Origin of the sequence: Limnohabitans sp. (assembly GCF_036804465.1) — a bacterium.
Classification (GTDB): Bacteria; Pseudomonadota; Gammaproteobacteria; order Burkholderiales; family Burkholderiaceae_C; genus Limnohabitans.
In genome coordinates, this window is the sequence record NZ_DAIRSK010000015.1 from 1 (window position 1) to 85986 (window position 85986).

Here is an 85986-nt window from a genome sequence, read left to right on the forward strand (position 1 = left end):
CTCGCGACCTCAACCTTGGCAAGGTTGCGCTCTACCAACTGAGCTATTCCCGCATAAGCCGCACATTCTAGCGCACTTTTCGCCTTGGGCTGGTGTGCGCTAGAAAAAACTCAATGCTTCAATGCGTCGGCCTTAGCCGCGGCGTCAACCGCAGGGACAGCTGCCAGGGTTGGAACTTCGTCAGACAAAGGCGTTGGCATTTTTTCCAACGCAATCTCCAAAACTTTATCAATCCAACGAACCGGCACAATTTCCAAACCGTTCTTCACGTTCTCTGGGATCTCTTGCAGGTCTTTGACGTTTTCTTCGGGGATCAGCACGGTCTTGATGCCGCCGCGCAAAGCTGCCAACAGTTTTTCTTTCAAGCCGCCAATCGCCGTGACTTCACCGCGAAGAGTGATCTCACCTGTCATGGCCACATCTGCACGCACGGGAATACCGGTCAGCGCTGACACCAAGGCCGTGGTCATGGCCGCTCCAGCGCTGGGTCCGTCTTTGGGTGTGGCGCCGTCGGGCACGTGAATATGAATGTCGCGCTTCTCTAGCAACTCTTCCGAGATACCCAAGCGGCGCGCGCGGCTACGGACCACTGTGCGGGCGGCTTCAACCGACTCTTTCATCACATCGCCCAGAGAGCCTGTGCGTGTGATGGTGCCCTTGCCAATCATGATGGCGGCTTCGATGGTGAGCAAATCACCGCCTACTTCGGTCCAAGCCAAGCCGACCACTTGGCCCACTTGGTTCTCGGCTTCTGCGCGGCCATAGGTGTACTTGCGCACCCCTAAGAAGTCGGGCAAGTTGTCTGCCGTCACTTGGACTTGTGGCGTCATTTGCTTGAGCAACAAGGCTTTGACGACCTTGCGGCAAATCTTGGACATTTCGCGTTCTAAGGAACGCACACCGGCTTCACGCGTGTAGTAGCGCACGATGTCGCGCACCGCGGTTTCGTCCACAGACAATTCCTCAGCCTTGACGCCATTGTTTTTCATTTGCTTGGGTAGCAAATACTTGATCGCAATGTGCGTTTTTTCGTCTTCCGTGTAGCCCGACAAACGAATCACTTCCATGCGGTCCAGCAAGGCGGGCGGGATGTTCATCGAATTCGAGGTAGCTACAAACATCACGTCGCTCAAGTCGTAATCGACCTCCACGTAGTGGTCAGCAAACTTGTTGTTTTGCTCGGGATCTAGCACTTCTAGCAAAGCGCTAGAAGGGTCACCACGTGAGTCCGTGCCCAATTTGTCGATTTCGTCGAGCAAGAACAAAGGGTTACGCGTGCCGACCTTGGTCAAGCTTTGCAGCACTTTGCCAGGCATCGCACCAATGTAGGTGCGACGATGGCCGCGAATTTCAGCCTCGTCGCGCATACCGCCCAAGGCCATGCGGACATATTTGCGTCCTGTGGCTTTGGCAATGGACTGACCGAGCGAGGTTTTACCCACGCCAGGGGGACCGACCAAACAAAGAATGGGCGCCTTCACCTTGTCGACACGCTGTTGCACAGCGAGGTATTCCAAGATGCGGTCTTTGACTTTATCGAGGCCGTAATGGTCTTCGTTCAACACGTCTTCGGCATTGCCTAGGTCGTGTTTGATTTTGGTTTTCTTGTTCCAAGGCAAGCCCACCAGCACATCAAGGAAGTTGCGCACCACGGTGGCTTCGGCTGACATGGGGGACATGAGCTTGAGCTTTTTCAACTCAGACTCGGCCTTCTTGCGTGCCTCTTGAGGCATGCGGGCGGCCTTGATTTTTTTTTCTATTTCTTCAATGTCAGCGCCCTCTTCGCCTTCGCCCAGTTCTTTTTGGATGGCTTTGACCTGCTCATTCAAGTAGAAGTCGCGTTGGTTTTTTTCCATTTGGCGTTTGACACGGCCACGGATTTTTTTATCCACGTTGAGGATTTCAACTTCTCGTTCGATTTGTTCAAACAGATTGGACAAGCGCTCGCGCACGGGTGACAAATCAAGCACCACTTGTTTGCTCTCGAGCTTCAAGGGCAAGTGGGCAGCAATGGTGTCGGCCAAGCGGCCGGCATCGTCAATGCTGGAAATCGAGGTCAGGATTTCAGGTGGAATCTTTTTATTCAGTTTGACGTATTGGTCAAACTGCTGCATCACAGCGCGGCGCAAGGCCTCGACTTCGCTGCCTGTTTCTAAAGGTTGGACTTCGATCGGCGTGACATGCGCAGTGAAGTGTGATTCACCGTCTTCAATGCCGTCTACCTTGGCGCGCTGCTGGCCTTCCACCAACACCTTCACAGTGCCATCGGGAAGCTTCAACATTTGCAAAATGGTGGACACGCAACCGACCTCAAACATGTCGGCCACAGAGGGCTCATCTTTGGCGGCTGCTTTTTGGGCCACCAGCATGATGCGCCGCTCTGCCGCCATGGCCGCTTCTAGCGCTTTGATGCTTTTGGGGCGTCCCACAAAGAGGGGAATGACCATGTGAGGAAACACCACCACGTCACGCAATGGCAACAAAGGAAGTTCAAGAGGGATAGCGGGTAGCGGGGGTTGTCCAGACATGGTCAGCCTTCCAGTAAAAAAGGGACGGGCGCTAGGCACCGTCCCCGAGATGAATGTTTAAGCTTTCTTGGCAGCTTCTCGGTAGACCAGCAAAGGTGGCTTGTTATCGTCAATGGTGGCTTCTTCCACCACCACCTTTTCGACATTCGAAGAATTGGGCAATTCATACATGGTGTCGATCAGAGATTGTTCAAGGATAGAGCGCAAACCACGCGCACCTGTTTTACGCGCCAAGGCCTTTTTGGCAATGGCACGCAGGGCGGCTGGTCGAATTTCAAGCTCAGCGCCTTCCATGGCAAGCAGCTTGCTGTATTGTTTGACCAACGCGTTCTTTGGTTCTGTCAAGATTTGCACCAAGGCGTCTTCGGTCAGCTCTGCCAAGGCAGCAATCACGGGCATACGGCCCACCAGCTCGGGTATCAAACCAAATTTGATAATGTCTTGAGGTTCCACTTCGCCAAACACTTCGGTCAGGCTGCGTGACTCTTTGCTCTTGACCGTGGCGCCAAATCCGATGCCAGACGCTTCGGTGCGGTTTTCAATGACTTTTTCAAGCCCTGCAAAGGCACCGCCGCAAATGAACAAGATGTTGGTGGTGTCGATTTGCAAGAAGTCTTGGTTGGGATGCTTGCGTCCGCCTTGAGGTGGGATGCTGGCCATCGTGCCCTCGATCAGCTTGAGCAGGGCTTGTTGTACACCCTCACCCGACACATCACGTGTGATGGAGGGGTTGTCAGATTTGCGAGAAATTTTGTCGATTTCGTCGATGTAGACAATGCCACGCTGGGCGCGCTCCACGTCGTAATCGCAGGTTTGCAACAACTTTTGAATGATGTTCTCGACGTCCTCACCCACATAACCGGCTTCGGTCAGGGTGGTGGCATCGGCCATGACAAAGGGCACGTCCAACATGCGCGCGAGGGTTTGCGCCAGCAAGGTTTTGCCTGAACCCGTGGGGCCAATCAGCAAGATGTTGCTTTTGGTCAGCTCAACATCGTCTTTTTTGGACGATTCTTTGTGCTTCAAACGCTTGTAGTGGTTGTACACCGCCACAGCCAAGGTACGTTTGGCCAGTTCTTGGCCAATCACGTAGTTGTCGAGGTTGGCTTTGATCTCGTAGGGCGTGGGCAAGTCGCTGCCCTTTTCCTTGGCGGCTTCTAGTCCGGGCAATTCGTCACGGATGATTTCATTGCACAAGTCAATGCACTCGTCGCAAATAAAGACTGAAGGGCCTGCAATGAGTTTTTTGACTTCGTGCTGGCTCTTACCGCAAAAGGTGCAGTAGAGCGTTTTTTCGCCAGATGCGCTTTTTTTATCGGCCATGTATGGGTGCGTCTGTAAGTGTGCTGCGGGTCAATTAAGCGCGTTTGCTAATGACTTGATCGATCAAACCATACTCTTTGGATTCGTCTGCACTGAGATAGTAATCGCGTTCGGTGTCACGCTGAATTTTCTCTAAGGGCTGACCCGTGCGCTCAGCCAAGATGCGGTTGAGTTGTTCGCGCGTCTTCAGTATTTCGCGGGCGTGAATTTCGATCTCGGTGGCTTGTCCGCGTGTACCGCCCAGAGGCTGGTGAATCATGACCTTGGAGTTGGGCAAGGAAAAGCGCTTGCCCTTTTCTCCGGCGGCCAACAAAAATGCACCCATGCTAGCGGCCATGCCGATGCAAAGTGTGGACACATGGGGCTTGATGAAGTTCATGGTGTCGTACACGGACATGCCTGCGCTGACCGAACCACCTGGAGAGTTGATGTACAGAGAGATGTCTTTGTCAGGGTTCTCGCTCTCAAGAAACAACAACTGAGCCACCACCAAATTGGCGGTCTGGTCATTGACCTCGCCCACCAAAAAGATCACGCGCTCTTTGAGCAATCGCGAATAGATGTCGTAAGACCGCTCCCCGCGGCCCGACTGCTCGATGACCATGGGAACCATGCCCAAAGCTTGTGTGTCCAGTGCGCTCATCTTGTTTCCTTGTGCGTGAATCAGCTTTGCTGACCCATTAATTCATCGAACGAAATTGCTTTGGCGTTCACCTTGGCTTTAGACAAGATGAAGTCAGTCACGTTATTTTCAATGACGATGGCTTCAACTTCGCCCAAGCGGCTCATGTCGCCATAGTACCAACGCACAACGTCGGCAGGCTTTTCGTAGCTGGAGGCCAACTCTTCGATGTGGGCTTTGATTTGTTCTGGGGTTGCTTGCAGGTTGTTGGCGCGAACCAAATCGGCTACCACCAAGCCCATGCGCACGCGCTTTTCGGCTTGTGGACGGAAGATGTCGTCGGGGATCGGCGCTTTGTCAGCGTCTTTGATGCCGCGTGACTTGAGGTCGGCGCGAGCACCTTCAATCATGCGGTCAAGTTCAGCCTGCACACTGGCTTTGGGGAGGTCGAGTTCGGCTTTGCTAGACACTGCGTCTAAAGCGGCTTGCTTGTTGCGACCCAACAAGCGGAACTTCACTTCGCGTTCCAAGTTTTTCTTGATGTCCGCGCGCAAACCCGCAACAGTCGCATCAGCCACGCCCAACGACTTGGCTAACTCGTCGGTGACTTCTGGCAGGTGAGCGGCTTCGACTTTTTTCAAGGTCACCAAGAAATCAGACTGTTTGCCAGCCACGTCTTTGCCGTGGTAGTCGGCTGGAAAGTTGAGGGGAAAGGTTTTGCTTTCACCAGACTTCATGCCGCGCACCGCATCTTCAAATTCTTTGAGCATTTGGCCTTCACCAAGCAAGAACTGAAAGTCTTCGGCTGTGCCGCCTTGGAAGGGCTCGCCGTCAATCTTGCCTTCAAAGTCGATGGTCACACGGTCGTTATCTTGTGCTGCAGAGTCTAGGCCGCGCTGGGCGAAGGTGCGGCGTTGCTTGCGCAAGATGTCAATGGTTTTGTCGATGGCTGCATCTGTCACTTCGGCAGAGACTGTTTCAATCTCCACGGCGGCCATGTCGGCAAATGTGACTTCGGGATAGACCTCAAAGACAGCGTCAAATTGCATTTGACCTTCAGGTGCACCTTCTTTTTCAGTGATGCTGGGTTGACCTGCAACACGCAACTGGGCTTCTTTGGTGGCCACAGCAAAAGCCTCGCCCACTTTGTCGTTCATCACCTCGAACTGCGTCGAGTAGCCGTAGCGTTGGGCCACGATGTTCATGGGCACTTTGCCTGGACGAAATCCGTCAATCTTGACTTGGCGTGCAACGCGCTTCAAGCGAACGTCCACTTCTTTGGTAATGACATCCACGGGCAAGCTCAACGTAATCTTGCGTTCGAGTTTTTCCAAAGTCTCAACAGTCACAGCCATGTATTTCTCCTAATTTGGCAGAGTCAAGCGGTCACAAGGCCGCTTGCTATCAATCAAGTGGTGCGCGGGGCGGGACTCGAACCCGCACATCCTTGCGGACGTCAGGACCTAAACCTGGTGCGTCTACCAATTTCGCCACCCGCGCGGGTATCAAAATAACAACGGGTGGTCTGTAGAGACCACCCGTTTGAAATCGGTCAGCTCGACATTTTAGACGGCTTTTCGACCTTAAACCACGCAGCATACATGGCGGGCAGGGCAAGAAGCGTCAAGACCGTGGCAACCATGAGACCCCCCATGATGGCAACCGCCATGGGGCCCCAAAACACGCTGCGCGTGAGCGGAATCATGGCCAGCACTGCTGCGGCTGCAGTCAGCACGATCGGGCGCAAGCGGCGCACGGCGGACTCCACAATAGCCTCCCAAGCAGGTACACCATTGGCACGGTCTTGCTCGATTTGGTCAATCAAGATGACGGAGTTGCGCTGAATCATGCCCATCAAGGCAATCACACCCAATAAGGCCACAAAGCCAAAGGGACGGTCGAGTACCAACAAAGCGCCCGCCACACCAGCCAAGCCAAGTGGACCCGTGAGAAACACCAACAAAGCTCGGCTGAAGCTGTGGAGCTGAAGCATGAGCAAGGTGAAGGTGATGAAAAGCATCACAGGGAGGCCAGCTGAGATCGAACTAGATCCTTTAGAGCTTTCTTCTACGGCTCCAGCCACTTCAATGCGGTAGCTGGCCATGCCGCTTTCTTGCCATTTGGCTTCGAGTTTCTTCAAGTCAGGCAACAACTGCTGCGTGACGGTGGCGCCTTGCAGGCCCTCGATGATGTCGCACTGCACCGTGATGGCGTATTCACGCCCCTCCCGCCACATCACGCCTGGCTCCCAAGAAAGCACAGGTTTGACGATTTGCGTGAGGGGGATCATGCGACCCGACATGGTGGGCACATAGGCGCTTGCCAAGTCGCTGATGGCGTCGCGCTCGTTGAGGGGTTGACGCAGCACGATGTCAATGAGCTTGTTGTCCTCACGGAATTGTTCCACCGTGGAGCCCACCAACAAAGTGCGCACCGCTTGCGCGATGGATTGGCTGCTCACGCCCAAGTGGCGTGCCTTGGCTTGGTCCACTTCGAGTCGCACCACTTTGATGGCCTCGTTCCAGTTGTCGTTCACACCACGCGTGTTGGGGCTGGCACGCATTTGCACCTTGACCTCGTCAGCGAGCGAGCGCAACACTTTGGGATCTGACCCGACCACACGGAACTGCACAGGATATGGCACGGGGGGTCCATTGGGCAAAAGCTTGACGCGCGCGCGCGCTTCTGGGAAGGCTTGCGCCAGCATCTCGGGCAAAGCTAAGCGCAAAGACTCGCGGCGCTCCAAACTTTCGGGAATGACAATGATCTGGGACACGTTGGTTTGCGGAAACACTTGGTCAAGAGGCAGGTAAAAACGTGGCACGCCAGAGCCAATCCAAGTGCTCACGCTTTGCACGCCCTGCTCTTTGAGCAAGCGCTGTTCGACCGCTTGCGTCACGGCCTCGTTGGCTTTGAAAGCAGTGCCCTCAGGGAACCACAAGTCCACCAAAATCTCAGGCCGGCTCGAGTCTGGAAAGAACTGCTGTTGTACGCGGCCCATGCCCACAATGCCGAGGACAAAAATGAGAAGTGTGATGCTGATCGCTTTCCAGCGGTATTCCACACACCAGGTCACTGTGGTGCGAAAACGGCGGTAAAAAGGTCCATCAAACAATTCATGCTCACCGCCGTGCCCACCTTGGGGCTTGACCTTTAACAGCAAGGTACCCAAATACGGCACAAAGTACACCGACACCCACCAACTCAAGACCAGTGCAATCACGGTCACCGCAAAGATGGCGTAGGTGTACTCACCCACAGTCGACTTGGCCATGCCAATAGGCAAAAAACCTGCTGCGGTGATGAGCGTGCCTGTGAGCATGGGCATCGCAGTCACTTCATACGCAAAGGTGGCGGCGCGGACGCGGTCATAACCTTCTTCCATTTTGCGCACCATCATCTCCACCGCAATGATGGCGTCGTCCACCAACAGGCCCAAGGCAATGATGAGCGAGCCCAACGAGATTTTGTGCAGCCCAATGCCCAAATAGTTCATGGCCAAAAACGTCATGGACAACACCAGCGGAATCGTGATGGCCACCACCCAACCCGGGCGCATGTCCACATACCAGCCAAAGCGCCCGCCTTTGTGCAAACCCAAAGCCACAAAGCTGACGGCGAGCACAATCAGCACGGCCTCTATCAGCACACTCACAAACTCACCGACCGACTTTTTTACCGCTTTGGGCTGGTCTTGCACTTTGAGCAAACTCACACCTGCAGGCAATGTTTTTTCAATGCGCGTGGTGGCAACTTCCAAGGCCTTGCCCAAGGCAATGATGTCGCCGCCTTTGGCCATCGACACCCCGAGCGCAATGACGGGTTGACCTTGGTGATGCACCTTCACGGTAGAAGGCTCCACATAGCCGCGCGTGATGGTGGCAATGTCGCCCAGCTTGGTTTGCTGGCCCGAGCTGCCACGAATGGGCATGGCACGCAGCTGCGCCTCAGTTTCAAATTGACCTGCGATGCGCACTTGCAACACATCAAGCGGGGCTTGCACTGCGCCTGCGTTTTCGACCGCATTTTCTTGGCTGAGTTGCGACAACACGCTGCCCACATCCAAGCCCAACTGAGCCAAACGCTTTTGCGCAATTTCAATGAAGATTTTTTCGTCTTGCACCCCAAACTGCTCGACCTTGGCTACATAGGGCACTCGCAGCAGTTGTTGCCGCACAGCATCAGCAAACTTTTTGACCTCTGCAGGCGTGAAGCCGGGCGCATCGAGGGCATAAATCACGCCAAACACATCGCCAAACTCATCGTTGAAGAACGGGCCCTGCACGCCAGGCGGCAAGGTGTAGCGCATGTCGCCAATCTTCTTGCGAACCGAGTACCACACGTTGGGCACATCGGTGGGCTTGGAGGAGTCTTTGATTTGAAAAATGATTTGTGATTCGCCCGGTTTGGAGTAGCTGCGAATCTTGTCTGCAAAGGGCACCTCTTGCAGGGTGCGCTCCAACTTATCGGTGACTTGCTCAGCCACTTGCTGTGCCGTGGCACCCGGCCAATACGTGCGCACCACCATGGCTCTGAAGGTAAAAGGTGGGTCTTCGTCTTGGCCCAGCTGAAAGTAGGCCGCCGTACCCAGCGCCATCAGAACCACCATCAAGTAGCGGGTCAGCGCTGGATGGTCAAGCGCCCATTTAGAAAGGTTGAATTTATCGCCCATGCTCCACTCACTTCGCCGCGCCAAATACCGAGACTTTTTGGCCTGCTGTCAACACATGCACGCCGGACAGCACCACTTGGTCGCCGTTTTTGAGACCGGATGTCACCACCGCCTCGTTGCCGCTGGCGGTGTTCACCTCAATAGCTTGGGGCTTGACCGTCAAGGTATTGGGGTCCAGCACCCACACCGAGGTAGCGCCCGCTTCCAAGCGCAAAGCGCTGGTGGGCAGTTTGATGGTGTTGGCTGCGTCTTTGGCAAGGCCCAAGCTCACGGTGACAGTGGATCCCAACACCGGCGTCGCATCTTTGGGCAGTGCGGCTTTGGCCACAAAGGTACGCGTGACAGGGTCTGCGCTCGCCGAGACATCACGCACCACGGCATCAAGCACTTTGCCGTCCACCCACTGGCGCACTTTGACCAAGTCACCGGCTTTCAACAAGCCCAGCTTGTCTTCAGGCACAGAAAACACCGCATCGCGTGGGCCATCTAAAGCCAATCGCACCACTGGCTGACCAGCGGCCACCACTTGGCCAGCACTGGCATCGACCGAGGTGACGATGCCCGCACCATCAGCCAACAAACGGGTGTAACCAGTTTGATTGCTCTGCACTGAGCTTTGAGCTTGGGCTTGCCTCCATTGGGCTTGGGCCGACATGTAGACCGACTCGCGGCGCTGCAACTCGGCCACGCTGATGAAACCTTGCGCATGTAAATCTTGGTAACGCTTGAAGTCTGCGCCCGCCACATCGCGGTTAGTTTGGGCGGCCACCAGTTGGGCCTCGGCTGCATCGGCAGACGCTCGGTAGTCTTGTGGGTCTAGGTGCGCCAAAAGCTGCCCAGCCTTGACGCGCTGACCCACTTCTGCTGGGCGGCTCAGCACTTTGCCAGCCACACGAAAGCCTAGGCTGGACTCAATGCGTGCGCGCACCTCGCCGGAAAACTCTAAGTCAGTGGTGGCACTGGATTCGCCCACCGTCATCACCTTGACCGCACGCATCGGCTCACGAGGTGGCTCCGCCTTGCCGCAAGCCGTCAAGAGAAGAACCAGGAAAACAAGGCTCGAAAAGCGATGTGAGAGCATATTTGAATACAACATAAAGTATTGACTTTATTAATGACTGAGTGGTTATTAATGTAGCTGATCTCCATTCACCTTCTTGAAAAAAAGGCGAACGACAATTGACCCCTTATGTCAAGTATCGACCATTACGAAAATTTCCCTGTCGCGTCTTGGCTTTGCCCGAAGCATCTGCGCCCCGCCGTATCGGCGCTGTACCACTTTGCCCGCACGGCTGATGATTTGGCTGACGAAGGCCAAGACCCCGCACACCATCGCCTTGAGGCTTTGGGTGAATATCGCGCAGACCTCCAGCAATGCCTCAGCCTCAGCAAGACAACCAGTCGGCGCTGGCCAAAAGTGTTCGGCCCATTGCAAGGTGCAACTGCGCAACACCAATTGCCAGCGCAGCCCCTGCTAGATTTGCTGGATGCATTTGAACAAGACGTGATTTACACCAGCGTAGGCCAAGGCTATCGCCATCGAACCGAGCTGCTGGACTATTGCCGTCGATCCGCCAACCCTGTTGGCCGATTGATGTTGCATTTGTATGGTGTCACTGACGCGCCATCCCTGGCGCAGAGCGACGCTATTTGCACGGCCTTACAGCTGATCAACTTTTGGCAAGACCGCGCCGAAGATCTGCACCGCGGCCGCGATTATTTGCCTCAAGGCCACTCCCTCAAGCAAGAGCTTAGCTTTGCACGCGCACTGATGCTGCAAGGCACACCGCTGGTGCGTCGCATCAAAGGCCGTGCGGGTTGGGAGCTACGAGCGGTGGTGCAAGGCGGCTTGCGCATCTTGGACAAACTCGATGCACGCGTTGAGACCGCAGACCACAAGCAACTGGCTCGTCCCACACTGAAAAAGTCAGACCTGCTTCTGATCGCTTGGCGCTGCCTTCGCATGTGAAGGGTTTAGGCTCAGCCAAGCTTGTGTGCCTGATAATCAGGCACACATGACTCCTCAAGACTACGTTCAACAAAAAGCCTCCGCCTCTGGCAGCAGCTTTTATTACGCCTTCCTTTTTTTACCACCCCAGCGTCGCGCGGCGATCACGGCTTTTTATGCTTTTTGCCGCGAGGTCGATGATGTGGTGGACGAAGTGTCCGATGTCGGCGTCGCCGCTACCAAACTGGCGTGGTGGCACAACGAAGTGCGCCAAGCTTTTGCGGGACAACCCAATCACCCTGTCACGCAAGCGCTGATGCCGCTGGTGGCTGAGTTCGGCATTGAAGAAGCTGCGTTGCAATCGGTGATTGAGGGTTGCGAAATGGACCTGTCGCAAACACGCTATCTGGACTACCCCAACCTCACGCGCTACTGCCATTTGGTGGCGGGCGTGGTGGGCGAAGTCTCAGCCAAAATTTTTGGCCAAACTGACGCAGCCACCACCGCCTATGCCCACACTTTGGGCCAAGCGTTTCAGCTCACCAACATCATCCGCGATGTGGGGGAAGATGCCCTGCGCGGACGTATTTACTTGCCCGTCAATGAGTTGCAAAAGTTCGAAGTCAAGGCGCACGAAATTTTGAATCGTTTGGACTCTGCGCGTTTTCAAGCGCTGATGCAATTCCAAGCAGCGCGTGCGCATGCGTTGTATGACGAAGCGCTGGCACTTTTACCTGCCAACGACTGGAAGCACCAAAAGCCAGGCCTCATGATGGCCAGCATTTACCGCACCTTGTTGCGCGAAATCGAGGTCAAGGGGTTTCCAGTGCTCACCCAACGTGTGGCACTCACACCCCTGCACAAACTCTGGCTCGCTTGGAAGATGCAAGCGCTGGGCCGCTTCTAGCTTGTCAATCAGCGCATGAAGCAACTGACCATCGTGGGCGCTGGCTGGGCTGGTTTAGCCGCTGCCGTGGCTGCCACGCAAGCGGGCTGGAATGTCGAGTTGTTTGAAGCCGCCAGCATGGCAGGTGGCCGCGCTCGAAGCTTGACACAAAGCTTTGCGGGCAAGCCCTTGGACAATGGTCAGCATGTGCTGATCGGTGGCTATCGCGACACATTGGCCTTGATGCGCACCGTCGGTTTGGATCCTGAGGCACTGCTCAAACGCATCCCACTTGACATGCGCTTTGCAGATGACCAAGGCCTGCACCTGTCCAATTGGCCAATGCCACTCAACTTGCTCGCTGGCCTGGCTCGCGCCTCAGGCTGGACCTTGAAGGACAAAGCCAGCCTGATGCAAGCCGCCTGGTCATGGCAGTTGGCAGGGTTTGAATGCGAGGCGACAATGACCGTGGCGCAACTGTGCGAAGCATCCAGCCTGACCCCTCGGGTAAAGACGCAGCTCATTGACCCACTGTGTTTGTCTGCGCTGAACACACCCACGAATGAATCCAGTGCCACCGTGTTTTTGCGTGTGTTGCATGATGCGCTTTTGGGCGGCGCGGGTAGTTCTGATCTGCTGCTGCCTCGGGTTGATTTGGGCGCTCTGCTGCCAGATGCCTGTCTACATTGGCTCAGATCAAAAGGCGCCAGCATCCATCTGGGAACGCGTGTTTCTGCAGCCCAAGTGGAGGCGTTGCAACACGCTGCCTCAACGCACAGCGCTGTGCTTCTTGCTTGCCCTTCTTGGGAGGCAGCCCGACTCACTGTCGACATGGCACCCCAGTGGGCCTATGCATGCGCCGAGCTTGCTCACACCGCCATCGCTACCGTGTATTTGCATTGCAAGGACGTTGGCTTCACTGGCCTCAGGCGTCCCATGATGGCCTTGCATAGCGACGCACAAGCGCCAGCACAATTTGTGTTTGACAAAGGCGCTTTGTCCCAACAGCACGGTTTGCTATCGGCTGTGGTCAGCGCTTACTCAGCAGAGCGCGATGAGGTGACAGAGCAAGTGCATGACCAAGTTTGCGAGCAACTGGCGCTGGTGAATGTTGAGGTCATACAAACAGTGGTCGAAAAACGCGCGACGCTCGCCTGCACACCGATGCTTGACCGGCCTGAGCCCTTTGTGGCCAAGGGTCTGTGGGCCTGCGGCGACTACATTTGCGGCCCCTACCCGTCCACACTGGAGGGGGCGGTGCGCTCAGCCCAGCACGTGGTCACACAAATCGGCCAAGTGGCTCACGGTCAAAGGCTGCGCTGAATCATGCGGCCAGTCATGGCCCTGGGTATTGATCCAAGCGGTTTGCATGCCGGCGTTGATGGCGCCCATCACATCGGTGTGGGCGTCATCGCCCAAGTGCAACACAGACGCTACAGGCACGTTCAGACGCGCAGCGGCTGCATGAAAAATGCGCGCATCGGGCTTGGCCACGCCAAATGCTTGGGCACTGAGTGAGGCTGTGAAGTACGGGCCCGCCGCAGTGCGAAACACATCGGCATTGCCGTTTGACAAACCCACCAAGGGATAGCGTTGTGCCAAACGCGCAAGCGCTTGCTCGACGCCGTCATACAAGGTGACGTTGAGACGTTCGGCAAAAAAAACTTCAAACGCTTCATCAGCCAAATGCGGTGCATCGCCAGCGCTGATCAAACTTTGCCGTATGAATTCGCGCCTTAAAAAACTCAAGTCATGTGCTTTGTCGGGGTGACGCTGGTTCACCTCAGCACGGATGCGTTTTTTCACTTCGGCATCCGTACACAGCTGCGCAGTTTGAGGCGCGTGTAATGCCAGCCAATCTTGCAAAACCACCTCCGCTCGGGCAATGGTGGGCCAAACAGGCCACAAAGTGTCATCAAGGTCTAAGGAAATGGCTTGGATTTTAAAAATATTCAGCATGCTGGGCGAGAATACAGCATCATGTTCAAACCTGTCTTTAACCCCGAACCTTCTTTCACACACGGACAAGCACCTTGTACAGCTGTTTTGTTGTGCAACTTAGGTACGCCCGACGCACCCACAGCCTCTGCGGTTCGCCGCTATCTTGCCGAATTCTTAGGTGACCACCGTGTGGTCGAGATTCCTCGGCTCTTGTGGATGGCTATTCTTCACGGCATCATCTTGCGGGTCAGACCCGCCAAATCAGCGGCCAAATACGCCACCATCTGGACCGATGAAGGCTCTCCGCTGAAGATCTGGACCGACAAACAAGCCCAAGCCTTGCAAGATGTGTTCAATGCCAACCAAGAGGCCGTCACGGTGCGTTACGCCATGCGTTATGGCAACCCTTCGATTGCCAGTCAACTGGATGCCCTCAAGACCGAGGGCCACACACGTATCTTGGTTTTGCCTGCTTATCCGCAATATTCAGGCACCACCACCGCGAGCGTTTTTGATGCGGTCTACCACTGGGGACTGCGCAGCCGCGTGTTGCCCGAGTTTCGTTTCATCAACCACTACCATGATCACCCCGCCTACATTGCAGCATTGGCCGAACGCGTGCGCACACACTGGGCGGCAAACGGACAGCCTGAGCGTTTGGTGATGAGTTTTCACGGCGTGCCTGAACGCACCCTGCATTTGGGCGACCCCTACCACTGCGAGTGCTACAAAACGGCGCGTTTGTTGGGTGAGGCTTTGGGCCTGAACAAACAGCAATACATGGTCACCTTCCAATCTCGCTTTGGCAAAGCCAAATGGCTGGAGCCCTATACCGAGCCCACGCTCATCGCTTTGGCGGAGCAAGGCGTCAAGCGCGTCGATCTCATTTGCCCGGGTTTTACCAGTGACTGCCTTGAAACCTTGGAAGAGATTTCGCAAGAGGCACAAGAGGCTTATCTACATGCAGGTGGCGAAACGTTTCATTACATTCCCTGTTTGAACGACAGCACCACATGGGTGCAAGGCATGCATGACTTGTGCAAATCGCACATGGCTGGGTGGCCCATGCAAAGACCTCCTGCTCAAGAGTTAACCAAAAGTCGTGACGAAGCCCTGACTCTGGGCGCACCAAACTAAAAAAGCCGCTCTTGAGCGGCTTTTTCTGAGCAAAAAAACTTCAAAGCGCTTTGCTTGCAGCGGCTGCGGGCGCAGATGAGGGTGTGACCGCCACAGAGGCCGTCTTTTGAGGCGCGGCTACCGCTGAAGCCGCTTCAACGGGCTCAGAAGCAGGCACATCAGCACCACTTGCAACACTGGCTGCATCTTCGGAGGGCAGCACCAGCAACGGCGGTGCTGGTTCAGATGCAGGTTCTTCGCGAGGCTGCATGTAGGCAGCCACTGCCAAAGCCGCTACAAACAGCCCAGCGACAACCCAAAGTGATGTTTTGGATTTTGGTTCTTCGTTGTTGACTGCTGATGCGGGAATTGATGGAGTCACTCGCTCTTGATCCCTGTTGACAAGTGCTTCAATTGGAGCGTTGACCTCTTGAGCAATCGCGTCAGGGGCTATAACCGCATTGACTTGATCAGTAGCAATGTCTGTCGGCTCGACAAGCTCAGGTTCAGGGGTATCAACTTTTGGCGCAGACTCAAGCACCTTGGCAAACACCTCTTCAGGCGATAAGCCCAAAATAGCACCCACTTTTTTTGCTGCGGTGGCTTTGACCGAGATGCTGTAAAAAGAGCTCAGACCGCCGTCTTCAAGCTGGCGCACCTGCTTGACAGACAAGCAAGCACGTATCGCCATATCGTTAATGACCCAACCACTGGCCTCACGGCGCAAGCGCAGCAAATCACCGTTGATATAAATATCTTCTTGGCTCATACGCAAACGCTGTCTGTCACTGGGTGAGCGAGATTACTTCACCAGCAAAAGTTCGCCTTTGATTGAAGCACCCTTTTGAACAGACAAGGTTTGATAAACGACATGACCATCCACTGATGCAGAAGATGTGACGATCAACTCATTACAGGTTGCAGTGCCTGAGAACTTACCTTTGATGTGCAAACTGCTGCAAGTCACCACGCCTTCCACTTGACCTCGCGCTCCAATGGTGAGCTCATCCACTTGAATTTGGCCATTCAATGCACCCTCAACGTGGATCGCGCCTTTGGCTGCAATTTCACCTCGGAAGGAGAAACCCTCGCTCAAAATTGAAGGCTTTGTGGCGGTTGTCGTGATCATGTCCATCATGCTGCTTCGCTGAGTTGGTTGAATGGTTTGAGGAATAGGGTTGTTGACAGGCTGAGTTTCAACCTCGTTCAACTCGCCTTCATTCTCAACGTCCATGTTCAACTCTTGCTCGTCAGGCGATGGAGCGCCTGATTGAGTTGAATTAACGTTGTTGGTTTTGGATTTGTTGAACATATTGTGCCGTCCGTATAACTTTTTGTGGGTTGACTGGATAACCACCAATCAAAATTTCCAAATGCAGGTGCTTACCCGTTGATGAGGAACCTGTGCTACCAATATTACCCAACACTGACTCGTTGGTCACCTTGTCACCCAATTTAACTTCGATGTTAGCCAAGTGGGCGTAGAGTGATTCAACACCATTGGTGTGGCGAACAACAACAGTGTTGCCGTATTGCGGATGAAACTGAGCCAAAACGACCACGCCGGGTTTGACAGGGTGAACTTTTTCATCCCCAGTTTGACTTAACAAATCTAGCCCAGTATGGAAATGCGTTTGCCCCGTAATTGGATGACGGCGAACACCAAAGTCAGATGTCACGCTGTAATTTGGCACAGGCATGACACTTGGCAATGCGTACAGCACTTCACGCAGACCACGGTTAGTGGCCAGCTCATCTGCCACTTTGCCACGCAGCAACGGGTTGCTCTTCACATCGTCTTCAAGGTTGAAGCCACCGTTTGCGGCGTTTTGCTGAATGATCTTGACGATCTTTTCGGTCAAACCAGAGGACTCTAGCTGGGACTTCATGGTCACGTTCTCTTGCGACACTGCCACCATGGATGTGTCTACAAAGCGGCGAATGCTCATGTCTCGATCACGAATGGTTTGCGCCAAGGCAACCATTTGCTCGTCATTCATCGTGAGTTGATCGGCGTTCTCAGAATCAGAAGCACTGCTAAGCAATGCTCGATATACCTCTTCATGTGAACGCTCGAGCTTGGCACGACTGATCATCAAATTCACACTGGTGACCAGAAGAACAAAAATAGAGATGAGCATCACGCCTGTGGCCAAAATGCCGCCACGCACCAAAATGCGCTGCATGTGAGCGCTGATGTTGAGGTAGTGAAGATCGCCGTTTTGCTCAAGAATGATCCGCGCATCCTCATACTGGCGAGTCCATCCACGAGCTACAAACCCAGGAAGTAATCGAGCAGTTGTGACAAGTCGGTGCATCATGACGAGAAATGGTCCGTTTTAGGCAGCGGTTGGCGCACCCACTTGCATCACAGGGCCGTTGGCATCTTGACTCAAGGTACCTTCAATCTCGCCGCCCTTTTCAATCTCGATTTCGGAGTATTGAACTTTGCCAGCAATTTTTCCAGTCGAGCGAACGATCAGGCTCTTCTCGGAAATGATGGTGTTGTGCAGTTGCCCACGCACATCAATCACCTTGGCAGAAACTCTGCCTGTGATCTTCCCAGTCGGGCCGATCAAGACCTCTTCAGCAGTTAAGTCACCCTCAATAACACCATTGATGATGGCTTTTGATGGAACTGTGAACGTACCTTTGACGACAACGCCGTCACCGATGACAACACTTTCGAGCGAATCAGATTGATTAGACATATGGACTCCTTAGGTTAATTTTAACAAAAAAACTGTCAAAAACCACATACTTCAAGTTTTTTTGTTGTTTATATGTGGAAAAAAAATCATTGAATGCAACCACTTAGCGGATTTAATGAATGTGCTTCCTAACATTTTTTTAAGTTTTTATCTAAAAAGCATCATTCCACGCATTGGCTACTATTGCAGTTGTACTTTACGCATCAAACATGAAATCAACTCATATCATGGCGGGCGTCATGGGCTGGCCCGTGTCTCACTCCCGGTCTCCCGTCATTCATAACCACTGGATAAGCGAGTATGGCTTATCTGGTGCTTATGGACTTTTCCCTGTCCATCCCAGTCAACTAGAAGCAGCCATCCGCGGTCTCCAAGCCTTGGGGCTTGCTGGATGCAACATCACCATTCCACACAAAGTTGATGCCATGCGATTCGTTGACTGGGTTGATCCATTGGCTGTGCGCATGGGCGCGATAAACACCATCGTGGTGCAACAAGATGGCGCATTGCATGGATTCAATCACGATGGCTATGGCTATGTGCAGTCCCTGCGGGAGGCGCAACCCAACTGGCAAGCTGACACTGGCCCTGCAGTGATTTTGGGTGCAGGCGGGGCTGCAAGAGCCATTGTGGTGAGTTTGCTAGATGGCGGTGCGACCGACATTCGGATACTCAACCGCACCTTGAGCAAAGCAGATGATTTGGCCCAAGAGTTTGGCATGGCCGTTCGCGCGCTGAACTGGTCTGAGCGCGCAGATGCTCTTGAAGGCGCTGCTCTTTTGGTCAACACCACCAGCCTTGGGATGAATGGCGAGAGCGCCCTCGACATTGACTTGTCAAAGCTTCCGATCTCAGCCCTTGTGTCAGACATCATTTACGTTCCACTTGAAACACCCCTCTTGCATGCAGCGCGACTGAAGGGCAACACCACAGTCAATGGGCTTGGCATGCTGCTGCATCAAGCGCGCCCTGCTTTTCATGCTTGGTTTGGCGTGATGCCGCAAGTGACTCCTCAACTGAAAAATGCGATCTTGGCAACTTTCTAAATTGTCAGAAGCTTTGAATATGCACCCTATTTAATATTTAGGTACTCAATTTGTTTTGTGATGTGTATAATTTTCTGTTATGCACGGCGTTTTCAATCAGCTCAACAAAGCACTTACTGGCCTCCTACTCAATGGCCTCCTACTCAATGGCCTTTTCCTCAATGGCCTTTTCCTCATTGGTGCACCTGCTTGGGCACAACCTGTTTGGCACTGCTCGCGTAGCGATGTGCAAATTGCCAACGCTTCAGACGACTTTACGCTTGCAGCTCTGACCATAGAAAGAGAAGTGATTCGCCTGTCACTTGGTGATTTATACGATGTTTACCAAGGTAATTTCGTCAAATTAAGCGGTGGGCTTACGCTCTCAGCATGCGTTGTTGGCGGCAGCTCCAATCTAACAGCAGCCGCCATGCGCGCGATTGGAAACAAGCGGGTATTGACGACCGCGCCAAACAGTGGCTTGACCAGTAACCTCCACATCGTTGAAGATGAGTCAGAAATGTTGCGGTGCATTGCCAAACATCACCCAGCAATTGGTTATTTATCGAAGCTCACGCATACAGAGGCCGTTGGGCCGTGTTTCTAAAACAAGCGGTATTGAGCTTGACTTTGCTCGGTGCGATTCATGCGAGCAACGCACAAAATTTGCCTTGGCATTTGGGCTCCTCCCAAAAAAATGGATCTCATGCGCCTTCGGCGGTCAACACCGCAAACATCCATGCAGGACCTCATCAAATCACTGTCGCAGTGATTGACAGCGGGGTCATTGCAGGCCACCCCAGCCTCCAAGGACAACTCTTACCAGGCTACGACATGCTCTCGGCGCCTCATAACTTAAGAGGGGGTCGCTCAGCCAATTTCGCCCCAGATGAACGGGAAGCACGGTGTGGTCAACGCTTGGTGTCTGGTTCCTTTAGAACCCATGGCACCGAAGTAGCCAGCTTAATTGCAGCCAATGGCGCAGAGGGTGTGTTCGGCGTCAACACGACTGCCAAAATTTTGCCAATTAGGCTTTTTGGCGCCTGTGGCGTGTCGCGGCATGATCTTCTCGACGCGATTGCATGGGCAGCGGGTTTGCCAGTGGAAGGCGTCCCTGATAACCCCTACCCAGCGCGTGTGATCAACATGAGCATGGCAGGCGGACTTGCCGTATGCGGAGCCGATTTACAACGCTTGATCCATCGTGTTGTTGAAAAAAAAGTGTTTGTCATTGCGGCCGCCGGCAACAACTTTCACAAACCGCTTCAAGAGCCAGCCAACTGTCAGGGCGTCATTTCTGTTGGCGCACTTGATGCAGAAAACAAAATTGAAATCTACTCTGCACTCGATACGCGCACCACGCTGTATGCGCCCGGCGGTGGGCGAAGGCTTGATTCAAATGCATATTGGTCCCATAACAAATTAATGGTTGCGACGTATGAGCTGGGTTTTCTAGGCAATGAACGCGCAGCTGCGCTCCATCGCGGCGTTGGAACAAGCTTCGCAGCCCCCATCGTGGCAGGTTTTGTCTCTCTCTGGCTATCGCATCATGCAGACAAGCAAACCAGCGACCTTGCCAAAGACTTACCCAATTTTCTTCGCCATGTGGAACAAGTTGCCAAGTGCTCAGAATGCGCGCCCAAAGGTTTGATGGCCAACGAAGGCCTGGCGCCTCCATAAGCAACTTAAAGCGGCAATAAGTGTTGCTGGCCCATCTGACGCTTTGGCAGTTCAAACTGCCCCTTGGCCAATAGCATTTGAAAAGATGCTTCAGACAGTGGCGGCTCAAAATAAGTACCCTGCCCCAACATGCAACCCATCCGTTGAAGCGCCACGAGCTGTTGCGGTGACTCAATCTGCTCAGACATCACCACCACATCACACGCCAGCGCCTGCGTGATGGTTAATTGAATCAACTCTGCCACCGATGCATCATTCGTCATTCGAGAGGTCAATTTGCCATCGAGCTTGATCTTATGAATGAGCTGACTTTTGAGCAATTCAAGTGAGCTTTGCATCAACCCAAAGCCTTCCACGTTGACCCGCAACCCCTTAGAAACAAACACTTGCAAAGCGCTTAAAGCATCAGCTAAGTGGCTCATGAAAATAGACTCACGCACCTCCAGTTCTAGCAATTGGTAAGGGAACTGAACTTGGTCGCAAATCTCTCGCACCGTTTGAGCAAATAAGGGATCTTTGAACTGAGCCTCAGAGATATCGATGGTCAAAACCAGTGGGCCGTGCTGACGCTGCCATGCAGCAGCTTTGGCACAAGCCGCACGAAGCAACCAAGCATCAAAGGGCAAACTGATGCCTGTCTGATCTGATAAGTGCGCAAAATCTGCAGGAGAAAAAAACAAAGTCTCACCAGACGGAGGCTGCCAACAGGCCAGTACTTCCATGCCGAACAAACCACCATCACTCATACGCCGAATGGGTTGGTATTGAAGACTGATCTGGGCATCCGCCATGGCTTGAGCGGTCGAGGCATGCAAATCAAAAGGCACCCCGCCATCGCTGGGATGAGCACCACCACTGCCCGTTAATTTTTCAAATCGAACCCTGATGCGCAGCTGTTTAACCAACACATAAATCACGCTAGGAACGATCAGAAGAACACCCAACCAAGTCAACCATCGAAGATAAATCGGCCACAAATTAACCGCGATGTGCAAATTTGCAAGGATCAAACTGTCAAAAGTGACTGGCGCCATCAGATGAAGCTGGTTGTCGTCATCCAAAGTTGAGGCCAGCGCAAACACAGTCGAGCGATCATCTGCTGACTCACCACTTCGCGCGAATGCTGCGAGCGCCGCTCCTTGCGCGCTGATGAGTTCGGCCGTTTCTAAACCCCGATGGCTCTGCAGCCCCTGCATCAGCGATTTCACTTGCTCGTTGTCGTTGACCAACAGCGCAGGCACGAAACTTTGGGCCACCGTATGCACCAAGGCCTTGTGCTCTTGGATCAAAAAATGCCGGACCGCATAAAAACCCAACACCGAAGCTATGACCAAGGCGGCCAGGGCAGCGGGCAGCACAATCCATGTTTTGACATATTTTTGAGGCATGAAAATTCTCCAATCGAATCGATTTCTAAAAGCGCCAGAAATCAATGTGTAACCACCATGTACGTCTTGCTATCCGAAAATAACAAAACTAACACTTATTATTACATTAAATTGAGAATTAACAAACTAATCAATAAAATTAAATTGAAATATGCTTTAACGCAGGATGCCCGTCATCAAGGCCAAGCCCTTGGGCGCACAGTCGGCACACTTATCTGTGGCGATCACAGGACGTGTAAATTTCGGTAGCTGAGCCAAGAAATCTGACGGGCTCATGTCTTGGCGATGCGACAACAAAAGTGAAATAAACCCCGAAACCAAGGGTGTTGCGTAGCTTGTCCCTACGCCCCGGGCAACACCAAGTGGGGTCTCATCCCCTTTCAGGTCCACATCAAAAGACGCAACCTTGAGCTTGTTGACATGCCAAGGTTCATTGCCAGCCAGCCCCTTACCTCCGCCTGGCGCATAAATCACCGTGCGAGCGTCGAGCGCTGAATAACTCTCGATGCGGTTTTCTGCATCCACCGCTCCGACAGAAATCACCCCCTCACAATTAGAAGGCTCCGACAACCGTTTTCCAAACGTGTTGCCAACCGCAGAAACTACAAAAATACGCTTTTTGGTAAGTTGATCAATCAGCTGTTGCAAATCTGAACCACAGACTGTCTTGCCACCCGCAAAACTCAGATTGATCACGCGCGCAGGATGGGGGTTCATGGGCACGCCCGCCACCGGCAAGCCAGCAGCCCAAGCCATGGCATCCAACAAATCAGCGCGTTTCATGGGACAAGAGCTGAACAATCGAATGGGCAAAATTTTGGCCGCTTGATTCACCCCAAGCACACCATCTTGCCCGTTACCTGCGATCAAACTGGCCACTTCGGTGCCATGCGTTCGAAACGAACCAGACACCACCCGCTCCCCGCACTTTGCTTCGCGCGCATCCGGCGAGTAATCAGCAGAGCGCGCCCCCCGCAAATTGAGCGGCGCTGACAACATGTCATACCCAGGCAGCAACCTTCCTTGCAAACTGGGATGGTTAGACAACACGCCGCTGTCTATGACCGCAACAACCACCCCATGCGGCCCAGGCTTGAATGAAACGGTGTTGATCGACGCTGGGGCAGCCGCCACTGAAGGATTCAAAGAGCCTAAATGCCAAGGCAAATCGTCCGCACTTGACGCCATCGAAGCAGCCAACGCAAACAGGCTCAAGGAGCCAAGACGAAGGTAACGCGCAAGTGAAAGCACCGAAACAAACCCAATCTAAAAAATTCACCAAACAAAATAGTTTTGGCAACTTCATCTTAAATTTGAAGGTTTGAAACAACAATTAGAGCAAAAATACTATCGCGCTGAACCCTTGTTTACATTTGAATCACCACTTGGACTGAAGTGGGTTGTAAATGATTCGAATCTTTCAAGATTTTAACAAGCACTCACTGAAAAAGTGACTACTTTTTAAGCGTAAAAAAACGCGCCTTTGGCGCGTTTTAGGGGGTAGCTGGCGGAAACGGAGGGATTCGAACCCTCGATGAGGCTCTACACCCCATACTCCCTTAGCAGGGGAGCACCTTCGGCCACTCGGTCACGTTTCCAGCTGGTGCATATTATGCACGAACCTTAGAGATTGGGCTGATCCAAATCAAAAGCTTTGTGCAATGCGCGCACCGCAAGCTCCATGTATTTTTCATCGATGACCACCGAGGTTTTGATCTCAGAAGTGGAGATCATTTGGATGTTGATGCCCTCTTCGCTCAATGAGCGAAACATCTTGCTTGCCACGCCCACATGGCTGCGCATGCCAATGCCCACGATCGACACTTTGCAAATCTTGGTGTCGCCAATGACCTCACTTGCACCCAAAGCTGGGAGCACTTTGTCTTTGAGCAAGTCCATGGTGCGCGCAAAGTCATTGCGGTGCACGGTGAAGCTGAAGTCGGTTTTGCCATCCTTGCTGATGTTTTGGATGATCATGTCGACTTCGACGTTGGCTTGCGCGACAGCTCCCAAAATTTGGTAGGCGATACCTGGCTTGTCGGGCACACCGACCACAGAAATTTTGGCTTCATCGCGGTTAAAGGCGATACCAGATACGATTGCTTGTTCCATTTTTTCGTCTTCCTCAAAGGTGATCAACGTGCCAGATTTGGCTTCTTCGTTGATGTCGATGTCCCACGCGGTGAAGCTGGACAACACGCGCAGCGGCACCTTGTACTTACCTGCAAATTCAACCGAGCGAATCTGCAAAACTTTGCTACCCAAAGATGCCATCTCCAGCATCTCTTCAAAACACAGCGTTTCTAAGCGTCGCGCTTCAGGCACCACTCGGGGGTCGGTGGTGTAGACGCCATCCACATCGGTGTAGATCAAACACTCTTGGGCATTGAGCGCTGCCGCCACCGCCACCGCCGATGTATCAGACCCGCCACGCCCCAAGGTAGTGATGTTGTCATTACTGTCGCTGCCTTGAAAACCAGTGATGATGACCACTTTGCCTGCGTCCAAGTCTGCGCGCACACGCTTGCCGTCAATCGACTCAATGCGGGCCTTTGTGAAGGCGTTGTTGGTACGAATCGGCACTTGCCAGCCTGCATAGCTGACCGAGGGCTGGCCTTCGGCTTGCAAAGCAATCGCCAACAAAGCAGATGATGCTTGCTCTCCTGTGGAGGCCAGCATGTCAAGTTCACGGTCATAGGCTGAGTCGACTTTGGAGGGGGCCAATTCTTTGGCAAGGCCGAGCAAACGGTTGGTCTCACCGCTCATCGCGGAAGGCACCACCACCATTTGGTGACCGGCGCGGGCCCATTTGGCTACGCGCTTGGCGACGTTGCGAATGCGCTCTGTCGAGCCCATCGACGTACCGCCATATTTATGAACAAACAACGCCATATTTCTTTAAAACGAGAGTGTGGAGGCAAAAAAACTCACTGATTGTAGCAACGCAACACTGCACCATCACGACGCACAAAGCCTCGGCCCACCTTGATGTCGATCTGATGGCCTTGCGTGGTGCAAGCCCTGACCTGCACCAACAAGGCCAGCAATTGTGCAGTGCTGGCTTGCGAGTGTTCGAGTGCCAGCCACTGACGCAACACGTTGGATAGCCTTGCCTCGCTGAGCTGCTGCAATGCTTGGATAACTGGCGGATGACCCACCCGCTGCAAGTCTTGCTCTGCCACCTCTTGCAACAACATGTGCGCTTGTGCTGCATGTGAGGCGCTGCGCGCAAAGGTGTGTCTAAAGGCTGGAAAGGCTTGCTCGAGCACCGGCATCAACTCGGCACGAATTCGATTGCGCGTGAAGCGCTGATCGGTGTTGGTGGGGTCTTCTATCCAGCTCTCTCCTGCAGCTTTCAATGCAAGACGCAAGTCAAGTCCTGGCACAGCCAGCCACGGGCGGTGGTAGGTCACGCCGTGGCGCTCAAACACGGCTGGCATGCAGGCCAAGCCGGGCAAGCCCGCACCGCGCGAGAGGGCGAGCAACAAGGTCTCCACTTGGTCGTCCGCATGCTGGGCCAAGGCCATGTGTTGGATATGCCCGCCCCAGTGGTGTTGCAGTGCTGTGGACAGTGCGCTGTAACGGGCTTGGCGGGCGGCGTCTTCTGGGCTTTCACCTGATGCATGCGCGGCGTTCACGCGTTGCACCACCAGCGGCACATTGAAGCGTTGACACAGCGCCACGCAGTGGTCCTCAAAGCCATCCGCAGCGCTTTGTAGCCCGTGGTGCACATGCACCGCATGCACCTGACCTGGCCAACGCGTTGCACTAGCAACAAGCAATGCCGTGGAGTCGGCCCCTGCGCTGAGTGCAACGGCAAAAGGGCCAACGTGCTGGAGCGCGTCCAGCGAGGGAAAATCAGCGGGCGTCAGCTTTGGTGTCGGTGAAACGGCCATAGCTTTGCAGACGCTCGTAACGCTTATCGAGCAACTCTTTGACCTTGAGGTCAATCACCTGACGCCAAGCGTCGTTCAAGCCGCGCTTGAGTTGCGCAGACATTTGTTTGGGGTCGCGGTGCGCCCCACCCACAGGCTCGTTCACAATTTTGTCGACCAAACCCAAAGCCTTGAGTCGATGGGCTGTGATACCCAGCTGTTCGGCGGCATCCTCAGCACGGTCAGAGGTTTTCCACAAAATCGAAGCACAGCCTTCAGGGCTGATGACCGAGTAGACCGAATACTGCAACATCAGCACTTGATCAGCCACGCTGATAGCCAACGCGCCGCCCGAGCCACCTTCACCAATGATGGTGGTGATGATCGGCACCTCGAGTTGGGCCATTTCAAAAATATTGCGACCAATCGCCTCGGACTGGCTGCGCTCTTCGGCATCGATGCCGGGGTACGCGCCAGGGGTGTCGACAAAGGTGAACACGGGCAATTTGAACTTTTCGGCTGTCTTCATCAAACGCAAGGCTTTGCGGTAGCCCTCGGGCTTACTCATGCCGAAGTTGCGCACTGCACGCTCCTTGGTGTCGCGGCCTTTTTGCTGTCCCAAAACCATACATGCATTGCCATTGAAACGAGCCAAGCCACCCACGATGCTCATGTCGTCTGCAAAGTGGCGGTCGCCATGCATCTCTACAAAGTCAGTGAAGATGTCTTTGATGTAGTCGAGCGTGTAGGGCCTCTCGGCGTGACGGGCAATTTTGGTGATTTGCCAAGGGGTGAGGTCGCTGTAAATGTCCTTGGTCAGCTGCATGCTTTTTTTGCTGAGCTGCTCAATCTCGTCCGATATATCGACCGCAGACTCGCTTTGCACATAGCGCAGCTCATCGATCTTGCCTTCAAGTTCTGCAATCGGTTGTTCAAAGTCGAGGAATGTTCGTTTAGCCAAATTTATTACTCCTAAGCTGCTCAATAAGACACAGGCAGCGGATCTAATGATCGCCAAATATACCAAGTCGCCACACTGCAATAGGGTGCCCACGGTGCCGCGACTTCTCTTGCCTCACTTCGGCTCACGGCTTCGCCAGAAAAGTAATTGCGGCTGATGCCGTTGATCAAGCCCACATCGTCCAAAGGCAGCACATTGGGCCGCAAGAGGTGAAACATCAAAAACATCTCTGCTGTCCAGCGACCAATGCCACGAATAGCCACCAGCTCGTCAATGATGGCGTCGTCCGTCATCTCCGACCATTTCTTGACATGCAAAGCACCGCTGTCAAAGTGCAGCGCCAAGTCGACGATGTACTCGACTTTGCGGGCTGACAAACCTGCCGCACGCATGTCGTCCACCTTGAGTTTGAGCACATTAGCAGGCGTGATTTTGCGGGGCAACACCGTGAAGCGATCCCACACGGTTTGCGCCGCTTTGACCGACACCTGCTGACCCACAATGCTGCGCGCCAGGGTAACGAAAGCGTCACCGCGTGATTGCAACGATGCCTCGCCAAATTGGGGAATCAGGCGCTTCATCACCCGATCTTTTTTCATCAGGTGTTTGCACGCTTCAGCCCAATACTCAGGCGTGGCGACGATGACCTTTTCGCTGATAGCCATACTAGCCACGCTCCCACTGAGTGCCCGTGGGCGAGTCTTTGAGCACAATACCTTCAGCGGCCAAGGCGTGACGAATACGATCGGCCTCGGCAAAATTTTTGGCAGCTTTGGCGGCGGCACGCGCGGCAATTTGGGTCTGGATAGCGTCCTCATTCAAGCCAGCGCCCGCTTGCACAAAAGCTTTGGGGTCATCTTGCAACAAGCCCAACACGCCGCCCAAGGCTTTGAGCAAGCCCGCCATTTGCGCCGAACCCGTGCGATTGACTTCGCCCGCCAATTCAAACAAGACAGCCACGGCTTCGGGTGTGCCAAAGTCCTCGTCCATGACCGCTTTGAAGCGTGCGGCATGCGGGTCGGCCCAGTCAATCGTCACCTCATCTGGCGTTACCGAACCCAATGCGGTGTACAAACGCTTCAAGGCGCCACGCGCGTCGTTGAGGTGCACATCGCTGTAGTTCAGTTGGCTGCGGTAATGGCTGCGCACCACAAAGAAACGAATGGTCTCCGCGTCAAACGCTTTCAAAACATCACGGATGGTGAAAAAATTACCTAAGCTCTTGGACATTTTTTCGTTGTCCACGTTGATGAAGCCGTTGTGCATCCACACGTTGGCCATCTTTTGGCCGTTCGCGCCTTCGCTTTGGGCAATTTCGTTTTCATGGTGGGGAAACTGCAGGTCAGCGCCGCCGCCGTGAATGTCAAAGCTCTCACCCAACATCTCACAACTCATGGCCGAGCACTCGATGTGCCATCCTGGGCGTCCTGCCCCAAAGGGACTGGCCCATTTCACCTCATCGGGCTCGCTCTCTTTGGCTGATTTCCACAGCACAAAGTCCAGTGGGTCTTGCTTGCCACCTTCCTCTGTGCTCACGGCCACGCGCTCACCCGCTTGCAACTCGTCCAGCGACTTGCCTGAGAGCTTGCCGTAGCCTGCAAACTTGCGCACGGCGTAGTTCACATCGCCATTGCTGGCTTGGTAGGCCAAGCCTTTGTTCTGCAGTGTCTCAATCATGGCCAGCATTTGCGGCACATAGTCCATGGCGCGAGGCTCATGCGTGGGGCGCTCGATACCCAAAGCGTCGGCGTCTTGGTGCAGTGCTTCGATCATGCGATCGGTCAAGCCACGCACGGTTTCTCCGTTTTCCAAAGAACGCTTGATGATTTTGTCGTCAATGTCAGTGATGTTGCGCACATAAGTCACGCGGTAGCCGCTCGCCTTGAGCCAGCGCTGCACCACATCAAACGCCACCATGGAACGGGCGTGCCCCAAATGGCACAAGTCGTACACCGTCATGCCGCACACGTACATGCGGACATGGTCAGGTTCGAGCGGCGAAAATCTCTCCAGCGCACGCGTGAGCGTGTTGTGAATGCGAAGCGTCATGAATGATGGATCAATGACCGCAATGAAGGGTCGGTAATGTGGTGAAAGCCAAGGAGTCGATCGGACTCGCTGTTTTACAATGAATGCAGTATACAAAGCACATGACAAACCCTTGCCCCCCTCACCAAGCCAAGTCTTTGGCCTCCACTGATGCCCCACATCTAGGCCAATGCAGCGCATGGACGGTTCGAGTGCGGCCGAGTCTTACGTTGGGCTTGACGATGCTGCTTGCGGCAAGCCTTGTCCAAGCGCAAAGCTTGGAACCCTTGGAATGGCAGCCTGGCCAATCCACCCCGCCCAGCGTGATCAGCACGCCACACAACGATGTGCGCAAGCTGTTGCGCCAAGCCAAATACCCACCAGCCTTGCTGCTGGTCAACAAACACCTTTCCACCAATCCGCGTGACCCACAAATGCGGTTTTGGCAAGCCTATATTTTTGAGCAACTCGACCAGCCCAACATGGCGCAACAGGTGTACCTCGAGCTCACGCGTGAGTATCCCGAGCTGCCCGAGCCTCACAACAACTTGGGCGCCATCTACGCTGCCAAAGGCGACTACCCCAATGCCAAAGCCTCGCTGGAGGCAGCCTTGCGCGCCAATCCCAACTATGCAGCAGCTCATGAAAACATGGGCGACTTGCTTGTCAACATCGCCCGTCAATCCTATGAGCGCTCGTTGATGGTGGACCCCAATCAGCGTGATATCGCTCAAAAAATTGAACGCCTCAAACCCGTCCTAGACATCACACAAGGCAAACCATGACACTTACCTCTTTGACACGCCGCGCACTTTGCCAAGCCAGCTTTTGCACACTCGCCTGGGTCGGCCTAGCCCAAACCGCCCTGGCCCAAGACGCGCCTCGCGTCAAATTTGTCACCAATGCGGGCGAGTTTGTGGTCGAGGTCTACCCCGACAAAGCGCCCAAAACGGTCGACAACTTTTTGCAATACGTGCGCGACAAACACTACGACGGCACGATTTTTCACCGCGTGATCAGCAACTTCATGGTGCAAGGCGGTGGCTATGACCAAAAATACATCGAACGCCGCACCCGCGCACCCGTTGAACACGAAGGCCGCGAAGCCTTGGCCAAAGGTGGGCCACGCAACACCATGGGCACGATCGCCATGGCGCGCACCAATGTGCCTAACTCTGCCACATCTCAGTTTTTCATCAATGTGGTGGACAACAGCTTTTTGGACCCCACACCCCAACAACCCGGCTACACCGTGTTTGGCAAAGTGGTATCGGGCATGGACACTGTGAACAAAATCAAAACGGTGCAAACCGGTTTCGGTGGCCCCTTCCCTTCTGACGTGCCACGCACACCCATCATCATCCAATCGGCTAGCGTGCTGTAAGCGCGCGTCGACATCTCATTTCATTAAAGGAAACACACCATGAGCAACCCACAAGTCGAACTGCACATCTTGGACCACGGCATCATCACCATCGAGCTGGACGCTGAAAAAGCACCCAAGTGCGCGGAGAACTTTCTGCACTACGTGAACAAAGGCCACTACGACAAAACCATTTTTCACCGCGTGATTCCAGGCTTCATGGTGCAAGGCGGTGGGTTCGAGCCAGGTATGACGCAAAAAGACTGTGACGCACCGATTGAAAACGAAGCCAACAACGGCCTCAAAAACAAGCACTACACGCTGGCCATGGCCCGCACGTCTGACCCACACTCAGCCACTGCGCAGTTTTTCATCAACGTCGCTGACAACGAGTTTTTAAACCACACCGCACCCAGCCAACAAGGTTGGGGCTATGCCGTGTTTGGCAAAGTGGTGAGCGGCAATGACGTGGTCGACAAAATCGCCGCCGTCAAAACGGGTCGCAAAGGCTTTCATGACGACGTGCCCAAAGAAGACGTGGTCATTGAAAAAGCTGTTGCGCTGTAAGCCCTCGGCTGATGTCAACGCCACCGCTGCTGCCCCAGCCTGTGCCTTGCGTACAAGCACCGCCAAATTGGCAGCGCGTTGACTTCATTTCAGACCTGCACCTAGACGCCAGCGAGCCGGCCACGTTTGACGCGTGGGCGCTGCACATGGCGCACACACCGGCAGACGCTTTGTTCATCTTGGGCGATTTGTTTGAAGTGTGGGTGGGCGACGATACCCAAGACCCATTCGCGCTGCAATGTCTGGCCGTCCTCAAAGCCACGGCGCAGCGCGTGCCCGTGTTTTTCATGTGCGGCAACCGCGACTTTTTGGTGGGCACTGCGTTGTTCCGTGCGACCGGCTTACAGGCTTTGAGCGACCCGACGGTGCTTGAGCTGGGTGGTGCGACTGGTGCAACGACCACGCGCATCTTGCTTAGCCACGGCGATGCTCTGTGCCTAGACGACCATGACTACTTGGCATTTCGTGCTCAAGTGCGACAGCCCGAGTGGCAAGCCGCCTTTTTGGCCAAACCTTTGGCCGAACGTCAAGCCTATGCGCGCAGCGTCCGAGCGGCAAGCGAAGCCCGCAAACAAAGCCTTACCCACCAGCCAAATTTCGCTGGCTATGCCGACGTGGACAGCCAAGCTGCCGTCGCATGGCTCCATGCCGCTGAGTCCCAAGTGCTGCTGCACGGCCACACCCACAAGCCTGCAGTGCACAACTTGGGTCAAGGCCTCAGCCGCTGGGTGCTGAGTGACTGGCATGCCGATGCCAAGCCACCTCGCCTAGAGGTGTTGAGCTGGCAACGCAAAAACGAACAAAGCCCCACAAGGGGGCTTTGTCGGTTGCCACTCAGCTTGGTTTAGCGCTTTAACAACACCTTCAAGGCAGCTTGCAAACGACGCGCTGCCGCTTCGTCATACGCACCACCCAAGACCTGTGCCGCATCAGCGGCCCACGTCATTTGAGGAGATGGGTCATGGCGGCGCGTGAGCATTTGCAACTGCAACGCACGGCGTGCATCCATGTGGGCAGCGGGTGTGGGCAAGTCAGCGGCCACTTCCAAACGCAACAATGGCGTGACTGCCTCGCCTTGCGGCTGAGCCGACAAAGCTTGCAACCATTGCGTGCGTTGCGCTGGGTTGAGCTTGCTGCCAATGGCTTGCGCGGTAGGCAATTGCGCGACATCGCGCTTTTCCCAAGCGTGCATGAGTTGGGTCAGCACTTCGCCGTGGGCTTGCGCGGCCAAGCGGCGCAGCGCGTCTTGGGCCGATTCCATCGCCATGCGTTGGGCTCGGAAAGCTGCATCGCCCAAACGAGGGCCACGCGGTGCAAAGCCTTCTCGACCGCCTTCGCGGCCACCATCTCGACCTGGTTTGCCATCACGGCCAAAGCCCGGCTTATCGCCAAACTTGCCGCCAGGCTTGCCATCGCGGCCACGGCCCGCTGGAGATGCGTCGGTGCGTTTTTGGCCAGGTCGGTCATCCCCGCGCACTGCCACCACGGGGCGTGGAGCGGCTTTGGGTTTGACTGAGGCCACATCAGCCAAGGGCTCTGAGGCTGGAGGTGCGCTGTCGCTTGCAATCTCTTCGTTTTCTTCAACGGCTATAGCATCTGGGGGCGCGGCGGCTTCAGGGGCTACTTCGGTGGGAACAGGCGCTGCAGGCGCAGGCGCCGCCACAGGCGTCACCGCTTCACCACGTGCGATTTGTTCCAACAGTTGCACAGCAGCACGAATGGCAGCGGCATCGCCTTTGGCGGTCGCTGACTCCACAGCTTTGGCGGCATCCAGCACGGCTTTGTCGTGCGGTGTCAGAGCGGCTTGAGACTGCTCACGCACAGACGATTTGCGCGCAAACGCCTCGTCAATAGGTTGACGGAAAGCGTCCCACAGCTTTTGTTCTTGCTTGCGCTCCAGCACCACAGCGTGAGCTTCTTCTTGCCAGCGTTGTTGCAAAGCTTTGACCGCGTCCACACGCAAGGTAGGCGCTGCACCCAAGGCTTGCGCTTCGGCAATCAGGGCTTGGCGGCGAGCCAAACTGGCCTTTTGCATCACTTCCAGCGGTTCGTGCGCGGCGCTGATGGCGGCCTTCCAAACAGGTTGCAACTCGGCAAACATTTTTTCACTCAGGTGGCCGCTTTCGCGCCAGCGTTGAGCAAACTGGTGCAACTGGCGTGCCACGCCCTTCCAGTCAGGGCCGTTGGCATGCGCGACCGTCCATGCTTTGACTTCTTCAATCAAGGCCAAGCGCTGGGCTTTGTGCGCGGCGGTTTGGGCACGGGCTTCTTTGAGCCAGACATCCACCACTTCGTGCGCACGGTTGCAAGCCGCATCAAAGCGCTTCCACAACGCGGGGTTGGGGGCGGCTTCTTTGTCAATTTTTTTCCACTGCTCGCGTAAGTTACGCAAGGTTTCTTGCATCTTGCGGCCACCCACGGCTGGCACGCGCACCACCTCGTCGGCTTTGGCGGCGGCGGGTGCTTGTGCGGGGGTCGTTTCTGCTGGGGTTTCGATGACCGTGACTTCGGCCACAGCGATGTCGGCGATTTTTGTGACTTCTGGGGCGCTGGCTTGAGCAGCTGCATCCTCAGCCTGAGTCGCTTTGTCTTTCACCGGCTTGGCCACAGGCGCAGGCTTGAACAAGGCCTCGGCCTGCATGGCCAGCTCCAATCGCTTTTGGTCAACCACCGCCTTGTCAGCGGTAGGCTTGAGCTTGCGGGTCGCTTCCATGCCAGCAACATCGGACGGCTTGGCCGCTTGGACGACCGCGGCGGGTTGGGGCATTGTTTCGCCGCGGGCCAAGCGAATTTGTTCGGACCAGGCCGGCACATCAGGCAAGGCGGCAGAGGCATCAGCGGCGGCGGCCTCCGTCAAGTTCAATGCCTCGCCAAAGGCGGTCCACACGGCTTGCACTTGTTGGGTGCTGGTTTGCAAGGCAGACGCAAACTTGGCGTCCACGCTGGCCCATTGGGGATCAGCGGCCAAGGCCTGGGCTTGGGCGACCCATCGATCGAGGTCGGCTTGCAGTGCTTCGCGCTGAGCCAAGGCATCTTGCCAAGACTTGGTCGACAACACTTCAATGCGCTGAGCCAACAACACGGCCGCTTCGCGCTGCACTTGGGTTTGGTGTTGCAAATCTTCAATCGCTTTCACGCGCTCGGCCAATGCGGTTTTCAAGCCAGCCAAGGGCTCGCGCGACAAGGGCGCACCCGCTTTGGCGGCATCGCGCTGCCAGCCCATGGCATCACTCAAATTGGTGTGCGGCGCATCACGCAGCGCCTCACCTTTGGCGGCCCACTCAACGAGCAAAGCATCTTGGTCTTTGCTGCGCCGCAGCTCATCCAACTTTTCACGCAAGACTTTGGCAGCCCCTTTGTCGCGGTGGCTCATTTCGTCAAATGCAGCTTGCACTTGCGCCAAGGAGGGCTGGCCAGCCAGCCAATCGCGCAGGCGTGCGCTGCGTTCTGCCGAGGTCGAAACGGTAAAAGCGCCACCGGTCAAAGTGTCAAGGGCGGCGAGGTCAAGGGTTTTGTTAGGAGAATCAGTCACAAGCAGGGCTCACAGTAAATGAGCGACGATTGTCGCCGAGGCTTTAAAATTTCAGCTGCTTCCTTTCGAATAAATTTATGTCTCTTTCTTTACTCGCCCGCTTACAACTAGGTCTACGCACCTTTGCAACTGACGTGGCGCAAGGCTTTTTTGCCATCTCGCACAACGGCTTGGCGGTGGTGGGCCTGTCCATCTTCTTCTTTGTCGTGGCCCTGTCCGTGCGCCCCGACCTGCGTGTGGTGACCGAAGCCAAAGTCATTAGCTGGCTGCAAGAGCGCCAGTACGACGAACTAGGCATCGCCACCGATGCCGATGCGGTAGACCGTGCCACCGCCACAGACCCCCGAGATCTACCCAAACAACAAGCCAACCTTGCCTATTGGTTGAGCAAAAAATACCGCGTCGCCCCTGAGCCTTTGAGCGCTTTGGTGGCGGAAGCCTACGACGTGGGCCCCAACAACCAAATTGAACCCACCTTGATCTTGGCCGTGATGGCTGTTGAGTCAGGTTTTAATCCATTCGCCCAAAGCGCCGTTGGGGCTCAAGGCTTGATGCAAGTCATGACCAAGGTGCATGAACAAAAATACCAAGGCTTTGGTGGTGCCCTCGCCGCGTTTGACCCTGTGGCTAACTTGCGCGTGGGCGTGAACGTGCTCAAAGAGTGCATCAACCGCGCGGGCAGCACCGAGGGCGGCCTCAAACTTTATGTAGGCGCGGGCAACATGAAAGACGACCAAGGCTACACGGCCAAGGTGCTGGCTGAAAACGCTCGCTTGCAGCAAGTGGCCAAAGGCGTGAAGGTACCCTTGGCCCCGCCCCCCGCCACTGCAGCCGAAGCAGCCACCGCACGTCTGGAAAGCTTGTGGGAAAAAGCCCAGCGCTTGACCCCCTTTGGCAAGGATGAGACCGAATAAATAAGGTCTTGGAAGCGCGGTAAACTCATGGTTGTGCGCAACTGGCGATAGGCGTGTGGGGCACCTCCCCCCTCGCGCTGACGTGGATATATGACCACTGGGAAGCGCGCAGCCTCTATTCATAGAGGTGTTTTGCCGTTCGCCTGGGCAGCCATCAAACCACCTTTTTCGAGGACTGCCAGCATGTACAACCGCAACATCTTGATCGAACAAACCGACCCCGAACTTTGGGCTGCGATTCAGGCCGAAAACACGCGTCAAGAGCACCACATTGAGCTGATCGCTAGCGAAAACTACGCATCTCCCGCCGTCATGCAAGCCCAAGGCTCGCAGCTGACCAACAAATACGCTGAAGGCTACCCAGGCAAGCGCTACTACGGTGGCTGTGAACATGTGGACGTGGCTGAGCAGTTGGCCATTGACCGGCTAAAACACCTCTACGGCGCTGAAGCCGCCAACGTGCAACCGCATTGCGGCGCATCGGCCAACGAAGCGGTTTTTCTTGCTTTCTTGAAGCCCGGCGACACCATCTTGGGTATGAGCTTGGCCGAGGGCGGTCACTTGACCCACGGCATGGCGCTGAACATGTCTGGCAAATGGTTCAATGCCATTTCATACGGCTTGGACAGCAACGAAGTCATCGACTATGCATCGATGGAAGCCAAGGCTCGGGAACACAAACCCAAACTCATCATTGCTGGCGCATCTGCTTACAGCTTGCACATTGACTGGGCACGCTTTGCCAAAATCGCCAAAGAAGTGGGTGCCATCTTTTTGGTGGACATGGCCCACTACTCCGGCCTGATCGCCGCTGGCCAGTACCCCAACCCTGTGCCTCATGCAGACGTGGTCACCTCCACCACCCACAAGAGCTTGCGCGGCCCCCGGGGCGGCATCATTTTGATGAAGGCCGAGCATGAAAAAGCAATCAACAGCGCCATCTTCCCCGGCCTCCAAGGCGGCCCTTTGATGCACGTCATCGCCGCGAAAGCCGTGGCTTTTAAGGAAGCCTTGCAACCCGAGTTCAAAGACTACCAAGCCCAAGTGGTGAAAAACGCTCAGATCGTGGCGCAGACTTTGACAGCCCGCGGCCTGCGCATCGTCAGTGGCGGCACCCAAAGCCACGTGATGTTGGTGGACTTGCGTTCCAAGAAGATCACCGGCAAAGAGGCCGAGGCGGCGCTGGGTGCAGCGCACATGACGATCAACAAAAACGCGATCCCAAACGACCCCGAAAAACCATTTGTGACCAGCGGTGTGCGCATCGGCACCCCCGCGATGACAACCCGTGGTTTCAAAGACGAAGAAGCCCGCATGACGGCGAACTTGATTGCAGACGTGTTGGACAACCCGCACGATGAAGTCAACATCGCGGCTGTACGTGCCAAGGTGCATGCGCTGACTTCTCAGTTTCCTGTTTACAAGTAACTTTTTGAAACTCCGTCCTGTGTGGCGGGGTTTTTGTTTGTCTTCGGTGTTTTGTTCGGTTGTTTCTTCGCTCGTGAATAGTTCTCGCCGGAGAGGGCACGGGTTGTTAGCACGGCGGGTTCTTCATGCTGTGTACAGAAATCATCACCCGCCGTACTAACAACCCGCACTGTTTTGGCTAGAAATGTTTCTTTCGAACGTTTCCTCTTTGTTGATGCACTAATGGTCCGAGTGAAATATGCGAGCGAAGCAAAGCGTGACGCAGACTGAGGGTGTTTGGTATTGGCCGCTGACGATTTCTGGTACCCCAGCATGAGAAAGCGGCCAATACCAAACACCCTCAGCGAGCCCAGCAAAAAAAAGAGCACAACACATGAAATGTCCCTTCTGCAGCCACCTAGAAACCCAAGTCGTCGAAACCCGCATGTCCGAAGACGGTGACTCGGTGCGTCGCCGTCGCCAATGCGGCGCCTGCGAAAAGCGCTACACCACCTACGAACGCCCCGATGTCAATTTTCCAAACATTGTCAAAAAAGACGGCCGCCGCACCGAATACAAACACACCAAGCTCCTCGACTCCATGAGCCTAGCGCTGCGCAAACGCCCTGTCAGCACTGAGCAGCTCGACAGCGCTGTGGAGCGCATTGAGGAAAAGCTCATGTCGCTAGGCCAACGCGAAGTGCCCTCTACCCGCATTGGTGAACTCGTCATGCGCGAACTCAAAAAGCTAGACAAAGTGGCCTACATTCGTTTTGCCAGTGTGTACCGCAGCTTTGAAGACATCGACGACTTTAAAAGTTTGGTGGACGAAGTTCGCAAGTAGTTTTCGAGTCTCAGCCATGCGCTGAAAGCCGTTCAATACCTAGCATTTGCTGCATGCAAAGGCTAGGTTTTTTTACGCATCATGTGCTGCGTTTGCAGCGCTCACGCACACAAGGATTCACCCTGGTGGAGCTGTTGGTGTGTTTGGGGGTGCTGGCGGTCATCGCTTCATGGGCCGTCCACAGCTGGCAAAGTCTTCAAGAGCGCAGCCGTGTGCAAGCCGCCCGCGACCAGTTGATGAACGACTTGCAAAACGCCCGTGTACGCGCACTGCAGCAGGGGGAAGCTTTGCAGCTTGTCCGCTTGCGCGATTGTTCTTGGGTCACTTCATCCGACAAAGATTGGAGCTGCGGCTGGCAACTGGTCGCCAAGGCCGACCAACGTGTGCTGTTCGCCTCGCAATTGCAAACGCAATTGCTTGTGACATTTACCAAAACACAGGCACTGGACATCAGCCAACGCGGCGACTTGGGCACCGTGGGTGAGCGCTGGGTCATCAAGTCACGTCAAGCTGGACTCCACATCGCCAACGTCTTGTGCCTCAACAGCGCCAGCCGATTGCGCTGGCAAGCGGGAGAAACATGCAGCAGCTGAACCGACCGCCCACGCATCGACGCACACGCCAGCCAAAGCAAGAGAGCAAGAACCAGCAAGGTATTGCAATGCTAGAGGCTCTCATCGCATGTTTCATCCTCACCTTTGGCGTGCTGGGCCTGTTGTGGCTGCACCAACAAGCCTTGATGCAGCAACGCCAACAACTCATGCGATCGGTGGCGATGGGGGTGGCCGACGACTTGGCCGAACGCATGCGAATGAACAACTCCCAGCGTGCCATGTACGCCAAGCCCTGGGGCAGCGCCACCCACGCAGCACCGAATTGCACAGCCACCGCTTGCACACGTGAGGCGCTTGTTGCGTGGGACTGGCAGCAGTTGCAAGAATCGATTCAAAGCCAATTACCAGAGGGAGATGCTGCTGTATTTGCCTTGACCGATGTCGCGCACTGGTGGGGCATCGTCATCGCTTGGCGCGATGCAAATGAAAACTACCGCACCGACACCACATCTGGCACGCCGCCCTGCTCCGCTCAAATGAGTTGCTGGCGTTTGTTCTTCAGACCAGACCGATGAGCGCACGCCAAGGCATCCCACCCTCTCAACGCGGCTACACCCTGCCCGAGTTGCTCATTGGCATGGCCCTGAGCCTGCTGGTCATCGCTGCAGCCACGTCGGCCTATGGCAACAGCCAACAAACCTGGAATGCCATGGCCGCGGCTGATGCCGTTCACGCCAACGCACGCGTCGCGTTGCGCAACATCCGTGAGCAAGCACTCATGGCAGGGGCTGCCTACCTCACATCCGCCAATCACATGGATGGCCTGTTCATGGTCGAACTCTCCCCCAGTGAATTAGCAGGACATGCAGCCTTGGCAGGGGTGAATGGTGCGAAAAATAACGAAAGCATCACCCTCGGCCATTGGCGTGCGCTAAGCAGCTACGACTGCCAAGGCAACTCGGGCAGCACCCACACCAGCGTGCGCAACGACTACAAAATCAACGCCAACAAAGAACTGAGCTGCAAAGACCTCAACCCCAGCAACAGCACCTACCAAGCCTTGGCTGAAGGCGTGGAAGACTTTCAATTGCTGTATGCCGAAGTCAATCCCCAGACACAAACCATCCAATGGAAAACCGCGAACCAAGTCAGCGATATGAGGCAGGTGTCGGCCATCGAGGTATGCCTGCGCATCGCAAGCCTATCGACCGTTCACAACACCCGTCCCAGCAGCCAACTCAAAGGCTGCCATGGCGAGGCCCTGCCATCTGATGGCCGTTTACGCCGCACCTTCAAACGGGTGACGGCTTTGCGTAACCGCGATGGCCTCAAGCCATGAAGCGCCCACCCCACTGCCAGCCAAAGACCCTGCGCCACGGCGGTACCCGAGGCTTTGCGTTGACCACCTTGCTGGCCATGCTCGCATTGGCCAGCATGGCAACGCTGCTCGCCATGCGCAACTTGTGGTTGAACGCGCAACTGCTCAATGCCGAGGCCGACCAACTTCGCACCCAACACAAAGCGGAGGCGGCGTTGCCCATCGCCTTGAACGACCTCTTGGGGATTGGGCAAAGCAGCAGCCCTGACACCTTCAGCCATCGCCACCACGCGGGCACCAGCGACCAAGCCCATGCATTTTTTCCTACCTCTATGGTTGACTACGACTTGCTGCGTCAACGCTTGAACACAAGCGCATGTAGCGCAGGCATTTGTGCGCCCAACACACTTCAAACAAAGCCCCACAAAGCCAGCGACTGGAAAATGCAAATCGCCACGGCCATGCCTGTCAGCGCCAACCAAACACCCTACGGCGACCAGACCGCTTGGTATTGGGTTGAAGTTTTTCCGCTGGACACCAGCAGTCCTGCCAACCACGCATCGACAGCGCCATTTGTGTACCGCATCACCACGCTGGCCAAGGGATTGATGCCAGGCAGCACCACGGTACTGCAAGCCATTTGGTTGCGCGACACACCCACAGCCCTCACGGGTCAATGGCACAGCTGGTACGTGCTGCAAGACTGAATCACCATGAAACACACACATTCTTCAAAAGGCTTCACGCTGATCGAGTTGCTCATCGCCATCTCCTGCGTGGCGCTGCTGGCCAGCATGGCCTGGCCCAACTATCAAAGCTTTGTGGCGCGAAGCCACCGCGCCCAAGCGCGTGCAGCCTTGCTGCACGCTGCGCACTGGATGGAGCGCGCCGCGAGCGCCAACGGCAGCTATCCACTGGCAGCAGATGTACCCGCCAGCGTGTTGCAAATGGACGGACAGCTCTACAAGATGACGCTGATCAGCACCGCGCAAAGCTACACCCTTCACGCCACACCACTGGGCTCACAAGCAGGGGATACATGCGGCATCTTGACCGTCAATCACCTTGGCGTGCGCAATGTACAAGGCGCCAATCAAACGGCTACACAGTGTTGGAGTCGATGAGCCATGGCAACGCCTAGCCTAGCCGTTCATAATTGCGTCATGATTTTTTCTGCGCACGACATCACCCATATGACAAGCGCCTTGGCTTTGGCGCACGAGGCTTTGTTCTTGACCTCACCCAACCCCCGCGTGGGCTGCGTCATCGTAGGCACCAGCGGTCTTGTGCTGGGCAGCGGCCACACGCAGCGTGCAGGCGAAGCGCATGCAGAAGTCATGGCCTTACAAGATGCACAAGCCAAGCACCACGATGTCAAAGGCGCCACGGCCTACGTCACGCTAGAGCCTTGCTGCCACCATGGTCGCACAGGACCTTGCAGCGATGCCCTCATACAGGCGGGCTTGGCGCGCGTGGTGGTGGCTATCCAAGACCCTAACCCACTGGTCGCAGGCCAAGGGATTGCACGTCTTCGTGCGGCTGGTATGCAGGTGGATGTGGGCTTGCTCGAGGTGCAAGCCCAAGAGCTCAACATCGGTTTTTTCAAACGCATGACGCATGGCATGCCCTGGTTGCGCATGAAAGTGGCCGCCTCTCTTGACGGCCAAACCGCGCTCGACAACGGCCTGAGCCAATGGATCACCTCAGCCCCCGCGCGTGATGACGGCCACGCATGGCGGGCTCGTGCTTGCGCGGTACTCACTGGGATTGGCACCGTGTTGGAAGACGATCCACGCTTGGATGTACGCGCCATGGCTACGCCACGCCAACCCGCGCTGGTCGTGATGGACAGCCAGCTCGAAACGCCGCTAACGGCCAAACTCTTTGGCCCACCACGCCCTGTGTGGATTTACTGCGCGCGCGACCATGCCGGGCGTCGCCAAGCTCTCGAGGACCAAGGTGCCCACGTGGTGTGCCTGCCCAACACATCTGGCAAGGTGGACCTTGCAGCCATGCTCCAAGATCTGGCCCACAAGCAAATCAATGAAGTGCATGTAGAAGCGGGCCACAAACTCAATGGCTCTTTGCTGCGCGAAGGCCTAGTGGATGAGCTGCTCACCTACTTGGCCCCCAAGCTCTTGGGCCAAGGCCGAGGCATGACAAATTTGGGTCCTTTCACAACTTTGAGCGATGTCACAGCCCTGTCGTTCCACGAAGTGACACAAATTGGTCCTGATTTAAGGATATTGGCCCGTCTCAGCCGGTAAGCGTCACTTAAACCTGCGAAAATAGTGCTTATGTTCACCGGAATCATCACCGGCGTGGGGCGCATCACCGCTGTCCACGACCTGGGTAGCTCTTTAAGCCACGGCAAGCGTCTCACCATTGAGGCCCCTGCCGCGTATCTCGACGACGTCACGCTGGGGGACAGCATCGCGCTCAACGGTGCGTGCATGACTGTCACCAGCTTCGACCTCGACACACACACTTTCACCATTGACATCTCTGTAGAGTCCCTCGCTTGCACCAGTGGTCTGAGCGAACTGGGCCGCGTCAACCTTGAAAAAGCGCTGCGCGCGCATGACCGCTTGGGTGGCCACATTGTGTCGGGCCATGTGGACGGCACAGGACATGTCAGCCACTTTGCGCAAATCGGCGAGAGTTGGGAGCTGCGCATCATGGCGCCCACCGATCTGGCCAAGTACTTGGCTTTCAAAGGCTCCATCACCATCAATGGTGTGAGCTTGACCGTGAACAGCGTGCAAGACTTCTTCGACGAAGACGGCCCCTTGGGCTTGCGCGGCTCGCAAGTCAGCATCAACCTTATTCCGCATACCGTCGACAACACCGCTTTGGGTTCGCTCAAAACGGGCAGCACGGTGAACCTCGAAATTGACACTGTGGCCCGCTACGTTGAACGCATGTTGCGTGTCGACGCCACACTGGGCGACGCTGCCCACTTGAAAGCCTATCCATGAGCGCCCCCCACGTCTTACAACCCGCCACGATTTCCCCTGTAGAAGACATCGTGGCTGACATGAAAGCCGGTCGCATCGTCATCTTGGTGGACGAAGAAGACCGCGAAAACGAAGGCGATTTGGTACTGGCGTCTGACCACGTCACACCTGAGGCCATCAACTTCATGGCCCGCTTCGGGCGAGGCCTGATTTGCCTCACGCTCACCCGCGAGCGCTGCGAATTTTTGAAACTTCCCCCCATGGCCACTCGCAATGGCACGGTCTACAGCACCGCGTTCACCGTGTCGATCGAAGCAGCAGTTGGTGTGACCACTGGCATCTCTGCGGCTGACCGCTCACGCACCATCCAAGTGGCTGTGGCCAAAGCCACCCAAGCCAGCGACTTGGTGCAACCCGGCCACGTGTTTCCCTTGCAAGCGGTAGACGGCGGAGTGCTGATGCGTGCCGGTCATACCGAAGCTGGTTGTGACTTGGCCGCGATGGCCGGCTGCTCACCCTCTTCTGTGATTTGCGAGATCATGAAAGACGATGGCACCATGGCCCGTTTGCCTGATTTACAAATCTTTGCTGCCGAACATGGCTTGAAGATTGGCACCATCGCCGACCTCATTGCCTACCGCAGCCGGACCGAATCATTGGTGCACCAAGTCAGCGCACGCCCCATGCACACCGCGCATGGCGAGTTCATGGCCAAGGCTTACAAAGACATGACCAGTGGCGCCGTGCACATGGCCCTGGTCAAAGGCACCTGGAACTTAGACGCCGAAGTGTTGGCCCGTGTTCACGAACCCCTGTCTGTGCTCGATGCCCTAGAGCCCAACCGCGTCATGCACTCGTGGGGCTTAGACGCAGCCTTGTCACGCATCAACGCTGAGGGCACGGGCGTGGTGGTGTTACTCAATTGCGGCGAAAGCGGCGAACAACTGCTCAACCAATTTGAGGGCACCGCTCGTTCCGCCCAAGCGCCTGAGCGAGGCCGCATGGACCTGCGCAGCTACGGCGTAGGCGCACAAATCTTGCGCGACTGCGGTGTACAAAAAATGCGCCTCATGGGCAACCCGCGCCGCATGCCCAGCATGATGGGCTATGGACTTGAAATCACGGGTTATCTCTCCAACGAATCAAACCAATAAAGAATAAAAACAATGTTTATCTCCCATCCCGCCTCCCCCACCACGCTTGACGGCAGTGCTTTGAAAATTGGCATCGTCCAAGCGCGCTTCAACGATGACATCACCAACGCACTCGCTGGCGCTTGCATCGCTGAGCTCCAAGCGATGGGGGTGACAGACGACCGCATCACGCACGTGCATGTGCCGGGCGCGCTCGAAGTACCTTTGGCATTGGCCGCGCTTGCGCAAATTGAAGACCCTGAACCCTTCAGCGCCCTCATTGCGCTGGGTTGCATCATCCGTGGTGAGACCTACCACTTTGAATTGGTGGCCAACGAATCTGGCGCTGGCGTTACCCGCGTCGGGCTCGACTACCACGTGCCGATTGCCAACGCCATCCTCACCACCGAAGACATGGCCCAAGCGATAGCCCGCCAAACCGACAAAGGCCGCGATGCCGCTCGCGTGGCTGTTGAAATGGCTTTGCTGTTGGAGCAGTTGGCATGAGCGACAACCCACAGATCTTTGCGCCATCGGCCAAGGCCACGGCCAGCCAACCTGGCGCGGCCAAAACCGCCAGCACAGGCACCACCAAAAGCTCAGCCAAATCAGGCCGTAGCCGCTCACGTGAATTTGCGCTGCAAGGCCTCTACCAATTCTTGGTTGGAAACAACGAAGCGGCAGACATCGATGTGTTTACCCGTGAACTCAGCGGTTTTCATAAGTCTGACTCGGTGCATTACGACGCGCTGTTATACGGTTGCATTGAGCAACGCGAAATTTTGGACTCACGCATTGAGCCGCTACTCGATCGCAAGCTCCATGAAATCTCCCCCATCGAACACGCGGTGATGTGGATGGGCGCGTATGAGTTTGAACACTGCATCGACGTGCCATGGCGTGTGGTGCTGAACGAATACATTGAGCTTGCCAAATCCTTTGGCGGCACGGACGGCCACAAGTATGTCAACGGCGTGCTCAACGGTTTGGCCCCCCAACTGCGCGCCCTCGAAGTGGCGTCGGACCGCGCCAAAGGCAAGCTGCGCGAGGGATGATGAAAATCGCCCAACGCGCCCAACGCATTGAGCCTTTCTATGTGATGGAGGTGGCCAAGGCTGCCACCGAGCGTGCAGCCTTGGTGGCTCAAACCGATGCGCCAATGATTTTCTTGAACATCGGCGAGCCCGATTTCACGGCACCACCTCGGGTCCAAGAGGCTGCTGTCCGTGCGGTGCGTGACGGTGTCACGCAGTACACGCCCGCACTTGGCATTCCACAATTGCGCGAACGCATCAGTGCTTGGTACGGCACGCGCTTTGGCGTCCACGTGCCAGCGCGCCGCATCGTGATCACGGCCGGCGCATCCGCGGCCTTGCAGCTGGCCTGTTTGGCTTTGATAGAAGCGGGTGATGAAGTGCTCATGCCCGACCCCAGCTACCCCTGCAACCGCCACTTTGTCAGCGCCGCAGAAGGGCGCGCTGTGCTGGTACCCACCACAGCGGCTGAGCGCTTTCAGCTCAGCGCTGAGCAGGTACGTGACAACTGGACTGCGCGCATCCGGGGGGTGCTGTTGGCCTCACCATCCAACCCCACGGGCACATCCATCCACCCCGATCAATTACGCGCCATTCACCAAGAGGTGTCTCAACGCGGCGGCACCACCCTGATGGACGAAATTTATTTGGGCCTGAGTTTCGACGCTCAGTTTGGACAGACTGCACTGGCGCTTGACGATCAAATCATCAGCATCAACAGCTTTAGCAAATACTTCAACATGACGGGCTGGCGTTTGGGCTGGTTGGTAGTCCCCGATGCACTCGTGCCCGTGATGGAACGTCTTTCGCAAAATCTGTTCATTTGCGCCAACACGGTGGCACAACACGCTGCGCTTGCCTGCTTTGAAGATGAAAGCATTGCCGAGTTTGAACGTCGTCGCGCTGAGTTCAAAGCCCGGCGCGACTTCTTTGTGCCCGCACTCAACGCACTGGGCCTGAACGTACCTGTCATGCCGGATGGCGCGTTCTACGCGTGGGCCGACTGCACCGCGGCGGCAGACAAACTGGGGGTCAAAGGCAGCTGGGACTTTGCGTTTGAAGTGATGCACCAAGCCAACCTTGCCATCACCCCTGGTCGCGACTTTGGCCATGCAGACACCGCGCGCTTTGTACGTTTTTCCACCGCCCGCTCACTGCCTGAGTTGCAAGCAGCGGTGGCCCGTCTCAAAACCTTGCTGGGCTGAACGATGCGCACGATGTTCGAACACCCCATTCGGGTCTATTGGGAAGACACCGATGCGGGTGGCATTGTGTTTTATGCCAACTACCTGAAGTTTTTTGAACGCGCCCGCACGGAGTGGCTGCGCAAGCTTGGCATCGGTCAACACGCGCTGCGCGAAGAAACAGGCGGCATGTTTGTGGTCAGCGAAACCACCGTCAAATACCACAGGCCCGCCCAACTGGATGACCAGCTCCGCGTGACCGCCACACTGGCCGAAAGTGGCCGCGCCAGCTTGGTCATCGCTCAACAAGCTTGGCTTGGTGACACACTGCTGTGCGAAGGCACGATTCGCATTGGCTGGGTCGATGCCAAGGCCATGAAGCCTGCGAGAATTCCCTCTTCTGTATTGGAACGCCTGACATGACACAAGATTTTTCCATCGTTCATTTATTGCTCAACGCGAGTTGGGTCGTGCAAGTGGTGGTGCTCATGCTGATGGGCGTCTCTATCGTGAGTTGGGCCGCAATTTTTCGCAAGATTGGTTCGATAAAACGCATCAAAGAACTCAACGACGAGTTTGAGCGCGACTTTTGGTCTGGCACCAGCTTGAACGAACTGTTCGCCGCTGCAGCGCAAAACGCCAAAACCTCTGGTCCGATGGAGCGCATCTTCGCCAGCGGCATGCGCGAGTACCAAAAACTACGCGAACGTCGCATCAACGACAGCAGCGCTTTGATGGACGGCGCACGCCGTGCCATGCGCGCCAGCTACCAGCGTGAAATGGATGCGATTGAATCCAACCTCTCCATGCTCGCCTCCGTCGGCTCTGTGTCGCCTTACGTGGGTTTATTTGGCACGGTGTGGGGCATCATGCATGCCTTCACGGGTTTGGCAGGCATGCAGCAAGTGACCTTGGCCAAAGTGGCGCCTGGCATTGCCGAAGCGTTGGTGGCCACGGCCATTGGTTTGTTTGCCGCGATTCCGGCGGTGTTGGCCTACAACCGCTTTTCGCGCGACATTGACCGCGTGTCCATCAAGTTGGAAACCTTCATCGAAGAATTCAGCAACATTTTGCAGCGCAACAGCGCGAGCACGATGACGCACTAAACCGAAAGTCACAACATGGCTTCAATCTCTCCACGCTCAGGACGCGGCCGCCGCGCCATGAACGACATCAACATGGTGCCTTTCATTGACGTGATGTTGGTCTTGCTCATCATCTTCATGGTGACCGCCCCGCTCATCTCACCCACCGTGATTGACTTGCCCAGCGTGGGCAAAGCCTCCAACCTGCCAGACCAAGTGATTCACGTCGAAATCACCAAAGAAGAACGCATCACCGTCAAAAGCACGGGCACGGTGAACAAGTCTGTCAACAGCACTCTGCTCGGCCTCGCCCGGGATGTGCGAGAGCTGCAAGGTGAAACGGCGCAAGGCCCTGTGGTCATCACCGCAGACCGCACCATCCCATACGAAACCGTGGTCAAAGCCATGGACACGCTGCAACGCGCAGGCGTGCAACGCGTGGGCCTGTCGGTTCAGTTGGTCGACTGATCTCACCCGCCATGAGCGCATTGCCCAAGCATCTGGAGTTTGCTCCACCACCCCCCAAAGGAACTGCTCGCTCTGTGGCCGCGGCCTTGGTGGTGCACGCTTTGTTGATCGTGGCGCTGACAGCTGGCATTCAGTGGAAACAAGACAGCAACTTGACGCTTGAGGCCGAGTTGTGGTCAGCTGTGCCGATGGCAGCGGCACCCGCATTGGTCGAAGTGGAAGCACCTCCACCTCCACCTCCCCCCCCTCCACCACCCCCTGCGCCCAAACCAGAACCCGCGCCCAAGCCTGCAGTGAAAGCGCCCGAACCTCCTGCACCCAACCGCGACGCAGACATTGCCTTGGCGAAAAAACGCAAGATTGAAGAAGAGAAAAAACTGCAAGACGCTTTGAAGGCCGAAGAGCGCCGCAAAGAAGAAGTCAAAAAAGAGGCTGAGAAAAAAGCCAAGGCCAAGATCGAGGAAGACAAGCGCAAGCTAGAAACCAAGAAAGAAGAAGAGCGCAAGGACAAAGAGCGTAAGGACAAGGAAAAAGAGAAAGAGCGCGCCGAGAAAGAACGCAAAGACAAAGAAGCCAAGAAGCAGCAAGAGCAAAAAGCCAGCAAAGCGGCCGCTGAAGAAGCCAAAAAACTCGACACCATTCGCCAAGAAAACATGAAGCGCATCTCGGGCATGGCGGGTGCCAGTGGCAACGAAAACGCCACGGGCACAGCCATGAAATCCTCAGGCCCCTCTGACAGCTATGGGGGCAGAATCCGTGCCCGCGTCAAACCCAATATCACCTTTGACCCCAGCTCCCTATCAGGCAACCCTGCAGCCGAAGTAGAAGTGCGCTGCGCGCCTGATGGCACCATCGTGAGCAAGAAACTCGTCAAGTCCAGTGGAAACTCTGCTTGGGACAACGCGGTGCTCAAAGCCATCGACAAGACCGAAATCTTGCCGCGTGACACCGATGGACGCGTGCACTCGCCGTTGTTGTTGGTGTTCAAGCCAAACGATTGATTCCCTTTTGAAATAGATTCTTTTGTTAGAACGCTCCCTCACTGTTGATGCACTCAAAGTCGTGGCTGCACAGTTCATTGTGTGGCACCACTTCTCTGCCTATGGGCCTATGGCCGAGGCGATGACCTTGGCTTGGCCTCAACTCATGGAGTGGCTCTACCACTACGCACGGATGGCCGTGCAAGTGTTCTTAGTGGTCGGTGGTTTTTTGGCCGCTCAGTCGGTGGCGCTCAAACCCACCACACACCCTGTGAACCAGATGGCCAAGCGGTATCTGCGCTTGGTCCCGATTTATGTGCTGGCCTTGGCGCTGATCAGCATGGCTGTGGCTGTGTCACGCGACGCTATTCATGCCAGTTGGCTGCCGAGCGAGCCCAGCTGGTTGCAATTCTTGGCGCATGGCTTGCTGCTGCATGACCTGTTGGGATTTGAAGCCCTCACCAGCGGTGCTTGGTATGTCGCCATCGACTTTCAGCTGTATGCCTTGCTGATGCTGTTGTGTCACGTCTGGGATAACGCGCATCACAAACGATTGTCCATGGTGGTGGCCTTGTTGTCTGCTGCCTCGATGTGGCAATTCAACCGCATGGATGAATTAGACATGTGGGCCATTTATTTTTTTGCAGCCTATGGCTTGGGCGTATTGGCTGCATGGGCCAAACGCTCGCCATTTGAAAACCGCGTTTTTTGGATCACCGCAGGGCTGGCCTTGGGCGCCTTGTGGGTGGAGTACCGCACACGTCTTTCGTTGGCACTCATCACCGCCGTCTGGCTGGTCATCAAGCCCAAAGGCGCGGTGCACTGGACGCCCATCAAACGCGCGGTGCACCGTTTGTCTAACAGTGCCTATGTGCTGTTCTTGACGCACTTTGGCATCATTGTGTTGGCCAGTGCCCTTTGGAATTGGTGCCAAGCCAGCGGGCCTGTGACGGCGTTGGCCATGACAGGTCTTGCTTGGTTGTGTTGTGTGGCGCTGGGTATGTTCTTGCACGAAAAAGTGGAAGTGCCCTTGCACCACTGGGTCTCACAAAAATCCAAACGATTCTTTTAGTGCTTGGCGTGTTGCCGCTTGCATTGCCAAGCACTCACGCAGGCCAGCAAGGCCGTGGCAATCGAGCAGGCATACACTGACGAGAGGCCATACAGATCGCTCAAAGCGCCGCCGCACAAAGCGCCCAACACACCCGTCACGCCATAGCCAATGGATGCAAACAGCGCCTGCCCTCTTCCGCGCAAGCGACCCGGAAAATGGTGCGACAACAAAGCGATGCAAGCCGTGTGATGCGTGGCAAAGGTCAACGCGTGCAGGATTTGCGCAAACAGCAAAGCCCACAACACGTCAGCTGCCCAAGTAGTCAGCACCATGCGCAGCACCATGGCCACTGAACAAATGAACATCCAAGTGGACAAACTGAAGGCTGGCAACCACCGACTTTGCGTGAAGAACCAAACAATCTCAGCTGCCACCGACACAGCCCACAACACGCCAATCATGGTTTTGCTGTAGCCCAACTCGTCCAGGTAGAGCGAGAAAAAAACATAAATGCCGATGTGCGAGAGCACATGAAAAAACACCGAAGCAAAAAACCATTGCACGCTGCGTTGCCGCAGCACAGCCATGACGGGGGGGCGCGCTTCATCTTGAAGGATGGCTTCTTTGCGGTTGGGCAAACACCACACGCTGAGGTTCAAGGCCAACAAGGAGCACACCGCCCAGACGGGAAAGCTCAGCATGCCCTGCACCTCAAACCAAGCACCCGCCACAAACACCGTGACCAAGAATCCGAGTGATCCCCACAATCGCACTCGGCCATAACGACGTGAGTCAAAGCCTTGGTCTGTGCTGACCAAATGTGCAAGGGCCGCTTCGCTCATGGGCATCATGGCGCTGGTGTGGATGAACATCAGCAACAACACGAACGCAATCCACAGCACGCCGCCCTCGACCAACAAGCCCGCTGAGCAAATCAACGCTGCGCCCGCACAAAAGCGCAGCAACTTGACACGCTCACCCGTGTGGTCGCTCAGCCAACCCCAGCCATAGGGCGCCAGCACGCGCGTGGCAGCTTGCACCGCCGTGAGCAACCCAATCAGGGTGATGGACAAGCCCAACTCTTTGAGCCACAACGGCAAGTAGGGGTTGAAAAATCCGATGTGCGCAAAGTAGCTGGCGGACAGCGCCGCAAAGGGGAAGAGCTGAAAACGAGAAAGCGCGTTACGCGAGCGCGCTTGTGAGCTGGGAGATGTCAAAGCAGACCGGCGATGTGACCGGGGATGGCTGGCATCGCCACCTGCACATCGCCGCATTGGGCACGGTGCAACAAAGCGTGGTCGATCACCACCAACGCCAACAAAGCTTCGGCAATCGGCGTGGCACGAATGCCCACGCACGGGTCATGACGGCCCTTGGTTACCACCTCGGTGGGTTGGCTGTTTTGGTCGATCGAGTCACGCGGACTCAAGATAGAGCTGGTGGGCTTGATGGCAATGCTCACCTCCAGGTCTTGACCGGTGCTGATGCCGCCCAGCACGCCGCCCGAGTTGTTGGTCACGAAACCCTGGGGGGTGAGTGAGTCACCATGCGTGGTGCCACGCTGCGCGACACTGGCAAATCCAGCACCTATCTCCACGCCTTTCACCGCATTGAGTCCCATCATGGCGTAGGCGATGTTGGCATCCAGGCGGTCATAAATCGGCTGGCCCAAGCCCACAGGCATGCCAGAGGCGACCACGCGGATGCGGGCGCCGCAAGAGTCGCCCGCTTTGCGCAGGCTGTCCATGTAGTCTTCAAAGGTCTGCACATCGGCGCAGGGAGCGTAAAAGGGGTTGTGGCCCACATGGTCCCAGCTCTCAAAAGGAATCGGCAGCTCGCCAATTTGCGTCATGCAGCCTCGAAACATGGTGCCGTATTTTTCTTTGAGCCACTTCTTGGCCACAGCGCCAGCAGCCACCGTAGGCGCAGTCAAGCGTGCCGAAGAACGGCCTCCACCCCGTGGGTCACGGACCCCAAACTTTTGGAAATAGGTGTAGTCCGCATGGCCGGGGCGAAAAGTTTGCAAGAGGTTGCCGTAATCTTTGCTGCGTTGATCTGTGTTTTGAATCAGCAAGGCAATGGGGGTGCCAGTGGTTTTACCCTCGTACACACCCGACAAAATTTGCACCTGGTCAGCTTCGTTGCGCTGTGTCACGTGGCGACTGGTGCCAGGGCGGCGACGGTCCAAGTCATGCTGAATGTCTGCCTCGCACAAGGCCATGCCCGGAGGGCAGCCGTCAATCACGCAGCCAATGGCTGGACCGTGGGATTCACCAAAGTTGGTGACGGTAAAAAGGGTTCCAAAGGTATTGCCGCTCATGGGGTGAGATTATCCCACCACCACGAGGCGTCTCAGATCACTTGCCGTCTGTTTCTGGCGAACCACTTGGCCAGTCTTTGATGTAGGCCTTGAGCATTTGGTTTTCGAAGTTTTGGCTGTCCACCACCGACTTGGCCACGTCGTAAAAGCTAATCACGCCTTGCAACTCCCCATCGCTCACCACAGGCATGTAGCGGCTATGCGTTCCCAACATCATGCGACGTACCTCATCAATCAAGGTGTCTGGCGTGCAGGTGAGCGGCTTGGGATCCATGGCGCTGCGCACCGTCAGGTCGCCCAAAGCACCTTGGTTGCGACTGAGCGCTTGAATCACCTCACGAAAGGTCAACAACCCCAGCAAACTGCCATGCTCCATCACCAACAGGGAGCCCATGTCTTTTTCAGCCATGATGTTGACCGCCAAAACCAAAGGCTCCATGGGATCAATGGTCAACAAGGTGCCACCGCTTTGGCCTTTGACGCGCAGGATATCGCTGACTTTCATAGTTTTTCTCCTCCAGTGATGGCTGCAATATAGCCCAAAAATCTTATAGCACGTCGCGCAAGCGCAAATCTTGCCACTTCATCCACAAGCCTTCAGACTCGGGGCTAGGCACCAACAACAAACGTGCCATCAGAGGAGCCAACGGCGTGCGATGCGGGTCAGCCAGCATGACGTAGCGTGCTTCTTGCACGTGGGTTTGTCTGGCGTCAACCGATTCGCTCAAGCGCGCAATCCAATCGAGGTCCACCAAAGTGGCCAATACCTCTTCGAGTTGCAAAGGATCAAGCGCCAAGTCATCGCACAAGGTGCTCAGACTAGCGCCATAAGAGTCTGTGCTGCGAGCCAGTTGCAAACGCTGCAACACTTCAAGCGCCAGTTGAAAACGCCAGCCCACACGGCGTCCATCACGCGCAATACCCGCCAACAAACTTGGCAAGTTGGCCACCAACACAGCCCCAATCAGCACAATTGACCATGCCAGGTAAATCCATACCAACAAAATTGGGACGGTTGCAAACGCGCCGTACACCACCGAATAAGTGGGCATGAGGCCGAAGTAATACACCAGTACTTTGCGCGCCACTTCCGTGGCAGCTGCCACCCAAACGCCACCTACCAATGCATGACCCCAACGCACTTGGGTGTAAGGCACAAAACGGTAAAGCGCACTCACCGCCCAAGCCAATAAAAAGAACTCCACCACGCTGAAAAAACCTCGCAAATCACCCACCACGCTAGGCACAGCCCCGCGCGACACGGCTATGAATTGCGACATCATCACCAAGCTCGCCCCCATCAACAAGGGCCCCAGAGTGATGGCCGTCCAATACAACAACATGCTGTGCGCCAGAGGACGCCGCTTGCGCACTCGCCAAATGGCATTGAGTGTGCGGTCAATCGTGAACACCAAAGCCAGTGCAGATGCCAACAAGACTGCCACACCTGCAGCACCCAAGCTGCTCGCCTTGCTGGCAAATAGCGTCAAGTAACCCAACACTTGCCGCGAAATATTGTCAGGCACCAAGCTTTCAACCAAGCGTTTTTGCAGCACGGTTTGAAAATCAGCGAACATCGGAAATGCAGTCAACACAGCCAATGCCACCGTCACCAAGGGCACCAAAGCGATGGTGGTGGTAAAGGTCAGGCTACCCGCTGCTTGGCCCAAGCGGTCATCACGAAAACGTTGACGTAAGGTGCGGGCGGTATTGCGCCAAGGGAATCGGGAGAGGCGGTCAAGGAATTCTTGGAGTTGCGGGACAATCATGGGCAGCATCATCCCACTTTCTATCACCAACGCCGCCATGACCTCTCAAGAAAACTCCCACCGTCACGTGACGTTCACCCGCATGATTGCTGTGAGCAGCCTGATGGGACTCATCGTGTTGGGCCTGGCATGGGAATTGTGGCTTGCGCCTTTGCGACCCGGTGGTACGTTGTTGGCGCTCAAGGTGTTGCCGCTGTGTTTTCCACTCACAGGCCTGCTGAAAAACCGCATGTACACCTACCGCTGGTTAAGTTTGTTGATTTGGTTGTACTTCACCGAGGGCGTGGTGCGTGCTTGGGGAGACGCACCACCGAGCAACTACCTTGCCATGGTGGAGATCTTGCTATGCCTCACCTTGTTTGCGGGTTGCGCCTTGCATGTGCGTTTGCGGTTAAAGCACGCCAATGAAGCGACCTAGGGCTTGTCAATCGTCAGCTGGTTTGTCATGGTTGCTGCTCATCAAACCATAGAGTTTGGCGCCATGCTCAATGGCCATGGTGGTGTATGAAATATTGCCTTTGACATCAGCACCCGAGTGCAACTCGACACGGCCTGTCGATTCAATATTCCCCGTCACCCCTCCGTCAACCACAGCTTGCAGGGCATTGATATCGCCCTGCACATGGGCCTGTGACAACACAGACAACTGGGCGTTGGGGCTGCCGTTGACATCGATATTGCCCACCACATGACCCTTGAGCTGAACCAAGTCCTGCGAGAAGATGTTGCCCACCACCATGGCAGATTGACCGATGACGGTTTTTTCATCACAGGGGGCTTGATCAGACTGCCCAAATTTCAATATCTTGAACATAGGGCTTATCGCGAGACAGGGACTTCAACCAAATTCACGCGTATCGCCGCTTCAGGAATAGCGACACGCCAGCCTTGGAAAAAGATTTGAAGTTTGGACAATTGCGGGCTAGAGACTTGCCAAGGAGAAGCGCCGTATATGCTGCGGCTTTCGCTTGGCTTGAGTTGCAAAAGGGTCGCTTGCTTGTTCCCATCTACCACGCAAATTTCAGCTTGGGTCGGACTCATCACATACACATAACGACCTTCTTTTTGAGCGCTCAAGGGTGTCACCTGTGGCATCTCATCAGTGACATGCGCACAGCCCTGCAATTTGCTTGCCGCCGCCAATGCCGCAGGTTGGGCTGCTGACGAAAGGGCTGCGGACATAGGGGCTGGTGAGGAGGAGGCTGCTGACGAAGGGCTTGATAAACCAGGCTCATTCATGGCTGAATCAGCAGACGCAGGTGCCAAAGCAGCAGTGGCAGCTACGCTTGAAGCGGATGGGGCCGCAGCCACTCCAAAAGAATGCTTGAGTGGGGCTTGAATGGTCTCAGACACAGAGGCTGGAGCCGCAAAGAAATCGAGATCGCCCTCAGGTCCTTGCACAACAAACAAACCCACTGCAACCACCAGCAACAGCAAAGCACCCGTGAATTGCTTGTGCGCGTTTAACTTAACAACCCCTGAGCGCACCCACCCTAAAGTTGACCGATTGAGTGGAGGTTGATGGCTCATGGCCACGATTTGATCAAGCGTATTGAGGTGTGCATCTGCGACTTTGCCTGCATCGCGCAATTCATCTGGCACTTGTACCGTGGGAGGCTCGGCACCCAAAATCATCAGCAAGCGCTTGTAGGCTTGACGCTTGATGGCCTGGGAATAAAACAAGTGGTCACTCATCTCAGTCTCAAGCGCACGCACCTGGGCCAAAGACAAACAAGCCATGCGAGCCAACACCGACAAATCCATGCCCGCAGCTTCACGCAATTCGCGCAAGAAGGCGGGATCACACGCGTCATAAACGCCGCGCTTGGATTCGATGTTTGGCTGTTCGTTGGATGACATGTTTGAAATTTTCATCAAAAATCACTAAGAATTTATGTCACGACTATCGTCTTGCGATCCATCGCCGTCCATGCGTCCAACGGCGTGCAGTCCTTAATTATTACTTAACATCAGCGAAACAACGCTTAAACTTGCGTGAGTTTATTTACCGAATTACCCTTATGCGCCCTGTTCGCCGCCAATACGAAGATTTGATGCAACACGTAGCCCAGCATGGCGTTGCTAAGACGGACCGCACTGGCACGGGCACCCAAAGCGTGTTTGGCTACCAAATGCGCTTTGATCTGAGCGAAGGTTTTCCTCTGGTCACCACCAAAAAAGTACACCTTCGCTCCATCATTCAAGAACTGTTGTGGTTCCTCACGGGGTCCAGCAACAACAACTGGCTGAAAGAACGCAAGGTCTCCATTTGGGACGAATGGGCCCGCGAAGACGGCGATCTTGGCCCCGTCTACGGCGTGCAGTGGCGCAGCTGGCCCACGCCAGATGGCGGCCACATTGACCAAATTCAGCAAGTCCTTGACACACTCAAAAGCAACCCAGACAGCCGCCGCATGATCGTCAGCGCTTGGAATGTGGCCGAGCTCGACAAGATGGCGCTCATGCCCTGCCATGCGTTCTTCCAGTTTTATGTGGCACCGGCACAAAACCCGGGCGAGAAGGCCCGCCTCAGCTGCCAGCTGTACCAACGCAGTGCAGACATCTTTTTGGGTGTGCCCTTCAACATCGCCAGCTACGCTTTGCTCACCCACATGGTGGCCCAGCAGTGCGATCTCGAGGTGGGCGACTTCATTTGGACCGGTGGCGACTGCCACATTTACAGCAATCACCACGCGCAAGTCGACTTGCAACTCAGCCGCAAACCGTTTGCTTATCCCACCCTACACATCAAGCGTAAACCTGATTCCATCTTTGACTACCAGTTTGAAGATTTCGAGGTGTTGGACTACCAATGCCACGATGCCATCAAAGCGCCAGTCGCCGTTTAAGCCATGGCGTTGAATTTAATTTTTGCGCGCGCGCGCAACGGCGTGATTGGCAAAGACAACACCCTGCCTTGGCACTTGCCAGAAGACTTGGCTCACTTCAAACAAACCACCCTCGGCCAACCCGTGGTGATGGGTCGCAAAACTTGGGAATCTCTCCCCCCTCAATTTCGTCCTTTGCCTGGGCGCACCAACATCGTCGTGACGCGCCAAACCCATTGGCAGGCCGTTGGTGCGGTGGTGGCCCACTCCCTCGAGGAGGCCATGCAGCTGTGCCCTGCCGATGCGCAGGTGTGGGTGATTGGCGGCGCGGAGGTGTATGCGCAAGCCATGCCATGGGCTGCTCGCGCCGTCGTCACTGAGATTGATGCCGACTTTGCAGGCGACGCCTTTGCACCCACCTTCGACGCGCACTGGCAAGAAACCGAGCGCAGCACCCAGGTGGCTGCCAATGGCCTGACCTTCAGCTTCGTCACCCTGACCCGTACACCTTAATTCACCACACCCCCATGCAACTCGCCACCTGGAACGTCAACTCTCTCACCGTGCGCTTACCGCAGGTACTCGACTGGTTGGCAGCCAACCCCGTCGACGCTTTGGTGTTGCAAGAAACCAAATGCACCGACGACAAGTTTCCACATGAAGCCATTGAAGCGGCGGGCTACAAGGTGGCTTTCTTTGGTCAAAAAACTTACAACGGCGTGGCCCTGATCTCACGCAGCCAAGCCACCGATGTGGTGAAAAACATTCCCAGTTTTGAAGATGACATGGCCCGCGTGATTGCAGGCACGGTCGATGGCGTGCGTGTGGTTGGCGCATACTTTCCAAACGGCCAAGCACCCGACAGCGACAAGTTTGTCTACAAAATGCGCTGGCTTGAGGCACTACAAAATTGGCTGCGCCAAGAGCTCACCCATCACCCCAAGCTGGTGCTGATGGGCGACTTCAACATCACCGTGGATGACCGCGATGTGTGGGACCCTGTGGGCTTGAAAGACACCATCCACTGCACGGTGGCTGAACGTGAGCACTTTCAAGGCTTGATTGCACTGGGCACCCACGATGCCTTTCGCTTGTTTGAGCAAGCCGAGAAAAGCTACAGCTGGTGGGATTACCGCGAGTTTGCATTCCGCCGCAACCGTGGTCTGCGCATTGACCATATCTTGGTCAGCGATGCACTGAAAGATTCCGTGCAAGCCTGCGTGATAGACAAAGCGCCGCGCAAAAATGAAAGACCCAGCGACCACGTGCCCGTGGTCGTGACGCTGGCATGAACTGTCAATCTGCGCTTGTATTCAAGCGCGGATGCTCACCCTTCATCCAAACCCAGCTCTTGAATTTTGCGGGTGATGGTGTTGCGACCAATTCCTAACTTTTGCGCGGCCTCAATTCGGCGGCCTCGCGTGTTGACCAAAGCGGTTTGAATCAAACGCGCTTCAAAGCGGTTGACCAACACATCCCACACATCGGTGCGGCCAGCCACCAGCAAACTCATGGCTTCAGCTTCAAGACCCTGCTCCCAATCTGCACCTGGCAGGTTGAGCACCGCGGGCGCCAAGCCCTCTGGCAACACTGTCGCAACCGCTGAACCCTGACCCACGTTCGGTGTCGCAGGCGCACTGGCGCCTGATGTATCTTGCCCACGATGGCTCAGTGCCGCAAAAACCTCGTCTGACAGCGTCACCTCAGGGGGCAAGTCTTTAGGCTCAATCACTTGAGAAGGCGCCATCACGGTCAACCAATGGCAAATATTTTCGAGCTGACGCACATTGCCCGGAAAGGCGAACTGGTTGAGCACCGCTTGCGCAGTATCGGAAATGCGCTTGGAGTCCACGCCCAATTGTTGTGCGCTCTGCTGCAAAAAGTGGCGCGTCAAGGTGGGAATGTCTTCGCGGCGTTCACGCAAGGCGGGCAAGCGCAGACGAATCACATTCAAGCGGTGAAACAAGTCCTCGCGGAAGACGCCGTCTTTGACGCGCTTTTCCAAGTCTTGATGGGTGGCCGCAATCACGCGTACATTGGCTTTGATGGCGCTATGGCCGCCCACACGGTAGTAAGTGCCGTCACTCAACACACGTAACAAACGTGTTTGCAAGTCAAATGGCATGTCACCGATTTCATCAAGAAACAGCGTGCCGCCTTCGGCCTGCTCAAAACGTCCGCGACGTGTGGTTTGCGCGCCTGTGAATGCCCCACGCTCGTGGCCGAACAGTTCACTCTCCAACAAATCTTTTGGAATGGCCGCTGTGTTGATGGCCACAAAAGGGCCTTTGTTTCCCGCGTCGCCGCGTGGCGAATGTTTGTGCAAGGCACGCGCTACCAGCTCTTTACCAGAGCCGCTCTCACCAGTAATCATGACTGTCACATTGCTTTGGCTCAAACGGCCAATGGCACGAAACACGTCTTGCATGGCGGGGGCCTGGCCCAGCATTTCTGGCGTGTCGTCTTGTATTTGACTTTGAATTTGTTCGCGTTGGCTCTCTTCCAAGGCGCGTCGAATCAATTCCACTGCCTTGGGCAAATCAAACGGTTTGGGCAGGTATTCAAACGCGCCACCTTGAAAGGCCGAAACCGCGCTGTCCAAATCGGAAAAAGCCGTCATGATGATGACGGGGAGCTTGGGCAAACGCTCTTTCACCTGGGTGAGCAAATCCAACCCCGAGCCGCCAGGCATGCGGATGTCACTGACCAGAATTTGCGGACCATCGTCCTCGCTCACTGAGCCGAGCGCTTGCAGCACTTCGCGTGGACTGGTGAAGCTGCGCGTGGGCAAGTTCTCACGCAAAAGCGCTTTTTCCAACACGAAGCGAATTGACTGGTCGTCATCCACAATCCAAATCGATTTCATCTGGGCACTTTCTGTTCAAGGTTAGGAGCAACGCGAGACATCAAGGCAATGGGATGAGGATTTTGAAATCCGTGCGTCCCGCCACACTGTCACACTCAATCAAGCCATGGTGCTGCTGCACAAAGGTTTGTGCCAAATTCAGCCCAAGGCCAGAACCGCCATCTCGACCAGAAACCAAAGGGAAAAACAACCTGTCTTTGATTTCTTGCGGAATGCCGGGCCCGTTGTCTATCACATGCAATTCCAATGCCAGCCGATAGCGTTGTTTGCCAAAAGTCACTTGGCGGCTGATGCGGCTGCGCAAAACAATCTCTGCATCTCCCTCAAGCACACGCTGCGCCAACGCTTGGGCCGCGTTGTGCACGATGTTGAGCACCGTTTGGATGAGTTGCTCGCGGTCGCCACGAAACTCTGGGATAGACGTGTCGTAATCGCGCACCACCCTCAAACCCTTGGGAAACTCGGCCAAGATCAAACTTCGCACGCGCTCACACACCTCGTGGATGTTCACATCCCCCACCACATGCGGGCGGCGGTGCGGCGCCAACAAGCGGTCCACCAACAGCTGCAAGCGGTCGGCTTCGTGGATGATGACTTGGGTGTACTCAATCAGGTCTTTGCTCTCCACCTCCATTTGCAGCAACTGCGCTGCACCACGGATACCGCCCAAGGGGTTTTTGATTTCGTGGGCCAAGTTGCGAATCAGCTCTTTGTTGGCTTGGGCTTGGTCCACCAAGCGTTCTTCGCGGTCTTGGCGAGTTTGTTGCTCAAGGGGCAGCAGCTCCACCAACACCTCCCCCATCACATCGGTGGGCGCCACAATGACGTGCACAGGCATGGCCTCTTGCAAGGGTCGGCGTAAATGCGCGTCATAGCGCATGGTGGCAAACGCGTTGGCCTGAGCACCTCGAAGCGCGCTGTCGAGTGCTTTGGCTTGCGTGAAATAGCTGGCCAGTAAAGAGCCTTCAATGGTGCGGCGTGACACGCCCATCACATCTTCAAGCGCTGCATTGGCAAACACCACCACGCCATCGGTGCGCACCACAGCCACCAAGGTGGCTAGCAAATCAAAGGCTTGCGCGTAGCCAGGTTGATTTGGGTTTGGGCTAGGCCTTGTCATGGCTTGGCTCCGCTGAAGGCTACCGGGCTCAATCGCGACAACTCACGCTGCAGCCCCGCCACATCAGCCTCTGTGCGTTGCAATGCACGGCGCAGCTGGGCCACACGGTCTTGGTATTTTTGGGGTTGGCGATGCTCATCGGCACGCCGCTCGGGTTCGCCGTTGTTCCACTCACGCAGCAGCTCAACATGCTGACGCTGTGCTTTTTGCAATTCAGCTTGCAACACAGCCTGCGCCTGGGCATCGCGCTGACGTTGTTCGGTGCTGTCCACTTTGGCCGAAACACCGCTGGCATGGGTCAGTGGCGTCACCGCCTGTGACCCTTGCACACGCGTGCCCTCAATCACCGTCACGCTGCCGCCCGCCAAGGGCTTGCAGCTGAGGCTGGGGTCGGGTTGGTTGGTGTAGGCATTGCCACACCTATAAATGCGCTGCGGCTCAGACGCGGCAAGGATGGGCCATGTCGCTAAGGACAGACCCAAAGCTAGGACCCAAGACGCGCGCACAGACTGCGCATCACACAAAACACGATCCAACAAACAACGGTGGTGCAACAAAGAGATCATCTCTCAAGAATAGTTGAAACAAAAAAGGACGGCTTGCGCCGTCCTTCCATTGCAATTGACCTGACAAGGAATTACAGCGAGTAGTACATGTCGTATTCGACAGGAGACACTTCCACGCGACTGCGTGTCACTTCTTGCATCTTCAATTCGATGTAAGCGTCGATCCATGCATCGGTGAACACGCCGCCTTTGGTCAAGAAAGCACGGTCGGCGTTGAGCGCGTCCAAGGCTTGGTCCAAGCTAGAACACACGGTTGGCACCAACTTGTCTTCCTCTGGTGGGAGGTGGTACAGGTCTTTGGTGGCAGCTTCGCCAGGATGGATTTTGTTTTCGATGCCGTCTAAACCAGCCATCAACAAGGCTGCAAAGCCGAGATAGGGGTTGCACAATGGATCGGGGAAGCGCGCTTCCACACGACGCGCCTTATCTGAGGCCACGTTAGGGATACGGATAGAAGCAGAGCGGTTCTTGGCAGAGTATGCCAATTTCACAGGGGCTTCAAAGTGAGGTACCAAACGCTTGTAGCTGTTGGTGCCTGGGTTGGTGATGGCGTTCAAGGCACGGGCGTGCTTGATGATGCCGCCGATGTAGTACAGCGCCAAGTCAGACAAACCAGCATAGCCAGTGCCTGCGAACAAGTTTTTGCCGTCTTTCCAGATCGACTGGTGCACGTGCATGCCAGAACCGTTATCGCCAGCGTAGGGCTTGGGCATGAAGGTGGCCGTTTTGCCGTAAGCGTTGGCCACGTTGTGGACCACATACTTTTGCAACAAAGTCCAGTCAGCGCGTTCCACCAAAGTAGAGAACTTGGTGCCAATTTCGCACTGACCTGCACCCGCCACTTCGTGGTGATGTACTTCAACAGGGATGCCCACGGACTCGAGCAACAAGCACATTTCGCTGCGCATGTCGTGTGTGCTGTCGACGGGAGGCACTGGGAAATAGCCGCCTTTGACGCGGGGACGGTGGCCGCGGTTGCCGCCTTCAATTTTCTCGCCACTGTTCCATGGGCCTTCGTATTCGTTGATGGCGTAGAACGTGTTGTTGGGCTCAGTGCTCCAACGCACTTCGTCAAACAAGAAGAACTCTGGCTCGGGGCCAAAGTAAGCGGTGTCGCCAATGCCAGACTGCTTGAGGAATGACTCAGCGCGCTTGGCGATGGAACGTGGGTCACGCTCGTAGGCTTTGCCGTCGGTGGGTTCGATCACGTCGCAGATCAACACCAAGGTGATTTCTTCAAAGAACGGGTCAATGATGGCACTGTTGGGATCAGGCATCAACAACATGTCGGAGGCTTCAATGCCCTTCCAGCCAGCAATGGAGGAGCCGTCAAACGCTTGACCTTCTTCGAACTTGCTCTCGTCAAACTGCGACACAGGCGCAGTGATGTGCTGCCACTTACCACGGGTATCGGTGAAACGGAAATCGACGAATTTGACTTCGTTCTCTTTCACCATTTTGATTACGTCTGCGACGGTCTTGGCCATCAAGTTCTCCTGCTAGGGTTGTGAGATAAAAAAGAGTTTCGTTGGAGAGAATGCAGTTTTTGTGCCAACTAAAGCACATCACAGACAAAGCTTGCATCACCAACAAGTGTTCTATTTTGCACCGAGTTTGACGCTAATTAGCCACCAAAGCCTATCCAGCTGCGAAATACAAAAAACATACGAAACACCAACTTGGTGCAAAAAATGCACCAAGTTAGGTTTATCTTACTTTCGCACCAATTCGGGGCCTAGCTTGACGCCGAAGGGTTGAAGACCTGCAATCATCGCAGCATAAGCTTGCGCCACCACATCTGGCGCACCTTTGACGCCTAACTCGATGTGCCGACCATGCACAGGATGATCCATGCTCGGCAGGCTGAACACCTTCACGCCGTCGAAGTCGCGCTCCAAGTCTTGCATGAGCGGGGTGAGCGTGGCCTCCATCGAGCCATACACGATGACGGAATGTTCAACCCAGGCCTCATGCTGAAACAGATGCGGGTACTGCGTATCAAGCACCCATTGCATCATGGGCCAAGCCATGACCGGAAAGCCAGGCACAAAATGCACGGCGCCCCCGCCTGAGCCCAGCGACGTGAAGCCGGGAATCTTGTTGTAGGGGTTGGGGATGATGCGCGCGCCCACTGGAAAAACGCCCATGTTGAGGCGGTGGATGTTGTCGTGACGGTCGGGCTCGTACGGTACGCCTTGCTCTTTGGCGGTGTCTTGTATGCGCTCGCGAATCAAGGCTTCGGCATCTGGGTGCAACACGATGTCTACTCCCAAGGCCTTGCCAGCGCATTGGCGGGTGTGGTCATCGGGCGTCGCACCAATGCCGCCGCAAGAAAACACAATGCTGTTGGTCTCAAACGCACGCGCCAAGGTGCGCGTGATGCGCTCGGGTGAATCGCCCACGTAATCGGCCCAGTCGAGGGACAAACCACGGGCGCTTAAGAGTTCAATGAGTTTGGGCATGTGCTTGTCAGCACGCTTGCCCGAGAGAATTTCATCACCGACGATGATGAGGCCAAACTCGGGTCTGGTTTTAGCCAAAGGGGGGACGGGGGGGGTTAATTGGGTCATCTGCAGATGCTACCTCGGGCAAAGGCACCAAGGCACCCATCACCACAGTGCCCGACTCAGCCCGCAGGGCTTCGAGCGCAGCCAAGCTGTAATGCGCAAACCACAGCGAGGTGAATGCAAACACCAAGGCATAAATCCAAATGGCCAAGGGAATCAGCACCAAAAACGCTGCCGCAAACACCGCACCCGAGGCCCACACCAGACTAGGCAATGCGCCCAAATAGCCCGTGAGCACGCCAATCGTCAGCAACCCAGCCCGATGCTGACGGCCGATGGCCAAGCGCTCGTCGCGACTGGCATGGTTGACCAACGCATCAAACACCATCACGCGGTAACTCAGCCATCCCCAAATGAGAGGCGGCAGGATGAACATCAATGGCGGCACGGCCCACAACGGCAAGGTGATGACCATCGCCCCCATGGCGATGACGGTAGAGCCCACCGTCCACACCAAACTGGTCAGGGTGGTGCCTCCGTGCTTGAGCGCCAAATGCGCAAAGCGGCGCTGCACCACAAGGTCGACCAAGGCGGGCGTCATCATCAACGACACGGCTAACAAAGAGATCACAACCAACACGGGGGTGATGGCAAAAATCACAACCAATGGCACCATGACGGCTTGCAACTCGGCGGCTCCTTTGTCTTGCAGCCAATCCATCATGCCTTGCAAAACTTGCCAAGAGGCCAAGATCTCGCGCACCCACTCTTGGGTGGGCGACCAATAGAAGTAGCCCCAGCTCACCGACAGCACCAGCAACATGGCGAGCGGCAACAGGGACAGGAGCATGACGCGAGGCATCAAGCAATAGACCAATGCGCGCCAAAAAGAATCCAAAAACAAGGGCATGCCAAAAGCATACCCCAGCTCGTTAACGCGCAGATGAAAAACCCAAGGCACACATGAGGCGTTTGATACCCAGACGCTGCTGCGACCACAAACTTTCGCCGTAATCGACCCCCTGCTCCACTTGGTCACGAATACCTGTAGATTCGAAACGCGAATCGAAGTTAGCGGTTCCAAACATCACGTCCCACCAGGGCAGGAGCACGCCAAAGTTGTGTCCCCCAAGAACGGTCCTTGCACCTCTGGATGTTTCGTGCCCCAAGCCAATGGCGTGGTGCAGCCGGTGAAACCGCGGGCTAACCCACAAGCGCTCACCCCAAAGGCCAAAGCTCACGCGTAAGTTGGCATGTTGGAAATTTTCAAACAACTGCGTGACGGCCACCACCGCCACAAACTGGGTAGGAGCAATGCCAATGAGTTGCGCCACCATCACCCAAACCACTGCGCCCAGCATGTCGTCCAGCAAGTGGTTGCGGTTGTCGCTCCATTGCGTCATCTGACGCTGTGAGTGATGCAGCGCATGCAAAGCCCACCACCAGTTCCACTGGTGCTGGGCGCGGTGCAGCCAGTAGTTGACGAAATCAAACACCACCAGGTAAATCAGCAAACTCACCCACGGCCCGTCCGTCACGCCAGGCCACATGTTGTCTAAATGAAAAGTGCCTACACCTTGCACCCGCAACTCGCCCATGAGCGTGTCGAGCACGGGGTCGACCAGCAAGAACAGCGCCACGCGAAAAAACCCCAAACGGTGGATGATTGTGTAGATCACATCCACAAGAACAGCGCGCCTATCGGTGACAGCTTCAACGGGTCGCCAGCGTTGCAGCGGGCCAATGACCACCAGCATGACCCCTATTTGAAGCAACCCCACCAGCAACCAACCTGTGCCGTCAAACACATCTTCCAAACGATTACCCAGCCCCAAGGCAAAAGCGATGGGCTGCATCACGCCCTCGTACAAAGCCGCTTGCGTGTTGGCGAATAAATCGATCAGCGTGTCCATGCTTTGAATTGTGGATGGTCTTTGAGCGTGGCAAAGCAAAACCCTTTGGCTTTGAGGCCTTCAATCAAGGGCTCCAACACCGCAGGTGCCCATGGGTCTTGGCGCGACCAAATGCCCAGGTGCGCCATCAAGATATCGCCAGAGCGAATGTTGTTCAATGCACGCTGCTGCAGCAAGGCGTTGGGAAATTTATCGCTGGGCAACTCGTCACCCAAAAAGCCCGCATCGGCCCAGCCCACATGGGCGAAGCCGCATTGCTTGGCTGCGGTTAACAAAGAAGGTGAGGTTTTACCGCCAGGCGCACGAAACAAGGGCAATGGCTTGACGCCTGTGATTTGTTCAAGACGTGTGTTGGACAGTTGCAATTGGTCGCAATAACGCTGGCTGGTCCAGACCTCGGTTTGTCCTTTGTTGGGCCCTGCGCTGGGGCGCATCTGCCAGCTACCGCGGGGCAGATCTGAGCGCCAGTAGACATGGTCAAAGGTGTGAGATGCAAAGGCATGGCCTTCCGCGCCACGGGCCTTCCACCAAGGGGCCCAATGCTCACCCAAAGAGCCATCGCCGACTTGGGTGAGCTCGTTGGCCGCAAAGAAGGTGACCTTCACATTTTGCCGATTCAACACGTCGGCGATGAAGGGGGCCACACCCATGTGGCCCGTGTCAAAGGTGAGGTAGAGCGGTTTGCTGCAAGACGCCGCTTGGGCACCCGCACCGCAAAGTAACAAACCAGCCACCACCCACGCCCGCCCTGCAACGCACTGGCGCTTGAGCAAAGACAACAGGCGTTGCAGCGATTGGCTCATGGTCAATACCGTTTGGCATGGTCCAAGGTCCAAATGCCGTGAGGCGATTTGCCCACTTTGACTTGGCGCACCAACTGACCGGTGGTGGTGTCAATGACGCTCATTTTTTTAATCCAACGTGAAGACACCAACAGCAGTTTGCCGTCTGCCGTGACTTCCATGCAATCAGGCCCGCCAGGCGCAGCGAATTGCTGAACGGACTCTAAGTTCGCATAGTCGATTTTGTTGACCGTGTTGGCCACGCGGTTGCCCACAAACACATGGCGGCCATCACCTGCGGCCCGAAACGCGTGGGCACCTGCACCCGTAGGAATCGTTTTGAACAACTTGGGGCTTGTGCCCGAGACATCAAACACTTGCACATGGTTGTCGCCTGTCAGGCCAACCAACAGGTATTTGTCGTTGGGTGTGCCAAACACGTCGGCTGGCATTTCACCGGTTTTGATGCGCCATTTGATGGTCTGGCTGGCCAAGTCCACCGCGACCAACTCGTTGCTGTCTTGCATCGTGGCAAAGGCTGTGGTGCTTTTGGTGTCAATCCAAATATGACTGGGCGTTTTGCTGGAAGGAATACGCTTGGCCAGCACCAAGTCTTTGCCATCCCAGCGGTAAATGTCGATGTGGTTCAAGCGGTTGGCCACGGTCACAAACCACTTCATGTCGGGCGAAAAGCGCAACTGGTAAGGATCGAGCGTGCCCCGCACCACACGCTGCACCTCAGCCGTGCGGGGATCGATGAAGGTCAGCGAATCGCTGCCAGCATTAGCCACGATGACCGATTTTTCGTCGGGCGTGAGGTAGAGGTGGTGCGGCTCTTTGCCTGTAGGGATGCGCCGCGTTTCTTGCCAAGTGACAGGGTCAATGACGCTGACATTGGCATCGAGTGAATTGAGCACAAAAATAGGGTTGCCCGCATACACAGATGGCACGGCCAAAAGCAAGCAACCAGCCAAAGCCAGCGATACACGTTGAATCAAAAACACAGATATTTCCCTCAAAAAAAATCTGTCTCCAGTGTAACGATCGGTGCCTAGCCACAGGAAAAACAAGGCTTCAATTTGATCCAATGTCATTGACACAGCGCAAACAAGGCATCAGCAACCCGCTGAGTCAATTGTTTGAAGCCAACAGCTTTAACTCCTCGGCGCTGATCCAGCGCCACTGGCCAGGAGCCAAATCGGCGGGCAATTGCATGACGCCAATTTGCGAGCGGTGCAAGCCCACCACCTTGTTGCCCACAGCAGCCAACATGCGTTTGACTTGGTGGTATTTGCCTTGCGTCAAGGTCAGTTGCAAATGGTGCTCAGCCACCACGGAACAAGCCGCCGCTTTGACAGGCTTGGGCGAGTCATCGAGCACCACACCCGCTAGCAGGCGCTGCACTTGCGTGTCGTCGAGCGGATCGGCCGTGGTCACCTCGTACACCTTGGGCACATGGTGGCGAGGCGAACTCATGCGGTGAATCAGCGGACCATCGTCTGTCAACACCAACATGCCCGTGGTGTCTTGGTCCAAGCGCCCCACTGCTTGCACGCCTTGCACCGCACTTTTTTGCGGGCGGTTGCGCAAAGGCGGCGGCAGCAAGGTGTACATGCTGGGCCACGCCGAAGGCTTGTGCGAGCATTCGAAGCCTGCGGGCTTATGCAGCAGCACATAAGCTTTGGCATGGAAAGACCACAGCACGCCTTGCACTGCGTATGGAAGACCTTCGAACACGTCAAGGTCTTGCAGGGCATCGTCACAGGTGACCAAGCCCTCGCCCAGATCGACCTGCACGAGCCCAAGTTGAATCAGGCCTGCGCAAATTCGTCGCGTGCCAAAACCTTGGGAATACAAAATGTCTTGTAATTGCATAGGTCAATCGTAAACTGAAGCCACCATGAAACCCAGCTCACACTATTTGCAATGCCACGGCTTCAACATCCACTTCACCGCTTGGGGCGATGCCTCGCTGCCAGCGGTGATCGCGTGGCACGGCTTAGCACGCACAGGCCGTGACTTTGATGCACTGGCCGAACAGCTCGCACCCCACTACCGCATCATTTGCCCCGACACCATTGGTCGAGGCCTGAGCCAGTGGAGCAACAACCCCAAAGACGACTACAGCTTTGCCACCTATGCCCGCATCACGCTGGACTTGATGGATGCGCTGCACATCCAACAAGCGCATTGGATTGGCACATCCATGGGCGGCGCCTTGGGCTTGGTGTGTGCTGCTGGGTTGGAGCTCCCAGCCTTCAAAGGCCGCATTCGCAGCTTGGTGTTGAACGACATCGCACCTGAAATTTCTGTCGCCGCCGTGGAACGCATCAAAGCCTATGCAGGTCAGCCGCCAGCGTTTGATACGGTGCCCGAGCTGCAAGCCTTTTTCCGTGCCGCCTACGCGCCGTTTGGCCAACAAACCGATGCCCAGTGGACGCACCTGACGGAAACCTCCACGCGCCGCCTGCCCGATGGCCGCGTGACGCCGCACTACGACCCGAACATCACCCAGCAGTTTTTCCGTGAAGTGCCCGAGTACCCGATGTGGGCTGCGTACGACAGGCTGAACATGCCGGTGATGGTGATGCGTGGCGAGAATTCAGATTTGATTGCCACCGCGACCATTCAAGCCATGCAAACCCGCGGCCCTGGGGCCAAGGGCTTGTTGCGCACTGAAGAGATTGCAGGCTGCGGCCATGCGCCTGCATTGAACGTGCCCTCGCAATGGCAGTTGGTGATGGCGTTTTTGCAGTCAGCTAGCTAAGTTAAGTCGATACCCACACTGGGTGCTTGTGCATCACAGCTGCAAAGTCCTCTGAGGCTTCAAATGCGTTGAGCCACTGCGCTAAATGTGACCAAGGCTGTGCATCAAACCACGCACGGTCGGTGCGGGCAAACTGGCGCACAAAGGGCGCCACGCAAGCATCCAACAAGCCCCATCGATCGCCTGACAAAAATTGATTCGATTGCAAGTGTTGTTGCCACTGCATCAGCAGCTCAGCCCCTTGTGCGCGGTGCTGCACACCATCGCTCAAGCCAAAACGCTGCGGGTATTTGTAGCGGTCAAGATGGGCTTTGAACGCACCGTCGTTCAAAGCTATGCCCTGATCAGCCCAAGCCCATGCCTCGGGTGTGCTGGGCAGCCAATGCAGTGGGTCGTTTTGTTGCAAGGCCCAAAGCATGATGGCTGAGCTTTCCTCCAACACCTCTCCATTCAACAAACACAACACAGGCACCGTGCCCTTGGGTGAAACCGCCAACAGGTGAGCGGGCTTGGCTTTGAGGGAAACTTCACGGTGCTCATAAACCACGCCACTGACACGCAAAGCCATGCGCGCGCGCATGGCGTAAGGGCATCTGCGGAAAGAATAAAAGAGATGCATAAAAAATCGAATAACAAAGGTAAGTGCCAAGATCGTCTAATCGCGGTCTTTCATCTCCCAAGTCGCCAGCCGCCACTCCAACGACAGCAGCGAGACCGCGGCGGCAGCGATGACGACCACCGCATTGGGTTCAAAGCCTAAGTTTCGCACCTTCCAAATGGCACAGCCCAACTTGCTGCGAAAATAGCGCCATGACATACAGCGTGAAAGAAATGTTCTACACCTTGCAAGGTGAAGGCGCCAATGCAGGGCAACCCGCCGTGTTTTGCCGTTTCGCCGGCTGCAATCTGTGGAGCGGCCGCGAGGAGGACCGCAGCTCGGCCATTTGCCAGTTCTGCGACACCGACTTTGTGGGCACCGATGGCACGCATGGCGGCAAGTTTGACAGTGCCCAAGCCTTGGCAGCGGCCGTTGCCAGCTTTTGGCCCACCAGCGACACCCAGCACCGCTTGGTGGTGCTGACCGGTGGCGAGCCTTTGCTGCAAGTCGATGAGACCTTGGTCGATGCCCTGCACGCACAGGGCTTCACCATCGCGGTGGAAACCAATGGCACGGTCGCTCCCCCCAAAGGCATTGACTGGCTGTGCATGAGCCCCAAGGCTGGCAGCCAACGGGTGGTGGACACGGGCCAAGAGCTCAAGCTGGTGTTTCCGCAGGCGGGTGCCGAACCCACTTTGTATGAATCTTTGGACTTTGAGCATTTTTATTTGCAACCCATGGATGGGCCCAATGCAGCAGCCAACACTGCTGCAGCGGTGGCCTATTGCCAAGCACACCCGCGCTGGCGCTTGAGCGTGCAAACCCACAAGTTGATTGGCATCCGATGACCTACGAACTCAGCCAGCGCTTCTACTTTGAAGCCGCCCACACCCTGCGCCGCAAGATTGATGCTGAGGGCAGCCTGCGCATCCACGGCCACACTTATCACGCGGAGGTGACACTTGCAGGCAAGCCCGACCCCGAGTCGGGCATGATGATGGACCTTGGCTTTTTGCGCCAAGAGGTCGACAAAGTGCGTGCAAAGTTGGACCATCATTTTCTCGACGATGTGGCGGGCCTCGGGCCAGCCACGCTAGAGAACCTGTGCGCCTTTATCTACAACGACCTCAAAAGCAGCTTGCCCAACATCCACCGCATCAAGATTGAGCGCCCCGCCAGCGGCGACACCTGCTGCTTGTTGCCCAACGAAAAATAAATATGACCATTCAAACCGTTGTGTTCGATGCCTATGGCACCTTGTTTGATGTGTATAGCGTCGGTGCATTGGCCGAGCAACTCTACCCAGGCCAAGGCGCGGCCATCTCGGTGTTGTGGCGCGACAAGCAAATTGACTACACACGACTCATCACCCTGTCTGACCCACACGGAACCAAGGGCAGCCGCTATTACCAATCCTTTTGGGACATCACGCGCAATGCCTTGCTCTACACCCTGGAGCGTTTCCAACTCGATACCCAACCCGAACACATCTCCGCCCTGATGGGCCAATATGCCAAGCTCACACCTTTTGCTGAAAACGTGGGGGTGCTGCAAAGCTTGAAAGAGCGCGGCATCACCACGGCCATTTTGTCGAACGGCAGCCCAGTCATGCTCGAAACAGCGGTATCGAGTGCCGGCATGACAGACTTGATTGACCACGTCATTTCGGTAGACCCGATTCGCCTCTTCAAAACCTCTCCCGAGTCCTACGCCTTGGTGCAAACAACCATCCCCTGTGAGAAGCAAGACATTTTGTTTGTGTCTAGCAACGCGTGGGACGCTTTGGGCGCCACGTGGTTTGGTTTCTCCACCGTGTGGGTGAACCGCCAGCATTTACCCTTTGAGACCATCGGCCCCAAACCCAGCTACACAGGCCACGATCTGACACGCGTGTTAGACGTGTTCAACCACTGATGGACAGCCTGCGCATTGACAAGTGGCTGTGGGCCGCACGCTTTTATAAAACACGCAGCCTCGCGTGTGATGAAGTCACCAAGCACCGCGTGCAAATCAATGGCCAAGATGTCAAGCCTGCGCGTGAGGTGAAGCTGGGCGACACCCTGACTGTGCGCCAAGGCAACGTGATCAAAACTGTGATCGTCAAAGGCATCAGCGCCACACGGGGACCGGCACCGGTGGCGCAACAGCTGTACGAAGAAACACCTGAGAGCATGGCCTTGCGTGCAAAACTTGCCGAACACAACCGCATGTCTGCAGAGCCTGCACACAGCATCGAGCACGGCCGCCCCACCAAGCGCGACCGCCGCCAAATCACACACGCATGGGACCAGCGCTGGAGCGCAAGTGCCGACAACTAACCACACAAAAAAGGGAATACACCCATGGGCGCTCAATGGAAAGCCAAAGGCAAAGACTTAGCCGCCAACGCCAAAGGCCGCGTCTTTAGCAAACTGGCCAAGGACATCATGGTCGCCGCGCGTAACGGCGCAGACCCTGCGGCCAACGCTCGCCTGCGCATGGTGATGGAACAAGCCCGCAAGGTGTCGATGCCCAAAGACACGCTGGACCGCGCCATCAAAAAAGGAGCGGGTCTGACTGGAGAAGCGGTGCAGTTTGAACGTGTGATTTACGAGGGCTTTGCCCCGCACCAAGTGGCGGTGATGGTCGAGTGCTTGACCGACAACGTCAACCGCACCGCGCCAGAAATGCGCGTGCTGTTTCGCAAAGGCCAGCTCGGCACATCGGGCTCGGTGTCGTGGGACTTTGACCACATTGGCTTGATTGAAGCCGAACCCACCGCCCCCGATGCAGACGCTGAAATGGCCGCCATCGAAGCGGGTGCGCAAGACTTTGAAGCGGGCGACGAAGGCAGCTCGGTGTTCGTCACCGACCCAGCCGACCTCGACCTGGTGAGCCGTGCCCTGCCTGCGCATGGTTTTAATGTGCTGTCTGCCAAGCTGGGCTACAAGCCCAAAAACCCTGTGGATCCCGCCAACCTGAGTGCTGAAGCATTGGATGAAGTCGAAGCCTTCCTGTCCGCCATTGACGACAACGACGATGTGCAAAACGTCTACGTGGGGCTGGTGAGTTAAGTTCTTTCATGACCGTATCCAAAAAAAGCGCCCAAGCCACCTCTGGCATGTTGGGCATTGACTTCGGCACCTCCAACTCCGCCATCGCTTGGGCTACGCCGCAAGGTGTTGCCCAACTCATCCCATTAGAAGGCGATGCTCTGGCCATGCCCACGGCTGTGTTTTACAACGCCGAAGAGGGCAGCACACACTTTGGACGCGAGGCCATCACACACTATCTAGAAGGCACCGAGGGACGCTTGATGCGCTCGCTCAAAAGCCTGCTGGGCAGCCCGCTGCTGATGGATACCACGCTCATCAACAACCAGCTGGTGAACTTCTCAGACATCATCACCACCTACTTGGCAGCCCTGCGCGAACGTGCTGCGCGACACTTGGGCCATGCCCCCACACGCGTGGTGATGGGCCGCCCCGTGCACTTTGTCGACGACGATGCAACGCGTGATGCACAAGCAGAAAGCTCGCTGCGTCAAGCGGCTCAAAGCGTGGGCTTCACAGACATTTCGTTTCAGTTCGAGCCCATCGCTGCTGCGCTGGACTACGAACGGCGCCTCACGCGCGAAACCACCGTGCTGGTGGCCGACATAGGCGGCGGCACTTCCGACTTCACCGTGGTGCGCTTGGGCCCAGCGCTGATGCACCAGCCCAACCGTGCCGACGATGTACTGGCCACGACAGGTGTACACATTGGCGGAACCGACTTTGACCAAAAGCTCAGCCTGGGCCAAGTGATGCCGCTGCTGGGCTATGGCCACATCGGACCACAACAGCGCGAAGTGCCCAACCGCGTGTTTTTTGACTTGTCCACTTGGCACTTGATCAATTGGCAATACCAACCCAAAGCCATGGCGCAAGCCAAAGCCCTGCAAGTGAATTACAACGATGTGCAATTGCATGACCGCTTGATGCGCGTGCTCAACGAGCGCTATGGCCACCACATGGCGCACGATGTGGAGCAAGCCAAAATTCATTGCTCGCAAAGCGATGGTGACACACGCATCGACTTGTCCTACATAGAGGCTGACTTGGCGACCACATTGGGCAGCGCTGACTTAAACGCCCACTTGGCTTCGCTACTGGCTGACACCGTCGCCTGCGCCCGCGAGTGCGTGCAACGCGCAGGTCTTCGCCACGCCAAGCCAGACGCCGTGTACCTCACAGGTGGCTCATCGGCGCTGCGCACATTTCAACAAGCGCTGCAAGCTGAATTTGCAGGCGTGCCTTTGGTCGAGGGAGACTTGTTTGGTGGCGTGGCGTCGGGCTTGGTGTACAGCCGCCGGTGAGCACAAATCCACTCGGACGCACGCAAACAATAACAAAAAAAGGGTTCCCATGTGGGAACCCTTTGCATGGATTGAAACGCGTTACTTGGCGACTGAATACTTGGCAATCAAAGCTTTGGCACCGTCGAGCATTTGCTTGCCGTTTTTGCCTTTGCTGTTCATGTCAGCCACCCACTCATCCGTCAAAGGTTGACCAATTTTTTTCCAGTTTTCCAACTCGGCTTTTGAAATCACATTGGTGGTGTTTTTGGTGGTCATCTTCTTGCCTTCTACGTCAGCTTGCAAGAACGCCTTACCCGCCATGCCAGACAAGGTTTGACCGCTGTTGTTGTCGATGACTTTCTTCAGATCAGGGGACAACGCGTCGTACTTGGCTTGATTCATCGCAAACACGAAGGTGGCGGTGTAGAAAGCGGGTTCGGCTGGATCGGTTTCGGAGTGGAACTTCACCAACTCTTGAATCTTCACCGCTGGCACCACTTCGTAAGGCACCACAGCGCCGTCAATCACACCTTTAGACAAAGCGTCACCCACTTGAGGCACAGGCATGCTCACCGGAGTGGCACCCAACAAAGCAATGAACTTGTTGGTGGTGCGTGTGGGGGCGCGCAATTTCAGGCCTTTCAAGTCAGCCGAAGTGCGGATGGGCTTGTTGGTCATGTGAAACACACCGTCGCCGTGCACGTGGAAAGCCAAAGGCTTGACGTCTTTGAACTCAGCCTTGGCGTATTGGTCTACATAGTCCCAAAGTGCTTTGCTGGTGGCTTCTGGGCTTTGCATCATGAAGGGCAACTCAAACACTTCGATGGAAGGGAAGCGGCCGGCGGTGTAACCAGGCAAGGTCCAAATCACATCGGCCACGCCGTCACGGGCTTGTTCAAACAACTGAGGGGGCGAACCGCCCAATTGCATGGAGGGGTAAATTTGGCACTTCATTTTGTTGTTCGACTCTTTGGCGATCTTGTCGCACCAAGGTTGAATCAACAAGGTTTGCGCAAACGATGAGGCCGGCAAGAAGTGGTGCACCTTGAGTGTCACGTCTTGGGCCATCGCTGCTGGGCTCAGCGCAGCCACGGTCAAGGCAGCAGCAGCTGCGATTTTGAGAAAGCGAGTCTTCATTTTGTCTCCAGTGATAAAAAACTTAGGTCAGCGCGTGCACCAGCCACAAGGAAATGGCGGGGAACGCAATCAGCAACGCCAAACGAATGCCGTCAGTGATGAGGAAAGGGACGACGCCTTTGTAGGTTTCGACCATGGGCACATCTTTGGCTAAGCCATTCATGATGTACACGTTCAAGCCCACGGGCGGGAAGATCATGCCGATCTCACACACAGTGAGGATCAGAATACCAAACCATAGCGCTTTGTCCGAAGGGTTTAACCCGAAGAAGTCCATGCCCAAAATGACAGGGAACAAGGTGGGAACTGTCAACAAAATCATGGACATCTCGTCCATCACACAGCCCAAGATGATGTAGAAAATCATGATGCCCGCCATCACCACCACAGGGGAAATTTGCAAGTGACTCACCATGTCGGCCAGCTGCGCGGGCAGCTGTGACAAGGCCAAGGACGCATTGATCATGTCAGCGCCTATGAAGATCAAAAAGATCATGCCGCTGGTCTGTGCGGTGGTGCGAATGGACGCCACCAGTTTGTCAAACGTCATTTCTCGGCGCAACAAGGTGATGGCAAAGGTCAGCACATTGCCAATGGCTGCACCTTCTGTAGCGGTAAAGAGTCCCCCATAAATGCCACCAAACACCACCAAAAAGATCACTGCAATCGGCCACACATTCAACGCGCTTGACAGCAGCTCACTGCCTGTTGCAGCCTTGGCTTGAGGCGCTTGCTCGGGGTGAATGCGCACGATCACCGCAATGGCGACAAGATAGCCCACCGCGGCGATGAGCGCGGGAATGTAGGCGGCCAAGAACATTTTGGTGATGTTTTGTTCGGTCAAGATGGCATAGACCATCAAGGTCACAGAGGGCGGCAACAACACACCCATCGTCCCACCCGTGGCCAAGGCCGCCGTGGCCAGTCGGCCCGAATAGTTGATGCGGCGCATCTCGGGGTAAGCCACTTGGGCAATCGTGGCGGTGGTGGCCACCGTGGACCCCGAAATCGAACCAAACGCGGCGCAAGCCAACACACCTGCCATGGCCATCCCACCTTTGAAGCGACCCAGCAAAGCGTTGGCAAAGTCAAACAAAGCCTTGGACAAGCCACCGTGCACAGCAAACGCGCCCATCAACATGAACAGCGGAATGACGGACAAGTCGTAAATAGAGACACGGCTGTAAACCGCACCCTTGAGGTGTGACAACAAAGGCAACCAACCGGACAAGGCCAAATAACCCAAGGCACCTGGCACAAACATTGAAATTGCAATCGGCACGCGAACGGCCATCAACGCCAACATGGCGCCAAACATGGCCAAGCCAATACTCATCGTGCTCATACTTCTTCCTTTGCCATCCAACCCAGGTGCTGCAGCGTTTGAGCCAAACCAATCAACGCGCACAGCACCAAGCCTGGCACCATCAACATATAGGGAATCCACAAGGGCAAAGCCATCAGCATGGAAGTTTCTTGGTTGGCTTTGATGTCAATGCCGCCCACTGCCACCCGCCAAGCGACCAAGCCCAACACCAGCGTGTAGAGCAATGTGCCAAAGGCATCCAGCCTGCTTTGCGTTTTTTTTGAAGTGCCTGTGGTGAAAAAATCAACAATGATGTTGGCTCTGCGAAACTGGGTGTAGGGCAAAAATGACGCCACCACCACTGCACAGCCCAACTGCACCAACTCCACATCACCCAAAATGGGATGCGAAAAGAAGGCACGGCCCACCACACTCACCACAGTGACACAGGCAATAGCCACCAGCACAATGCCCCCTATGGTGGCGCTGGCATCGCATAGCCTTTGCAGCAAACGGTCCACACTGGACGATGGGCTGATGGTTTGACTCATACATATTCCTCTGATCGATCTTTTTAGTTTTGTAAATTCTCTCGACGAATTAGATTTTTAGTCGAAGAAACAGAATCTAGCAGATATGCAATTGCGGCATATCTACCGACCTGAGATCTCGTGCACAAGCGAATGATCGGGGCCTATGCAGGCAAATTGGCTCTCATCTGCGCGCGCTTACTCGCCAAAATTCAAGGGTAAACCCACGTAGTTCTCCGCCATGGTGCGTGAGCCAGCTTCGCTGTGAATCAGGTAGTCCAACTCTGCCTCTTGAAGTTTTTGTCCCATCTCACCTTGATCAGGAAAACTGTGCATCAAGCTGGTGAACCACCATGAAAAACGCTCTGCACGCCAAATGCGCGCCAAGCAACGTGTGGAGTAATGGTCGATGCCTGCATGCGACTTTTCAACACAGGCTTCGATCAGCGCATCAGACAAATACTTCACATCGGTGGCGGCCAAATTCAGCCCCTTGGCGCCAGTGGGTGGCACGATGTGGGCGGCGTCGCCTGCCAAAAACAAGGTGCCAAAACGCATGGGCTCGGTCACAAAGCTGCGCAGCGGGGCAATGCTTTTTTCAATGCTTGGTCCCGTCACCAATTGGTCGCGCGCTTGTGTATCGAGGCGATTGCGCAGCTCGGCCCAGAAAGCGTCGTCGCTCCACTGCTCGACCTTGTCGGTGAGCGGCACTTGCAGGTAATAGCGGCTGCGGGTGTGGCTGCGTTGCGAACACAGCGCAAAGCCGCGCGGGCTGTTAGCATAAATCAGCTCTTCGTGCACGGGCGGTGTGTCAGACAACACACCCAGCCAGCCGAAGGGGTACACCTTTTCAAACTCTTGAATTGATTTTTTGGGCACGCTGGCACGGCACACCCCATGAAAGCCGTCACAGCCTGCAATGAAGTCGCACGTGATGGTGTGGCTCTTGCCGTCTTTGCTAAAGCTCACGCTGGGCTGGTCGGTGTCGAAGCCGTGTATTTGCACGTCATCGGCTTCGTAAATCGTGGTCAGGCCAGCGGATTGGCGGGCATCCATTAAGTCGCGGGTGACTTCGGTTTGGCCGTAAACCATCACTTTTTGACCGCCCGTCAGGGCCGCCAAGTCAATGCGGTGCCGCTCACCTTTGAACAACAAATCAAAGCCCGTGTGGACCAAGCCTTCTTTCTTCATGCGCTGGTCCACACCTGCTTGCGCCAACACCTCGAGCGTGACTTGCTCTAGCACGCCTGCGCGAATACGGCTCAACACATAGTCAGGGCTTTGGCGCTCCACGATCACGGCATCCACGCCAGCCTTGTGCAACAGTTGCCCCAACAACAAACCCGAAGGCCCGCCACCCACAATCACCACTTGAGTTCGCATGTCTCATTTCCCTATTGGTAGAAGTAGTGCAAGATTAAGGGCGCATTTGATCCAGCGCAAAGCGCCAACAGCAATGCTGCACGGTGAATAGAATAGACGCACGATGATCGTGCAACCTACACCCAAACCCTCCGCATGAACAAAGCCGACTGGATTGAAGGCATGGCCCGTGGCATGGCCGTGCTGGAGAGTTTTGACACCGAGCGCCAACGGCTCAACGCCACCCTGACCGCGCAACGCACAGGCCTGACGCGTGCGGCTGCGCGGCGCCACCTGCTGACGCTGGCAGAACTGAACTACTTGGAAACCGATGGGCAATATTTCTGGCTCTCCGCCAAGGTGCTGGGCTTTGCAGGCAGCTATTTGTCGAGCGCGCGCTTGCCTCGGGCCGTGCAACCCACGCTTCACCAATTGAGCTTGGCGACGCAACTGTCATGCTCAGTAGCCGTCCTGCAAAACGATGCGGTCATCATCGTGGCGCGAGGCATATGGCAAGGCTGCGACTTACCCGCCAAAACCAGCCACAGTGTGTTGGCCTATGGGCTGCATGTGGGCACGCGCTTACCCGCCCACGCCACATCGACGGGGCAAGTGCTGCTGGCCAACTTGCAAGCCGCACCGTTGAAGGCATGGCTTGAAGCCAATCCCCTCAGCCGACTCACAGCGCGAACCGCCACCCAAGCCAAGGACTTGAAACAAAAACTCAAACAAGTGGCCAAACAAGACTATTGCTTGGCATTAGAAGAGCACGAGCTAGGCGTGGACGCTTTGGCTGTGCCACTGCGCAATGAACGCGGGGACATGGTTGCAGCGCTTAACTTGGTGCGCTCAGGTGCTGGGCCAAACGCGCCAGATTTGGTAACGCGTTGGTTGGCGCTGTTGCAGCAAACTGCGCAAGCATTGAGGCCGTTGATATGAAAAAAGCCGCTAGGTGGTGAAACCTAGCGGCCTTTAAACTTGCATATGGTGGAGCTGGCGGGATTTGAACCCGCGTCCACAAGCCTTTTTCGTACAGTTCTACATGTGTAGTCGTCTGATTTGAGTCTTATCTGATGAACCGCGCAGCGACACGCTGAACATCAAACCAGCATCCTTAGATCTCGCACAACATCAAGGTGCCCGATGTCATGCCAGCCAATATGAGTTACCTTGCAGCTAGGACTTTTGAGGTTTTAACACCTCAATCACCCTAACCCAGCCTATCGGCCAACTGTTGCAAGGCTCACCGGATTAAGCGGCGAGTGCGAAACGTTCGTCGTTTGCAGTTAGTTTTTTTTCTGTTGTTTTACGAGGATCAGAACCTCGACATGCCCTGCCACGCGTCCGAACCCATGTCGAAACCAGTGCAGCCCCAAGTCTCGTATTTTAAGCCTGCGCCAGCAATTGCAAGAGCTTATTTGGGGAATCGACTGATAAATCTGCACCCCACGCGCTGACATTGGACTTTTCGCCCAAATAGCCGTAAGTGGCAGCCACGGTCATCATGCCTGCGGCCAGGCCCGCCACAATGTCACGCTCGTCGTCGCCCACGTACAGGCACTGCTCAGGCGGCAGAGCCAAGCGCCGTGCGGCCTCAAACAGGGGCTCAGGATGGGGCTTGGAATGCGGCGTCGTGTCGCCACTCACAATGGCACTGGCACTGGCAAACAAAGGCATAGCAGCGGTGAGCGGATCGGTGAAGCGCGCCATTTTGTTGGTCACCACACCCCAGGGCATTTGACGCAGTTGCAGATGCTCAATCAAGTCCTCCACCCCATCAAACACATACGTGCGCTCGGTCATGGATGCTTCGTAATTGACAAAGAACTCCTCGCGCATGGCCAAGAAGTCTGCGTGTTCAGGCGTCAAGTCGAACGCCACCTTCAGCATGCCACGCGCGCCAGCACCAGCGAGTGGGCGGTACAGCTCATAAGGTAGAGAAGGTAAGCCTCGATCGGTGCGCATTTTGTCGGCAGCAGCGCCGAGATCGGGGGCGCTGTCAATGAGTGTGCCGTCCAAGTCGAACAGCACCGCGCGTATATGTTTCAGCATCACAGGGGTTTGTGCGTGGCAACCATGTAGTTCACGCTGGTGTTATGACTAAGCCAATAGCGCCGTGTCAGCGGGTTGTACTCCATGCCACGGGTGTGCTGCCACTGCAGGCCCGCTTCGCGACAATCACGGGCCAGTTCGCTGGGACGAATGAACTTGGCGTACTCGTGGGTGCCACGGGGCAACAAGTTCAGTACGTACTCGGCCCCCACGATGGCAAACAAAAACGACTTGGCATTGCGGTTGAGGGTTGAGAAAAACACATGACCACCCGGTTTGACCAACTGCGCACACGCACGCACGATGGACGATGGGTCGGGCACATGTTCAAGCATTTCCATGCAGGTCACCACATCAAAGCTGGCCGGTTGCTCGCCAGCCAAGACCTCCACGGCCACTTCTCGGTACTGCACATTGGGTGTTTGCGCTTCTAAAGCATGCAATTGCGCCACTTTGAGAGACTTGGTGGCCAAATCTATGCCCAACGCATGTGCACCAGATCGTGCCATGGCATCGGTCAAAATGCCGCCGCCACAACCCACATCCAGCACTTTTTTGTCTTTCAAAGGCGCAATGCCGTTGATCCAATCCAAGCGCAGCGGGTTAATTTGATGCAGCGGGCGAAACTCACTCTCAGGATCCCACCAACGGTGAGCAAGGTCTGAGAACTTGGCCAATTCGGCCTGATCAAAATTGGTGTGCGCGGCAGTGTTTTGCATGGTTGGTATTGTCGTTCAAGCAAAAAGAAACCCCGCCAAGGCGGGGTTTCTTTTTTAGATCAAGTCAGATCAGTTCTTGCGGGTGCCCACAACTTCGATCTCAACGCGGCGGTTCTTCGCACGGCCTTCGGCGGTGACGTTGCTAGCGACGGGTTGCTTCTCGCCTTTGCCTTCTGTGTAGATGCGGTTTTTCTCGATGCCTTTTGACACCAAGTAAGCCTTCACAGCTTCAGCGCGACGCACTGACAATTTTTGGTTGTAAGCGTCAGAGCCGACAGAGTCGGTGTGACCCACAGCAATGATGACTTCCAGGTTGATGCCTTTGACTTTAGACACCAAGTCGTCCAACTTGGTCTTGCCAGCTGGCTTGACCACAGCTTTGTCGAAATCAAAGAATGCGTCAGCAGCGTAAGTGACTTTGGTGGCAGCAGCCACTGGCGCAGGGGCTGGAGCAGCGGCTCTAGGAGCAGGAGCAGGAGCGGGTGCAGCCACAGGAGCAGGAGCCGGTGCAGCAACGATAGCGCCGTCACAGCCTGGCGCAGCAGTTGCGGGTGTCCAAGTGGCATCGCGCCAGCACTGACCTGTGGAGTTTTTCCAGACGTCGCCAGAGGCGCTACGCCAGTTGTCAACGTGTTGAGCCACAGCAGCGGTAGCCAAAGCAGCGGTAGCAACAAAAGCTGCCAAGTTCTTCAAGTTTTTCATGATTCACCTCTGAGGGATTTATAAGCCGCAGACCACTCTGCGAATTCAGGCAATCTAGGTGTGAACACCTGTGACGCTTGAAATATTGTGCCACAACAGAAACGAGTAAATTATTCTAATAAATAGACTTCACAAATTAAGCAGAGGGCTGTTGCTTAGCTGCCACAAAGGGAGAGGCCACTTATCAGCCTAAAATGTTAGGCTTCCTGTACATCGGCCTCTTTCATGACCCAGTTCGCCAAAGAAACCTTGCCCATTAGCCTAGAAGAGGAGATGCGCCGCAGCTATCTAGATTACGCCATGAGCGTGATTGTGGGACGCGCCCTTCCCGATGCGCGTGACGGTTTAAAGCCAGTGCACAGACGTGTCTTGTTTGCGATGCATGAGCTCAACAACGACTGGAACCGTCCCTATAAAAAGTCAGCCCGTATCGTGGGTGACGTGATTGGTAAATACCACCCGCACGGCGACAGCGCGGTATACGACACCATTGTGCGCATGGCGCAAGACTTTTCGCTGCGCCACATGCTGGTGGACGGCCAAGGCAACTTTGGCTCGGTCGACGGTGACAACGCTGCGGCCATGCGTTACACGGAAATCCGTTTGTCTAAGATCGCTCATGAAATGTTGAGCGACATCGACAAAGAAACTGTCGACTTCGGCCCTAACTATGACGGCTCTGAAAAAGAGCCCTTGGTCCTGCCAAGCCGCATCCCCAATCTCTTGGTCAACGGCTCTTCTGGCATTGCGGTGGGCATGGCCACCAACATCCCGCCGCACAACTTGAACGAAGTGGTAGATGCGTGTTTGCACATGCTGCGCCACCCCGAGGCCACCATTGACGAGCTGATGGAAATCATCCCCGCGCCCGACTTTCCAACGGCCGGCATTATTTATGGCATCAGCGGCGTCAAAGACGGCTACCGCACGGGCCGCGGCCGCGTGGTGATGCGAGCCAAGTGCCACTTTGAAGACATCGACAAAGGTCAGCGCCAATCCATCATCGTGGATGAATTGCCTTACCAAGTGAACAAAAAAACCCTGCAAGAACGCATGGCCGAGTTGGTGCACGAGAAAAAGATCGAAGACATCAGCCACATCCAAGACGAGTCAGATAAATCCGGCATGCGCCTGGTGATTGAACTCAAGCGCGGTGCTGTGCCTGAAGTGGTGCTCAACAACCTCTACAAACAAACCCAGCTGCAAGACACCTTTGGCATCAACATGGTGGCCTTGATCGACGGCCAACCCAAGCTGTGCAATTTGCGCGACTTGATTGCCGTGTTCTTGGGCCACCGCCGCGAGGTGGTCACACGCCGCACCATCTATACCCTGCGCAAAGCCCGCGAACGCGGCCATGTGCTGGAGGGTTTGGCCGTCGCCTTGGCCAACATCGACGAGTTCATCCGCATCATCCGCAATGCGCCTACGCCTCCCGTGGCCAAGGCTGAACTGATGACCTTATCGTGGGACAGCCAACTGGTGCGCGAAATGCTGACCCGCAGCCGCACTGATGGCGGCGTGATCAATGCTGACGACTATCGGCCCGACGGTTTGGAAAAAGAATTTGGCATGGGAAGCGATGGCCTCTACCGCTTAAGCGACACCCAAGCCCAAGAAATTTTGCAAATGCGTCTGCAGCGCTTGACAGGTCTTGAGCAAGACAAGATCGTCAACGAATACAAAGACGTGATGGCCGAAATCGACGACTTGCTCGACATCTTGGCCAACCCCGAACGCGTGTCCACCATCATTGGTGACGAGCTGGCTTTGGTGAAAAACGAATTTGGCCAAACCAAGCTTGGCGCTCGTCGCAGCGTGATTGAGCACAACGCCCAAGACTTGGGCACTGAAGACCTGATCACGCCAACAGACATGGTGGTCACACTCAGCCACAGCGGCTACATCAAAAGTCAGCCCTTGTCTGAATACCGCGCCCAAAAACGTGGCGGCCGCGGCAAGCAAGCCACGGCCAACAAAGAAGACGATTGGGTGGACCAGCTGTTCATCGCCAACACGCACGACTATTTGCTGTGCTTCTCTAACCGAGGCCGCTTGTACTGGCTCAAGGTGTGGGAGGTGCCTGCCGGCTCACGCGGCTCACGCGGCCGCCCCATCGTCAACATGTTCCCGCTGCAAGAAGGCGAAAAAATCAACGTTGTTTTGGCGCTCACTGGCGCTGCTCGTACCTTTCCTGAAGACCAATTTGTGTTTATGGCCACGTCGATGGGCACCGTCAAGAAAACCTCACTCGACGAGTTCAACAACCCACGCAAGGGCGGCATCATCGCTGTCAACTTGGACGAGGGTGATTTCTTGATTGGCGCCGCCCTGACGGATGGCAAGCATGATGTGATGTTGTTCAGTGATGGTGGCAAAGCTGTGCGCTTTGACGAAAACGATGTGCGCCCCTTGGGTCGCAGTGCCCGCGGAGTGCGTGGCATGATGATCGAAGATGGCCAAAGCGTGATCGCCATGTTGGTGTCGGAGCAAGAAGACCCCGCTGCCCTGAACGACGACACAGTGGCTCGCGCCAGCGTGTTGACCGCCACCGAAAACGGTTATGGCAAACGCACCAACATCAGCGAATACACCCGCCACGGCCGTGGCACCAAAGGCATGATTGCCATCCAGCAATCTGAGCGCAACGGCAAAGTTGTGGCTGCCACCTTGGTGCAAGCGGATGACGAAATCATGCTCATCACCGACACCGGCGTGCTGGTGCGCACACGCGTGGCTGAAATCCGCGAAATGGGTCGCGCCACCCAAGGTGTGACTTTGATTGGTTTAGACGAAGGTGCCAAGCTCAGCGGCTTGCAACGCATTGTTGAAAACGATGCCAACGCACACTTCAGCGAAGGTGCTGAAGACGACAACACTGACGGCAGCACCGACGCCCCTCAAGAAGGTTAATGCAGGCATGACGCGCCCGTTTAACTTTTCTGCAGGTCCAGCAGCCATGCCGCTAGAGGTGCTGCAGCAAGCCGCCGCCGAGATGACCAACTGGAACGGCAGCGGCGTGGGTGTGATGGAAATGAGTCATCGCGGCAAAGAGTTCATCAGCATTTACGAACAAGCCGAAGCTGATGTGCGCGAGCTGTTGGCCGTACCCGCCAACTTCAAAATCTTGTTCATGCAAGGTGGCGGCTTGGCAGAAAACGCCATCGTCCCTTTGAACCTGTCGCGCGGACAATCCATCGATGTCGTCATCACTGGCAGTTGGAGCGAGAAGTCTTACCTAGAGGCTGGCAAATACTGCACCGCCCATGTAGCAGCCTCAAGCGCTGACAGCCACTTCACCTCCCTGCCAGCAGCCGAACAATGGCAGCTCAGCCATGATGCGCAATACGTGCACATCTGCACCAACGAAACCATCCACGGCGTTGAGTTTCATACCCTCCCCGACCTCCAAGCCTTGGGCTCTGAGGCTCCGCTGGTGATCGACTTCTCCTCCCATGTGCTCTCGCGCACGGTGGACTGGTCCAAGGTGGGCTTGGCCTTTGGCGGCGCACAAAAAAACATCGGCCCTGCAGGCGTGACGCTGGTCATCGTGCGCGAAGATCTGATGGGCCACGCGCTCAGGTCCTGCCCGAGCGCGTTTGACTACCAAGTGGTGGCAGCGCATGGCTCGATGTACAACACGCCGCCCACCTACAGCATCTACATGGCGGGCCTGACCTTTCAATGGCTCAAGCGCCAAAAACAAGGCGAACTCTCTGGCGTCGCAGCCATGGAACATCAAAACATCGCCAAAGCCAAGCTCTTGTATGACTTTTTGGACAACGCCAGCTTCTACAGCAACAAAGTGGCGCATGACTGCCGCTCTCGCATGAATGTGCCCTTCTTTTTAGCGGATGAGTCGCGCAACGACGCCTTTTTGGCTGGGGCCAAAGCCTTAGGCCTGTTGCAGCTCAAGGGCCACAAATCGGTGGGCGGCATGCGCGCCAGCCTCTACAACGCCATGCCCATTGCTGGCGTGCAAGCCTTGGTGGATTACATGCAAGCGTTTGAAAAAACACAGGCCTAATAAACACATGAGCCAACAACCCCTCCAGTCCGACGCCCTTGCCAACTTGCGCTTGCAAATTGACGCACTTGACAAACAACTGCTGCAACTGGTCAACGACCGGGCCAAATTGGCCGAGCTTGTCGGTGACATCAAACGTGCCGAAGGCTCACCCTTCTTTCGTCCCGACCGCGTGGCCCAAGTGATTGACAAAATCACCCAAGCCAACCCAGGCCCGCTGAAGAACGAACACATCGCTGCCATCTGGCGCGAAATCATGTCAGCTTGTTTGGCGCTTGAATCGCCTCAGCGTGTGGCCGTACTCGGCCCTCAGGGCACGTTCTGCGAACAGGCAGCGATTGAGTTTTTTGGCAGCGCCGCCAACCTGATTCATTGCGCCAACTTCGACGAAGTCTTCCACGCCACTGCCGCAGGCACCGCCCAATACGGCGTGGTGGGCATGGAGAACTCGACCGAAGGCGTGGTGGCCCGCTCGCTCGATTTATTCTTGCGCTCGCCCGTGCATGTGGTGGGTGAGGTGAGCTTGCTGGTACGTCACAACCTGATGCGCCAAAGCAACTCAGATGCTGGCATTGAAGTGGTCCTGGCTCATCCGCAAGCCTTGGCGCAATGCCAAGGTTGGTTGAGTCAACACCTGCCCCTCGTCGAACGCCGTGCCGTGGCCAGCAATGCCGAGGGGCAGGTGTTGACTCAACCAAC

89 protein-coding genes, 2 tRNA genes, 1 other RNA gene and 1 riboswitch are annotated in these 85986 nt (G+C 55.8%); of the genes, 45 read left to right on the forward strand and 47 right to left on the reverse strand.

From position 1 onward, the window contains the following. Positions 1–110: 110 nt before the first annotated feature. The 7 genes from lon to V7Q41_RS09320 all read right to left on the reverse strand — a co-directional run bounded on the left by lon (position 111) and on the right by V7Q41_RS09320 (position 10241). A complete protein-coding gene (gene lon, locus V7Q41_RS09290; protein WP_333845540.1) occupies positions 111–2528 on the reverse strand; it encodes an endopeptidase La in 2418 nt (805 codons plus the stop codon). A gap of 57 nt (positions 2529–2585) precedes the next feature. After that, positions 2586–3851 (reverse strand): ATP-dependent Clp protease ATP-binding subunit ClpX, encoded by a 1266-nt coding sequence (clpX, locus tag V7Q41_RS09295; protein ID WP_333845541.1) that lies wholly within the window; start codon positions 3849–3851, stop codon positions 2586–2588. Between the two features lie 34 nt (positions 3852–3885). Continuing rightward, on the reverse strand, positions 3886–4494 hold the full coding sequence (gene clpP / locus V7Q41_RS09300) for an ATP-dependent Clp endopeptidase proteolytic subunit ClpP (RefSeq protein WP_333845542.1): 609 nt from the start codon (positions 4492–4494) through the stop codon (positions 3886–3888). A gap of 20 nt (positions 4495–4514) precedes the next feature. Further along, positions 4515–5828: a trigger factor gene (gene tig, locus V7Q41_RS09305; protein ID WP_333845543.1), complete on the reverse strand. Its 1314-nt coding sequence runs from the start codon at positions 5826–5828 to the stop codon at positions 4515–4517. Between the two features lie 58 nt (positions 5829–5886). Continuing rightward, a tRNA-Leu gene (locus V7Q41_RS09310) sits at positions 5887–5973 on the reverse strand. Positions 5974–6025: 52 nt separating this feature from the next. After that, entirely contained in the window at positions 6026–9145 is a 3120-nt protein-coding gene (locus V7Q41_RS09315; RefSeq protein ID WP_333845544.1) for an efflux RND transporter permease subunit, read from the reverse strand. Positions 9146–9152: 7 nt separating this feature from the next. Then, positions 9153–10241 carry an efflux RND transporter periplasmic adaptor subunit gene (locus tag V7Q41_RS09320; protein ID WP_333845545.1) on the reverse strand — a complete coding sequence of 363 codons (1089 nt, stop codon included), beginning with the start codon at positions 10239–10241 and terminating at the stop codon, positions 9153–9155. Positions 10242–10334: 93 nt separating this feature from the next. Between V7Q41_RS09320 and V7Q41_RS09325 the strand changes: the two genes are divergently transcribed. Genes V7Q41_RS09325 through hpnE form a run of 3 tightly spaced genes read left to right on the forward strand, consistent with a single transcriptional unit; the run spans position 10335 to position 13302 of the window. Beyond that, on the forward strand, positions 10335–11114 hold the full coding sequence (locus V7Q41_RS09325) for a squalene/phytoene synthase family protein (protein ID WP_333845546.1): 780 nt from the start codon (positions 10335–10337) through the stop codon (positions 11112–11114). A 46-nt stretch (positions 11115–11160) separates the two neighbouring features. Next, entirely contained in the window at positions 11161–12000 is an 840-nt protein-coding gene (gene hpnD / locus V7Q41_RS09330; RefSeq protein ID WP_333845547.1) for a presqualene diphosphate synthase HpnD, read from the forward strand. 15 nt (positions 12001–12015) lie between these two features. Beyond that, complete coding sequence (hpnE, locus tag V7Q41_RS09335; protein ID WP_333845548.1) at positions 12016–13302, forward strand: hydroxysqualene dehydroxylase HpnE; 1287 nt, start codon at positions 12016–12018, stop codon at positions 13300–13302. Here hpnE and V7Q41_RS09340 read toward each other — a convergent pair. Next, the gene (locus V7Q41_RS09340) at positions 13243–13938 is read right to left on the reverse strand and encodes an HAD family hydrolase (protein WP_333845549.1); all 696 of its coding nucleotides are present in this window, start codon (positions 13936–13938) and stop codon (positions 13243–13245) included. The two genes, hpnE and V7Q41_RS09340, sit on opposite strands and share 60 nt — an antisense overlap. Positions 13939–13959: 21 nt before the next feature. Here V7Q41_RS09340 and hemH point away from each other — a divergent pair, with 21 nt between their 5' ends. Next, positions 13960–15057: a ferrochelatase gene (gene hemH, locus V7Q41_RS09345; RefSeq protein WP_333845550.1), complete on the forward strand. Its 1098-nt coding sequence runs from the start codon at positions 13960–13962 to the stop codon at positions 15055–15057. Positions 15058–15097: 40 nt separating this feature from the next. Here the strand turns inward: hemH and V7Q41_RS09350 are convergent, their stop codons facing one another. The 4 genes from V7Q41_RS09350 to V7Q41_RS09365 are packed head-to-tail and all read right to left on the reverse strand — an operon-like array spanning position 15098 to position 17747. Further along, positions 15098–15805: a helix-turn-helix domain-containing protein gene (locus tag V7Q41_RS09350; RefSeq protein WP_333845551.1), complete on the reverse strand. Its 708-nt coding sequence runs from the start codon at positions 15803–15805 to the stop codon at positions 15098–15100. A 33-nt stretch (positions 15806–15838) separates the two neighbouring features. Further along, the gene (locus tag V7Q41_RS09355) at positions 15839–16270 is read right to left on the reverse strand and encodes a bactofilin family protein (protein ID WP_333845552.1); all 432 of its coding nucleotides are present in this window, start codon (positions 16268–16270) and stop codon (positions 15839–15841) included. Between the two features lie 46 nt (positions 16271–16316). Next, positions 16317–17357: a M23 family metallopeptidase gene (locus V7Q41_RS09360; RefSeq protein WP_333845553.1), complete on the reverse strand. Its 1041-nt coding sequence runs from the start codon at positions 17355–17357 to the stop codon at positions 16317–16319. A gap of 18 nt (positions 17358–17375) precedes the next feature. After that, positions 17376–17747 (reverse strand): bactofilin family protein, encoded by a 372-nt coding sequence (locus V7Q41_RS09365; RefSeq protein ID WP_333845554.1) that lies wholly within the window; start codon positions 17745–17747, stop codon positions 17376–17378. Positions 17748–17956: 209 nt separating this feature from the next. On the opposite strand from V7Q41_RS09365, the gene V7Q41_RS09370 reads away from it, so the two are divergent. The 3 genes from V7Q41_RS09370 (at position 17957) to V7Q41_RS09380 (ending at position 20452) form a co-directional block, all read left to right on the forward strand. Next, positions 17957–18793, forward strand: a complete 837-nt coding sequence (locus V7Q41_RS09370) for a shikimate dehydrogenase (RefSeq protein WP_333845555.1) — start codon at positions 17957–17959, stop codon at positions 18791–18793. 79 nt (positions 18794–18872) lie between these two features. Beyond that, positions 18873–19379: a hypothetical protein gene (locus tag V7Q41_RS09375; protein WP_333845556.1), complete on the forward strand. Its 507-nt coding sequence runs from the start codon at positions 18873–18875 to the stop codon at positions 19377–19379. Then, the gene (locus V7Q41_RS09380) at positions 19370–20452 is read left to right on the forward strand and encodes a S8 family serine peptidase (RefSeq protein WP_333845557.1); all 1083 of its coding nucleotides are present in this window, start codon (positions 19370–19372) and stop codon (positions 20450–20452) included. The genes V7Q41_RS09375 and V7Q41_RS09380 overlap by 10 nt, the downstream gene beginning before the upstream one ends. Positions 20453–20457: 5 nt before the next feature. Here the strand turns inward: V7Q41_RS09380 and V7Q41_RS09385 are convergent, their stop codons facing one another. From V7Q41_RS09385 to cysS, 8 genes are all read right to left on the reverse strand, one after another. Continuing rightward, positions 20458–21840: an EAL domain-containing protein gene (locus tag V7Q41_RS09385; protein WP_333845558.1), complete on the reverse strand. Its 1383-nt coding sequence runs from the start codon at positions 21838–21840 to the stop codon at positions 20458–20460. Between the two features lie 156 nt (positions 21841–21996). Next, positions 21997–23055: a S8 family serine peptidase gene (locus tag V7Q41_RS09390; RefSeq protein WP_333845559.1), complete on the reverse strand. Its 1059-nt coding sequence runs from the start codon at positions 23053–23055 to the stop codon at positions 21997–21999. 290 nt (positions 23056–23345) lie between these two features. After that, positions 23346–23438, reverse strand: a tRNA-Ser gene (locus tag V7Q41_RS09395). Between the two features lie 25 nt (positions 23439–23463). Continuing rightward, entirely contained in the window at positions 23464–24732 is a 1269-nt protein-coding gene (locus tag V7Q41_RS09400; RefSeq protein WP_333845560.1) for an aspartate kinase, read from the reverse strand. Between the two features lie 35 nt (positions 24733–24767). After that, positions 24768–25736, reverse strand: coding sequence for a tRNA lysidine(34) synthetase TilS (tilS, locus tag V7Q41_RS09405; protein WP_333845561.1), 969 nt, complete (start codon positions 25734–25736; stop codon positions 24768–24770). Continuing rightward, positions 25699–26676 (reverse strand): acetyl-CoA carboxylase carboxyltransferase subunit alpha, encoded by a 978-nt coding sequence (locus tag V7Q41_RS09410; RefSeq protein WP_333845562.1) that lies wholly within the window; start codon positions 26674–26676, stop codon positions 25699–25701. The genes tilS and V7Q41_RS09410 overlap by 38 nt, the downstream gene beginning before the upstream one ends. Positions 26677–26696: 20 nt before the next feature. Next, the gene (locus tag V7Q41_RS09415; protein WP_333845563.1) at positions 26697–27341 is read right to left on the reverse strand and encodes a DNA-3-methyladenine glycosylase family protein; all 645 of its coding nucleotides are present in this window, start codon (positions 27339–27341) and stop codon (positions 26697–26699) included. 1 nt (position 27342) lies between these two features. Continuing rightward, positions 27343–28725: a cysteine--tRNA ligase gene (gene cysS / locus V7Q41_RS09420; RefSeq protein WP_333845564.1), complete on the reverse strand. Its 1383-nt coding sequence runs from the start codon at positions 28723–28725 to the stop codon at positions 27343–27345. 101 nt (positions 28726–28826) lie between these two features. Here cysS and V7Q41_RS09425 point away from each other — a divergent pair, with 101 nt between their 5' ends. From V7Q41_RS09425 to V7Q41_RS09440, 4 genes are read left to right on the forward strand one after another with little or no spacing between them, the layout of a single operon-like run. Further along, the gene (locus tag V7Q41_RS09425) at positions 28827–29489 is read left to right on the forward strand and encodes a tetratricopeptide repeat protein (RefSeq protein WP_333845565.1); all 663 of its coding nucleotides are present in this window, start codon (positions 28827–28829) and stop codon (positions 29487–29489) included. Next, positions 29486–30088, forward strand: a complete 603-nt coding sequence (locus tag V7Q41_RS09430) for a peptidylprolyl isomerase (protein WP_333845566.1) — start codon at positions 29486–29488, stop codon at positions 30086–30088. The genes V7Q41_RS09425 and V7Q41_RS09430 overlap by 4 nt, the downstream gene beginning before the upstream one ends. Positions 30089–30127: 39 nt before the next feature. Continuing rightward, entirely contained in the window at positions 30128–30634 is a 507-nt protein-coding gene (locus V7Q41_RS09435) for a peptidylprolyl isomerase (protein WP_333845567.1), read from the forward strand. Positions 30635–30645: 11 nt separating this feature from the next. Beyond that, on the forward strand, positions 30646–31482 hold the full coding sequence (locus V7Q41_RS09440; protein WP_333845568.1) for a UDP-2,3-diacylglucosamine diphosphatase: 837 nt from the start codon (positions 30646–30648) through the stop codon (positions 31480–31482). Here V7Q41_RS09440 and V7Q41_RS09445 read toward each other — a convergent pair. Further along, positions 31479–34166 (reverse strand): DUF349 domain-containing protein, encoded by a 2688-nt coding sequence (locus V7Q41_RS09445; protein ID WP_333845569.1) that lies wholly within the window; start codon positions 34164–34166, stop codon positions 31479–31481. The genes V7Q41_RS09440 and V7Q41_RS09445 overlap by 4 nt on opposite strands. A gap of 77 nt (positions 34167–34243) precedes the next feature. Between V7Q41_RS09445 and V7Q41_RS09450 the strand changes: the two genes are divergently transcribed. From V7Q41_RS09450 to V7Q41_RS09540, 19 genes are all read left to right on the forward strand, one after another. Further along, a complete protein-coding gene (locus V7Q41_RS09450) occupies positions 34244–35080 on the forward strand; it encodes a lytic transglycosylase domain-containing protein (RefSeq protein ID WP_333845570.1) in 837 nt (278 codons plus the stop codon). A 27-nt stretch (positions 35081–35107) separates the two neighbouring features. Then, positions 35108–35236: riboswitch (ZMP/ZTP riboswitch) on the forward strand. Between the two features lie 27 nt (positions 35237–35263). Next, entirely contained in the window at positions 35264–36508 is a 1245-nt protein-coding gene (gene glyA / locus V7Q41_RS09455; protein ID WP_333845571.1) for a serine hydroxymethyltransferase, read from the forward strand. Between the two features lie 373 nt (positions 36509–36881). Continuing rightward, positions 36882–37331 carry a transcriptional regulator NrdR gene (gene nrdR, locus V7Q41_RS09460; RefSeq protein WP_333845572.1) on the forward strand — a complete coding sequence of 150 codons (450 nt, stop codon included), beginning with the start codon at positions 36882–36884 and terminating at the stop codon, positions 37329–37331. Positions 37332–37384: 53 nt separating this feature from the next. Then, complete coding sequence (locus tag V7Q41_RS09465; RefSeq protein ID WP_333845573.1) at positions 37385–37924, forward strand: pilus assembly FimT family protein; 540 nt, start codon at positions 37385–37387, stop codon at positions 37922–37924. After that, a complete protein-coding gene (gene pilV / locus V7Q41_RS09470; RefSeq protein ID WP_333845574.1) occupies positions 37912–38460 on the forward strand; it encodes a type IV pilus modification protein PilV in 549 nt (182 codons plus the stop codon). Before V7Q41_RS09465 ends, pilV begins: the two co-directional genes overlap by 13 nt. Further along, positions 38457–39224: a PilW family protein gene (locus tag V7Q41_RS09475; RefSeq protein WP_333845575.1), complete on the forward strand. Its 768-nt coding sequence runs from the start codon at positions 38457–38459 to the stop codon at positions 39222–39224. The genes pilV and V7Q41_RS09475 overlap by 4 nt, the downstream gene beginning before the upstream one ends. Beyond that, entirely contained in the window at positions 39221–39910 is a 690-nt protein-coding gene (locus V7Q41_RS09480; protein ID WP_333845576.1) for a hypothetical protein, read from the forward strand. Before V7Q41_RS09475 ends, V7Q41_RS09480 begins: the two co-directional genes overlap by 4 nt. A 6-nt stretch (positions 39911–39916) precedes the next feature. Continuing rightward, positions 39917–40327, forward strand: a complete 411-nt coding sequence (locus tag V7Q41_RS09485) for a type IV pilin protein (protein ID WP_333845577.1) — start codon at positions 39917–39919, stop codon at positions 40325–40327. Between the two features lie 39 nt (positions 40328–40366). Beyond that, positions 40367–41470: a bifunctional diaminohydroxyphosphoribosylaminopyrimidine deaminase/5-amino-6-(5-phosphoribosylamino)uracil reductase RibD gene (gene ribD, locus V7Q41_RS09490; RefSeq protein ID WP_333845578.1), complete on the forward strand. Its 1104-nt coding sequence runs from the start codon at positions 40367–40369 to the stop codon at positions 41468–41470. Between the two features lie 30 nt (positions 41471–41500). Continuing rightward, complete coding sequence (locus V7Q41_RS09495; RefSeq protein ID WP_333845579.1) at positions 41501–42181, forward strand: riboflavin synthase; 681 nt, start codon at positions 41501–41503, stop codon at positions 42179–42181. After that, positions 42178–43314, forward strand: a complete 1137-nt coding sequence (gene ribBA / locus V7Q41_RS09500) for a bifunctional 3,4-dihydroxy-2-butanone-4-phosphate synthase/GTP cyclohydrolase II (RefSeq protein ID WP_333845580.1) — start codon at positions 42178–42180, stop codon at positions 43312–43314. The genes V7Q41_RS09495 and ribBA overlap by 4 nt, the downstream gene beginning before the upstream one ends. A 12-nt stretch (positions 43315–43326) precedes the next feature. Next, entirely contained in the window at positions 43327–43800 is a 474-nt protein-coding gene (ribH, locus tag V7Q41_RS09505; protein ID WP_333845581.1) for a 6,7-dimethyl-8-ribityllumazine synthase, read from the forward strand. After that, positions 43797–44348, forward strand: a complete 552-nt coding sequence (nusB, locus tag V7Q41_RS09510; RefSeq protein ID WP_333845582.1) for a transcription antitermination factor NusB — start codon at positions 43797–43799, stop codon at positions 44346–44348. The genes ribH and nusB overlap by 4 nt, the downstream gene beginning before the upstream one ends. Continuing rightward, positions 44348–45532: a pyridoxal phosphate-dependent aminotransferase gene (locus tag V7Q41_RS09515; RefSeq protein ID WP_333845631.1), complete on the forward strand. Its 1185-nt coding sequence runs from the start codon at positions 44348–44350 to the stop codon at positions 45530–45532. Before nusB ends, V7Q41_RS09515 begins: the two co-directional genes overlap by 1 nt. Before the next feature lie 12 nt (positions 45533–45544). Continuing rightward, a complete protein-coding gene (ybgC, locus tag V7Q41_RS09520) occupies positions 45545–45934 on the forward strand; it encodes a tol-pal system-associated acyl-CoA thioesterase (RefSeq protein WP_333845583.1) in 390 nt (129 codons plus the stop codon). Then, on the forward strand, positions 45931–46617 hold the full coding sequence (gene tolQ / locus V7Q41_RS09525; protein WP_108359977.1) for a protein TolQ: 687 nt from the start codon (positions 45931–45933) through the stop codon (positions 46615–46617). Before ybgC ends, tolQ begins: the two co-directional genes overlap by 4 nt. 15 nt (positions 46618–46632) lie before the next feature. After that, a complete protein-coding gene (locus V7Q41_RS09530; RefSeq protein ID WP_333845584.1) occupies positions 46633–47064 on the forward strand; it encodes a biopolymer transporter ExbD in 432 nt (143 codons plus the stop codon). Positions 47065–47075: 11 nt separating this feature from the next. Continuing rightward, positions 47076–48065, forward strand: coding sequence for a cell envelope integrity protein TolA (gene tolA / locus V7Q41_RS09535; protein ID WP_333845585.1), 990 nt, complete (start codon positions 47076–47078; stop codon positions 48063–48065). 22 nt (positions 48066–48087) lie between these two features. Continuing rightward, entirely contained in the window at positions 48088–49116 is a 1029-nt protein-coding gene (locus V7Q41_RS09540; RefSeq protein WP_333845586.1) for an acyltransferase, read from the forward strand. On the opposite strand, the gene V7Q41_RS09545 is transcribed toward V7Q41_RS09540, so the two are convergent. The 4 genes from V7Q41_RS09545 to V7Q41_RS09560 are packed head-to-tail and all read right to left on the reverse strand — an operon-like array spanning position 49113 to position 53187. Beyond that, positions 49113–50315: an MFS transporter gene (locus V7Q41_RS09545; RefSeq protein WP_333845587.1), complete on the reverse strand. Its 1203-nt coding sequence runs from the start codon at positions 50313–50315 to the stop codon at positions 49113–49115. The two genes, V7Q41_RS09540 and V7Q41_RS09545, sit on opposite strands and share 4 nt — an antisense overlap. After that, entirely contained in the window at positions 50312–51418 is a 1107-nt protein-coding gene (aroC, locus tag V7Q41_RS09550; protein ID WP_333845588.1) for a chorismate synthase, read from the reverse strand. The genes V7Q41_RS09545 and aroC overlap by 4 nt, the downstream gene beginning before the upstream one ends. A gap of 37 nt (positions 51419–51455) precedes the next feature. Continuing rightward, positions 51456–51923 (reverse strand): CBS domain-containing protein, encoded by a 468-nt coding sequence (locus V7Q41_RS09555; protein ID WP_333845589.1) that lies wholly within the window; start codon positions 51921–51923, stop codon positions 51456–51458. A 43-nt stretch (positions 51924–51966) separates the two neighbouring features. Beyond that, the gene (locus V7Q41_RS09560; protein WP_333845590.1) at positions 51967–53187 is read right to left on the reverse strand and encodes a YihY family inner membrane protein; all 1221 of its coding nucleotides are present in this window, start codon (positions 53185–53187) and stop codon (positions 51967–51969) included. Between the two features lie 37 nt (positions 53188–53224). Here V7Q41_RS09560 and V7Q41_RS09565 point away from each other — a divergent pair, with 37 nt between their 5' ends. Continuing rightward, positions 53225–53605, forward strand: a complete 381-nt coding sequence (locus V7Q41_RS09565; protein WP_333845632.1) for a DUF2069 domain-containing protein — start codon at positions 53225–53227, stop codon at positions 53603–53605. A 6-nt stretch (positions 53606–53611) separates the two neighbouring features. On the opposite strand, the gene V7Q41_RS09570 is transcribed toward V7Q41_RS09565, so the two are convergent. Continuing rightward, the gene (locus V7Q41_RS09570) at positions 53612–54001 is read right to left on the reverse strand and encodes a bactofilin family protein (protein ID WP_333845591.1); all 390 of its coding nucleotides are present in this window, start codon (positions 53999–54001) and stop codon (positions 53612–53614) included. A 5-nt stretch (positions 54002–54006) separates the two neighbouring features. Next, positions 54007–55047 (reverse strand): helix-turn-helix domain-containing protein, encoded by a 1041-nt coding sequence (locus tag V7Q41_RS09575; RefSeq protein ID WP_333845592.1) that lies wholly within the window; start codon positions 55045–55047, stop codon positions 54007–54009. 161 nt (positions 55048–55208) lie between these two features. Here V7Q41_RS09575 and V7Q41_RS09580 point away from each other — a divergent pair, with 161 nt between their 5' ends. From V7Q41_RS09580 to xth, 3 genes are read left to right on the forward strand one after another with little or no spacing between them, the layout of a single operon-like run. Beyond that, positions 55209–56036 carry a thymidylate synthase gene (locus tag V7Q41_RS09580; protein ID WP_333845593.1) on the forward strand — a complete coding sequence of 276 codons (828 nt, stop codon included), beginning with the start codon at positions 55209–55211 and terminating at the stop codon, positions 56034–56036. 3 nt (positions 56037–56039) lie between these two features. Beyond that, positions 56040–56528 carry a dihydrofolate reductase gene (locus V7Q41_RS09585; RefSeq protein WP_333845595.1) on the forward strand — a complete coding sequence of 163 codons (489 nt, stop codon included), beginning with the start codon at positions 56040–56042 and terminating at the stop codon, positions 56526–56528. 14 nt (positions 56529–56542) lie between these two features. After that, positions 56543–57307: an exodeoxyribonuclease III gene (xth, locus tag V7Q41_RS09590; RefSeq protein ID WP_333845596.1), complete on the forward strand. Its 765-nt coding sequence runs from the start codon at positions 56543–56545 to the stop codon at positions 57305–57307. A gap of 35 nt (positions 57308–57342) precedes the next feature. Here xth and ntrC read toward each other — a convergent pair whose 3' ends face one another. The 10 genes from ntrC to V7Q41_RS09640 all read right to left on the reverse strand — a co-directional run bounded on the left by ntrC (position 57343) and on the right by V7Q41_RS09640 (position 67644). Continuing rightward, entirely contained in the window at positions 57343–58881 is a 1539-nt protein-coding gene (gene ntrC / locus V7Q41_RS09595) for a nitrogen regulation protein NR(I) (RefSeq protein ID WP_333845597.1), read from the reverse strand. Positions 58882–58921: 40 nt separating this feature from the next. After that, on the reverse strand, positions 58922–60001 hold the full coding sequence (gene glnL, locus V7Q41_RS09600) for a nitrogen regulation protein NR(II) (RefSeq protein ID WP_333845599.1): 1080 nt from the start codon (positions 59999–60001) through the stop codon (positions 58922–58924). Further along, positions 59998–60567, reverse strand: a complete 570-nt coding sequence (locus tag V7Q41_RS09605; protein WP_333845600.1) for a hypothetical protein — start codon at positions 60565–60567, stop codon at positions 59998–60000. The genes glnL and V7Q41_RS09605 overlap by 4 nt, the downstream gene beginning before the upstream one ends. Before the next feature lie 71 nt (positions 60568–60638). After that, complete coding sequence (gene glnA, locus V7Q41_RS09610) at positions 60639–62054, reverse strand: type I glutamate--ammonia ligase (RefSeq protein WP_333845602.1); 1416 nt, start codon at positions 62052–62054, stop codon at positions 60639–60641. A gap of 225 nt (positions 62055–62279) precedes the next feature. Next, positions 62280–63137, reverse strand: coding sequence for a competence/damage-inducible protein A (locus tag V7Q41_RS09615; RefSeq protein ID WP_442918838.1), 858 nt, complete (start codon positions 63135–63137; stop codon positions 62280–62282). Then, positions 63100–63984: an EI24 domain-containing protein gene (locus V7Q41_RS09620; protein WP_333845605.1), complete on the reverse strand. Its 885-nt coding sequence runs from the start codon at positions 63982–63984 to the stop codon at positions 63100–63102. Before V7Q41_RS09620 ends, V7Q41_RS09615 begins: the two co-directional genes overlap by 38 nt. Before the next feature lie 22 nt (positions 63985–64006). Further along, a complete protein-coding gene (locus V7Q41_RS09625) occupies positions 64007–64987 on the reverse strand; it encodes a sterol desaturase family protein (protein ID WP_333845606.1) in 981 nt (326 codons plus the stop codon). Further along, entirely contained in the window at positions 64975–65790 is an 816-nt protein-coding gene (locus V7Q41_RS09630) for a polysaccharide deacetylase family protein (protein WP_333845607.1), read from the reverse strand. Before V7Q41_RS09630 ends, V7Q41_RS09625 begins: the two co-directional genes overlap by 13 nt. Positions 65791–65792: 2 nt before the next feature. Next, positions 65793–66779, reverse strand: coding sequence for a YncE family protein (locus V7Q41_RS09635; protein WP_442918842.1), 987 nt, complete (start codon positions 66777–66779; stop codon positions 65793–65795). Between the two features lie 121 nt (positions 66780–66900). Continuing rightward, the gene (locus V7Q41_RS09640) at positions 66901–67644 is read right to left on the reverse strand and encodes a 16S rRNA pseudouridine(516) synthase (RefSeq protein WP_333845608.1); all 744 of its coding nucleotides are present in this window, start codon (positions 67642–67644) and stop codon (positions 66901–66903) included. A gap of 25 nt (positions 67645–67669) precedes the next feature. Here V7Q41_RS09640 and V7Q41_RS09645 point away from each other — a divergent pair, with 25 nt between their 5' ends. Further along, entirely contained in the window at positions 67670–68536 is an 867-nt protein-coding gene (locus V7Q41_RS09645) for an alpha/beta fold hydrolase (protein WP_333845610.1), read from the forward strand. Position 68537: 1 nt separating this feature from the next. Here the strand turns inward: V7Q41_RS09645 and V7Q41_RS09650 are convergent, their stop codons facing one another. Next, positions 68538–69116 (reverse strand): glutathione S-transferase, encoded by a 579-nt coding sequence (locus tag V7Q41_RS09650; RefSeq protein WP_442918839.1) that lies wholly within the window; start codon positions 69114–69116, stop codon positions 68538–68540. Positions 69117–69191: 75 nt separating this feature from the next. Beyond that, positions 69192–69353: a hypothetical protein gene (locus tag V7Q41_RS09655; RefSeq protein WP_333845612.1), complete on the reverse strand. Its 162-nt coding sequence runs from the start codon at positions 69351–69353 to the stop codon at positions 69192–69194. Between V7Q41_RS09655 and queE the strand changes: the two genes are divergently transcribed. Genes queE through V7Q41_RS09685 form a run of 6 tightly spaced genes read left to right on the forward strand, consistent with a single transcriptional unit; the run spans position 69347 to position 73470 of the window. Then, a complete protein-coding gene (gene queE, locus V7Q41_RS09660) occupies positions 69347–69982 on the forward strand; it encodes a 7-carboxy-7-deazaguanine synthase (protein WP_333845613.1) in 636 nt (211 codons plus the stop codon). The genes V7Q41_RS09655 and queE overlap by 7 nt on opposite strands. After that, the gene (locus V7Q41_RS09665; protein ID WP_333845614.1) at positions 69979–70350 is read left to right on the forward strand and encodes a 6-carboxytetrahydropterin synthase; all 372 of its coding nucleotides are present in this window, start codon (positions 69979–69981) and stop codon (positions 70348–70350) included. The genes queE and V7Q41_RS09665 overlap by 4 nt, the downstream gene beginning before the upstream one ends. Before the next feature lie 2 nt (positions 70351–70352). Continuing rightward, positions 70353–71048 carry a haloacid dehalogenase type II gene (locus tag V7Q41_RS09670; RefSeq protein WP_333845615.1) on the forward strand — a complete coding sequence of 232 codons (696 nt, stop codon included), beginning with the start codon at positions 70353–70355 and terminating at the stop codon, positions 71046–71048. Next, complete coding sequence (locus V7Q41_RS09675; RefSeq protein WP_333845616.1) at positions 71048–71452, forward strand: RNA-binding S4 domain-containing protein; 405 nt, start codon at positions 71048–71050, stop codon at positions 71450–71452. Before V7Q41_RS09670 ends, V7Q41_RS09675 begins: the two co-directional genes overlap by 1 nt. 24 nt (positions 71453–71476) lie before the next feature. Beyond that, positions 71477–72187 (forward strand): YebC/PmpR family DNA-binding transcriptional regulator, encoded by a 711-nt coding sequence (locus V7Q41_RS09680; protein ID WP_333845617.1) that lies wholly within the window; start codon positions 71477–71479, stop codon positions 72185–72187. Between the two features lie 8 nt (positions 72188–72195). Further along, positions 72196–73470, forward strand: coding sequence for an Hsp70 family protein (locus V7Q41_RS09685; protein WP_333845618.1), 1275 nt, complete (start codon positions 72196–72198; stop codon positions 73468–73470). A gap of 81 nt (positions 73471–73551) precedes the next feature. Here V7Q41_RS09685 and V7Q41_RS09690 read toward each other — a convergent pair whose 3' ends face one another. From V7Q41_RS09690 to pobA, 4 genes are all read right to left on the reverse strand, one after another. Then, positions 73552–74589 carry a TRAP transporter substrate-binding protein gene (locus tag V7Q41_RS09690; protein ID WP_333845619.1) on the reverse strand — a complete coding sequence of 346 codons (1038 nt, stop codon included), beginning with the start codon at positions 74587–74589 and terminating at the stop codon, positions 73552–73554. 22 nt (positions 74590–74611) lie between these two features. Beyond that, entirely contained in the window at positions 74612–75934 is a 1323-nt protein-coding gene (locus tag V7Q41_RS09695) for a TRAP transporter large permease (RefSeq protein WP_333845620.1), read from the reverse strand. Beyond that, on the reverse strand, positions 75931–76446 hold the full coding sequence (locus V7Q41_RS09700) for a TRAP transporter small permease (RefSeq protein ID WP_333845621.1): 516 nt from the start codon (positions 76444–76446) through the stop codon (positions 75931–75933). The genes V7Q41_RS09695 and V7Q41_RS09700 overlap by 4 nt, the downstream gene beginning before the upstream one ends. A 177-nt stretch (positions 76447–76623) precedes the next feature. Then, entirely contained in the window at positions 76624–77808 is a 1185-nt protein-coding gene (gene pobA, locus V7Q41_RS09705) for a 4-hydroxybenzoate 3-monooxygenase (protein WP_333845622.1), read from the reverse strand. A 135-nt stretch (positions 77809–77943) separates the two neighbouring features. Between pobA and V7Q41_RS09710 the strand changes: the two genes are divergently transcribed. After that, the gene (locus V7Q41_RS09710; protein ID WP_333845623.1) at positions 77944–78726 is read left to right on the forward strand and encodes an IclR family transcriptional regulator domain-containing protein; all 783 of its coding nucleotides are present in this window, start codon (positions 77944–77946) and stop codon (positions 78724–78726) included. Positions 78727–78772: 46 nt separating this feature from the next. Here V7Q41_RS09710 and ssrA read toward each other — a convergent pair. The 4 genes from ssrA to ompA form a co-directional block, all read right to left on the reverse strand. After that, positions 78773–79161: a transfer-messenger RNA gene (ssrA, locus tag V7Q41_RS09715) on the reverse strand. A 12-nt stretch (positions 79162–79173) separates the two neighbouring features. Beyond that, complete coding sequence (locus V7Q41_RS09720; RefSeq protein WP_333845624.1) at positions 79174–79839, reverse strand: HAD-IA family hydrolase; 666 nt, start codon at positions 79837–79839, stop codon at positions 79174–79176. Further along, the gene (ubiG, locus tag V7Q41_RS09725; protein ID WP_333845625.1) at positions 79839–80558 is read right to left on the reverse strand and encodes a bifunctional 2-polyprenyl-6-hydroxyphenol methylase/3-demethylubiquinol 3-O-methyltransferase UbiG; all 720 of its coding nucleotides are present in this window, start codon (positions 80556–80558) and stop codon (positions 79839–79841) included. The genes V7Q41_RS09720 and ubiG overlap by 1 nt, the downstream gene beginning before the upstream one ends. 69 nt (positions 80559–80627) lie before the next feature. Continuing rightward, positions 80628–81260 (reverse strand): outer membrane protein OmpA, encoded by a 633-nt coding sequence (gene ompA, locus V7Q41_RS09730; RefSeq protein WP_333845627.1) that lies wholly within the window; start codon positions 81258–81260, stop codon positions 80628–80630. A 225-nt stretch (positions 81261–81485) separates the two neighbouring features. Between ompA and gyrA the strand changes: the two genes are divergently transcribed. From gyrA to pheA, 3 genes are all read left to right on the forward strand, one after another. Then, on the forward strand, positions 81486–84173 hold the full coding sequence (gene gyrA, locus V7Q41_RS09735) for a DNA gyrase subunit A (RefSeq protein ID WP_333845628.1): 2688 nt from the start codon (positions 81486–81488) through the stop codon (positions 84171–84173). A 7-nt stretch (positions 84174–84180) separates the two neighbouring features. Next, positions 84181–85287, forward strand: coding sequence for a 3-phosphoserine/phosphohydroxythreonine transaminase (serC, locus tag V7Q41_RS09740; protein ID WP_333845629.1), 1107 nt, complete (start codon positions 84181–84183; stop codon positions 85285–85287). 7 nt (positions 85288–85294) lie between these two features. After that, positions 85295–85986, forward strand: a 692-nt coding sequence (pheA, locus tag V7Q41_RS09745) for a chorismate mutase (RefSeq protein WP_333845630.1), incomplete at its 3' end; no start/stop codon positions are given.

Coding starts and splice junctions, on each gene's coding strand:
- V7Q41_RS09640 (WP_333845608.1), bottom strand. CDS start 67,644: ATGCAATTACAAGACATTTTGTATTCCCAAGGTTTTGGCACGCGACGA.
- V7Q41_RS09320 (WP_333845545.1), bottom strand. CDS start 10,241: ATGTTGTATTCAAATATGCTCTCACATCGCTTTTCGAGCCTTGTTTTC.
- V7Q41_RS09465 (WP_333845573.1), top strand. CDS start 37,385: ATGCAAAGGCTAGGTTTTTTTACGCATCATGTGCTGCGTTTGCAGCGC.
- pobA (WP_333845622.1), bottom strand. CDS start 77,808: ATGCGAACTCAAGTGGTGATTGTGGGTGGCGGGCCTTCGGGTTTGTTG.
- V7Q41_RS09710 (WP_333845623.1), top strand. CDS start 77,944: ATGAACAAAGCCGACTGGATTGAAGGCATGGCCCGTGGCATGGCCGTG.
- V7Q41_RS09620 (WP_333845605.1), bottom strand. CDS start 63,984: ATGCCCTTGTTTTTGGATTCTTTTTGGCGCGCATTGGTCTATTGCTTG.
- V7Q41_RS09440 (WP_333845568.1), top strand. CDS start 30,646: ATGTCAACGCCACCGCTGCTGCCCCAGCCTGTGCCTTGCGTACAAGCA.
- xth (WP_333845596.1), top strand. CDS start 56,543: ATGCAACTCGCCACCTGGAACGTCAACTCTCTCACCGTGCGCTTACCG.
- V7Q41_RS09665 (WP_333845614.1), top strand. CDS start 69,979: ATGACCTACGAACTCAGCCAGCGCTTCTACTTTGAAGCCGCCCACACC.
- ribD (WP_333845578.1), top strand. CDS start 40,367: ATGATTTTTTCTGCGCACGACATCACCCATATGACAAGCGCCTTGGCT.
- V7Q41_RS09325 (WP_333845546.1), top strand. CDS start 10,335: ATGTCAAGTATCGACCATTACGAAAATTTCCCTGTCGCGTCTTGGCTT.
- glnL (WP_333845599.1), bottom strand. CDS start 60,001: ATGACAAGGCCTAGCCCAAACCCAAATCAACCTGGCTACGCGCAAGCC.
- V7Q41_RS09585 (WP_333845595.1), top strand. CDS start 56,040: ATGGCGTTGAATTTAATTTTTGCGCGCGCGCGCAACGGCGTGATTGGC.
- V7Q41_RS09415 (WP_333845563.1), bottom strand. CDS start 27,341: ATGGCTATCAGCGAAAAGGTCATCGTCGCCACGCCTGAGTATTGGGCT.
- V7Q41_RS09645 (WP_333845610.1), top strand. CDS start 67,670: ATGAAACCCAGCTCACACTATTTGCAATGCCACGGCTTCAACATCCAC.
- V7Q41_RS09450 (WP_333845570.1), top strand. CDS start 34,244: ATGTCTCTTTCTTTACTCGCCCGCTTACAACTAGGTCTACGCACCTTT.
- V7Q41_RS09580 (WP_333845593.1), top strand. CDS start 55,209: ATGCGCCCTGTTCGCCGCCAATACGAAGATTTGATGCAACACGTAGCC.
- V7Q41_RS09370 (WP_333845555.1), top strand. CDS start 17,957: ATGAAATCAACTCATATCATGGCGGGCGTCATGGGCTGGCCCGTGTCT.
- V7Q41_RS09565 (WP_333845632.1), top strand. CDS start 53,225: ATGACCTCTCAAGAAAACTCCCACCGTCACGTGACGTTCACCCGCATG.
- V7Q41_RS09425 (WP_333845565.1), top strand. CDS start 28,827: ATGACAAACCCTTGCCCCCCTCACCAAGCCAAGTCTTTGGCCTCCACT.
- V7Q41_RS09475 (WP_333845575.1), top strand. CDS start 38,457: ATGAGCGCACGCCAAGGCATCCCACCCTCTCAACGCGGCTACACCCTG.
- V7Q41_RS09430 (WP_333845566.1), top strand. CDS start 29,486: ATGACACTTACCTCTTTGACACGCCGCGCACTTTGCCAAGCCAGCTTT.
- V7Q41_RS09375 (WP_333845556.1), top strand. CDS start 18,873: ATGCACGGCGTTTTCAATCAGCTCAACAAAGCACTTACTGGCCTCCTA.
- V7Q41_RS09400 (WP_333845560.1), bottom strand. CDS start 24,732: ATGGCGTTGTTTGTTCATAAATATGGCGGTACGTCGATGGGCTCGACA.
- V7Q41_RS09340 (WP_333845549.1), bottom strand. CDS start 13,938: ATGCTGAATATTTTTAAAATCCAAGCCATTTCCTTAGACCTTGATGAC.
- V7Q41_RS09605 (WP_333845600.1), bottom strand. CDS start 60,567: ATGATCTCTTTGTTGCACCACCGTTGTTTGTTGGATCGTGTTTTGTGT.
- ribH (WP_333845581.1), top strand. CDS start 43,327: ATGTTTATCTCCCATCCCGCCTCCCCCACCACGCTTGACGGCAGTGCT.
- ompA (WP_333845627.1), bottom strand. CDS start 81,260: ATGAAAAACTTGAAGAACTTGGCAGCTTTTGTTGCTACCGCTGCTTTG.
- nusB (WP_333845582.1), top strand. CDS start 43,797: ATGAGCGACAACCCACAGATCTTTGCGCCATCGGCCAAGGCCACGGCC.
- V7Q41_RS09685 (WP_333845618.1), top strand. CDS start 72,196: ATGACCGTATCCAAAAAAAGCGCCCAAGCCACCTCTGGCATGTTGGGC.
- cysS (WP_333845564.1), bottom strand. CDS start 28,725: ATGACGCTTCGCATTCACAACACGCTCACGCGTGCGCTGGAGAGATTT.
- V7Q41_RS09515 (WP_333845631.1), top strand. CDS start 44,348: ATGAAAATCGCCCAACGCGCCCAACGCATTGAGCCTTTCTATGTGATG.
- V7Q41_RS09560 (WP_333845590.1), bottom strand. CDS start 53,187: ATGATTGTCCCGCAACTCCAAGAATTCCTTGACCGCCTCTCCCGATTC.
- hpnE (WP_333845548.1), top strand. CDS start 12,016: ATGAAGCAACTGACCATCGTGGGCGCTGGCTGGGCTGGTTTAGCCGCT.
- gyrA (WP_333845628.1), top strand. CDS start 81,486: ATGACCCAGTTCGCCAAAGAAACCTTGCCCATTAGCCTAGAAGAGGAG.
- V7Q41_RS09655 (WP_333845612.1), bottom strand. CDS start 69,353: ATGTCATGGCGCTATTTTCGCAGCAAGTTGGGCTGTGCCATTTGGAAG.
- V7Q41_RS09690 (WP_333845619.1), bottom strand. CDS start 74,589: ATGAAGACTCGCTTTCTCAAAATCGCAGCTGCTGCTGCCTTGACCGTG.
- tolA (WP_333845585.1), top strand. CDS start 47,076: ATGAGCGCATTGCCCAAGCATCTGGAGTTTGCTCCACCACCCCCCAAA.
- V7Q41_RS09615 (WP_442918838.1), bottom strand. CDS start 63,137: ATGACCCAATTAACCCCCCCCGTCCCCCCTTTGGCTAAAACCAGACCC.
- glyA (WP_333845571.1), top strand. CDS start 35,264: ATGTACAACCGCAACATCTTGATCGAACAAACCGACCCCGAACTTTGG.
- V7Q41_RS09675 (WP_333845616.1), top strand. CDS start 71,048: ATGGACAGCCTGCGCATTGACAAGTGGCTGTGGGCCGCACGCTTTTAT.
- V7Q41_RS09680 (WP_333845617.1), top strand. CDS start 71,477: ATGGGCGCTCAATGGAAAGCCAAAGGCAAAGACTTAGCCGCCAACGCC.
- V7Q41_RS09435 (WP_333845567.1), top strand. CDS start 30,128: ATGAGCAACCCACAAGTCGAACTGCACATCTTGGACCACGGCATCATC.
- tig (WP_333845543.1), bottom strand. CDS start 5,828: ATGGCTGTGACTGTTGAGACTTTGGAAAAACTCGAACGCAAGATTACG.
- V7Q41_RS09700 (WP_333845621.1), bottom strand. CDS start 76,446: ATGAGTCAAACCATCAGCCCATCGTCCAGTGTGGACCGTTTGCTGCAA.
- ubiG (WP_333845625.1), bottom strand. CDS start 80,558: ATGCAAAACACTGCCGCGCACACCAATTTTGATCAGGCCGAATTGGCC.
- ybgC (WP_333845583.1), top strand. CDS start 45,545: ATGTTCGAACACCCCATTCGGGTCTATTGGGAAGACACCGATGCGGGT.
- V7Q41_RS09555 (WP_333845589.1), bottom strand. CDS start 51,923: ATGAAAGTCAGCGATATCCTGCGCGTCAAAGGCCAAAGCGGTGGCACC.
- clpP (WP_333845542.1), bottom strand. CDS start 4,494: ATGAGCGCACTGGACACACAAGCTTTGGGCATGGTTCCCATGGTCATC.
- clpX (WP_333845541.1), bottom strand. CDS start 3,851: ATGGCCGATAAAAAAAGCGCATCTGGCGAAAAAACGCTCTACTGCACC.
- V7Q41_RS09355 (WP_333845552.1), bottom strand. CDS start 16,270: ATGGACGTTGAGAATGAAGGCGAGTTGAACGAGGTTGAAACTCAGCCT.
- V7Q41_RS09670 (WP_333845615.1), top strand. CDS start 70,353: ATGACCATTCAAACCGTTGTGTTCGATGCCTATGGCACCTTGTTTGAT.
- hpnD (WP_333845547.1), top strand. CDS start 11,161: ATGACTCCTCAAGACTACGTTCAACAAAAAGCCTCCGCCTCTGGCAGC.
- V7Q41_RS09385 (WP_333845558.1), bottom strand. CDS start 21,840: ATGCCTCAAAAATATGTCAAAACATGGATTGTGCTGCCCGCTGCCCTG.
- glnA (WP_333845602.1), bottom strand. CDS start 62,054: ATGGCCAAGACCGTCGCAGACGTAATCAAAATGGTGAAAGAGAACGAA.
- V7Q41_RS09365 (WP_333845554.1), bottom strand. CDS start 17,747: ATGTCTAATCAATCTGATTCGCTCGAAAGTGTTGTCATCGGTGACGGC.
- V7Q41_RS09720 (WP_333845624.1), bottom strand. CDS start 79,839: ATGCTGAAACATATACGCGCGGTGCTGTTCGACTTGGACGGCACACTC.
- V7Q41_RS09570 (WP_333845591.1), bottom strand. CDS start 54,001: ATGTTCAAGATATTGAAATTTGGGCAGTCTGATCAAGCCCCCTGTGAT.
- aroC (WP_333845588.1), bottom strand. CDS start 51,418: ATGAGCGGCAATACCTTTGGAACCCTTTTTACCGTCACCAACTTTGGT.
- ribBA (WP_333845580.1), top strand. CDS start 42,178: ATGAGCGCCCCCCACGTCTTACAACCCGCCACGATTTCCCCTGTAGAA.
- V7Q41_RS09315 (WP_333845544.1), bottom strand. CDS start 9,145: ATGGGCGATAAATTCAACCTTTCTAAATGGGCGCTTGACCATCCAGCG.
- V7Q41_RS09695 (WP_333845620.1), bottom strand. CDS start 75,934: ATGAGCACGATGAGTATTGGCTTGGCCATGTTTGGCGCCATGTTGGCG.
- hemH (WP_333845550.1), top strand. CDS start 13,960: ATGTTCAAACCTGTCTTTAACCCCGAACCTTCTTTCACACACGGACAA.
- queE (WP_333845613.1), top strand. CDS start 69,347: ATGACATACAGCGTGAAAGAAATGTTCTACACCTTGCAAGGTGAAGGC.
- serC (WP_333845629.1), top strand. CDS start 84,181: ATGACGCGCCCGTTTAACTTTTCTGCAGGTCCAGCAGCCATGCCGCTA.
- V7Q41_RS09530 (WP_333845584.1), top strand. CDS start 46,633: ATGGCTTCAATCTCTCCACGCTCAGGACGCGGCCGCCGCGCCATGAAC.
- V7Q41_RS09650 (WP_442918839.1), bottom strand. CDS start 69,116: ATGCGCGCGCGCATGGCTTTGCGTGTCAGTGGCGTGGTTTATGAGCAC.
- pilV (WP_333845574.1), top strand. CDS start 37,912: ATGCAGCAGCTGAACCGACCGCCCACGCATCGACGCACACGCCAGCCA.
- V7Q41_RS09480 (WP_333845576.1), top strand. CDS start 39,221: ATGAAGCGCCCACCCCACTGCCAGCCAAAGACCCTGCGCCACGGCGGT.
- tolQ (WP_108359977.1), top strand. CDS start 45,931: ATGACACAAGATTTTTCCATCGTTCATTTATTGCTCAACGCGAGTTGG.
- V7Q41_RS09360 (WP_333845553.1), bottom strand. CDS start 17,357: ATGATGCACCGACTTGTCACAACTGCTCGATTACTTCCTGGGTTTGTA.
- lon (WP_333845540.1), bottom strand. CDS start 2,528: ATGTCTGGACAACCCCCGCTACCCGCTATCCCTCTTGAACTTCCTTTG.
- V7Q41_RS09575 (WP_333845592.1), bottom strand. CDS start 55,047: ATGTCATCCAACGAACAGCCAAACATCGAATCCAAGCGCGGCGTTTAT.
- V7Q41_RS09350 (WP_333845551.1), bottom strand. CDS start 15,805: ATGAGCCAAGAAGATATTTATATCAACGGTGATTTGCTGCGCTTGCGC.
- nrdR (WP_333845572.1), top strand. CDS start 36,882: ATGAAATGTCCCTTCTGCAGCCACCTAGAAACCCAAGTCGTCGAAACC.
- V7Q41_RS09630 (WP_333845607.1), bottom strand. CDS start 65,790: ATGAGCCAATCGCTGCAACGCCTGTTGTCTTTGCTCAAGCGCCAGTGC.
- V7Q41_RS09485 (WP_333845577.1), top strand. CDS start 39,917: ATGAAACACACACATTCTTCAAAAGGCTTCACGCTGATCGAGTTGCTC.
- V7Q41_RS09495 (WP_333845579.1), top strand. CDS start 41,501: ATGTTCACCGGAATCATCACCGGCGTGGGGCGCATCACCGCTGTCCAC.
- tilS (WP_333845561.1), bottom strand. CDS start 25,736: ATGGCCGTTTCACCGACACCAAAGCTGACGCCCGCTGATTTTCCCTCG.
- V7Q41_RS09625 (WP_333845606.1), bottom strand. CDS start 64,987: ATGGACACGCTGATCGATTTATTCGCCAACACGCAAGCGGCTTTGTAC.
- ntrC (WP_333845597.1), bottom strand. CDS start 58,881: ATGAAATCGATTTGGATTGTGGATGACGACCAGTCAATTCGCTTCGTG.